Here is a 113,479-nt window from a genome sequence, read left to right on the forward strand (position 1 = left end):
GCACCTCGAAGAAGCGCTGCGCAAACGCCGCGCGGTGAAAAAGGACACACCGGTGAGCCGCGTGGTTTTCAACGCGATCACCAAATCCGCCGTGACCGAGGCAATGCAAAATCCCCGTCAGGTCGACACCGATCTGGTGGAGGCCTATCTGGCCCGCCGCGCGCTGGACTACCTGGTAGGCTTCAAACTGTCGCCGGTTCTGTGGCGCAAACTGCCCGGCGCACGTTCTGCCGGTCGTGTGCAATCGGTCTGCCTGCGTCTGATCGTAGAGCGCGAGATGGAGATTGAGGCGTTCAATCCGCAGGAATACTGGTCGGTGAAAGCCATGCTCGCCACCCCGCGCGGGCAGGAGTATGAGGCGCGCCTGACCGTTCTGGGTGGTGACAAACTCGACAAGTTCTCGATCACCAATGAAACGCAGGCCGAACTGGCCGTGCAGGCGATCAACAGCCGTGATCTGACCATCACCTCGGTCGAGGCAAAACCGGGCAGCCGCAATCCATCGGCGCCCTTCATGACCTCTACCCTGCAGCAAGAGGCCAGCCGCAAGTTTGGCATGGGTGCGCGCCAATGTATGAACGCCGCGCAGCGCCTCTATGAAGCGGGCTACATCACCTATATGCGGACCGACGGCATCGACATGGCGCCCGAGGCGATCACCGCCGCGCGCGAAGAGATTGCCACCCGCTACGGTGCCGAATATGTGCCAGACAGCCCGCGCATCTACAAAAACAAAGCCAAAAACGCACAGGAAGCGCACGAATGTATCCGCCCCACCGATATGTCTGTGGACGCCGGCCAATTGGCCAAGCTGGAGGCGGATCAGCGCAAGCTGTATGACCTGATTTGGAAACGGACCTTGGCCTGTCAGATGGCGGGTGCCCGTCTGGAGCGCACCACCGTCGATATCGGCAGCGACGACCAACAGGTCGGCCTACGCGCCACCGGTCAGGTGGTGATGTTTGACGGTTTCATGCGCGTCTATGAAGAGGGCCGCGATGATGTGGCCAGTGGGGACGAGGACGACAAGCGCCTGCCGCAGGTGATGCAGGGCGAAAAGGCCGACAAACGCAGCGTCAGCCCCGAACAGCATTTCACCCAGCCGCCGCCTCGCTACACCGAGGCAACGCTGGTCAAAAAGATGGAAGAACTGGGCATTGGCCGCCCATCGACCTACGCATCGGTCCTGGGCACGATCCAGGAACGCGAATACGTCCGCAAGGATAAAAACCGCCTGTTCCCAGAGGATAAGGGCCGAATCGTTACCATCTTCCTGCTGAATTTCTTCCGCAAATACGTCGGCTATGACTTCACCGCCCAGCTGGAGGAACAGCTGGACGATGTGTCTGCGGGCGAACGTGATTATAAAAGCGTTCTGGAACGGTTCTGGCGCGATTTTGGCGCGGCGATTGCCGAAACCACAGAATTGCGGATTACCGAGGTTCTGGATGTTCTGGACGACGCACTCGCGCCGCAGCTGTACCCGCCGCGCGAGGACGGCACAGATCCCCGCGTCTGCCCGAAATGTGGCAACGGCCAGCTGCACCTGAAAACATCGCGCACCGGCGGGTTTGTTGGCTGTGGCAACTACCCCGAATGCACCTACACCCGCCCCATCGCCGGTGAAGGCGCTGAGGGTGAGGAAAAACTCCTCGGCACCGATGGTGAGGATGAAATTTGGCTGAAGGATGGCCGTTACGGTCCCTACGTTCAGCGTGGTGAGGCGACGCCGGAGAATAAGAAGCCCAAGCGTTCCTCCCTGCCGCAGACCCGCCATGGCGGCTGGCCCAAGGCAGAGACAACGCTGGAACAGGCGTTGAAACTCCTCAGCCTGCCGCGCAACGTGGGCGATCACCCCGATGGCGGCAAGATGAGCGTGATGGAAGGCCGCTATGGCCCCTACATCAAATGGGAAAAGGTGAACGCCACCCTCCCCAAGGATGTGGAACCCAAAGACATCACCGTCGAACAAGCGGTTGAGCTGGTGAACGAAAAGGCGGCGAAAAAGCCGGGCCGCAAGAAGGCGGCGGCAAAGACCACTGCCAAGAAACCCGCGGCGAAAAAAACCACCGCGAAAAAGGCAACGGCGAAGGCGACGACCAAGAAAGCCCCGGCTAAGAAGGCAGCGCCAAAGAAAACAGCCGCCAAAGACGCTGACGCATAAAGAAACGGGCCCGAGGGCCCGTTTTCCTTTGCGCGAGTTTTGCTTGCATCTGTGGCCTTTTCGCCCAAGGCGCAATATGGCATGACACCATCTCCTCATGACGTGGCGATGCAGCCGAATGGTTAGAAGCGGCCCAGCCCCCATATGCCACTGATTGAACTGGCCATGCGACACGAGGTGGTGCAGAGTATCGCGATGGCTACCATCGAATACATCTACTCGGCGCATTCAGCCTTCGCATATCTCGGGTCTAGCGAGCTGAGCAAAATTTGCGCCGAACATCATGTCACCCTGATCCACAAACCGGTTTTGCTGTCTCCAGTCGTCGAGGCTCAAGGCAGCCTGCCCTTTGCGGCCCGAACACAGGCACATGTGGATTACTTCTTTGGCCGTGAGATCGAACGCTGGGCGGAATACCGAAACGTTCCGGTCATCAATTTCAGGCCCACCCATCATGATGCGGATTATAGCGTCGCGTCGGGCATGATCCTTGCCCTCGGGGACAGCGGGCCGGAAACAGATCGTATGGCACACCGTCTGCTAGAGGCGCATTGGCGCGACGATGCCGACCTTTCCTGCCAACAGACACTTGCCACCATCGCCACCGATTTGGGACATGATGCACCGAGCCTGCTTCAACGTGCTTCTTCTGAGGCAGTGCAGGATCAACTACTACAAAATTCGATTTGGGCACGTGGCCTGAATGTTTTTGGATCTCCGACCTACATTGTCGATGGTGATCCGTTTTACGGACAAGATCACCTTGAATTGGTGAAACGCGCCGTGTGCCAACCCTTTGCCGCCTCGACATGGGAGAACCCTGCGGTGGATTAGGCCATCCCCCAGAGGGGGCGCATAGCGTTGACCAACTCCGCACGCCCCAAAATACGTATGCGCATACGTAGGAATACGATGTGCCCCTCCCTCACATTGACAGCGATCCGACGCCACGTCACAACCAATCCCATACCTGAAATGGGAGATTTCGATGAAAAAAGTCTATCCGAACGCCGCGGCGGCCCTGGACGGGCTGCTACATGACGGCATGTTCATTGCCTCGGGTGGTTTTGGCCTCTGCGGTATTCCTGAATTGCTGCTGGACGCCATCAAGGATGCGGGCACCAAGGATCTGACCTTTGCCTCCAACAACGCGGGTGTGGATGATTTCGGCATCGGCATCCTGTTGCAGACCAAGCAGGTCAAAAAGATGATCTCGTCCTACGTGGGCGAAAATGCCGAGTTTATGCGCCAGTACCTCTCGGGCGAGCTAGAACTGGAATTTAACCCGCAAGGCACGCTGGCCGAACGCATGCGCGCAGGTGGTGCGGGCATCCCCGGTTTCTTCACCAAAACGGGTGTGGGCACGGTGATTGCCGAAGGCAAGATGGAAAAACAGTTCCCCACCGGCCCTGATGGCGCGATGGAGGATTACATCATGGAGGAAGGTATCTTTGCCGACCTCGCCATCGTGAAAGCGTGGAAAGCCGATGAAACCGGCAACCTCGTGTTCCGCAAAACCGCCCGCAACTTCAACGCCCCTGCGGCCACCTGTGGCAAGGTCTGCGTTGTCGAGGTTGAGGAAATCGTACCGACCGGCAGCTTGGATCCCGACAGCATCCACCTGCCTGGCATCTATGTGCATCGCATCATCAAGGGCGATCACGAAAAACGTATCGAACAGCGCACCGTTCGTCCGCGCGAGGAGGCATAATCATGGCCCAAGAAACCAAAGGATGGGATCGCAACCAAATGGCGGCACGCGCCGCACAGGAGTTGCAGGACGGCTGGTATGTAAACCTTGGCATCGGGATTCCGACGCTGGTCAGCAACTACATCCCCGAGGGTGTCGAGGTGACGCTGCAATCGGAAAACGGTATGCTGGGCATGGGCCCCTTCCCCGTTGAAGGCGAAGAAGACGCCGATCTGATCAACGCGGGTAAGCAGACGATTACTGAGTTGCCCCAAACCGCCTATTTCGATTCTGCACAGTCCTTCGCGATGATCCGCGGCGGCAAGATCGCTATGGCCATCCTAGGTGCGATGGAGGTTGCCGAAAACGGCGACCTGGCGAACTGGATGATCCCCGGCAAGCTGGTCAAAGGCATGGGCGGTGCGATGGATCTGGTCGCCGGTGTGGGCCGTGTGGTTGTGGTAATGGATCACGCCAACAAACATGGCGTGTCCAAGGTGCTAAAGGAATGCACCCTGCCGTTGACCGGCAAGGGCGTGGTGGATCGCATCATCACCAACCTTGGCGTGCTGGACGTGGTTGAGGGCGGTCTGAAGATCGTTGAAACCGCCGAAGGTGTCACTGAGGACGAACTGCGCGCCGCGACAGAGGCAACACTCGTCAACTGATCGCCGCCAAAGAATACTGACAGCCCCGGTCATCTGACCGGGGCTTTTGCTTTTAGGGCTGTAGATTAAACACGCAACCATCTGAAATCAGCTCTGGCGGGGTTTTGCACAGCGCTTTCGCCACAGCAAAGGCCGCCAAAACCTTGGGCACATAATCGCGGGTTTCTGGATAGGGCGGCACACCTTCGTGCTTTTTCACCGCGTTTTCACCCGCATTATAGGCCGCCAGCGCCAGCACCGGATCGTTCTGAAATTCGCGCAGCAACCAATCCAGATAGGCCACACCTCCGCGAATATTCTGGCCGGGGTCCATCACATCCTGCACACCAAACCGTTCGGCGGTGGCGGGGATCAGCTGCATCAACCCCTGTGCCCCTGCGCCACTAATGGCATCCGCGCGTCCGCTGCTTTCTACGGCAATGACTGACAGCACCAGCGCCGGTGAGACGCGACTGTTCACACTGTTGATCAGGATCTGGGGCGCATGGGCATTGGCAATTGCCAGCAATGTATCAAGACGCGGCGCAGCAACAGAGTGACCTGCTGGTGCTTTGGCCAAGGCGTTCAGCACCGTCTCCAATCGCCCCGGGCCAGAGCTGGCGATATCAGGCGACACCTCCTGCCAGAACCAATCATAACGCCCAGCCGCCGCTGAACCCGGCACATCAGGAGTATCGGTCGTTTGCGGTAATGTCGGCGCAACAGGGCGAACCTGCACCGTGATACGTTTGTTGGCGCCGGGAGCTGGCGGTTTAACTGTCTTGAACGTGAAATCAGGAAACGGTTTTGGCCCGTCTGCCACCGCAGGGCTAACAATCAGCACCGCGCAGAATGCGGCGGTGTATTTGGGAAACCTTTTCATATTGGGCCTGCTCTGCCTCTGATTTGGGCCGGAGTATGGCAGATCGCCTCTGTTCTGACCAGAAGTTGCACAAACGGAAGACAATTCAGGCATTAAATTACACAATATCAAAAACTTAAATAAATTTTGGCAAAAATCTTGAATGCTCCCAAAAGGCACCAAACACGCCCCATTCGCGCCCCAATCAGAGGGCAAAACATACTCAGCCAAGGCAACAACACGCCAAGGACTGAAGCGGAGGTGAGAGACCGCTTCGATAAACGCCCTAGGGCATACAGATCAGTTATGGAGAGAGATCATGATCAAGTTCATCAAAAACTTCCGCAAAGACGAATCCGGCGCAGTAACCGTTGACTGGGTTGTTCTGACCGCAGCCATCGTTGGCCTGGGCATCGCAGCCGTAACCACCGTTTCCAACGGCATCGACACCGCAGCGACCTCGCTGGTGACCGACCTGGCAGCCACCTCCACTGCTGCCGAAGGTGTAAACTAAGCCCCAACGCTTAGTCGAAACTGACGCACAAGGCCTTCTCACTCTGGTGAGAAGGCCTTTTCGATTCTGACCTGCCCGCCCCCGAAAAACATCGAAACCGCGATAGGGACAACTTCACAAAACAACCGTGAACAAACCCTCAACTCACCCAAAACACGCCCCATTCGCGCCCCAATCAGAGGGCAAAACATACTCAGCCAAGGCAACAACACGCCAAGGACTGAGGCGGAGGTGAGAGACCGCTTCGATAAACGCCCTAGGGCATACAGATCAGTTATGGAGAGAGATCATGATCAAGTTCATCAAAAACTTCCGCAAAGACGAATCCGGCGCAGTAACCGTTGACTGGGTTGTTCTGACCGCAGCCATCGTTGGCCTGGGCATCGCAGCCGTAACCACCGTTTCCAACGGCATCGACACCGCAGCGACCTCGCTGGTGACCGACCTGGCCGCCACCTCCACTGCTGCCGAAGGTGTAAACTAAGGCGCCCTGCTGGCCGCAAAGACGACCAGCGCACAGGTTTCCGGAGCCGCCCTGCCGGGGCGGCTCTTTTGTGTAAAACAGTTCATTTGGTATCTCGTGCGTTTGTTCATTCCCATCCAGCGCGACCCAAAACCAAGCTGGAATTAATTCGGAGTTCTTTCAAATGCAGATGTCTATCAAATCGAAACTGGCGCTTTTCAAACGCGACACATCGGGCGCGGTATCTGTCGAATGGGTGGTGTTGTCAGCTGCTGTGATCGGTCTGGGAATTGGTGTCATCACTATTTTCTCCGACGGAACCAACGGTGCGGCAGCCTCTTCGAACGAGCACCTTGCTCAGGCAATGACAACTGCCGCCACCACAAACTAAGGCGCGGCTTCGGGCACCTGCCTGCAGCACCCCGCCACAACCAAACCTGCCAAGAGGAAAGGATACCCCATGCGAGCTGTATTCGGACTAGTCCTTATTGTTGGCCTCGGCCTGGCCGGGTTTGCCGCCTATATGGTCCAGAATTACATTGCAGGCTATCAGGCTGAACTTGCCAAAGCCCGCAGTACCGCCACCAAGGTGGTCGAAGTGCCCACCGTGAACGTCTATGTCGCCACGCGCCAGTTGAAATATGGCGAAGCATTGGGTGAAAAAGACGTCCGCCAGATCAAATGGCCCAAAGAAGCCCTGCCCGAAGGGTTCTTTACCGAAACCGACAAACTGTTCCCCAACCCCAATGATCCCAGCCTGCGTCGCGTTGTGCTGAGACAAATTGAGGTGAATGAACCGGTACTGGCACTAAAGGTGACCAAACCCGGTCAGGATGCAGGCCTGACATCGCGTCTGGAACGTGGTCAGCGTGCCTTTGCGATCAAGGTCGATGTGACCTCTGGCGTATCGGGCTTCCTGCGTCCGGGTGACCGCGTTGATGTGTATTGGACCGGCACCGCGGAAATGGGCGAAGCAGGCCGCCGCGGCTTTACCAAGCTTATCGAAAGCTCGGTGCCGCTGATCGCGGTGGATCAGACCACAAATGACGACGAAACCGAGGCGACAATTGCCCGCACAGTAACTGTCGCAGCTACCCCGGCCCAAGTCGCAGCACTGGCACAGGCCCAATCGACCGGTCGCCTGTCCCTGTCGCTGGTTGGCGCACGCGATGACACCGTCGCCGGCCAGATCGAGGTGGATCAGCGTGATCTGCTGGGCATCGTCGAGGCACCGCAGCCCGTGCAACAGGTTCAAGCAACACCTGAGGTCTGCACAATCCGCACCCGCCGTGGCGCAGAGGTGGTTGAGATCGCCATCCCCTGCACCAACTAACGGGCGCCCAGACAAACCAAAGAATACCTGCGGGCGGTCCAAAACAGGATCGCCCGTTGCATTTCAGCCGCAGCCCCGCCCCAAAACCGCACATTACGCAGCCTTTGCTCTGCAATTTTCATTGAATCTTGCATGTTTGGCAAAATTCGCGCACTGTGGGCACAATTAAGCGGGCAACAGACCCGGATCTGAGGCGTGATCAAAAGGCAGGTCACATGACATATCGGACTATTTTCAAAGCCGCGTTTCTCGGTTTTGCTTTGGCAACGGCTGTCAGCCTGACGCCAGAGATCGGCAATGCACAGACCCTCAAGGTGGTCAAAAGCTCAACATCGGCGTCGCTGAACGTGCCGATGAACCGCGCCGTCGTGGTTGAGAGTGAAACCCCATTTGCGGAACTGTCGATTGCGAACCCTGCAATTGCGGACATCTCTTCTCTTTCGGATCGCTCCATCTATGTGCTGGGCAAGGCGCCAGGAACCACGACGCTGACCCTGCTGGATGCGACGGGCAGCCTGATCACAAACGTCGACGTGGTTGTTGCGGCAGACCTGACCGAGTTCAAGGAACGCCTGCGGCAGATCCTGCCCGGCGAAAAGATCGAAGTGCGCTCTGCCAATGACGGGATCGTCCTGTCGGGCACCGTTTCTTCGGCGCAGCGCCTGCAGCGCGCGCTGGACCTGGCCGAACGCTATGCACCAGAGCGGGTTTCGAACCTGATGAACGTCGGCGGCGTACAGCAAGTTATGCTGAAAGTGCGCTTTGCCGAAATGCAGCGCAGCGTACGCAAATCGCTCAGCTCTTCTCTGGCTCTTAACGGCACCAGCAGCGGCACCACCTTGAACGGCGGTACTGGCACCACCAACACACTGACCGGATCGACCAATTCGCTATCTGGCCGCATCCCGAGTGTGAACGAAAACGTCGGTGCGATGCTGTTTGGTTTCGGCGTTGGTTCGGTTGAGGTTGGACTGCTCATCGAAGCACTGGAAAACAAGGGCGTCGTGCGCACCCTGGCTGAACCCAACCTTGTTGCCCTGTCGGGACAAGAGGCGAAATTCCTTGCAGGTGGCGAATACCCCGTGCCGATCGCGCAGGAAGACGGCGCAATCACTGTAGAATTCAAACCCTTTGGTGTTGAGCTGGATTTCATCCCCCGTGTGGTTGATGGTGATCTGGTCAATCTGGAACTTAAGGCGGCCGTTTCGGCGCTGGACCCTACCAACGGATTCCGCACGGATGCCTTTACTATTGACGCCTTCCGTCGTCGCGAAACATCAACAACCGTTGAACTGCGAGATGGTCAGAGCTTTGCGATCGCAGGCCTGTTGCAGGATGAATTTATTGACAGCAACGGCCAGATCCCTTGGCTGGGCGACATCCCTGTATTGGGCGCCTTGTTCCGCAGCGCAGAATATCAGCGCCAGCAATCGGAACTGGTTGTAATCATCTCGGCACATCTGGTGACCCCCACCCGTGGCGAGGCACTGGCCCTGCCCACAGACCGGATCCGTCCCCCGTCCGAAGCAGACCTCTTTTTGTTCGGGAATGTTGCGCGCGACAGCTCCAAGACCAAGTTGAAAGGCGGCGCCGGCGAAGTGGCGCGTCAGGATTTCAACGGGTCCTATGGCTACGTGATGGAGTGATCGAATGAAGACCGAAACGACACCCCGCTCCTCCCGCACTCTGACCATGCTTGCCCTGTTTAGCAGCGCGGCCATTTCACTCGCCGCCTGTTCGACCGAGAGCGCCTATAGCGTCACCACCGAAGCAGGTGGTCTGATCGCCGGTGGCGATTTTGGCAACGCAACCATGCAGAACACCCTGGCGCAAAACGGTGAAAACCCGTTCGTCATTGATCTGGCGGAACGCTTCGCCAAAGAAGTGCCCAGCACTGTTAATTTCGCCTTTAACTCCGCGCACATTGACGCGCAGGCCGCACAGGTTCTGCGTGCGCAGGCAAAATGGATCCGCCAATTCCCCGAAGTGCGCTTCAAGGTGTTCGGACACACAGATGCAGTTGGATCGGACAGCTACAACATCCGCCTCGGCAAACAGCGTGCGAATGCAGTGGTGAATTTCCTTGCTCAAAACGGGGTCAGCCGTGGACGTCTGCAGGCCGTGGTCAGCCACGGTGAAACCCGTCCGCTGATCGTGACCCAAGAGCGTGAACGCCGCAATCGCCGCACCGTGACTGAGGTTGCAGGCTTCCTCGAAGATGCACCGCTGGTGCTGGATGGCAAATATGCGCAGATCGTTTACCGCGACTACGTCGAAAGCGCCGTTGTTGAACCTACGCTGACGCAGCCAGAGGCAACGCTGGTATCTGAATAATCAGCTCCTCACCATATTCGCTGCACTATATTCAAACGGGCCCTGCAATTGCGGGGCCCTTTGTTTTGGCCCACAGTGGACAGGCAGCAGGCCAATTGCCTGTAAATACACGCTCAAGCCGCTCAGATCCTACTGTCGCCGCCTGAAATCCTGTCCAACAATTCCGCACAAATACGTTTTTTTGGCCCCAATCTCGCCCAGATTGACCGAGATATTATTCCCACTGGGAGCAGTGTGTTCGGCCGAGCCGGACGTAGTGCAGCGGATCAGGACAAGCGTCATCAACAGGCGCATCCAGGTTGCGCAGTAAATGTAGGACATGAGGCAATGACGAGTAACGACTATACCAACGCAGAGGTTCCGCCGATCCTGGCCTGTACCATCAGCCGTGACGTGCAGAACTTTGAACTGCTGATCGACGACATGGAAGACATCATGGGCGAAGCCTGGGGTGATCTTGGTGTCGACGATGCGCTTGCCTATCTGAAACAACCCGACGCGGAACAGCTGGAATTCATCGCACTGGCAGTGGACCATGATGATGAACAGAACCTGCGCGCGCTGGGTGATGTTATTGCAGCAGCCAAAGAACGCCTGATCAAGGTGATCCTGATCACCCACGAAGTCACCCCCGGTGCATTGCATCAGCTGCTGCGCCAAGGTGCCGATGAATTTGTGCCCTACCCCCTCCCCGAGGGGGAATTGATGGCAGCAATTGAACGGGTGCGCACACCAGAACCCAGCGTTTTGGAAACGATGGAGGCCCCCAGCGCCCCTGCAGATCCTGCCCCAGCAGCCGCAGCCGATGCGCCCAGCGCCGCTGAAACCACTGAAGCCCCTGCCGTAACGCAAGCGGAGCCCGCACCGGCGCAGAAATCGCCACATGACCGCGAAGGTGTGGTGATCGCGGTACAAGGGCTGGCTGGCGGCACCGGGGCGACGACACTGGCCGTCAACCTTGGCTGGGAACTGGCCAATGCTGCCAAAAAGAAAGAAACCCCGCCGCGGGTCTGTATTCTGGATCTGGATTTGCAGTTCGGATCGGTTTCGACCTACCTGGATCTGCCCCGCCGCGAAGCCGTCTATGAAATGTTGTCCGACACCGAAGCGATGGACGACGATGTTTTTGCACAGGCACTGACCGCGTTTGAAGACAAGGTTTATGTTCTGACCGCCCCTGCGGACGTGCTGCCGCTGGATCTGGCCGAACCCGAAGACATCCAGCGCCTGATTGATATGGCACGCAAACACTATGACTATGTCCTGATCGACCTGCCAACCACGTTGGTTCAGTGGACAGAAACCGTTCTGCATGCGGCACATGTGTATTTCGCAACCATCGAAATGGACATGCGATCCGCCCAGAACACCCTGCGCCTGAAACGCGCGCTACAGTCCGAAGGTCTGCCGTTCGACAAGCTGCGTTTTGTCTTGAACCGCGCACCGAAGTTCACCGACCTCAGCGGCAAATCGCGGGTCAAACGACTGGCCGACAGCCTGGACATCCAGATTGAGGTGCAACTGCCCGATGGCGGCAAACAGATCGTGCAATCAGGCGATCATGGCACACCTCTGGCGCAGTCAGCGGCGAAGAACCCACTGCGCAAGGAAATCGCCAAACTCGCGGCGTCGCTGCACAAATTGAACAAAGCCGACGGCAACTAAGCCGACGGCACCAAAGACCAAGAAGAGGGGGACTGCGATGTTTTCTAAATATAAAAAAGCCGGCAAACCCGCAGCGGCCAAAGTTGTGGAACTGCCCAAGGCAGAAACCAAAGCCCCCGCTGCTGCCGATGCTGCCCCCAAAGTGGTCGAAAAACCCACCATCGCCATGCGCCGCCCTACCAAGGTCGCGGCCCAAGTCACGCCGATGGACAAAGAACGCAAGCGCAAGGACCGCCTGAACGACATCAAGCTGGACCTGCACCACACCCTGCTGGACAACCTGAACCTTGCGGCACTGGAAACTGCCAGCGAACAGGATCTACGCGCCGAGATTAACGCAATCAGCAACGAAGCGCTGGCAGAAAAATCCATCGTTCTGAACCGCGATGACCGTCAGATCGTATTCCAAGAGCTTTATGATGAGGTGACGGGCCTGGGCCCTCTGGAACCGCTGCTGAAGGACGAAAGCATCAGCGATATTTTGATCAACGGCCCCAAGCGTATTTTTATCGAACGCAACGGTAAGCTGGGCCTGAGCGAGGTGACGTTCAAAGACGAGAAACACCTGCTGCGGATCATCGACAAGATCGTATCCGCCGTTGGCCGCCGCGTTGATGAATCAAACCCCTATGTGGACGCCCGTCTGGCTGATGGGTCACGTTTCAACGCGATGGTTGGCCCAATTGCGATCGACGGCTCGCTGGTGTCGATCCGTAAATTCAAAAAGGACAAACTGGGCATTGATGATCTGGTCGGCTTTGGCGCTTTTTCCGAAGAAATGGCCGCCTATCTGCAGGCCGCCGTCGCAACCCGCCTGAACATCATCGTCTCTGGCGGTACGGGTTCCGGTAAAACGACCACGCTTAACGCGCTGTCCAGCTTCATCGACAACTCGGAACGGATCCTGACGATCGAAGACACGGCAGAACTACAGCTGCAACAGATCCACGTCGGCCGTATGGAAAGCCGCCCGCCTAACGTCGAAGGCAAGGGTGAGGTATCGCCGCGCGACTGTCTGAAGAACGCGCTGCGGATGCGTCCTGACCGCATCATCGTGGGGGAGACCCGTGGTGAAGAGGTGATCGACATGCTGCAGGCGATGAACACCGGCCACGACGGATCGATGACCACGATCCACGCCAACAACCCGCGCGATGGCATCAGCCGTCTGGAAAACATGATCGCAATGGCGGGTATCGAAATGCCGCTGAAGGCCGTGCGCACACAAATCTCGTCGGCTGTGAACCTGATTGTGCAGGCCTCGCGTTTGCAGGACGGGTCGCGCCGGATGACCTCGATCACCGAAATTACGGGCATGGAGGGCGACGTGATCTCGATGCAGGAGGTGTTCCGCTTCCAGCGTGTGGGCCTGACACCTGACAACAAAATCATGGGTCATTTCACCGCGACGGGCGTGCGCAGCCACTTCTCCGAACGGTTCCGCCTCTGGGGCTATGACCTGCCGGCGGAGATCTTTGAACCTATGGCAGCGGAGTAATCGCGATGTCTGTTCCTATCGAAGTTGTCATCTACGGCCTTGTCTTCGTCGGCGTTCTGGTAATCGTCGAAGGCATCTACCTGACTGTGTTTGGCAAATCTATCAGCCTGAACAGCAAGGTGAACCGTCGTCTGGATATGCTGGAACAGGGCAAACACCGATCCGAGGTGATGGAGACCCTGCGCAAGGAAATGTCCCAGCACATGCAGTGGACCAACTTCCCTGTGTATTCGCTGCTCGCCTCCAAGGCGCAGAAAGCAGCGCTGGCGTTTTCGCCGATGCAGCTGATCGGAATGATGGGCGCGCTGTCGGTCATGGCCTTTGTCGCGCTGACCGTGGGCACCGGCACCGATCTGATTGTGCGCTCTGGCATCTCGGTAGCGATGGGTGTTGGCGGCATCTTTGTCTGGGTGTCGATGAAGGCCAAAAAGCGTATGTCGATGATCGAAGAACAACTGCCTGACGCTATCGAACTGATGGTGCGTTCGTTGCGTGTGGGTCACCCGTTCAGTTCGGCCATTCAAATCGTCAGCCGTGAAATTGACGACCCGCTGGCCAGTGAATTTGGCATGATCGCGGACGAAGCTCAGTATGGCCGTGATGTGGGCGAGGCGTTGCAGGAAATGGCCGACCGTTTGGAGATGCAGGATCTACGTTTCCTTGCTGTGGCGGTGACCATCCAGCAACAATCGGGCGGTAACCTAGCAGAGATCCTTGATGGTCTGGCCAAGGTGATCCGCGCCCGATTCCGTCTGTTCCGCCGGGTGAAAGCGATCACCGCCGAAGCGCAATGGTCGGGTAAGTTCCTATCGGGTTTCCCGCTGATGGCGCTGGTGGGTATCAACCTTTTGGAACCCAACTACTATGACGAGGTGATGGACCACGCGATGTTCATCCCCGCTTGTGTTGCTGTGGGCGGCTTTCTGGTCGCAAACATGTTCGTCATGCGCATGCTTGTGAACATCAAGGTTTAAGGGGGGCTATTCATGGAAATCCTAAGCACCATTTTTGGCGGCGGTCTTGGCCCGTTGTTTCTGGTCGGTTTTTTAGGGATCGCGTTGATCCTTGGCACCCTGCCCTTCCTGATCAACAGCAAACCTGATCCGCTAGACAAACTGAAGCAATCGGTGCGCGCAGACGCTGCTGCGGCAACCGCAGGGGGCGGGCTGCGCCCACAAAACCCCAACACCAAAAAGCTGGAACGCTTTTCTTCCTTTCTGCAGCCTCAGGATGCCGAAGAGCTGGGCGAGATGCGTCAGAAACTGATGCGCGCAGGATATCGCAGCAAAGAAGCAGTGATGATCTTCCACTTTGCCCAGTTCGCGTTGGGGCTGGGACTTCTGGCGGTTGGTTTGGTTTACTATCTGCTGGTTAAATCCGGCCCCAATGCGACCCCCACCCAGATGATGATGTGGGTTCTTGGCCCCGGCTGCGTTGGCTATATGGCGCCCAAATACTGGGTCACAAAACGTCAGCAGGAACGACAGGAACAGATCACCCAGGGTTTCCCCGACTCCCTCGATATGATGCTGGTCTGCGTTGAGGCTGGTCAATCCATGGATCAGGCAATCATTCGTGTCAGCCGTGAAATCCGCGCGTCCTATCCCGCTTTGGCGGATGAATTTGAAATTGTTAGCCAACAGATCAAGGCTGGCAAAGATAAGGCGAACGTGCTGAACGAAATGGCTGAACGCTGCGGTGTGCAGGATGTTTCCAGCTTTGTGACCGTTCTGGTGCAGTCCCAAAGCTTCGGTACATCCATCGCTGAGGCACTGCGGGTCTATGCCGGCGAAATGCGTGACAAACGCGTCATGCGCGCGGAAGAAAAGGCCAACAAACTGCCAACCAAGATGACATTGGCGACAATGACATTGACGGTTCCGCCGCTGCTGATCATTCTGGTGGCACCGTCGGTCGTGGGGATTACTGCGCTCGGCCAATAACGCCTGAAAGAGCAGACCAAATGACACGACATTCCGGTGCCAGCGCCGCGCTAGTTATGGGCCTATGTGCCCTAACGCTAACCGCCTGTTCTACAGGCGGTTTCGCGCCATCCGAAGAACAGGTTTTCGCCCCTGGCGTGGACCGCAGCGGGGACGCTGTTGACGGATTGATTGTTGGCGGACGTCTTATGGATGCAGGCGAATATGAACTGGCACTGGATGCCTACACCCGCGCGGCATTGGATCATGGACTGTCCGTGGACGTCTTGGCCGGACTGGGCAGTGCAAATCTGGCGCTTGGACGACTGGGCCAATCCGAAGAGTTGCTGCGCCGCGCTGTCGCCAAACCCGACGCGTCGCCAGAGGTGTGGAACAACCTGGGCGTTCTGCTGCTGGAAAAAGGTGAAATCGGCGAAGCGCAGTTGGTCCTGCGCAAAGCCTTTGCATTGGACAATGGCGCCAGTGACGCAATCCGTGACAATTTGCGCAAAGCTCTCGCAAAAACGGAAAATGCGGTTTATGATGCCTCTCAACAACAAGAAAACTATAAGTTGGTACGACGTGGTAGCAGCGATTACCTGATCCGCGCGATACCATAACAGGCAAGAGCAGTTGAAGGACGCAGGCACATGCGCCATTCCATTCGTTTTATTCCCCTGCGCACGTCCGCTGTGCGCATGACGCTGTGCATCGTCGCAGGCCTTGGCCTGACGGCATGTGAGCAGATCCGTGGTGGCGATCAGGTGGACCGCGCCCTATCCGCCATCAACGCCGTGGACGAAAACAACCTGTCCGACATCATGCTGACCGTTGCAGATGCCGACGAAGCCGTGCGCTATTTCCAGCGCGCCAGCAAAGACAACCCTGATCGCATCGACCTGCGCCGCGGACTTGGCCAGTCGCTTGTTCGCGCGGGCCGCGCCACCGAAGCGGTCCCTGTCTGGCGCTCAGTGACCAAAATGCCCGGCACCACTCAGGATGACTCGGTTGATTTGGCGGATGCTCTGATCCGCGCCAGTCAATGGGAAGAAGCAGACCGCATTCTGGACGCGGTACCCCCGACCGTTGAAACCTACAAACGCTACCGCCTTGAGGCGATGGTCGCAGACAGCAACAAAGAGTGGGAAAAGTCCGACAGTTTCTATGAAACCGCCGTTGGTCTGACCACCCGCCCGGCCGGTGTGCTGAACAACTGGGGTTATTCCAAACTGACCCGTGGTGACTATGCTGATGCAGAACGCCTGTTTGCGCAGGCCATTAAACACGACCAATCGCTGTTCACCGCCAAAAACAACATCGTTCTGGCCCGTGGTGCCCAGCGCAACTATTCCCTGCCCGTCATCCCGATGGATCAAGTTGAACGTGCCCAGCTGCTACACACGATGGGGCTGAGCGCGGTCAAACAAGGCGACATCCGTACCGGCGAAAATCTGTTGCGCGAAGCCATCGACACCCACCCACAACATTTCGAGGCCGCCGTTCGCGCCCTGCGCGCGTTGGAAGGCTAAGGTCCATGCCGGATCTAATGTACTTTCTCTGGGGTAGTGCCTCGGGTCTGGCGCAGGATGCGTTCACCGGTTTGGTGTTCTTTGTCCTGACACTGCCCTTGTGCATCTGGGTTGCCATGAGCGACCTGCGCCACATGCTGATCCGCAACAACGCGGTTCTGGCACTGGCGGGCGTATTCGTCGTTGCTGGCCTATTCCTGATGCCATTGCCGCAATACGGCTGGCAACTGGCACAGTTAGGCATCGTTTTGTGTGTGGGCATTTTGATGAACGCCCTTGGCCTTCTGGGCGCCGGCGATGCCAAATTCGCCGCTGCTGCAGCACCTTACGTTATGCTGGGCGACCTGCGTTTTATCATCCTCCTGTTTGCGCTGATCCTGCTGGGATCGGTTGCCACTCACCGCCTAGTGCGGATGACCCCGCTGCGCAATCTGGCGCCGGATTGGGCAAGCTGGGAACGCAAGAAGGATTTCCCAATGGGGCTGGCCCTTGGCCCAACCCTGTCGGCCTATCTGGCACTGGCCGCGCTGTACGGCGGTTAACACTCCCCTTCATCAGATAACAACTTGTCATCCATACCCGCCGCGGGGCAGTTTGGGATCAGCCACAACAGGATCCCATGATGACGTTGAAGCCACTTGGTTTAGCCCTCTGCGCCCTATCCCTTGCCACCCCGCTGATCTGGTTCCCTGCCATCGCGCAGGGACGCGATGCGGTGGCGCTGTTTTCCCAATACCTTGGCATCTGGGCGTTGATCGCCATGGCACTGGCGCAGATCATTTCGACCCGTCTGACGCCGGTTGAGGCGCTGTTCGGCGGGCTGGACCGCGCCTATGTGCTGCACAAATGGCTGGGCATCGGCGCAATGGTGGCGATCTTGCTGCATGACACGATTGATGCGGAAATGCGCGGGCTTGGCCAGGAAACTCTGCTGGTTGAAGTCGCAGAAACCGCTGGCGAGTTGAGCCTTTACGGTCTGTTAATCCTTGTGGTGATCACCATCGCAACCTTCATCCCCTATCACCTTTGGCGGTGGACCCACCGCCTGATGGGCGCGTTTTTCACCGCTGGTGCCTTTCACTATCTGGCAATCCTAAAACCCTTCGACAATGGCGACCCTTTGGGGCTTTACACTGGGGTGTTCTGCATCCTTGGCATTCTGGCCTTTGCGTATCGCCTGCTGCCCAGCCACCTGCGCCCAAGCCGCCGCTACGACGTCACCGCAGTCACCCGAACTGGCAACGCACTGGCCATCGACATGCGGCCCAACGGACGCGGGATCAAAGCGCAGCCCGGTCAATTCGCCTTCTTCCAGTTTGAGGGTGAGGCGCCGCATCCCTTCACCCTCTCTGCCCTCGTGGCCCCCGATGGCAGCCTGCGCATTTCAATGGCCCGCCTTGGCGATGCCACCCACCGCCTGCACCACCGCTTGCAGGCAGGTGCCAAGGTTCAGGTCGAAGGCGCCTATGGCCGGTTCAATCGCCCGCGTGGCGCAAAGCGTGAGTTGTGGATTGCAGGCGGCATCGGCATTACGCCCTTTCTGGCATGGGCCGCGGCAAAGCAGGATGAAACGCCTGTTGATCTGGTCTACTGCGTCCGCAGCGCAGACAGCGCCGCCCATCTGGAAGAGCTGCACACATTGGCCGCCAACGCGCCAAACCTGACCCTGCATCTGCATGAAAGCGCCAGCGCAGGGCGACTGACCACAGAGGCATTACTCGACAAGACAAAGGCCGATCCTCGCGACCTGCACGTCGCCTATTGCGGCCCCAGCGCCCTGCGCGAGGCCTTGCAAAAGGGGCTGTCCAAACGCGGCCTGTCGCAGCGGCGGTTCCACTACGAACTGTTCGAGATCCGCACCGGCATCGGCCTGCGCAAACTGGCAGCTCACCTTCAAAAACGGATCACCGAACGGAACGTGTAACCCATCCGATCCAAATGCCCCGCAGAGGCACGGGTTTCACCCTTTTTCTGCCACGATCTAACGGCACCTTGCCCCAAAGCCGCAGCATGCGTTGCGCGCAAATCTTGGCAGAGGCGACCCAGATCATGACCATGCACACACCCGTTCCGGCGAAATCCCGCGTGACGCCCCCACCTGCCCCAGCGGGTCTGGCTGACATGCAGCTGCCGGTCACCATGATGCGGGACATTCTGCTGAAAACATGTTTCCGCAAATCCCTCAGCACCATTTCAGAGATGGCCGAAGCGGTCTGCCTGCCCCGCAACGTGGTGCAGGAACTGATCGACCTGTGCCGTGAACAGAAACTGATGGAGGCGATGGGCACCCTGCACGCCGGTGCGGGCAATGAAATGGCGTTCCAGCTGACCGATGCGGGTAAATCGCGCACGCAGGACGCGCTGGCGCAGTCCGAATATTACGGCGCAATGCCCGTGCCGCTGGAAGTTTATCGCGAACAGATCAAACGCCAATCGATCCGTGACATCCAACTGACCCGCAAACAGCTGACCGACGCGATGGGGCATCTGGTGCTGCCGCCGGATCTGCTGTCAAACCTTGGCCCCGCGGTCAGCTCTGGCCGGTCGATCCTGATGTATGGCCCGCCGGGCAACGGTAAATCTTCGATCTCCAACGGTATTCGCGATGCGATGGGGGATAAAATCTATGTGCCCCGCGCCATCGAATATGCCGGTCAGGTGATCACCGTTTATGACCCCATCGTACATTCCAAGGCCGAGGCAGAGGCGCAGGATCCCAATTCGCTGCGCCGTGCGAAGGGGTTTGATACCCGCTACGTGCGCTGCGATCGCCCCACCGTGATCACTGGTGGTGAATTGACGCTGGATATGCTGGATCTGACCTACAACGCCACCGCCCGCACCTATCAGGCACCGCTGCAATTGAAGGCGACAGGTGGCATCTTCATCGTCGACGACCTTGGCCGTCAGCAAGAACCGCCGCAGTCGCTGGTCAACCGCTGGATTGTGCCGCTGGAAGAGTCCAAGGACATTCTAGCCCTGCAATCAGGTGAGAAGTTCGAGGTTCCTTTTGACACGCTGGTGGTGTTTTCCACCAACTTCCATCCTAACAAGATCTTTGACCAAGCGGCATTGCGCCGGATTTTCTACAAGATCAAAATTGACGGGCCTGATCAGAAAAACTTCCTCAAAATCTTCTCCCTCGTGGCGAAGAAGAAGGGTATGCCGCTGGCAGAGGATGCACTGGTGCATCTGCTGCATCGGAAATATCCGACTATTGGCAACATTTATGCAAACTACCAGCCGGTGTTTTTGATCGACCAGATGATTTCGATTTGCGAATTTGAGGGTATACCCTACCAAATGACGCCCGAGCTTATCGATCGTGCATGGGCGAACATGTTCCTCAAGGACGAAGATATCGTGAAGTAACGGGTTCACACACTGGTCAACCTAATCACGCCGCCCTAGCTTGGGCGGCATGACCGCGCTGTCCCCAGAACTCCCAAAACAAATCAGCAACTGGTTCACCGATCAGGGTTGGTCGCTGCACCCGCATCAACGCGATATGCTGGCACGCAGCGGCGCGCCCGCGCAATTGCTGATCGCCCCCACCGGCGCGGGCAAGACGATGGCGGGGTTTCTGCCCACCTTGGCGGAGCTGGCAGATGGTGGGCACAACGGGCTGCACACCCTTTATATTTCGCCGCTAAAGGCACTGGCGGCAGACATCAAGCGCAATCTAGAAACGCCGGTCGCGGGCATGGGCCTGCCGATCCGCATTGAGGACCGCACCGGCGACACCCCCAACAGTCGCAAGCGCCGCCAACGGGCCGATCCGCCCCATATCCTGCTAACCACGCCGGAAAGCCTGGCCCTGCTTATGTCCTACGAGGATGCGCCGCGCATTTTCCAAGGATTACAGCGCGTTGTGGTGGATGAAATCCACGCACTGGCCGAAAGCAAGCGTGGCGATCAGCTGATGCTGGCGCTGTCACGGCTCAGCGCGCTGTGTCCTGACCTGCGCCGTGTGGGCCTATCGGCCACCGTCGATGATCCTGCAGCCATTGCACGCTATCTGGCCCCCACAGGCTGCGCCGTTCTGCACGCGGATGCAGGCCCCGCGCCGGACATCACCATGCTTCACACGGATGAGGCGCCACCATGGTCAGGTAGCGGTGCCGCCTATGCGATCCCTGCGGTGCTAGAACATGTGAAACAGCACAAAACCACGCTTATCTTCCACAACACCCGCGCGCAGGCAGAGGTGTTTTTCCACAATCTGTGGCTAGCCAATGACGACGCCCTGCCAATCGGTATTCATCACGGATCACTCGACCGCGCACAGCGCGAAAAGGTCGAGGCAGCGATGGTTGCGGGCCAATTGCGTGCCGTGGTCTGCACCGGATCGCTGGATCTGGGGATCGACTGGGGCAATGTGGATCTGGTGATCCAGATCGGCGCGCCCAAGAATGTGAAACGGCTGGTGCAGCGCATTGGCCGCGCCAATCACCGCTATAACGCCCCGTCGAAGGCCATATTGGTTCCCGCCAACCGGTTTGAGGTGATCGAATGCCTCGCTGCGCTGGAGGCGGTGCAGGACGGCGATCTGGACGGTGACCCCCGCCCCACTGGCCCGCGCGATGTGCTCTGCCAGCATATCCTGCTGTGCGCCTGTTCCGGTCCGTTTGAGGCCGATGCACTCTATGCAGAGGTGACGCAGGCTGGGCCTTATGCGGATCTGACCCGCGCGGACTTTGACGCCTGCCTGACCTTCTGCGCCACCGGCGGCTACGCCCTGCGTGCCTATGACAAATGGCAGCGCTTGCAACAGCGCCCGGACGGTCAGTGGCAGTTGCGCGATCCCCGCAGCGCCGCCCTGATCCGCCAAAACGTCGGCACCATTCAGGACACCGACACGCTAAAAGTCAAAATGCGCGGTCGTCATGGTGCGCCGTTGGGCGAAATTGAAGAGGGGTTTGCCGCCTCTCTCACTCCAGGTGATACATTTCTGATCGGTGGACAGATCGTGCGCTATGAGGCGCTGCGCGAAATGGTGGTGCAAGTCAGTCGCGACAAGGGGCGCAGGCCCAAGGTCGCCACCTTCATGGGCACCAAATTCGCCACCTCGACCCAGCTGAGCCAACGTATCCTGCACCTGCTGAACCAACCGGATTGGCCCGCCCTGCCCGCCCACACCGCTGACTGGCTGCACCTGCAGCGGCAAATGTCCGAACTGCCCCGCCCCAGCACCCTGCTGATCGAAAGTTTCCCCCATGACGGGCTGGCGCACACCTGCATCTATGGCTTTGCGGGCCGCAATGCGCAGCAAACCCTCGGCCTCCTCGCCACCCGCCGGATGGAGGAGATGGGGCTGGCGCCCTTGGGCTTTGTCGCCACGGATCAAGCAACGCTGATCTGGGGGCTGGAGGAGCTGCGCGATCCTGCGCCACTGTTTGATCTGACCACGTTGGAGGACGGGCTGGAGGGTTGGCTATCATCTAACGCACTGATGAAACGCACATTCCGCAGTGTCGCCACCATCGCCGGACTGATCCAGCGCAACATTCAGGGGCAGCGTAAATCAGGGCGGCAGGCGACGTTTTCGTCCGACATCCTATACGACACGCTGCACCGCTATGATCCTGATCACCTGCTACTGCAGATCACACGAGAGGAAGCATTGAGCGGCCTCATCGACTTCGCCCGCCTACGTGATCTGGTCGCCCGTGTGCAGGGGCGGATCAGCCACCGCCATCTGGACCGCATCACCCCCTTGGCCGCCCCTCTTCTGCTGGAGGTGGGCAAGGTCCGCATTGATGGGGAAGGCCGTGAGCGGCTACTGCGCGAGGAAACCGCGAAGCTGATGCAGGACGCGGGATTGGCGGAAATCTGATCAACCATAGCGAATCTCTTGCAGCCCAAGATTTGGTGTGCACACTCATAAGTATGAGCAGATATTCCTTCACCCTCGCTGGACAAAGTTTGGAAGCCTTGCCATCCGGGGCGTTATTTTGGCCTGATCAGGGGCTACTTTGCGTATCTGATCTGCATTTCGGTAAAAGTGAGAGAATAGCTCGATTGGGTGGTTCCATGCTGCCCCCCTATGACACGCGCGACACGCTGGCACGGCTAGAAAAAGATCTGGCGCGGACGCGGGCGAAATCGGTGATTTGTTTGGGCGACAGTTTCGACGATTCGATCGCTGCACGCGGGATAAGCGAACAGGAATTCACCTGGATCACACGTCTACAGGCTGGCCGCCATTGGGTGTGGATTGAGGGCAACCATGACCCAGGCCCACTGGCCATTGGTGGCACTCATATGTCCGAGCTGCCATTGCCGCCAATTCAGTTTCGCCACATCGCCCAAGCCGGAAGCGCTGCGGAGATTTCTGGGCACTACCACCCCAAAGCACGCGTCAAAACCAAGGCTGGTGAGATCAGCCGCCCCTGTTTCCTAATCGACAGTGATCGTGTGATTATGCCTGCCTATGGCAGCTATACAGGCGGGTTGTCCTGTGAAGATCCAGTCTTGGTCAATCTGATGCGCCCAGAAGCGTTGGCGGTTCTGACCGGCGACGTCGCCCAACCGATACCGATGCCCGGACGGCGCAAATCATTACACGACTAAGCGACAGTACAATCCGCAAGTAGGCATCTGCGTTACGCAGACGCGTCAAATTGGGCGAGAATACCCGCCTCTTCCAGCTTGGGGCGTGCATAGCGGCTAACAGGGACAGAACGGCCATTTTTCAGCAGCACCGCCAGTTGTCCGTCCTTTTTGGAAAGACTGACAATTGCCGCTTCGGCCACCCAATGTGCGCCATGCGTGATGAAACCGGGCACCGCGTCCATTTCCGCAACCGCATCAGAAAAACTCATCCGCAAGGAAACCAAGGCGCCGTCCAGCTCAACGTCGACGAAATGATCGCGTGCTGCCAGATGCAAAATCGGTCCAGTGGTCCCCGTAGGCATGCGCGCCATCAAACGACAGTCGCCATCGGTACTGACTTCCGGGTCGTGCGGTTCATTTGCGGCATCGCCCATCATCCCAAGCGGATCATAGGACATTTGCTGCACTTCTTTTGGTGCCTCGCGCGACAACAGTTCTTCGTTGTGGTTGATGCGGCGCAACGCTGAGAGAAGTCCACAAAGAAGCATCACGAACAACAGCACCCTCAAATAGCCATTCGCACCAGAGGCAGCTTCGACCCGATAATATACCGCCAAGCCGTAAACCAGCGGGCTCAGACACAGGGTCAAAACGGTCACATGCAGAATTTCGCGGAGCGTGTCAGAAATTTCGCCCCAAATATGGCGGCGCAACGATCGGATGAAAGTGCTGAGAAACACAGAACTGGCGGAAATTAGCCCCCAAAACACACCCCGCTGCCCCCAATCGAGGCCACTGTAGGTGCCAAACGGCCCCATAATTGTTCCCGCCAGTGCCGCCAGCAACCAGATGGTTAACACACGGGGTACAAACAACCGCTGAAATGCTGCGGCAAAAGACTTTAGAATTCCTGAAATCACCCGGTCCGCCAACCCACCTGCAAATAACGACAACGGCTTGCTGTTCCGTCAAGCACAGCTTCACGCTCTTATAATACGTTCGCGCGCACCATAGTCTTAGCAACGAGTCTGCATAGGGGGAAAAACAGCGGAACTGCCGCTGCTGTGGGAAAAACGACTGCTTCCGCCACAAGTCGCGACAAGTAGCTACAGTTTTATGAAAAAAGGCAGCGCGTGTTGATCGCGCTGCCCTCACTTGATCAGGCGGTCAGGCCTTCCGGCTCTGCCAGACCGTTGGCACGGCAGCAGGCGGTCACTGTGTTTGCCAACAGGCAGGCGATGGTCATCGGGCCCACACCACCGGGAACGGGGGTGATCGCACCGGCCACTTTGGACGCGCTTTCAAAATCGACGTCGCCGACCAGCTTGTTCTTGCCGTCGCGTTCGATGCGGTTGATGCCCACGTCGATCACGGTGGCGCCTTCCTTGATCCAGTCGCCGGGCACCATTTCGGGGCGGCCAACGGCGGCAACCACGATGTCGGCCTGTTTGACCACACCGGGCAGATCCTTGGTGCGCGAGTGCGCGATGGTCACGGTGGCGCTGTCGTTCAGCAACAGCTGCGCCATCGGTTTGCCAACGATGTTGGAACGGCCAATCACAACCGCGTTCATGCCAGAGATGGAACCGTGGTAATCACGCAGCATCATCAGACAACCCAGCGGGGTGCAGGGGACCATGGATTTCTGACCGGTGCCAAGCAGACCCACGTTCGAGATGTGGAAGCCATCGACGTCTTTTTCAGGCGCAATGGAGTTGATGATCAGATCTTCGTTCAGGTGACCGGGCAGCGGCAGCTGCACCAGAATGCCGTGAACCGCAGGATCGTTGTTCAGCTGGTCGATCACCGCCAGCAGATCCGCCTCGGACGTGTCGGCATCCATCTTATGCTCATAAGAGTTCATGCCCGCTTCAACGGTCTGTTTGCCCTTGGAGCGCACGTAAACCTGGCTTGCGGGATCTTCGCCCACCAGAACCACCGCCAGACCGGGGGTAATGCCGTGATCTTCTTTCAGGCGGGTGACGTGTCCCGCCACCTGTTCGCGCACTTTGGCCGCAAAGGCCTTGCCGTCAATCAATGTTGCAGTCATCTGCATCCCCTCTCTTAAACGTCGGTCCGGGCGTAGCTGTCCCGGTAGTGATCTTTCTGCATCCGTGTTGCCAGCACGGCGTTTTTCATCAGTGTCGCCACCGTGACCGGACCAACGCCGCCCGGCACGGGGGTGATCCAACCGGCCACCTCGGCGCAGCTGTCAAAATCGGCGTCGCCCACGGTCTTTCCATCCACGCGGTTGATGCCAATGTCAATTACTGCCGCGCCGGGTTTGATCATGTCGCCAGTCACCAGACCGGGTTTGCCCACGGCCACAAACACCGCGTCAGCCGCACGCGAGTGCATGGCAACAGAACGGGTCATGTGGTGGCACACGGTGACCGTCGCGCCCAGCCCCATCATCAAGAAGGCGATGGGCTTGCCGACGATTTCGCTGTGACCGATCACGGTGACGTTCAGACCTTCCATCTGCAAAGGCAGCGTTTTCAGGATCTCCACCGCAGCAACAGCGGTACACGGGCCAAGCGCCAGATCGTTATAAACGATGTTCCCGATGGAGGCAGGGTGCATCCCCTCCACATCCTTCAAGGGATGCACGGCCTTTTGCAGGGTTTTCACCGGAATATGGGCCGGCAGCGGGCGCTGGATGATGATGCCGTTCACGCGCGGGTCGCCATTCAGGCCCTGCAGCACACCGGTCAGCTGTTCCAGCGAGATATCTTCGGGGTAGTTGCGCGCCTCAAACTGCACTCCGGCGCTTTCGGCCGAACGTTGCTGGTTGCGCACATAAAGCTCTGAGGCCGCCATGTCGCCAACGCTGATCGATACCAGACGTGGCTGCCAGCCCTGTTCAGCTAGCGCGTTGGCTTCTACGGCCACTTCGTCACGCATCTGCTGGGCGATGGCCTTGCCATCAATGATTTGCGCTCGCATCGGGGTATTTCCTTCTTCGTTCAGGCGTTGCCGCCTTTATGCGGGCTTCGTCACATGGGGCACATCCCGCCCCAAAAGAAACAGCCCAGAGCCTGTGCTCTGGGCTGTTCAGGATCAGCGCCTGATTAGAACAGGCCTTCAATCAGGCCTTCGTCGTTCAGGCGGATGCTTTCCGACGCAGGTTTGCGGGGCAGACCCGGCATGGTCATGATCTCACCGCAGACAACCACGATGAAGCCAGCACCTGCGGACAGGCGTACTTCACGTACCGGAACCGAGTGACCGGTGGGCGCGCCGCGCAGCGACGGATCGGTCGAGAAGGAGTACTGGGTTTTCGCCATGCAGACCGGCAGGTTGCCGTAGCCCGCTTCTTCCCACTCGCGCAGCTGGTTGCGGATTTTGTTGTCCGCCAGCACTTCGTCAGCGCGGTAGATACGCTTGGCGATGGTTTCGATCTTCTCGAACAGCGGCATGTCGTCGGGGTAGATCGGTGCGAAGTTGGCGGAGCCACCTTCAACGATTTCCACAACTTTTTCTGCCAGCGGTGCGGAGCCTTCCGAACCCAGTTCCCAGTGACGCGACAGAACCGCCTCAACACCGTGCTCTGCACAGTAGCCTTTTACAGCCTGAACTTCGGCGTCGGTGTCGGTGACGAAGTGGTTGATGGCAACAACAACCGGAACACCGAAGGATTTCACGTTCTCGATGTGACGGCCCAGGTTGGCACAGCCGTTCTGAACCGCTTCGACGTTTTCTGCACCCAGATCCGCCTTGGCAACGCCGCCGTTCATCTTCATCGCGCGCACGGTGGCAACCAGCACAACCGCGGACGGTGCGATGCCTGCTTTACGGCATTTGATGTTCATGAACTTCTCTGCACCCAGGTCCGCGCCGAAGCCTGCTTCGGTGACAACGTAGTCTGCAACTTTCAGCGCGGTTTTGGTTGCGATGACCGAGTTACAGCCGTGCGCGATGTTGGCGAACGGGCCGCCGTGTACGAAGGCGGGGTTGTTTTCCAGGGTCTGAACCAGGTTCGGCTGCATTGCGTCTTTCAGCAGAACGGTCATTGCGCCTTCGGCTTTGATGTCGCGGCAGTAAACCGGGGTCTTGTCGCGGCGGTAGGCTACGATGATGTCGCCCAGACGCTTTTCCAGATCTTCCAGATCGTCGGCCAAACACAGGATCGCCATAACTTCGGATGCAACGGTGATGTCGAAACCGGTTTCACGGGGGAAGCCGTTCGATACGCCGCCCAAGCTGGCGGTAATCTGACGCAGAGCGCGGTCGTTCATGTCGACCACCCGACGCCATGCAACGCGACGGATGTCGATTTCCTGCTCGTTGCCCCAGTAGATGTGGTTGTCGATCATGGCCGACAGCAGCGAGTGGGCCGAGGTGATGGCGTGGAAGTCACCGGTGAAGTGCAGGTTCATCTCTTCCATCGGCACAACCTGTGCCATGCCGCCGCCTGCTGCGCCGCCCTTCATGCCGAAGTTCGGACCCAGCGATGCTTCGCGGATACAGATCATGGCGTTTTTGCCGATCTTGTTCAGGCCGTCGCCCAGACCAACGGTAGTGGTGGTCTTACCTTCGCCCGCCGGGGTCGGGTTGATCGCGGTCACCAGGATCAGTTTGCCGTCTTCGCGGTCCTGAACCGAGTTGATGAAGTTCTGGCTTACCTTGGCCTTGTCGTGGCCGTAGGGCAGCAGCTCTGCCGCGGGGATGCCCAGACGGTCGCCGATTTCTTGAATCGGCTTCTTGTTGGCCTCGCGGGCGATCTCAATATCTGTTTTAAAGCTCATGGGTCGCCCTCCCGGCGTACTTGAGTGATCTTTCTTCTCACCCAAATAACGACGCGTCACGAGGGGCTGCACCGCGAAATCCGACATTTCCCGCGCGGCTTGCGTCGCGGCGACACGCACCATATTCCGCAAGGTAAGCTAATGTAGCCTATAGGAAACTTAACGACCCTTTTTGGCCGAATCTAGCGCCGCGTGCGCACCTCATCGTAGTGCGCCCATTCCGGCTGATCGGGGATGAACAACTGCATACTGTCGCCAAGCCCAATTTCGCCGGGCCGTTCAACCCATGCAGTCACACCGCGCTTGGCCCAAGCGGCAGCACGCAGCCCCCGCGCGGGGGTATCCGCCGCGGCCTCGATCACCGGAATCGGCAAGTTACACGGGCGATTTTCCATATCGACCACCAGCGTCGCACCGGATGGGGCCTGCAATCGGCTACTCGGGGGCAGACGGCTAAAATCGGGAATACCACGCAGCAACACTGTTGTGCCCAGCCATGCGGGATCGAAGTCATTGATCCCAAGTTCCGCGGCAATCGCCTCCAGATCTTCGGCAGCCATGAGGCAGATCTGCCGCGTGTTACGAATCATTGTCCCACGCGCATGCATCGCGGCCACGCGGCCACAGGCGGGGCGGTTTGTTCCCGCATGTGAATCGGCCACAACACCTGCCCAGTCGAGCTGCAGAACCTCTGTCGGGCTGGATGCCAAGGACTGTGCGCGGTCCCTGACCACCCCCATCCATTCGATTGTTCCGTGAAAATCGGTCTGTTTCAACGCTGGCATTCCCGACCCTTTCTGCCTGTGGTCCTAACGGACTACCCGAACCTGGGACTGGTCGGGCAGGTCACACAGTATGGCGGCGCGCGTAGAACACAACTGCCGAAAGTGTCGCAAAGGCAAAGCCAACCTCGACCGTTTCTTCGACAATGATCGCGATCAGGTTGGTCAAATCGGAGATCTCGATTCCATAGGGGGCCAGTTTGCGGTCAAGCCCATCGATCTGGCTACTGAGTGCTGCAAACCCAAGTCCAAGGGCCACCAGTTTTGCCCAGAGTTCACCACCCGAGACTGCACGCAATGTGAGACCTGCCCCCATCCACAGCATATGCAAAGCGGCTGTACCAATTACCGCAATCAACAAACCGGACACCACCTGATGCCACACGGGGACCGGAGAGGTGAAAATTGCGATCTGCAACAGTCCTGGTTCAAACCACCAATTGTGAAAATCCAGTTCCCGCAAAGCGAGGAACGCAATGAACACCGGAACAGACCAAAATTGCCGCCCGCCATTTGCAACCACGAACGCGCTCAACAACGCAGCGAACGCCAAGCTGATAAACGCCGCCTGCTCGAAAGCTCCGGTTTCTTTGGTCAGTGTCAAAGCCCACCCGCCACCATGAACGCTGGCCACCAACAGCAGCAACATCGAGATAAAGAACGCAAGGAGCGTCCCAGGCTGTAGCGCGGCCCACATCGCGCGGGAAAACACATCATTGCAATCATTGGGGCAGGTCGTGGTCTGGGGCATTGTCGTCATTTCTTTGTAAGCAGAGGACCGCCCACATAAGGTCCGGTCTTTGCACAACAAGCCCCAGAACATGCAAAAGCCCCGCAAAGGCGGGGCTTTCACAGCATCGTGTTCGATGTCAGTTAGATCAGCTCAATTCAGGTTCCATACCACCGTCGCCCGATGGCTTGGACTTCGGTTTGGTTTTCGGGATCGCTGCCACAGACGGGGCATTGCCAGCGTCGGAATTGTCATCCTCATCCTCGCTTGCGTAAGGCGAGTCGCCGCGCATCACGCGCTTGATCTCGTCGCCGGTCAGGGTTTCGTATTCCAGCAGGCCCTGCGCCAGACGCTCGAACTCTTCTTCGTTCTCGGTCACCAGCTGCATCGCGTGCTCATAGGCCTCTTGGATGAAGCGTTTCACCTCATCTTCGATCATCTCTTTGGTGTTCGCAGAGACGGAAAAGCCACCAGTGTTGCCCGAATAGCCTTCGTGCGCCTCGGCGTAGTCGATGTTGCCCACCTTGTCGGACATGCCCCAACGCAGCACCATCGCACGCGCCAGCTGGCTGGCCTGCTGGATGTCACCGGCGGGGCCGTTCGATACGTGATCAGCACCGTATTTGTGGATCTCTGCCGCCTTACCCGCCATGGTCATGGCCAGTTTCTGGTGACATTCGTCCTTGTGCCAGTTCAGACGGTCCATTTCGGGCAGCGACATCACCATCCCCAGCGCACCACCGCGCGGGATGATCGTTGCCTTATAGACCGGATCACATTTCGGCAGTTTCAGACCGACCAGCGCATGGCCTGCCTCATGATAGGCAGTCATTTCTTTCTGTTCGGCAGTCATGACCACGCTGCGGCGTTCGGCGCCCATCATGATCTTGTCCTTGGCCTGCTCAAAATCTTCCATGGTAACCGCACGGCGACCTACACGGGCCGCCATCAGCGCCGCTTCGTTCACCAGGTTCATCAGATCCGCGCCCGAGAAACCGGGGGTGCCGCGGGCGATGATACGCAGATCCACATCAGGACCCAGTGGGGTCTTGCGCGCATGCACGCCCAGGATCTTTTCACGGCCTTTGATGTCGGGGTTGCCGACGGTGATCTGACGGTCAAAACGACCCGGACGCAGCAGCGCGGGATCCAGAACGTCCTTACGGTTGGTCGCCGCGATGATGATCACACCTTCGTTGGCTTCAAAACCGTCCATCTCAACCAGCAACTGGTTCAGCGTCTGTTCACGTTCATCGTTACCGCCGCCATAACCGGCACCACGGTGGCGACCTACGGCGTCAATCTCGTCGATGAAGACGATACATGGCGCGTTCTTCTTCGCCTGTTCAAACATGTCGCGCACACGGGATGCACCGACACCAACGAACATCTCAACGAAGTCGGAACCCGAGATCGTGAAGAACGGCACACCCGCCTCACCCGCAATCGCACGGGCCAGCAGCGTCTTACCAGTACCCGGAGGGCCCTCAAGCAGCGCACCTTTGGGGATCTTGCCGCCGAGACGGGAGAATTTCTGCGGGTTACGCAGGAATTCAACAATCTCTTCCAGTTCTTCCTTGGCCTCATCGATACCAGCGACATCGTCAAAGGTCACGCGGCCGTTCTTTTCGGTCAGCAGCTTGGCTTTGGATTTGCCAAAGCCCATCGCGCCACCTTTGCCACCGCCCTGCATGCGGTTCATGAAGTAGATCCACACGCCGATCAGCAGCAGGAAGGGTAGCAGGCTAAGGATAAAGGTTTGGAAACCCGATTGTTGCTGGCTTTCGGCAGTGACGGGAATGTTTTCCGCGATCAGCATTTTAGTGACTTCGGCGTCGTCCGGCTTGATCGTCACATAGTCACGACCATCGGTGCCACGGAAGCGCACGGCCTCGCCATCCAGCGTGACGGAACTGACTTTGTCTTCGTCAACCGCCTGAACAAATTCGGAATAGGGGATGGAATTGCTTTGCAGGCTGCCGCCAGAGCCACTGAACATATTGAACAGAGCCAGCACCAGCAGAAACAGGACCACCCAGAAAGCGATGTTTTTCGCGTTGCCCAAGGAAAATCTCCCAATATTCGGTTGCCACCGCAGGTATCACAGGCGGCACCTTACTTAAATAGAGATCCTGCGCCCATCTTCAACGAGATACCAGCCATTTACCAAAATCGCGGCAGAAGGGCGCAAGTTCGCCGTGCCAGCCCTGTTTTGCCTCCACCAATGGCGCCGAAATCAGCTGATCGTTTCGCCACACCGCCGGATCTGCCATCACCGCCGCCGCAGGGCGTAGAGAATCGCGCCAGTTTGGGCAGGAACGCAGGCCCGCTTCGCCCATCGGTGCGATATGATGATCCGGCGCTGCTGGACCGGTGATCTGCCAGCGGGTGTCAAACACCGCCGTTGGATCGCTGCGCAGACCGGCAACGGCGGCGTGTTCGCGGTGCAGGTAGATCGCCCCCTTGCGGTGCGTCATACGCACACCGGCCAAAGTGGCCCCCTGCCCGTTCAATGCACTGCTGCGGAACTGTGCTAGCTCCGCCCCCCGCGGCCCGTAGCCCTGCCCGTTGATCCACAACAGCGCATGGGTCAACAAACGGCGCTGCAATTCCTCAGGCAGATCAGCGAAGGGGGCGGCAGCAATCGCCAAATCGCCCGCTATTTGATCAACATGGTCGCCCACAAACTGCGCCACCGCCCAGTTAAGGGCATGCCGCGCCTGCCCCAGCGCCTGCGCGGATTGCGCCAATTGGTCTATGCTGACGCCTTGATCCGAGAGGCCCGCAAGTGCCTGCCTCATTCGCACGCGCTCAAACTGTGGGTTTTCATTGCTGGGGTCATCGACCCACTGAATGCCGCCTCTCCGCAGTACATCGCGCAATTCTTCGCGCCCAACGGACAACAAGGGGCGATGAAAGCGCACTCCATCTACTTCTTTCACAGACGCCATAGCGGATAGGCCATCCACCCCTGCCCCACGCGCCAGCCGCATCAACAGCGTTTCCGTCACATCATCGCGGGTGTGCCCCAAAAGGACCGCACCGATTCCGCGCTCGGTCGCCCATTTGGCCATGAGCTGGTAGCGGGCGCGGCGGGCGGCATCCATCAGGTTGCCGCCCGCCGCGCCCGCCTGCGCCCATTTCAACGTATCATGCGAGAGCCCAAGGGCGGCTGCCTGACGTGCAACCTCTGCCGCCTCAGCCGCAGCTTCCGACCGCAGACAATGATCAACTGTGACCACATGCAGCACACGGCCATCGGAGTGCGCCCATTCCGCTGCCATATACATCAATGCGAGGGAATCACTGCCGCCAGAGACCGCCACCCCGAGCGGTCCCGCCGGTAGTTTTTGTAATGCCGCCGCCAATTGGTGGGCGGGCATGACCGTGGTCATGAGCAGGACAGGCGACCGCGCTCTGCCTCTGCGATTGCCACAGAATCCGATCCCGGGAAACGCAGGCCAACTTCGGCCAGTGTCACACACGCCTCAGCCGTCTGGCCCAACTGGCCCAACGAATAGCCCAATTTATAAAGAGCCTCAGGTGCGCTATCGCCCTGCGGAGCAGCGCTGAAGGCATCCAGATAAGCCCGCGCCGAGGATGTTTGATCACCATTTCCCGCCAAGGCATCGCCCCGCAGCAAATGCGCCAAAGGTGCCAGCGGGCTGCCAGGGTAGCTATTGAGGAATCCATCCAGCAATTCCAACGCCTGTGCATATTCGCCCGCATTCAGCGCAGCATCCGCGCGTTCAAAATCAGCCTCTTCACCGATGGCCAGTTCTGGCCCATCCACGATACCGGCATCCGGCGCGACGGGCACAGCGATTTCGTCACCATTGAGATCGCCGCCCAGCGTACTGCCCTCGGCGAGTGAAGCGATATCGCAGCCGTCTTCCAATTCGCACAGACGGAACTCCAAATCACCGACGCGGTTGCCGCCATCGGTAGCGACACGGTTGATGCGGAATTCCAACTCTTCGGTCTTGGCAGTGAGGCGCTGCATCTGGCCTTCGATCGCGTTGACACGCTGCAACAGCGTTCCACCGATCGCCCCTTCTGGGGCACCGGTGGTATTCAATTCACGTTTCAGGCGCTGCAGGTCCACATACAGGACCGACAGCTCCTGACGGATATCCGCCAATGTCTGATCCCGATCCTGTGCCACAGCATTCTGCGGTGTGGCAGTAGCCATCAGAGCAGCGATAACAAACCAGCGCATCTGCGTCCTCATCCTGTTGGTATGGGCAGCGCTCAAGGCGAGCCCGATACACCTTCACCACGTCGATTAGCTCGACAGACCAGCCGACAGAACCGTCACGCCGCGACGGTTTTGCGAATAACAGCTTTCGTCGGAACAAATTGCCAGCGGGCGTTCCTTGCCAAAACTGACCACTTTCAGGCGGTTCGGGGCAATGCCACGCTGGATCAAGTACTGGCGCACCTCACTGGCACGCCGCGCCCCTAGGGCGAGGTTATATTCACGGGTGCCTTGTTCATCGGCGTGACCTTCGATCACGGCACTGAAATCCATGTTCTGCAGCAACCAATCGGCCTGCAGGTCAAGCGTTTGCGCCGCCGAAGGCGACAACGTCGACTGGTTCACCGCAAACAGCACGCGGTCCCCGACAGTTTGCTGGAAATAAGCAGGTGAACGCGGATCGCCTGCAGCGCCATCCACCCCGTTCGTGGGATCACCGCTCAGGTAGACGTCGTTGCCTACATTATTGGGATCAGTACAAGCGGCCAGCGCCACCACTGCAGTCAGCATAAGTGCCCGTGTCAGACCTTTTTTCATCATCGTCTCCTGCCCTGTTTGGCGTCTCTGCGGCGCGTCTGCCCTATTAGGTTTGCAAACCACCCCGAAGGTCAAGTCTTGCATTCCGCCAGCATCACTGACGGAAGCCGTTCGATTGGTTCCGCCTCATTCTTGCAGCGGCGACCATGCGGGGTCAGATCCCCCACCCTGAGTGCGCACGCGGCGCAGGTTGCGGCCTGTGATATCCACCGAATACAGGCTGGACTTGCCGTTTGCGCCCTGTGTTTCGCGGGTGAACATAATCACCCGACCGTTCGGCGACCAGGTCGGCCCTTCATCCAGGAAGGACGAAGTCAGCGGGCGTTCCTCGGATCCATCCGTGCGCATGACGCTGATATGGAACCGACCTTTGTTCTGTTTGGTAAAGGCAATCAAATCCCCGCGCGGCGACCACACCGGGTTACCATACTGCCCTTGGCCAAAACTGATGCGGCGCGGTTCGCCACCGTTTGCATCCATGATGTACAGCTGCTGCGTGCCGCTGCGATCGCTCTCGAACACGATCCGGCTGCCATCGGGACTATAGCTGGGCGCAGTTTCAATCGACGGCGCCGAGGTCAGGCGCTGAGACCGGCCCGAATTGATGTCCATTTTATAAAGGTCGGTATTGCCGCCCTGCGTCAGCGAGTAGACCACCGTTTGCCCATCTGGCGAAAACCGCGGCGCAAAGCTCATGGTGCCATTCTGCTCTTCCAGCACGCGGCGACGCACCGAGGCCACATCCAGCACATAGATCCGTGGGAACCCCGTTTCATACGACGTATAAAGAATGCGGTCCCCCGTGGGCGAAAAGCGTGGGGCCAAAACGATGGACCGGCTGTCGGTCAGGAATTGCACATTAGCGCCATCGTAATCCATGATGGCCAGTCGTTTCTTACGATCATTCTTGGGGCCGGTTTCGCTGACATAGACCACGCGGCTGTCAAAATAACCGCTTTCACCGGTGATCCGGCTATAGACCGCATCCGCCACCTTATGTGCCATGCGGCGCCAACCGTCCTGCGTGCCAGTGAACTGCAACCCGCTGCCCAGTTCGGTTCCGGCAAACACGTCATAGAGGCGGAATTTCACCGTCAGGCGGCCACCCGATTGCAGGCTGACCGCGCCAGTGACCAGCGCCTGTGCGTTGATCGCTTTCCAATCCGCAAACTGCACGGGGCTGGAAAAGCTGGTCACACGGCTGATAAAGGCGCTGTCGGGAATTTCACGAAACAGCCCCGTGCCACTTAGGTCGTCGGCCACCAGTTGCGCAATGTCGCGGGCCAACTGTCCAGCGTTGCCACCTTCGGCGACAAAGTCCGGCGCCGCAAAGGGCAAGGGTTCGATCACACCTTCGGTAATCTCAATCCGCAAAGGGGCGGCTTGGGTCTGTGCGGGCAGGCCCAGCGTCATCCCCAATGTCATTGTTGCCGCGAGGCAGGTCAGGAAACGTCTGATCATTTGATCCTCATCTTTTCCGGATTGAAGGTCATTTCAATCTCTCGCCATTGTTCGTATTTTTCTGCGGGCAAAGCAAAGCCTCGCGCGCCGCAGCGGATAATTGCGCGGCGTGCCGCCTGAAATGCCTGATTGACCGAACCGCCGGTGCCGCCAGAACTGGACACCATGCGGATGGTGCCCACGTTAGGCTTGCCATCCTCTGACATCTCAACCGCGACAACCACGGTGGTGTTCAGCGCCGCGCTGGACAGCGATCCGGTGTTCCAGCATTTCTGCACCGCCACCCGCAACGCATCCTTTTCCCCCGCACTCAGCGGCGGACCAGAGGGGCGCGCAGGACGCGGCGGTTCTGTTGTTTCTTCATCCGCCAGACCTGCCAACAGGTCATCAACGGCGGATTGGGTGTTATCGGGCGCAGGCTGCGCAACCTCACGCGGTGGTTCGGGGCGGTTGGGGCGCAGGCGCGGACGCAGGGAACGGGACAGGCCGACATCGTCGCCCTCTTTCGCCTCGGTCACAATCTCGGTCGCGGCGGCCTCTTCGACGGTGCGTTCTTGTTCGGGCAGTTGTTCTTCACCGGCTTGGTCCGAGGTTTCCACCTCTTGGGCCACATCAGCCACCTGATCCTCGGGATCGGGCTGTTCCACCGGCGTGGGGGCCACACGATCTGCCGCCTGCGGACGCAACGGTTCTGGGGTCACGGGGCCGTCGGTTTCAGGCGCCTCTGGCTCCGGCGCGATCACTGTGATGTCATCTGCAGGGGGCGGCGCGGGTTGTTCTGGTTCAGGCTCTACCGGCTGCGGCGGTTCAGGGCGAGGTGGCGGGCGCAGCGGCGCAGCCTCTTCCGGCTGCTCTTGCGGAGGTTCAGGCACCACCACATCCGTGGCCGCTGCATCAGGGGCGGTCGTGTTAAATAGGCTGTCAAATTCCGCCTCAGAGATGGCCGTAACCTCCGTCACCTCAAACGGTTCGGACGAGGGCTGAAACGCCCCGCCGAACAGCACCCAGCCAATAAGGCCGACATGTGCAACGCCTGAAATGCTGTAGCCGATCTGCATCTGCTATCAGTTCCCTGTGGTCTCTGTCTCTGCGTCCAGCGCGGGGCCGCCTGTGTCTGTCACCAGACCAATGTTGCTAAAGCCCGCGCGGTTGAGCGCGCCCATGACCTGCACCACGTCTTCATAAGGAACAGCCCCATCTGCGCGCAGGAAAACCCGATCACCGTCCCGTTCGGCGGCAATAGCGCGCAATCGTCCAACCAGATCAGCGCGCGCCACTTCGGTTTTCTGGATCATCACGGTGCCTTCGGCGGTGATGGTGATCGCCAGCGGCTCTTCCTGTTCACCGGGCAGCGCCCCTGCGGCGGTCTTGGGCAGTTCCACAGGCACACCCACGGTCATCAAAGGTGCAGAAACCATGAAGATGATCAACAGAACCAGCATCACATCCACAAAGGGCGTGACGTTAATCTCTGCCATCGGTTGGGCGCCACCACGACGCGCGCGTCTACGCCGCCCGCTGCCGCCTGCCCTCTTTTTCATCACACCCGCGCCCATGGATCACAGATCCAACTGGCGGCTAAGGATGGTGGAAAACTCATCAGCGAAGGCCTCATAGCCCGCAATGATCCGATCCGCGTCGGCCGACAGCTTGTTGTAAAACACCACTGCCGGGATTGCCGCCAACAGGCCAAGGCCAGTGGCCAACAGCGCCTCTGCAATACCGGGTGCCACAACGGCAAGGTTCGTCGACTGCTGCTCCGCGATGTCGATGAAGGCGACCATGATACCCCAAACGGTGCCGAACAGACCAACGAAGGGCGCGGTAGAGCCGACGGTCGCCAGAATTGGCAGGCCGTTTTGCAGCCCCTCCGCCTCTTTCGCGATCGCTACGTCCATGGACCGATCAATCCGCGCCTGCGCACCGGCGATCAGCCCGCCATCGTCACGGTGCGAGCGGCGCCATTCGATCATGCCTGCGGCAAAAACCTTTTCCGAATGCCCCTTGGGATCCGGCCCGATCTGATCAAAGAGGCCATCCAGCGGCTCCCCCGACCAGAACGCGCGATCAAACCGCGCCGCTTCCCGTCGCGCAGCGCGGTAGGAGATGGTTTTCTGAATGATAATCGACCAAGACCAGAACGACGCCACAATCAGCAGCAACATCACCAGTTTCACGGTCAGTGTGGCGCGTGCAAATAGTGCCCACATGGAGAAATCAATCTCCTGCGCCAAGGCAAGGGTTTCTGTTTCCATAAGCCTGCTCTGCTCTCTTGGGCCGTTTGTCGGCCCTTGTTTACATGGCAAGCTATCGTAAAATCAGGGGGAAAGCCATCAAAATGGCGTCAGCACGCGCCTTTCCGCCTAAAATTGATCAGGTTTAGTTAACCATCCGGCGGATGTTTGCCGGCATGCGGGCAGGTTGGCCGTCTTCATTCATCATGATCACCGTAACCACGGCGTGAAACAGCGCCTTACCCTGACACATCACCCATTGATCCATCACCAGACGCGCGCCGGTCACCTGCGCCACCTCGGTTGTCACGATCAGCTCATCGTCCAGCTTGGCAGGGGCCAGATAATCCGCCTCCACCCGCCGGACGGCAAAGACGAAGCCTTCGGCCTTCATCTCGTTTTGATCAATACCGATCTCACGCACCCATTCGCTGCGACCACGTTCAATGAACTTCAGGTAATTGGCATAATAGACGATGCCCGCCATGTCGGTGTCTTCGTAATAAACGCGCACGGGGAGTTCGTAGATCATCTGCCTGCCTTTTTTATCGGGTCTTATGTAATCCGGTGATCGCACCGTAGCAGACGTTAAATCGGCTGCAAGCCATAGCTGGCCAGCGCCTCATAAATCGGGCCATCCGCAGTGAGGGTTGATTGGTAGAGGGAGAAGGTCACCCCCTCCTCCAGCGGCATCATCGTCGCGCCCTGCGACAGTACAAACGCCGCCAGCCGCGCCTGCGCATCGGGCGGCAGGCCGCGCTGAAACCGCACCAGCGTCACATGCGGTTTGAACCGACGACGCGGCAGGTCGATCCCTGCCCCGCGAACCACCTGCGCCACCTTTTCCTGTAGATGCAGCAGTTCCGGCACCCGTTCGGCCAGCATCACCAAGGCGTTCGGGGATTTGCCGCCCCAAACCTCCAGCCCCTGTAATTGCAGGCGCACCTGTGGCAGTCGCAGATCGCTTAGGCCCTCATGCAGCGGTTCCAGCACATCGTCCGCCTGCGCATCCAGGAAAGCAAGGGTCAGGTGCAGGTTCTCCTCCTCCACCTCGCGACCAATTCCCAGCCCCTCGGCCACCCCCAGCAGACCGTCGCGCAAGGTTTCCGGTAGATCAAGGGCGATGAACAGCCGCCTCATTCGCCGCGCTGGATTTGGTCGCTGTCATCCTCGATCACCAGATCGCCCTGCACCTGCAACCGGGCATAAAGGCGCAGCGCGTGGGATGGATCGCGGTCCGATCCGGGCATCAGTGGCGCATAGGCGGCGCGGATCACACCGGCCACATCGGGCCGCAGGATCACATTCTCACCGGCAATCGCCAATGGCGAGGTTTCCGCAAACGCCGCGTTCGACCACAAGAGCATCACCTGAACCACCTGCGTCAGCGCCAGCGTTTCAGCAGGCATCTTGGCCATCGCGTCGTCCATCCGCACAAAGACAAAGGCCGCCTGAATGGCGCCCAGATCATCAAACCGGAAGCCGCGATATTGATTGGCATCCTGTTCCTTCAGCTTGCCCACCAACGTGGCCAAATCGGGCACCAGCTGGTCAAGGTTCGGCACGTCCAACAGTTCATCCCACTCCTTAAAGAAGAAGAACATCAGGTTCGCGCCCAGCTCTGGATCGGTTTCGGCCATCTTGTGACCGGCGAGGGCCACCACAGCCTCCAATGCGCCCTTCACAATTTCCAGCGTCTCTTCCTCAACGCCGAAAACCACCGGCACAATGGGACGCCCCCAACGGGCAAAAACATAATCGCCGCCGTCACGGGTAAACAGCGCCTGAACAGCTTCGGGAGAGAGGGCTTCGGGTGTCATTCTGGATCCTTCAGATACTTGCCCCATTTTCGCGCAAACACATGGGCAAGGTCCACCCCCTGCCAGTCCGCAAATAACAAGACGAAGCCAAAAAGATCGGCCATTTCATCCTCTAGCTCACGGCGCAACGTATCGGGATCGCCATCACTGCCGCGCGAACGACCAGAGAGTTTCAGATAGGCCGATGATACCTCGCCCAATTCCTCCATCATCTTGCCGAGGTAGAAACTGCCATCCCGCGTCACATCGAAATTGTCACCGTATATCTGGCCAATCCGCGCAGCGATGTCTTGCAACGCGGCCAGATCGCGTGGGGTTTCGGGGTCGTTATTTGCCAAAGAGGTTGCCCTGCTCTTTCTCACTGCGCTGTGGCGCCTCCAGCCCCATGTGGCGCCATGCCTTCGCGGCCAGCATCCGGCCGCGCGGGGTGCGCTGGATCAGGCCTTGTTGCAGCAGGAAAGGCTCAATCACCTCCTCCAGCGCATCGCGGCTTTCACTCAGGGCGGCGGCGATTGTTTCAATCCCGACGGGACCGCCGCCGTAGTTTTCAGCAATCAGGGTCAGATAACGACGGTCTGCGCCATCAAGGCCCAGATCATCCACCCCCAGCCGCGTCAGCGCATGATCGGCCAGCGCCTGCGTAACCTTGCCGTCGCCCTCAACCACTGCAAAATCCACCACACGGCGTAGCAAACGGCCCGCGATACGGGGCGTGCCGCGGGACCTTTTGGCAATCTCACGCGCGCCATCCGGCGTGGCGGGCGCGCCCAGCAGTTTGGCGTTGCGGGTCACAATCTCGTTCAACTCATCCACAGTGTAGAACTGCAACCGCGTCGGGATGCCGAAACGGTCGCGCAGCGGCGTCGTCAGCAGGCCCAAACGGGTGGTGGCGCCGACCAGCGTGAACGGCTGCAGCTCGATCCGCACAGTGCGCGCGGCGGGGCCTTCGCCGATCACCAGATCCAGCTCATAATCCTCCATCGCGGGATAGAGCACCTCTTCGACCGCAGGATTAAGCCGGTGGATTTCGTCGATGAACAACACATCGCGCGCCTCAAGGTTCGTCAGGATCGCCGCCAGATCGCCTGCTTTGGCCAGAACCGGCCCCGAGGTCATGCGAAAGTTTACCCCCAGCTCCCGCGCCATGATCTGGGCCAGCGTGGTTTTCCCCAGACCGGGGGGACCGTGAAACAGAGTGTGATCCATCGCCTCGCCCCGTTGGCGGGCCGATTGGATAAAAACGCGCAGGTTCGCGCGCGCCTCTGCCTGACCGATGAAATCGCCCAGTTCCTGCGGACGCAGGGCGCGGTCGTTGTCTTCGGGCAAGGGCTCTGGCCGTAGGTTCGGGTCGGCGTCAATCATCTAGCTTATCCCTTCGGCGCCAAAAGGATCAGCGCGGCGCGGATCAGATCCGATGTGCCTGCCTCCGGCGCGTCTTGTGCGGCCTGCGCGACAGCGCTTGCCGCCTCTGCCGGGGCGTAGCCAAGGTTTGACAGCGCCGACAGCGCATCAGACTGCGCCGCTGCGGATTGCTGCGCCACCGTCGGTTCCGCCTGTTTACGCGGCTTGCGTTTCGGGGCTGGCGTATCTTCGATCACCTCAACAGGTTCAGCGACCTCGGTTCCCATCGCAGCCGACAGCGTGCCGCCCATCGCCATGACGCCGGGGGCCTTATCCTTCAGCTCATGCACCACACGCTGTGCCGTTTTCGGCCCCACACCCTTCGCGGATTTGATCGCCGCAATATCGCCGAGCGTAATGGCGCGGCTGACACCTTCAGCACCCAAGGCCGACAGGATCGCCAGCGACGCCTTCGCACCGATCCCCTGAACCGAGGTCAGCAAGCGGTGCCATTCCTTTTCCAACAGCGTCGGAAAGCCGAAGAGCTGCATCAGATCCTCACGCACCAGCATATCGGTATAAAGCGCCACCGCCTCACCCGCGTGCGGCAGGGTCGCCATGGTGCGATCCGAGCAGTAGACGATATAGCCCACGCCGCGCACGTCGATCAGCACGTGATCCTCGCCGCGATAGTCCAGAATACCCGAGAGTTTACCAATCATCTGCGCACCTCTTTAATCCGCAAGCCACCTGTACCACCGGCTGCGCCCAGTGCGGCATTCAAACCCGGTCCGCGCGAATAATGCGCGTGACAGATGGCAATGGCCAGCGCATCCGCCGCATCCGGCCCCTCAATCACCACGCCGGGCAGCTGCATTTTGACCATGTGATCGACCTGCTGTTTCGCCGCGTGGCCGACGCCAACCACGGTCTTCTTCACCTTGTTCGGAGCATATTCACCGACGGGCAATCCAAACTGCGCCGGAACCAGCAAGGCAACACCACGCGCCTGACCCAGTTTCAGGGTGCCAACAGCGTCTTTGTTCACGAAGGTCTGTTCAATTGCCGCGGTGTCGGGCTGAAAGCGGTTGAACACATCGGTCAGCTGTTCATGCAAAGACAGCAGCCGTTTTGCCAGATCTTCACCCGAATCAGATTGGCACACCCCGTTGGCAATGTGACTCAGACGGCTGCCATCCGCCTCAATCACGCCCCAACCGAGGTTGCGCAGGCCGGGATCGATCCCCAAAACGCGCATCACTGCCCCCTTTTTATCACCTTTTTTTCAAGCAGTAGCACAAAGGGGGAACAAACGCCAAGCCCAAAGCGGAACAGGCAAAAACGACACCCACGGTAAATTCGCGTCAAACCTGTTCCATTTTCGCCTCAAAAATCGCCAAAAACGACGCACACACATGTCGATTTCAGCCCTTTTTTATAAAGCCGAAACGCAGATCAGGCCGCTATGCACAAACTGTATAGATGATATGCAATTCACCCTAGTTGTGCAGTTAAAAAAGGCACTCTAGATGCCGTCAAAGTTGAAGTAACGAAACTTGAAACCGAGGTTCCTGATATGGCTGTCTACGAGAACACCCGCACCCAGTATCAGGCTGGCGCACTGGCCAGCCTTATCGCCCGTACCGTTTTTGTCGCTGTGAACGGCGTTGCGCATCTGCGCGAAACCTTCACCGGCTGGAACGACGCCCGCGTCACCCGTAACGCGCTGTCGCGTCTGACCGACCGCGAGCTGGACGACATCGGTATGGTCCGCGCAGACATCGAAACGGTGTGCAAGCGCTAAACCCAAGACTTCGCTCCCCGAAGTCATAAAGCCCTGACTGAGCCACTCTCAGTCAGGGCTTTTTTTTGCGATTTGGGTCGTTGGTTGTGTTCAGCGCAGGTAGGGGCGCACCTGAATTGCCAAGGTGTGCGAAATAGGATCAGGCTGCATCAAAAACGCACCTGCACGCTCGACGATGCCGCCTGCGTTCAGGGCATCAACGCGGTCCTGATAGTTGCCAAAGCCAAGACCAGCCATCAGCAACGTCTTGAAGCCGATGAAGCCCAGGATAAGAAAGAGAAAGCCCCGCCACGGCAATACCGATCGTTTGCGCTGCGGGCGTACCACGATCAATCCATCGCGGTTCACGGTGGTCACATAGCCACCCTTCATACGCACATTTTTTTCGTTGATGCGCCGTAATCTATCATCAAACTCGTTAAAGGCATCAGACATAACAACCTCCGAAGGTCGAGCCCCACTCAAAAATAACGGGACTGTGTTTACCTCCGGAATAAGGCGAAAATGGGGCAGTTGCCCCAAATTCGCATCAAAAAGGGCATAAAACCCCTTAGTTTATTGATTATTTCTGCAAGGTCAGCGTTGTCCACTCGCCGATCTCTTCGCGGTAGGTCAGACTGATACCGTTTTCGGCATAAACCGCGATCACCTCATCCGCCTGTTCATTCAGGATACCCGACAGGATCGCATAGCCACCCGATTGCAGGTTTTTCGCCATGTCAGGGGCCAGATCAATCAGCGGTCCCTTTAGGATGTTGGCAAAGACCAGATCGAACGGTGCTGCCGCCTGCAATTCCGGCGCGTCAAAGCCTGCGGCGACCACGCAGGTCACGCGGCCCTCCAGCTCATTGACCTTAACATTTGCAGCAGCCACATCGACCGCAACGGGGTCAATATCACCCGCCAGCGCTGGGTTCGGCCAGATGCGGGCAGCGGCCATCGCCAAAACGGCGGTACCGCAACCGATGTCGGCCACATTCGCGCCTTTTACACCTGCTTTGTCCAGACGATCCAGCGCCAGAAGGCAACCCTGTGTGGTGCCATGGTGGCCAGTACCAAAGGCCATCGCCGCCTCAATCAGCAGCGGTTCGCAGTTTTCAGGAACCTTATCCGCGTCGTGGCTGCCATAGACGAAGAACTGCCCTGCCTCTACCGGCGCCAGTTCACGCTTTACCTTGGCGACCCAATCGGTCTCCGGCAGCTCAGAAATGGCGAAAGGCTTGGCGTCAAAGGCCGCGGCCAGAACGGCCAAACCAGCCTGATCCGGCGCCTCGACGAAATAGGCGCCCACTTCCCACAGGCCCGAGCCATCTTCGATCTCGAACACGCCAACGCCAGTAGGTTCCGGGTTCAGACGCTCCATCGCTTCGCCCAGCGCCTCGGCGGGTGCTTTTCCGGGAAGGGTGGTCAGGGCGGTATAGGTGGGCATGGCGGCCTCCGGGGCTGAAATCTATCTGATGTCTTAATGCCTGCGCCTAAGCCCAGCCTGCGCCGGGGTCAAGCCTTGGCAGGCTGTGCAGGCTCAATTCCGCGTCCTGAGCGCACATAGCGCCATGCGACCCAGCCTGCGAGGATGCCGACAACCGTGTTGCCCAGCGCCTGCGCCCAGATCACACCACCTGCGCCATAGACCGCCCCCAGACCAAAGGCCAGAGGCGCCATCAACAGACCATCGCGGGTCCAGTTGGCGACCGTTGCCCAGATGGGGCGGCCCAAATTGTTGAAGGTGGCATTGGCAACAAACAATGCGCCAGTGAACACAAACGTGCCCGCGGCGTAGTAGCAGAACACCTCAACCACCTCTGCGGCCTCGGCACTCAACCCGAAGGCGGCAACAATCGGCCCGGCCAGCGCGGCCATCACTGCCCATGTGGCCAACGTGTAAAGCGCGCAAAACTTCAATGAGTCGCTATAGGCCTGCTGCACCCGATCCCCCAAACCCGCGCCTGCGTTCTGACCAATGATGCCGCCAATGGCACCCGACAACGCATAAATGCCGCCAAAGCCAAGGATCGTCAGGCGCGACACCACACCAAAGCCCGCCACAGCGGCATCCCCATGTTCAGAAATCGCACGGATCAAGAGCCAATTACCAAAGGGCGTCGCCATCTGCGTGGCCACGGCCGGCAAAGCAATCGCCAGATAGGCGCCCAGAAATTTGGTGAAATCCGACGCTTTGGGGCGTGCCATCATGTTGTGCTTTGCAATCACCCAATAGATGCCAGCAGCCGCCATCAACAGACGCGATCCAACAATGGCCAGCGCCGCGCCTTCGACGCCCATATCAAGGTAGATGATCAGCAGCGGATCCAACACCGCAGCGAACACACCGCCCACCACCGTGACCATCATACCACGCCATGCGTCGCCAACGGCACGCAGGATCGCAGAGGCGCACATTCCTGCTGCCATAATCGGCTGGCTGGGCAGGGACAGCGTCAAAAACGACTTTGCCACCTGTAGTGTATCGCCATCAGCACCGCTGAGCCGTAGCAGGGGCTCCAGAAACAGCAGCGCCAGCAGTGATAGCAGCGCCTGAATGCCAACGCTATAGATCAACACCACTGTTGACAGACGCCGCGCGCGTTCCCCCTGCCCCATGCCCAGCGCACGGCTGACCAGCGCAACGCCCGCAATCATCATCCCAATCGCCACAGAGATAATGAAAAATTGGATCGTTGCAGCAAAACCAATGGCAGAGACCAGCATCTCAACCTTCAGCTGGCTGACCCAGAACAGGGCCAGAAAATCCACGAGGAACATAAAGCTCAACCCGAAGGCACTGGTCAGGGTCATCACAACCACATGCCGCATGGTCGATCCCGTGGTGAAACGGGCCTGCGGTGCAGCCGGTTTGCCGTTTGGTTGGGCGGTATCAGTGGCCATCGCGGACACTCCTCACAGGTGTATTGGGGTCAATCCGCTCAGACGGCAGCGGGGCGGCGGTATTTGGCAAACACCGTCTCATTGCCGGGTTCGGGGTGGCGCGGGATCAGACAGGCCAGCGCCAGCGATGTCGCCGCCATACCAGCCGCCAGCAGGAATACCCCACCGGGCGACACCAGCCACAGGTAGCCCAACAGCGCAGGCAGGAACACTGCCGCGATATGGTTGATGGTAAAGGCCACCGCTGCCGTCGGCGCGATATCGGCAGGATCAGCAATCTTCTGGAAATAGGTTTTCAACGCCAGTTTCAGCGCAAAGAAAATGTGATCCAGCACATAGAGCGTCGCGGCCAGCACCACGCCCCAGCCAAACCAATAGATACCGCCATAGGCCAGAAACACCCCGATCAAACCGATGTATTCAAACATCAGCGCCCGGCGTTCACCGAAATGGGCCACCACTTTGCCAAAGACGGGCGCAAGGATGATATTAGCCACCAGATTGATCAGGTAGAGCTGCGTCACCTCATGCACCTCAAAGCCGAAGCGTTCCACCATCATGAAACCGGCAAACACCACAAAGATCTGTCGCCGCGCCCCCGCCATGAATTGCAGCGCGTAGTAGAGCCAATAGCGTTTGCGCAGGATGAATTTCTTCACCTGCGGTGTCGGGCTTTCAAACTGTGGATAGGCGATGAAACAGAACAGCGCGATCAGCGCTGTCAACCCACCAGACAGCAGGTAAACAATGTTATAGGTCAGCCCCAGCCGTTCCCACGTGAGCATGATCAACACATAGGCCACCAGCGTCGCCGCAGACCCCGCAGAGCCAATCCAGCCCAAGATCTGTGGGGCACGGTCCTTGGGCAGCCATTGCAGCTGTAGCGATTGGTTCACCGTTTCATAGTAGTGAAACCCGATAGAGCTGAGCATGGTAATCGTCAGGATGCCACCCATCGAGGGGAACCATGCGGTTATCGCCGTAGCAACCCCCAGCAGTGCGAGGGAGACAATCCCCAACACCTGTTCGCGCATGAACATGATAATCGCAATCACCCCGATGGCAAAAAACCCAGGGATTTCACGCACTGTATGCAGCCAACCGATGTCGGATCCGTCAAAATCCGCCACCGCGATGACGAAGTTATTGAGGAGTGCCGACCAAGTAGAAAAGGCAATGGGCATCGCCGCCGCCATCAGGAACAGCAAGGTGACGGGACGGCGCCAAAGTGGCAGCGTGGCGGCTTCTTCGAGGGTGTAGACAGTCTTCATGCCCCGCCAATACGCCGATTACGCAGCGAAAGCGAGACAGGAGAATCCACAGCGCACGCACAGCCGCCCCTTCAAAAAAGCGCATGTTGGCGGGCACTGCGCCGTCAGAGAAAGCTTTGTGGGTCAATATCGACCGAAATCCGCATCTGCCCGCCGGGCCGGAACTGCGCCAGCCACTGTTTCAACGCGCGTTGCAGCGGTGCGGTCTTTTCCGCCTTGACCAACAGGCGCACACGGTGGCGACCACGAATGCGGGCAATCGGCGCCGGTGCGGGGCCAAAGACCTGCGCCCCAATCGCGCGCAACGGCCCGTCACGCCGCGCCATTTCTGCACCCAGATCAAAGGGCGCCTGCGCATCCGGCGCGCTGATCACAATCCCCGCCATCCGGCCATAGGGCGGCACACCGGCCAGTCGTCGTTGATCGGCCTCTGCCCGCCAGAACCCTTCCTCATCGCCTGCCAGAATGGCACGGATGACAGGGTGTTCAGGCTGATAGCTTTGCATGATGGCGACGCCTTTGCGTTCTGAACGGCCCGCACGACCTGCCACCTGTCGCATCAACTGAAACGTCCGTTCCGCCGCGCGTAGGTCAGATCCCTGTAGCCCAAGATCCGCATCAATCACCCCCACCAAGGTGAGCAGGGGGAAGTTATGCCCTTTCGCCACCAACTGGGTGCCAATGATGATATCCGCGCCACCTTGGGCAATTTGGGCGATCTGTTCCTTGAGCGCGCGGGCCGATCCGAACATATCGGAACTAAGCGTCACCACGCGGGCATCTGGAAACAGCTCTGTCGCCTCTTCGGCCAGACGTTCGACACCGGGGCCGACGGGGGCCAGACGATCCTCTGCCTCACAATTCGGGCAAGTGGTGGGCACGGGTTTCGTTTCGCCACACTGGTGGCACATCAGACGTTTCAGGAATCGGTGTTCCACCATCCGCGCGTCGCAGACATCACAGGCGATCTGATGTCCACAGGCCCGACAGATCGTCACCGGAGCATAGCCGCGTCGGTTGATGAACAGTAGCGCCTGTTCACCCTTTGCCACCCGCGCCAACACCTCATCGCGCAAGCGGTTGGAAATCCAGCGGTTCGACGGCAGTTTGTCCTGCCGCATGTCCAGCGCCCGCATGTCCGGCATGACCGAGGGGCCGTAGCGGCTGACCAATTCGATCTTGCGATACTTACCCTGATCGGCATTGACCCAGCTTTCCAGCGATGGCGTGGCCGAGGCGAGGACCACCTGCGCCCCGCACAAATGCGCCCGCAAAACCGCCATATCGCGGGCGTTATACAGCACGCCTTCCTCTTGCTTGTAAGAGGTGTCGTGTTCCTCATCCACCACGATCAGACCAAGGTTCTGATAGGGCAGAAACAGCGCCGATCGCGCACCGATCACCATCTGCGCACCACCTTGGCCGACCATTTTCCAGATGCGGCGACGTTCGGTCATGGTGACGCCCGAATGCCATTCGGCGGGTTTTGCGCCAAACCGTGCCTCTACCCGCGTCAAAAACTCCGCCGTTAGGGCGATTTCCGGCAACAGCACCAACGCCTGCCGCCCCTGCGCCAGACATTCGGCGACAGCCTCCAAATAGACCTCGGTCTTGCCCGATCCGGTGACGCCGCGCAGCAGGGTGGTGCCATATTCGTGACTAGCCACACCCGCGCGCAATTGCGCCGACGCCTCTGCCTGCGCATCGGTCAGGGTTTTGCCAGCGTGGTCGTGTTGCATCCGTGGGAAGGGCAGATCGCGTGGGCGGTCTTCCTCCAGCACCACGTTTTGTTTGACCAAGCCCTTCACCACACTGGTGGAAACATCGGCCATCTCGGCCAGTTCCTTCAGCGTGAAGGCCAGCCCGCCGTAGTCCTTCAGCACCTCAATCACCTTAGTACGCGCGGCTGTGGTACGGTCAGGCTCCCCCGATCCCAGGCGATAGATCTTCTGCATCGACGGCGGATCGCCCAGTCCCGGCGCGCGGGTCGCCAGCCGCAGCATCGCGGTCAATGGCGTCAGCGTATAGTCGGCAGAGCGTTCCAAAAATTGCTTCAGCTCATCACGCATCGGGGCCACATCCAGCACCTTTAGCACTGTGCGCACCTTGGCCAGATCATAGCCGCCCTGCCCTGCCCCCCAGACAACGCCCATCACCTTGCGTGGACCTAGTGGCACCTCAACAAACGCACCGCGCCAACAGCCGCCTTCGGGCGCTTTGTAATCCAGAACACGGTCCAGCGGCTGGGTCGTCAGAACGCCCACCAATGCGCCCGCCTCGAAAAACTCGGGCTCTGCCTGCCGATTTTGTGCTGCCATCCGCCTGCCATCCAGATTGAAACGCGCGGGGGCTAGCCCCCCCTCACGTCATGAGGTAAACGCTAACGCGACAATAGCCAACCCGCGCCACAAAAGGGAACGCCCCATGAAATTCTTCGTTGATACCGCAGAGATCGACGCCATCGCCGAACTCAATGACCTCGGCATGGTGGATGGTGTCACCACCAACCCGTCGCTGATCAAGAAATCCGGCCGTGACATTCTGGAAGTCACCAAAGAGATCTGTGATCTGGTGTCCGGCCCCGTTTCTGCTGAGGTGGTCGCCACTGACGCCGACGCAATGATCGCCGAAGGCCGCAAGCTGGTCGAAATCGCCGAAAACATCGCCGTTAAGGTACCGCTGACCTGGGACGGCCTGAAAGCCTGTAAAGTGCTGAGCGGCGAAGGCCATATGGTCAACGTGACCCTGTGCTTCTCTGCCAACCAAGCGCTGCTGGCCGCCAAAGCAGGCGCGACCTTCATCAGCCCCTTCATCGGGCGTCTGGATGACATCGCACTGGACGGTATGGAACTGATCGAAGACATCCGCACCATCTATGACAACTACGGTTTCGAAACCGAAGTACTGGCGGCATCCATCCGCTCTGCCAACCACATTCAGGACTGCGCCCGCGTAGGTGCCGACGTGATCACCGCACCGCCCGCCGTGATCAAATCGCTGGCCAACCACCCGCTGACCGACAAGGGTCTGGCCGCATTCCTGGCCGACATCGAAGCGGCGAACATCAAGATTCTGTAAGTCACTTACAGGGATGACAGGCGCCTCCGGCTGGTCCGGGGGCGTTTTCTATTTGTGGTCTTTGCGCCCCGTCCGCGACGGCAAAGGTGTGATCGCCTAAAAACATGAAGAAATTCACCGAAACCTCTGTTAGGTTCTTCGGTAATTACAAAATAGGCTAAATCGGCCACCCCTTCGGCAGTGCAGCACGATATACAGAGCATCATGAGTACAGCAAAAATCGACGATACCCTGCGTGAGAAGATTATCTCGGAACCGGATGTCATTCTAGATGATCAGGACGTGATGCAGGCGCTCATCGCGGCCAACGAACGGGCGATGGGCGGCAATATCGTCGACCTGCGCGGCATCGCGATGGAACGGCTGGAACATCGGCTGGACCGCCTGGAGGATACGCATCGTTCGGTGATTGCGGCAGCCTATGAAAATCTGGCTGGCACCAACCAGATTCACCGCGCCATCCTGCGGATGCTGGACCCCACCGAATTTGAACCGTTCCTCAAGGATCTGAATGGCCCCGTAGCCGACATCCTGCGCGTGGATTGTGTGAAACTGGTATTGGAAAGCGCCAATGCCGATGGCGAACCCGCGCTGGAGCGTCTGGGCAGTGTGCTGCAAGTGGCCGAACCGGGGTTTGTCGCACGCTATGTCAGCAATGGCCGTTCTGCGCCGCATCGCCAGATCGTGCTGCGGCAAATTCAGGAAGGCGCTTTTGCCGTTTATGGCGACAAGGCCCCCTACCTGCGGTCCGAGGCTTGCCTGCAACTGGATTTCGGCCCCGGCCGCCTGCCCGGCATGCTGGTCATGGGCGCCGAGGATCCACATCAGTTTTCACCGCAACAGGGCACGGACCTCTTGGCGTTTTTCGCTGGGGTCTTTGAACGCTCTATGCGGCGCTGGCTGTCGTGAGCATGATTTCACCGGCCGCGCGTGATGCGCTGCAACGCTGGCTGGACAGTCAGCGCGCCCTGAAAGGTGCGTCTGAAAACACGATCAATGCCTACAGCAGCGATGTCGGCGATTTTCTGGCCTTTATGACCGCCCACACCGGCGAACCGCAGGGCCTAAGCGCCATTGCCCGCCTAAGCGTGCGCGATATGCGGTCCTGGATGGCGGCGACGCGCGCCAATGATGTGGGCGCACGTTCGCTGGCGCGCAAATTATCGGCTGTGAAGAGCTTCTACAGGTGGTTAGCGGAACGAGAAGGCTTTGATCCCACGGCCGTATTGTCCACCCGATCACCGAAGTTCACCAAGAAGCTGCCCCGCCCGCTGGCCCCCGATGCCGCAAGCGTGATGATCGAAACCGTCGAAACCAACGCGCGCGAGGATTGGATCGGCGCCCGCGATACCGCTGTACTGACTCTGCTCTATGGCTGCGGACTACGGATATCAGAGGCGCTGAGCCTCACCCGCGCCGATGCCCCCCTGCCCGAGATGCTGCGCATTCGCGGCAAAGGCGACAAGGACCGTATGGTCCCCGTGCTGCCGGTGGCACGTGACGCAGTGGATCGCTACCTTGCCGCGCTGCCGCTGGAATTGCGCCCACATGATCCACTGTTTCGCGGCGCCCGCGGCGGCCCATTGAGCGCGCGCATGGTGCAGCGCGCCATGGCCAGCGCCCGTGCCCAACTAGGTCTGCCTGCCAGTGCGACGCCTCATGCAATGCGGCACAGTTTCGCCACACATCTGCTGAACGCTGGCGGAGATTTGCGCACTATTCAGGAACTACTGGGTCATGCTTCGCTGTCCACAACCCAAACCTATACAGCGGTGGACTTGTCACGCATTTTGGAAGTATATGACCAGACCCATCCAAAGGCCAAAGCGCCAGAAACATAGGGCCAAAATGGTTATTACCCAAGAATCCAAGGCGCTAAGCGTCCATCTTTTGACTGCGACCGGCGCTGTATTTTCTATGCTGGCCATGCTTGCAGCTGTTGATCAGAAATGGGACCTGATGTTCCTGTGGCTGGTTGTGGCCTTTGCCGTTGACGGGATCGACGGTCCCTTGGCGCGCAAATACAACGTCAAACATTACGCACCGCAGTTTGATGGTGTGCTGCTTGACCTGATCATCGACTACCTGACTTATGTATTCATTCCCGCCTTTGCGCTGTTCAAATCGGGGCTATTGCCCGGCTGGACTGGCTGGTTTGCAATCATCCTAATCACCTTCTCCAGCGCGATGTATTTTGCCGATACGCGGATGAAGACCAAGGACAACTCCTTCGCCGGTTTCCCCGGCTGCTGGAACATGGCCATTCTGGTGTTCTTTGCGATTGAGCCGAATTTCTGGATCATCGTCGGCGTTGTGGTCGCATTGGCCGCGTCGATGTTCCTGCCACTGCGGTTCATCCATCCGGTACGCACCGCACGCTGGCGGATGGTGTCGCTGCCGATGGCACTGGCCTGGACCTTCTTTGCCGGCTGGGCCGCTTGGGTCGATTTCCACCCCGAAAGCTGGGCCCACTGGGGTCTTGTGATCACCTCGGTCTATCTGCTGCTGGTCGGGATCACCCAGCAAATTGTGCCAGAACGCGGATCGAAAGCCTGATTTAGCAATTAGCCAAAACGCCCCGGACCTGCGCCGGGGCGTTTTGTTTTCAGACCGTCAGATCAACAGCCCTGCCGCGCCCTCATGGCGCAGAAGCGTTACCTTGGTTTCCACCCCGCCATCGCCGGAAAACCCGCCAAGCCCTGTGGCCGACAGCACCCGGTGGCAAGGAATGATCACCGGAATAGGGTTGGCGCCGCAGGCCTGCCCCACGGGCTGCGCAGGCACGCCAAGGTCGCGGGCAATATCGCCATAGGTGCGCGTTTCGCCCAAGGGGATGGCAGACATCGCATCACACACCGACCGTTGGAAATCAGACCCATCCACCCGCAGCGGCAGATCAAACTGCGTCAGCGTTCCAGCAAAATAGCCCGCCAACTGCGCCTCTGCCTGTCGCAAGAGCGGCGTGTCATCCACCCCACCGCTCCCCCAACGCAGGCGGGTGATCGCGCCCTCCTCCTCCGTCAGGGTCAGATCACCCACGGGGCTGGAAACGGTCCGTTCAGGCATAGAATATCCTCAAATGAAAAAGGCTAGAAACAACAAAGGCCGGACGCAGGGTCCGGCCTCTATCCTATCAGGTGACTGTGGGTTTAGCCCAGTGCGTCGTTACAGCGGCTACAGGTGGCCGGGTGCGCATGTTGGCCCACATCTGGCAGGATCTTCCAGCAGCGCTGACACTTCTCACCTTCGGCCTTTTCAAAGACAACGCCAACACCCTCAACCTCAGGCAGGCGGAAGGCCTCAGCAGGCATAGGATCACCCGTCAGCGAGATGCCGGAGGTGATGCAGATATCGTCAAAGCTGACCGATTTCAGCGCCTCACGCATGTCATCTTCGCGCACATGCACCACAGGCGCTGCCTCCAGCGAGGCACCGATCACCTTGTCGGTGCGCTGCACCTCCAATGCGGCGGTCACAACGCGACGGGCCTGACGCACCTGCGCCCATTTCGCGGCCAGCGGTTCGTTCAGCCAGTCGGCTGGGGTTTCAGGGATATCCACCAAATGGACGGAGCTTTCATCACCCGGGAAACGTTCCAGCCAGACCTCTTCCATGGTGAAGACCAGAACCGGCGCCAGCCAGGTGGTCAGACGGTGGAACAGGATGTCCAGCACGGTACGCGCTGCCTTGGCACGGTCGGTGTTGCCGTCACAATACAGAACATCCTTGCGGATATCGAAGTAGAAGGACGACAGATCCACGGTGGCAAAGTTGAACACAGCCTGCCAGACACCGTTGAAATCAAAGCTCTGGTAGCCTTTGCGCACCTGATGATCCAGCTCTGCCAGACGGTGCAGCACCCATTGCTCCAGCTCGGGCATATCGGCGGGATCCACACGATCTGCTTCGGTGAAGTCCGCGAGCGAGCCCAGCATAAACCGCATGGTGTTGCGCAGACGGCGGTAGCTGTCGGCGGTGCCCTTCAGGATTTCCGGCCCGATCCGCTGGTCGGCGGTATAATCGGTCTGAGCCACCCACAGACGCAGGATGTCGGCGCCGTATTGCTGAACGACCTTCTCTGGCACGATGGTGTTGCCCAGAGATTTGGACATTTTATTGCCCTTCTCATCCAGGGTAAAACCGTGGGTCACAACGTTGCGGTAGGGCGCACGGCCTTTGGTGCCACAGGCCTGCAGCAGCGAGGAGTGGAACCAACCACGGTGCTGGTCGGTGCCTTCCATGTAGACATCCGCGATGCCGTCTTCGGTCCCGTCTTCACGGTCACGCAGCACGAAGGAGTGGGTCGAGCCACTGTCAAACCACACGTCCAGCACGTCAAAGACCTGCTCATACTCATCCGCATTGGCCGCATCACCGATGAAACGCTCCTTGGCGCCCTCAGCATACCATGCGTCCGCACCTTCGGCATCGAACGCCTCAACGATACGCGCGTTCACGGCGGGGTCACGCAGCAAGAAGTCAGGCGCGGTCGGCAGCGTGTCCTTCTTGATAAAGCAGGTCAGCGGTACGCCCCAGGCGCGTTGACGCGACAGCACCCAGTCAGGGCGGCTTTCGATCATCGAATACAGGCGGTTACGACCGGTCTGCGGCCACCATTTGACCAGTTGGTCGATGGAGTTCAGGGCACGTTCGCGGATGGTTTTGCCCATCTCGTCCTGGCCATCACCCACTTCACGATCAACGGAAGCAAACCACTGCGGCGTGTTACGGAAGATGATCGGCGCTTTGGAGCGCCAAGAATGCGGATAGCTGTGGGTCACACGACCACGGGCGATGATGCCGCCAGCCTCAACCAGTTTGGCGATGACGGCGTTGTTGGCTTTGCCCTCTTTCCCCTTGTGATCCAGCACGCGCAGACCGGCAAAGAACGGCACATGCGGCAGGAACTCGGACTCTTCGCCGACGTTGTGGGTCATGCGGTCCAGCCAGTTGCGTTTGACGAAACATTCGTAGTCGTCGGCGCCGTGGCTGGGCGCGGTGTGAACGAATCCCGTACCGGCGTCGTCGGTGACGTGATCGCCGTCGATCATTGGCACCTCGTAGTCCCAATAACCTTCGGCACCGTCGATGCCATTGAACGGGTGTTTCAAGATCGCACCGTCAAATTCGGACGTCGCAACATCGCGCACGCGGGTAAATTCGGTAACGCGCGATTTGCCCAGCGCATCCTCTGCCAGCGTATCAGCAAAGATGTAGAGATCTCCGGGTTTGGTCCAGCTCTCTTCCTCGGTCGCGTCCACACGGTAAAGGCCGTAGGCAACCTTGTCGTTATAGGCCACTGCCTTGTTCGACGGGATGGTCCATGGGGTTGTGGTCCAGATCACCACACGGGCCTCTGCCAGATCGCCCGAAGCGGCGGCGAAGGAGAACGGCACCCAAATGGTGTGGGATTTGTGATCGTGATATTCGATCTCCGCCTCGGCCAGCGCAGTCTTTTCGACCGGCGACCACATCACGGGTTTCGATCCCTGATACAGCGTGCCGTTCATCAGGAACTTCATGAATTCCTCAGCGATCACCGCTTCGGCGTGAAAGTCCATCGTCAGGTAGGGTTTGTCCCAGTTGCCGGTGATGCCCAGACGTTTGAATTCATCGCGCTGGATATCCACCCAGCTGTCGGCAAAGGCGCGGCATTCCTGACGGAAATCGACAACGTCGACCTCATCCTTGTTCTTGCCCTTTTTGCGGTACTGTTCTTCGATCTTCCACTCAATTGGCAGACCGTGACAGTCCCAGCCCGGCACATACCGCGCGTCAAATCCCATCATCTGATGCGAGCGCACGATCATGTCCTTGATGGTTTTGTTCAGCGCGTGGCCGATGTGCAAATGGCCGTTCGCATAGGGGGGGCCATCGTGCAGGGTAAATGGCTGACGCGAGCCATCTGCGGCCTTCTGGCGCAGCTTGCCGTAAACGTCGATCTGGTTCCAGCGGTCCAGCCAGCCGGGTTCACGTTTCGGCAGCCCCGCCCGCATCGGGAAGTCGGTTTTCGGCAGGTTCAGCGTGTCTTTGTATTCGGGGGTGTCGGCGCACATTTTGGGCGTCCTTCATCTCAGGTCTTGAATTAAGGAAGAGAGGCGGCGCGGTATCCCATACGCCTTGTCCCGGCCGCTCGATTTGGATCAGAGCGCCGGGCAAATAATTCGAATAATGATCGCGTGCATCATCATGGGTCCGCTTATAGGCGCGAAGCCTTTAAGGGTAAAGCGCAACATGTGGCTTTCATTGAGTGCTTGCTGGCTAGAGCGCCACTGGCACAATCGTACAAGCCACCACAACGGTAGGTTCGTGCCCGAGCCCGAGGGCGGCCTGAAATTTGGCACAGGCCCCGCAGGCTGCGAAACGTCACATGATCTGGAAACGTTTCAAATTCGTGCCCGCCCTGGGGGGCGGGGTCGGGCACGAACCGGCTCGCTGCGCGATCCGGGGCTTTTCCCAAAAACCGAAAAAGGGACCGCCCGTCGGCGATCCCTCTTCACTTTGGTCCGGTCGCCCGGCTGGCGGGCTATGTCACTGGCTACTCTGGCTGGGCCTGATGAGCTAAATCTGGCGCGCTGCGTCTGGCGGGCGGCATCTGGCTGGATAGGTCTGGCTTGTTGGATCTGGCGGCGTGGCTGGCGACCGATGCTGGGGTGAACCTAACGGGGTTGCGGGCTGCGATGCTGGATCTGACGTGCTGGGCCTGTCAGGCTGAATGTTGCGATGCGGGACGTGGCTTGGCTGGATCTTGCGAATTTGGCCTTGCTGTACTGGTTACTTAACGTGCGTGCTAAGGCGACGCGGACCTATACCTTATGGTGCTGGCGAACGCTGGCGTTGATCACGCTTTGGCGTCAAAGCGACCGCACCAATCCGTCGATTTTACCACTGGCCATTTCGCGTCCAGCTCTGCCTCGGTCAGGAAGCTGGGGGCGTTGAAACGGCACAGGCCTGCGTTATCAGCGGCCTTGGTGGTTTTGTCGAAGAAGGTGCACGTGGTGCAAGCTTTGGCGGACATGATACTCTCCTAGTCATTATCTGGCTGGCGAGATCTGGCGGCGTGGCTGGCATCAAAGCGGGCTGCGTGGCGTGATCTGGCAGGCTGGAAGGTGAGGCCCTCGGGCGTTCACCGTAAAGTCTGTAAGCATGTGTATAGGCTGAGTCAGATTGCGTCGCAACTATTTTTTGTTTATTTTCAAATGCTTGATAGGTTTTGTCGGGAATTGCAATCCGATTATTTCTGTCGGAAACCCCCGTCCCTGCGACACCCCCACCCCTTGTCTGCCAGGGCGCAGCGGCATATCCCTGCAGATGAAAGGATCCCGACATGACTGCCCAGCCCCCGCGTTTCGACATCACCCGCGACGAGATTGAGCACGTTGTCGCCACCTTCTATGCGGCGATCCGTGAACACCCCGGTTTGGGGCCGGTCTTTGCCGCCCATATCAGTGACTGGCCCCCGCATGAGGCGAAGGTTGCCGCCTTCTGGGCCAATGCGATTCTGAATGAGCGTAGCTATGACGGGAACCCGCTGTTGGTACATAGGCAGGCGGGCAATGTGCATCCCGGTATGTTTGAAACATGGCTGGGCCTGTTTGACCGGGTGCTGACGCGAGAGCTGCGCGCGGATCAAGCCGCCGCTTGGTCCGCGCTGGCCCATCGCATCGGCCGATCCCTGCGCGCCGGCGTGGTGGAAAAGGTGAAGAACAGCGATGGCATCCCGATGCTGCGTTAATACGCCGTTTTCTCACCTTTGCCGAACAACCCGCCAAGGGCCGCGCCTGCCATTTGGCTAACACTGGGGCGTTTGCGCTGGGTATAGGGCAGCGGGCGACAGACCTCCATCGCGGCGACACCAACGCGGACGGTCAGGGCGCCGTTGATCAGGCCTTCACCAAAACGGCGCGATAGTTTGCTCATCACGCTGCCACCCAGCATGGATCCCAAGAGGTCATCGCCCACCGCCACCGCGCCGGTGGCGACCAAATGGGTAATCACCGACCGAAACAGCCGCCAACTGCCCAACGTGCCTGCGCGACCGCCATAAATTTCCGCCACGCGACGGATCATCCGCAGGTTTGCCGTTAGCGCGGCCAGCACATCCGCCAACGCCAAGGGCACCAGCGCCGTGACTGTCGCCACCTGACGTGCGGCGGCCTGCACCTCTGCCTCAGCCTGTTGGTCGAGCGATGACAACAGTTCTGCCTCAGCCAGACCAATCAGCGCGTCGGCATCGAACTGTTCGCCTGCCCGCTCTTCAAACCGCTGCCGCCCCCATGAGAGGTCATCGCGATTACGATAGAGCCGTGTCAGTGTCGTGGTGACCTGCCGCGCCTGAGCCAGATCGTTATCAGCCAAGGCAGCATTTGCACGGCGCTGCACAGCGCTGACGCGAGATAGACGGGAAAGCGCGGCCAACTCGCCAATCACAGCGAATACTATCGCCACGACCAATCCAAGCCCAAGTGCGGCCATTGCATAGCCCAACAGTGGCACGCGGGCGACCATGCCCACCACCGCATCATAGGCGGCAATCATTGCCAAAGTGCTAACAAACGACAGCGCCAGCCCGAGGATCCAACGCCCCAACCGCGACGTTTTACTGGCACTGCCCCGCGTGACTGCGCGTTGCAAATTCGTTTGGAGGCTGGCCGGATCTGCCGCCAGATCCGGCACCGGTGCCGCCTGATCGGGACGTTCCAATGTGGCGTCATCTGACAGCTCTATCAGCACGGGGCCTTTGGTCACTTTCGTCTCTTCCATCACAACAGATCCCCAATCAAAAACTGCGCCGCGCGATCCAGCCGGATATGCGGCGGCCCCTCCCCCGGTCGCAATTCCAGCGGTGCAGGTGCAAAACGCATGACCGCGTAATCTTGATCCAGCCACGCCTGTGCCCCCTGCCGTGCAGGCGCCAAGAGCTGCGCTGGATCCTCAGGCAGCGCACCGGGATAGAAGGCAGCACGTTTGCCACTGTCCAGGAGGATCCCCTGAACACAGTCCACCTCGCGCCCTTCATGCGGCAGGCGCGCCTCTGACGTGGTGCGCAGGGATGCCAATGCCATCGCCTGTGTCTTTGCCCCCGCGAAATCCGCACGGTCACGGGCATCGCGCAGCAAGGCATCAGTGATTGCGGCCAGTTGCGGATGTTGACTGTGATGCAGATGGTCGGCCTTGGTCGCGGCGAACAAGATCTTCTCCACCCGTTTGCCGCCGAGGATGCGGGTCAGAAAGGCGCTGCGCCCGGGGCGGAAGGCGGCGAGGATATCTGCCATCGACTGGCGCAAATCCTCCACCGCGGCAGGGCCGTGATGCAATGCACCCAGCGCGTCCATCAGCACCACCTGCCGGTCGATGCGGGCGAAATGATCGCGAAAGAACGGCTTCACCACCCGCGCTTTATAGGCCTCATACCGGCGGGCCATTTCACGGCCCAACGTGCCGCGCCCCGCGCCAGCAGCGCCATTCGGTAGAGGGGCAAAGCTAAGGACAGGGGAACCCGCCAGATCACCAGGCAACAGGAACCGTCCCGGCGTGCAATCCGAATAGCCCGCCATACGGGCGGCGTTGAGATATGTGGTGAAGGATTTCGCCAGCGCCTGCGCGGCCGCCTCGTCCAGGTTGGCCTCGGGATCAACGCCTTGCAGGTCTGCCAGAAAGCCTACTGCCTCCTCCCGCGTTTGCAGGCGGGTCAACACGTGGTCGGACCACTCAGCATAGCTTTTATCCAAGAGCGCCAGATCCAGCAGCCATTCGCCCGGATAATCCACAATATCCAGATGCACTGTGCGCATCCCCCGCACACCGGACAGCAGGCCCGACGGACGCAAGCGCAACGACAGGCGCAATTCGCTGATCCCACGGGTGTTGTCAGGCCAATTGGGGTTGGGGCCGGTGAGCGCGGCCAGATTTTCCTCAAACGCGAAGCGTGGCACGGTGTCGTCAGGCTGCGGCTGCAGGAAGGCGGTGGCGATCCGCCCCTCAGCCTCAGCCAGCAGTTGTGGCATGCGACCGCGATCTTTCAGATTTGCGACCAGTGAGGTGATGAATACCGTCTTCCCCGCCCGCGCCAATCCGGTGACGCCCAGACGGATCACCGGTTCAAACAGCGCCTCATTGACGCTGTCAGTCACGGTTTCCAATTGGCGGCTGACCGCCTCTGCCACGGATGAAATGATCACGTATTCTCTGCCCTTTAACCCCTCTATCCATCCAACATAGGCACGCCACCACCGCGATAAAAGCACCGCGCGCCGCGGGTTGCGGGGAAAGCCAGCCAGAACTCCCCCTAAAACCGCCCCCCGTCCGCCACGCCCCTTCCCATGTCGCGTAATTTCCGCTACGCCCGCGCCATGCCCAGATTTGCCCTTCTTGTTGAATATCACGGCGCCCCCTTTGCAGGCTGGCAGCGTCAGGCCGATCAGCCCTCTGTTCAGGGCGCGATTGAGGCCGCGCTGGCGAAGCTGGAACCGGGTGAACACACCATCGCCGCCGCCGGACGTACCGATGCAGGTGTGCATGCGCTGGCGCAGGTCGCCCATTGTGATCTGAAGAAAGACTGGGATCCCTTCCGCCTGTCAGAGGCGTTGAATTACCATCTGAAACCGTCGCCCGTGGCCATCACCCGCGCCGCCCGCGTTGATGATGACTGGCACGCACGGTTTTCCGCGCATGAGCGGCGCTATGTTTTCCGCCTGTTGATGCGCCGTGCGCCTGCGACACATGACGCGGGTCTGGTGTGGCAAATCTCTCATCAACTGGATGCGGATGCGATGCGCGAGGCGGCGCAGCATTTGATCGGGCTGCATGATTTCACCACCTTCCGATCCTCGATCTGTCAGGCGGCCAGTCCGGTGAAAACGCTGGATGAGCTGACGATTACCGAGGTGGATGGCTGGTCGGGCCGCGAGCTGCGGTTTTTCCTGCGGGCGCGCAGTTTTTTGCATAACCAAGTGCGCAGTTTCGTTGGCACGTTGGAACGTGTGGGCGCTGGCGCGTGGGCGCCTGACCGTGTGCGCGACGCGCTGGAGGCCTGTGATCGCGCCGCCTGTGGGCCGGTTTGCCCGCCGCAGGGCCTGTATCTGGCAGGTGTCGGCTATGAGGATGATCCGTTTCCCGCTGCGTCCCTGCCAAAGGGGTAAACGCGCGGCGGCGTGGTGCAGTTGAGTATTTATTGGAACATTGAAAAGGGCGCCGTTTAGGTGCCCTTTCCTATATCGGGCCTATATCGGGTGTCAGGTGCCGAAGGTTTTGACCACGATCCCCTCACCCTCTAGCGAGGTGCGCACAGAACGGGCGATTTCCACCGCCTCTGGCGTGTCACCATGTAGGCAGATGGTGTCGATGCCGGTTTCAATATGCTTGCCGCTCTCAGTAATGATAGCGCCTGCCTTGACCATTTCGGCAATCCGCGGACCGGCAAGTGCGGCATCATGAATGACCGCACCGGGTTTTGAACGATCGACCAGTGTGGCGTCGTCATTATAGGCGCGGTCGGCAAAAATCTCGCCGACGAAACGCGCGCCCATTTCCTCGACCGCGCGTTGCTGGGCGGTGGAGGCCAGCACCATGATGATCAGATCGGGGGCCACAGACAGCGCCGCGTCATAACAGACACGGGCCAACGCCTGATCCTCACTGCTCATATTCGACAGTGCGCCGTGCAGCTTCAGATGCCGCACCTCACCATCTGCGGCACGCGCCATCGCTTGTGCTGCCCCCACCTGATAGCGGATCTGGTTGGCCAGCGTGGCATGCGGCACGTTCATCCGGTAGCGCCCGAAACCGCGCAGGTCGTCAAAACCGGGATGCGCCCCGATACCCACACCGTTGGTAACTGCATTGCGCATGGTTTGCAGCATCACATCAGGGTCACCCGCGTGAAACCCACACGCCACATTGGCAGAGGTCACAATTTCCAGCAGCGCGGCGTCATCGCCCAGCGACCAAGAGCCAAAGCTTTCGCCCATATCCGCGTTCAGATCGACTGTCAGGCTCATGGTGCCCCTCCTTATATTGATATGCCCGCTGTTTGTGGCAGGCTTCGCCGTCACTGGCAATCAACCGATCAGCGATTACCGAACCGCGACAGGCTATAGGGCGACAGATCAAGGTTCGGCACCTGCCCCGACAACATCTGCGCCAGCAGCCGACCCGTCGCCGCCCCGCCCGTCAGACCAACATGCTGATGGCCGAAGCCAACAAAGGCGCCCTTAACCCCCGGCACTGCATCAATCACCGGCAGCGCATCCGGCAATGTGGGGCGAAAGCCCATCCATTCCGTCTCTTCTTCCCATGTCAGATCCGGCATCACACGGGCCAGATGTTTGCGCAGCAGGTTGAACGGTGCGCGCGACGGGCCTGCTTTGATCCCGCCCAGTTCCACAATCCCTGCCAGACGCAGCCGCCCTTCCATCGGGGTGATTACGAAGGCACCCGCAGAAATCATCGATGGATGATTGGTCATCTGCGAGGGGTTCCACAATTCGATATGATAGCCCCGTTCCGTATCCAGTGGCACCTTCAACCCCAAATCACGGGCCAGCGGGCCAGACCAAGCGCCCGCAGTGATCACCGCGCGATCACAGGCGATCAGATCACCGTCCACCCGCACCCCTGTCACATGGCCGTTTTCACGGGCAACGCCCTGCACCTCACCCTTGATCAGCTGCCCGCCGTTCGTGACCACATGATCCGCCAAGGCGCGGACGTAGGCCGCAGGATCACTGATGCGACCATGATTAGGCACCGCCGCGGCAAAGCCCACAGCACCCTCTGACAGGGCCGGCTCCAACGCGCGCAATTCTGCGCCTTCTACTTCGCGCGGTATAAACCCTAATGATGTCTTGATGTCCCACGCATAGCCGCCCGCCTGATAGGCCGCGCGGTCTTTGTACATATAAAGATAATCGGTCGGCACGATGTAGCGTTCCGCCCCTGTCCCCGCCGCCAGCGCCTGATGGTCGGCCAGACTGTCGCCAATGATCGGGTAAAGCGCGCGCGCAGCGGCACGGGCCTGCTTATCCGTTGCCTTGGCCATGAATTGCGCCAGCCACGGGATCATCCGTGGCAGATAGGACCAGCGCAGGAACAACGGGCTTTCAGGATCCAGCAACATCCCCGGCGCCTTGGTCCACAGGTCAGGCGTGTTCACCGGCACCACCGCTGACGATGCCAACAGACCAGCATTGCCCGCAGATGCCCCTGCCGCCGGACCTTCGCGGTCCACAAGGATGACGTGATGCCCTGCGCGCTGCGCCCAGATGGCGGTTGATACACCAAGGATGCCCGCACCAATCACCACCACGGTTTTGCCCGCACCGGATTGCGGTTGTGTTTGGTCGATCATGGGGACGTCCTTCTGTCTATTCGTGCCGCCACACTAACGCCAAGCCATCCGATTCACATACCGGAGATACCGCAATTTTCACCGCGTCAGTGCGCGCAAGGCACAGAAACAGCACCACATTCCGCCATTACGGGGAAAAATGCGGATTATTCCCCTGATCAACTGCAGAAGTGCAAAAGTAGTTGTCACTGTCGATTGATCTACCGCCTGCGACGGGCCACATGCTGCGTGAGAAACCAACGCACCGCGACAGGAGAGCCTATGCTGCGTCACATCGTTTTCTTTACAGCCCGCGATCCCAAGGATTGCGATACCATCTATGACGGGCTGTCGCTGCTGACGCAAAGCAAACACGCCAATCACCTAGAGGTGGCGCGCAACCTGAAGTCAGACCCAATCGACGGCATGGTGCCGGATTTCGTGGTCTACGGTGAATTCGAAGATGAAGCGCAGCTGGCGGCCTTTAAGGCGGATCCCCTGTACCAACTGTCCATAGACCGCGTGCGCCATCTGCGCGACCAACGGGTTGCAGCGGATTTTCTAACAGGTTGATAGCAACCCTGTCCCAACCAAGGTTTTAATCATTTAAAAGGCGGCCAATTGGCCGCCTTTCCTGTGCCTATGACTGCGCCAATGGCAGCCCACTTATTCCAGCGTTTTCAGCAGCTTCCACGACCCGTTTTCCACCGCGGAGACAAAGACCGTGTTGCCCGACACGTGGTTGTCGGCATTCATGGATACTGTGTAACCGGCGATTTCATCCGCGTAGTTCAGGCTCTCCATTCCCGCGATGAAGCTCTCATGGGTCAGCTCAGGGCCGGCCGCTTCCAGCCCGCGCACCATCAGCTCTGCCGCGGAACGACCCAGCAACGCGCCGGAGCCAGGGAATTTTTCACCTGTGGCATCGGTGTAGGCTTTCACCCAGGCACCCACTGCAGGTTCGCCCAGACGTGCTTCCAGATCCTGCCAACCTGCACCAGCGTAGACGTTGCCCATCACACCCTGTGCAGCCAGACCTTTGGCCACAACGGTGTGGAAACCAGCCGAAGACAGAACGAATTTCATATCGGTCATGCCCAGTTTGTTGGCGGTGGCAATGGCGTTGATGATCTGGCTGACACCCAGCGCCAGACCAACGGTGTCGCACCCGCCGTCCTTCAACTTGCCCAGCGCGCCGGAGAAATCGGTTTCATCCGGTTTATGTTTGGTTTCCACCGCAAAGGTGCCACCAGATGCTGCAGCGCCTGCTTTCAGACCTTCTTTGATCTCGATCCCAAAGTCGGTGGGCAGATACATCAGACAGAAAGTCGAAGAGCCCTCTGCCTCGGCCATATATTCCGCAGTTACCCGTACCCCGTCATAGTAGGACGCATTGGCCGAAAACTTCCACGGTTCAGGCGGTTCCACCATTTGGCGCGCAGTGGTCAGGGGGCTGACATTGGGAATGCCTTTCGGTCCCATCAGCTTGAACATCGCCAAATTGTGTGAGGTGCCAAGGTTCAACAACATCGCAAAAACCTGATCGCGATTGACCAGTTTGTTCGCTGCCTGCACCGCCTTGGGCACCTGATAACCGTGATCTTCTACAATGTAGGTGATTTTACGGCCATGCACGCCACCGGCGGCGTTTACCTCATCAAAATAGAGCTGAGCCGCCTTAACCGCCGGAACCGAGAAGGGCGCGAAGATACCCGACAGATCATGGGCGCCGCCGATCTTGACCTCATCATCCGTGACACCGTTTTCTGCCTGCGCTGCGGCGCCCGCCAGCGCCATAGCGGCCGAAGCTGCCAATGCTTTCCACAATTTCATGTTCGTCCTCCCTTAGATGCCGCAAGTCGCGACTTAATACATGCTGTCAATCAGCCCCGCATGGCGCTGGTTCACATAGTTCCTTTTCAGTTTCATTGTCGGCGTCAGCTCCTCATCCTCGGCCGTCAATAGGATGTCGATCAGGCGGAAATCCTTGATCTGTTCCACCTGCGCGAATTCTTTGTTCACCTCTTGCACCACGTCCCCGATCAGCGCGACCACCTCTGCCGCGCGGGTGAGAGAGGCGAAATCGGAAAACGGGATCTGGCGATCCTGCGCAAAGCGTTCGACGTTTTCCTGATCAATCATAATCAGGCAGGTCAGGTATTTACGCCGATCCCCGATCACCACTGCGTCAGAGATATAGGGCGAAAACTTCAACCGGCTTTCGATTTCGGCCGGGGTGATGTTTTTACCGCCTGCGGTGATGATGATATCCTTCAGGCGTCCAGTGATCACCATCCGCCCCTGATTGGTCAACCGCCCGACATCGCCGGTGCGCAGCCAGCCGTCATCAGTGAAGGTCTCAGCGGTCTTTTCCGGTTTGTTCCAATACCCTTTGAAAATCGCCGGACCTTTCAGCTGGATTTCACCATCTTCGGCAATGCGCACGCCCATGCCGGGCAGCGGCACACCGACAGTGCCCATTTCATTGTCTTCCACCGTGTTAACGGACGCCACGCCAGAGGTTTCGGTCATGCCGAACCCTTCGCGCAGATGAACACCAATCGCTTCGAACCAACGCAACAACTCGGGGCTGATCGGCGCCGCCCCAGTGGTACAACGGCGGGTGCGAGATAGGCCGATGAGGTCACGCAAATTGCGTAGCACCAACAGATCCGCCAGCGCCAGATTGGCCCGTGCGAGGGGGCCAAACGCCCTGCCCTCTGCCTGAGCATCCACCTTTTTCATCCCCGCAGCGACCGCCCAGTCAAAAGCACGCTGGCCGAGCCACCCTGCCTCCCCACGCATAATCGCCAGACGGGAATGAATCTTCTCCCAAATACGCGGCACGCCGGTGAAACTGTGCGGGCTGACCTCTCGCAGGTTGTCAAAGACGGTTTCCGGGCTTTCGGCGAAGTTCACCTTGCAGCCAACCAGAATGGGCAGATCCACCGAGATCAGCCGTTCCAGCACGTGACACAGCGGCAGGAAACACAGCAGTTCATCGGTTTCATTGAACCGCAGCGTTTCCAGACTGGCCTGCATCTGAAACAGGATATTGCGATGGGTGATGATCGCGCCCTTGGGCGGGCCTGTGGTGCCAGAGGTGTAGATCAGCATGCGCGGATCTTCGGGGCGGACCTGTTCCAGCGCCTCCTCAAAACGGGTGGGATGGGCAGTGGCCTCCTCCAGACCCAGGGTAATGAAATCGTCCCAGAACATCACCTGCGGATCGCTGAAACTGGCCAGACCGTCGCGGTCCATCACGATGACCTTTTCCAGCTGTGGGATCTGATCGCGGGCCTCTAGCAGTTTGTCGAGCTGTTCGTCGTTTTCTACAAACAGGAACCGCGCACCGGAATCGTTCATCAGATAGGCCAGCTGTGACGCGCTATCGGTGGTGTAGACGCCCGACGGCACGCCGCCCATCGCCGCGATGCCAAGGTCACAGTAGAGCCATTCGCGTCGATCCTCGCTGAGGATCTGCGCAACCTCGCCACGCTGGAACCCCAGATGGGATAGGGCCAGGCCAACCGCGCGGGCCTGTTCGAAATAGTCGTTCCAACTATAGGCCTGCCAGATGCCCAACGTCTTGTCGCGATGCGCAATCGCATCGCCTTTCAGATGGCAGCGTTTGGCCCAGAGGCTGACAACAGTGTTGCAGCCCTCAACCAGAATGTCGCGTTCATCTGCGATAATCTCTGCACTCATCTCCATGTTTTGCGCCTCTTCCAGCGTTTCTGGCCACGTTGGCCTTCGTCCTGTTTGCCAAGGTAGAATTCCTGAATGTCATCCGACGCCCTAAGTGCAGCGCAGGTGTCGGCCATCACGATGCGCCCCATTTCCAGCACATAACCATAATGCGCGGTGTTCAGCGCCACATTGGCGTTCTGTTCCACCAACAGCATCGTGACGCCCTGTTCAGCATTCAGGCGTTTGATGATGGCGAAAATCTCCTGCGTCAGCAGCGGCGACAGGCCAAGGCTGGGTTCATCCAGCAACATCAGTTTGGGCCGCGCCATCAACCCGCGCCCAATGGCCAGCATCTGCTGTTGCCCGCCAGAGAGGAAACCCGCAGATTGCCCTCGCCGTTCCTTCAGGATGGGGAAATAGTCGTAAACCAGTTCGATATCATCTTCGACGCCAGGCACCTTGCGGGCATAGGCACCAAGGCGCAGGTTTTCCTCGACCGTCAGGTAGGGAAACACTTCCCGCCCTTCGGGAACATGCGCCAGACCTTCGGCAACGACCTTGTCCGGTTCCATCCCGTTGATGGTTTTTCCGTTAAATTCCACCGTTCCCTTTTCCGCATCCATCAGGCCGGACACGGTTTTCATCAGGGTGGTTTTGCCAGCACCATTGGCGCCCAGAATGGTGACGATCTGCCCTTCCTCGACATCGATCGACACGCCGCGCAGTGCCATGATCGCGCCATAAAAGCTTTCGACGTTGCGCAGTTTTAACAGGCTCATGCCGCGCCCTCCTCTGCCGTCAGGAAGGCATCGCTGCCAAGGTAGGCCGCCTGCACCTCTGGATCGTTCTGCACCTCTGCCGCGCTGCCAAGGGCCAGCGGACGACCATTGGCGACGGCCAGCACGCGGTCGCTGACCTGTGTGACCAGCCGCATGTCATGTTCGACCATCAAAACGCTTAGGCCCATGTCACGGCGCATATCCTCAATCCAAAACGCCACGTCCTGGCTTTCCTCTACCGACAGGCCGGATGCGGGTTCGTCCAGCAGGATCAGCTTTGGCCCCATCGCCAGTGCGCGGCCAATTTCGACCACCTTGCGCACGCCATAAGGCAGGCCGGCAATCATCTTATCGCGGTAGGCTTCCAGCTCCAGAAACTCCATCACTTCCTCAACCTTCTGGCGGTGCGCACGCTCTTCGGCGCGCACTTTGGGCAGAAACAAGAGATCCTGAATCCAATTGGTCGCACGGTGGCCGTGGCGCCCCATCAATAGGTTGTCCAGCACAGTGGAATGATCGAACAGTTCGATGTTTTGAAACGTCCGCGCGATGCCTAGGTCCGCAACCGCGTGGGCGGGGCGTTTGGTCAGTTCCTGACCATCAAACAGGATCGAGCCGCGGGTGGGTTCATAGAACCGCGATATCAGGTTGAAGATGGTGGATTTCCCCGCCCCGTTGGGACCGATGATGGAAAACACCTCGCCCTCTTCGACGTCGAAGGACACGCCATCCACCGCCTTCACCCCGCCGAAATGTACGGCCAGATCAGTGACTTGTAACAGGCTCATCGCATCCGCTCCGTCTTGAGGTAGGTTTTCTGGCGGCGGAACATGTCGCGGCGCGCCAGTGGGAACAGCTGGAAATAGGCCCGTATCTTTAGCCAGCGACCATATAGGCCGGTGGGCTCATAGATGATGAAGCCCACAAGGATCACGGCAAAGATCACCGTATCCAGACCCGGCACCGATCCCAGATCAATGCCCACTGTGGCGTTCAGCCCATCGCGCAGGATGGCAATCAGCTGCGGCACGGCGGTGATCAGGATCGCGCCAAAGAACACTCCTTGAATGAAGCCCAGCCCGCCGATGGTCACCACGAGCAGCAGGTTGATCGAGATGAAGATCGAAAACAGCTCATAGTTAAAGAACGAGATGAAGTGTCCCATCAATGCGCCCGCCAGACCGGTGACACCGCAGGACAGACCAAAAACCAGCGCCTTCGTGCGGGTCACGTTGATGCCCAGCGCCCGCGCTGACACCTCACTGTCACGCACCGCAAGGAAGCTGCGCCCCGTCGGGCTGCGCAGCAAGTTAGCGTAGGCCCAAGTGACCAGCGCCACCACCACCAGCACCAGCCAGTAGAAGTTGGACAGGCTGGCATAGCGGTCAAAGTCGATGCCGAACAGCGTAATAGACGGCGCGAACATCCCCCCAACCCCGCCAGTCAGCGGTTCCAGAATGATGATCATTTCCTCAACGATCACGAACAACGCCAGCGTGGCAATCGCCAGATAAATACCAGACATCCGCACCGCAGGGATCGCGACCACGGCGCCGAAGCACCCCGCCGCCAGCCCCGCCAGCGGGAAGGCAATGATCCACGGCACACCCGCCGTCATCAGGCCCGCATCGACATAAGCGCCAATCGCCATAAAGGCCGCGTGGCCTAGAGACACCTGCCCCGAATGCCCCACCAGCACCATCAGCCCCATGCCCGCCAGCGCCCAGATCAGGGTATTGGTGGCCTCTGCCAGATAGTACTCGCCCACCAGAAACGGCAGCATGGCCATCAGTGCCAGCAGCACTGCGATCTTGCCGCGATCCCACCAGTCAGGGTGCAGGTCGATGTCTTTGTCGTAGCTTGTTTTGAAAACCACCCGCATGACTTACACCTTCTTTGCATGGATCTGCGCGAACAGACCGCCGGGGCGGGTTGTCAGCACGATCAACATCAGAACATAGGGCGACATCTGGCTGAAACCGGACGGCAGGTAGCGCGCTGCAATTGGTTCCACGACACCGATCAACAACCCGCCAAGCAACGCACCGGGGAGGCTGCCAAAGCCGCCGATGACGGCCGCTGCGAAGGCCTTGATGCCCAAGAGGCCAATATTGGGATCAATCGCGCCCTTGGCGGCATAGAGAACACCCGCCACCGTTGCCACAATACCAGACAGCCCCCAGATCATCGAATTGATCCGCCGCACCGGCACACCAACGATATAGGCCGCCATCTGGTTCTGCGATGCGGCCTGCGCCGCCAGCCCTAGCTTGGTGCGGCTGAAAAACGCCCAGAGGCCCAGCGTCAAAACCGCCGTCACCACAATGGTGATCACATCCTCATAGCCCAGAACCAGCCCGCCGAACCGGACGCTTTGACCCGCGAACGGTGTTTCCAGAACCAAGGGCGTAAAGCCCCAGATCGCACCGGCGATGAAACGCAGCACAAACCCCAAAGCGATGGTCAGGATCACCAGCGCGAACTGCGGCTGGCCAAAGATGCGACGCACCACAAAGCGGTCAATCCCATACCCGACACCGCCCATGATGAAGCACGCCAGCAAGATCCCCGGAATAAACGGCAGCGCCCAATATTCGCTGTTCACCAGCCCCAGCGCCACAAAGGCGCCCAGCATCATCATATCGCCTTGGGCGAAGTTCACGCCCTCGCTGGCTTTGTAGATCAACACAAATCCCAGCGCCACGAGACCATAGATACAGCCAGAAGCCACACCACCGATAAGTAGCTGAATTATCTCCACGCGCGGCCCCCCTGTGCATCTGCATCACAGTGGTCTGCGCATACGTTTAGCGGGAATCGCAATATAGCGATTCCATTCAAACGTGCCCTCATGCAGCCTCCTCCCCAGACTTTATGAACGGTCAACATCGTCAGCAAAGCACGCGATTTTCGAACCTGTCAACGGTTGTATCCCCCTAAAAGCGCACAAATTATACGCAAGGTCACATTCTCTACGACTTGACGTAACGTCGGTTAAAAGCGTTGAATTTACGCAACTTAGTGGGAGGTAAAGCAGATGACCCAATCACCAGAACGCCCATCGCGTGGCCCTCTGCAGGGGTTACGCGTGGTAGAAATGGAAGGGCTTGGTCCTTGCCCGCTGGCGGGTCAAATTCTGGCCGACCTCGGGGCAGAGGTCATTGTGATCACACGCAAATCCGCACCCGCTGACAAGACCGACATCAACAACCGAAACAAGTCTTCGGTCGCGCTAAATCTCAAACATCCAGAGGGGCTACGTGCCGCTCGTGCGGTGATCAAAACAGCGGATATTCTGATCGAAGGGTTCCGTCCCGGAGTGATGGAAAGGATCGGCTTAGGGCCTGATGACTGTCGCGGCGAAAATCCGCGCTTGATTTTTGGTCGGATGACAGGATGGGGCCAAACTGGCCCGATGTCGCAGATGGCGGGGCACGACATCAACTATCTGGGGCTAACTGGCGTACTTCAGGCGTTGGGGCCGTCCGATGCACCGCCGCCGCCACCGCTGAACATTGCGGCAGACTACGGCGGCGGCACGATGTTCCTATTGCTGGGCGTTCTAGCTGCCCTGTTTGAACGGCAAACATCTGGCAAAGGTCAGGTGATCGACGCTGCTATGGTGGATGGCCCGCCGGTCCTCATGGGGTTGATCCACAGTATGATCGCCCGCGGAGATTGGAGCGAAGCACGCAACGCCAACATGCTGGATGGCGGCGCACCGTTCTATCGCAGCTACGCCTGTGCCGACGGTAAACACATCGCGGTCGGTCCCCTAGAACCGCAGTTCTTTGCCCAACTTGTCGCCAAGGCAGGCTTGCCTTCGGATCACTCCAAGGATCAGTATGACATCGCCTCTTGGGCCGCGAGACGTGACAGCTACGCAGAGATCTTTGCCAGCAAAACGCGAGCAGAGTGGGAAGCCATCTTTGATGGCACCGATGCCTGCGTAACGCCCATCCTCGGCTGGTCCGAGGCGGCCCGCCACCCACACATGCAGGCGCGCGAAACAATGAAAGAAATAGACGGCGTGATGCAGGCTATGCCTGCCCCCCGTTTCGACAGAACGCCAGCGGCAACGCCAGCCCCCCCTCCTGCTCCCGGTGCGCAAACCGACGTGGTTTTGCAACAACTGGGATATGACGACACACAGCTTGCCGCCCTAAGGGCAGCCGGCGCACTAACTTAAGGACCGATCCCCAATGACACTTCCTTCCGCATTGCAAAATCTGCGCATTCCGCTGATTGGCAGCCCTTTGTTCATCATCTCCAACCCTGATCTGGTCATCGCACAGTGCAAGGCAGGGATTGTCGGTTCGTTTCCAGCGCTGAACGCCCGCGAAAAAGACGGCGATCCGATTGAGCTGGAACGCTGGCTGACCCGCATCAACGAAGAGTTGGACCGTCACAATCAAGCCAACCCTGACACCCCAGCTGCCCCTTATGCAGTGAACCAGATCGTGCACCGTTCCAACGCACGCTTGGATCGCGACATTGAAATCTGCGTAAAGCACAAGGTCCCCGTCTGGATCACCTCGCTGGGCGCGCGGGTTGAGGTAAACGAAGCGGCGCACAGCGTCGGCGGCATCACCCTGCATGACGTAATCGACAATCGTTTTGCCAAGAAAGCCATCGAGAAAGGCGCCGACGGGCTGATCGCCGTTGCCGCAGGTGCTGGTGGGCACGCAGGCAGTCAATCGCCGCTGGCCCTTATTCAGGAAATCCGCAGCTGGTTCGAGGGCCCGCTGTTCCTGTCAGGCGCAATCGCGCGTGGGGATTCTATTCTAGCGGCGCAGGCGATGGGCGCGGATGGCGGCTATGCCGGCTCGGCCTTTATTGCGACCGAAGAGGCCAACGCCGATCAGCGCTACAAAGAGATGATCACCGAATGCGGTGCGGGCGACATCGTCTATTCCAACCTGTTCACTGGTGTCTGGGGCAACTACCTGAAACCCTCGATTGCTGCTGCAGGTATGGACCCCGAGGCGTTGGAACGCTCTGACCCGTCTGCGATGGATTTCAGTGGTTCGGAAAAGCCCAAGAGCTGGAAGGAGATCTGGGGATCAGGTCAGGGCATCGACGCCGTGAAAGAAGTGCTGCCAGCCGCACAGCTAGTGGACCGTCTGGCCCGCGAATACGTTGCAGCGCAAAAGCGTCTGCTGGCGCAATCCGCCCCGTATATGAACGCGGCCGACTGACGGGACCGCAGTCTTCGAACCGTCCTCCGGGGACGCAAACAGGGCCGGGCGTCGACACGTCCGGCCTTTGTGTTTTGCGCAACATCCATTTTTGCGATCTTTTTTTCCCAACTTAGGGACAGCCGACGCGGATCAAGTGCTTGACATCACCGACGCAGACGCAACTGTGGAACCCGCGCGATGTGCGCCCAAAAAATAAACAGACACCAACAGAGATCGCGATCAACACCGCTGACCAACAGTCCCCAAAAACTAGGGCCACGTCACCGATGATCGCTGAAAGCCAGTCCTAAGACCAGACCGACAGGGAGAGACATCATGACCATCAAATCGCTGATCACGGCGACAGCCATCGGCGCACTAGGCGCTTTGGCCCTGCCCACCGCCCACGCACAGGCCGAGGGGCTGAAGGTGGGCATGATCACCACGCTATCCGGTGGCGGCGCGGGTCTGGGCATTGATGTGCGCGACGGTTTCATGCTGGCGGTCAATCAGGCCGGTCGCAGCGATCTGGAAGTGGTCATCGAAGATGACCAGCGCAAACCCGACATCGCCGTGCAACTGGCGGACAAGATGATCCAATCGGAAAAGGTGGATGTCCTGACAGGTATCATCTGGTCCAACCTTGCCATGGCTGTTGTGCCTGCGGCCACGGCGCAGGGCAAATTCTATCTGTCACCGAACGCTGGCCCCTCGCAATTGGCCGGTCGCGGCTGCCATCAGAACTATTTCAACGTCGCATGGCAAAACGATAACCTGCACGAAGCCGCAGGTGCCTATGCCAACAGCGCGGAGCTGAAAAACAGCTTCATCCTGGCGCCCAACTATCCGGCGGGCAAGGATGCGCTGACCGGTTACAAACGCTTCTACGAGGGCGCGCTGGCAGGTGAGGTTTACACCAAACTAGGCCAGACCGACTATGCTGCCGAAATCGCGCAAATTCGCGCGTCTGGCGCGGATAGCGTGTTCTTCTTCCTGCCCGGTGGCATGGGGATTTCCTTCCTCAAGCAATATGCAGACAGCGGTGTAGACCTGCCCGTTGTTGGCCCTGCCTTCTCCTTTGATCAGGGGATTCTGCAGGCGGTGGGTGACGCGGCACTGGGTGTGAAAAACACCAGCCAGTGGAACAAGGATATCGACACTGCCGCCAACGCCGCATTTGTTGCGTCGTTCCAAGAGGCCTATGGCCGCCTGCCCTCTCTCTACGCAAGTCAGGGGTTTGACACCGCGAACCTGCTGATCTCGGCCATGGACAAAGCGGACGTTAAAGACGCCGATGCCTTCCGCGCGGCGCTGAAGGCGGCGGATTTCACCTCGGTACGTGGGGCGTTCGCATTTGGCGACAACAACCACCCCATCCAAGACATCTACGTGCGCGAAGTGATCAAGGAAGGCGACGTCTACACCAACAAGATCGTTGCCACCGGCCTGAGCAATCACGCGGATGCCTACGCCGCCGATTGCAAGATGTGATCTAACGCAACAGTGCTGACACGCCCCTTGGCCCCGTTGCATCTATCCGCGGCGGGGCCAAGGGGCCCAAACGACAAGACACCATGACCCTCCCCCTCTTTATCGAGCAGACCCTGAACGGCGTGCAGTTCGGCGTGATGCTGTTTTTGATGGCTGCTGGCCTGACCCTGATTTTCGGGGTCATGGGGCTAATCAATCTGGCCCACGGCGCGCTTTATATGGTCGGGGCCTTTGCGGCAGCGGCCACGGCTGCGGCGACCGGTTCCTTCATACTGGCGCTTGCGGCCAGTGTTGTTTTTGCCGCCTTTGCGGGGGTATTGGTGGAAACGCTGATTATCCGACGGCTTTACGGGCGTGACCATCTGGATCAGGTGCTGGCAACCTTTGCGCTGGTGTTGATCTTTGCCGAAGGGACACGTTGGGTGTTCGGATCCTTTCCGCTGTTTCTGGACAAGCCCGACTGGCTGTCGGGCACGGTGATGCTGCCCTTCGGGATTGAATATTCGCTCTATCGTCTGGCGATCATTCTTGTCGGGCTGGTGGTTGCTGCCGGGTTGTTCTGGCTGATCGGGCGCACGCGGGTCGGGATGCAGATCCGCGCAGGCGAAAACGACCGCGAAATGATTGCCGCGCTTGGGGTCAATATTTCGCGCCTTTACACGCTGGTGTTTGCCCTTGGCGCGGGGCTGGCGGGATTTGCTGGCGCGTTGATCGGCGCGATCCAGTCGGTACAGGTGGGCATGGGGGATTCCGTTTTGATCCTTGCCTTTGTGGTGATCGTGATCGGCGGCATCGGATCAATCAAAGGCGCCTTTGTCGGCGCGCTTCTGGTGGGGCTGACCGACACGTTGGGCCGTCAGTTGCTGCCAATGTTTTTTGCCCTGTTCATGGAGCCGGCCGCCGCCACATCGACCGGTGCATCGCTGGCGTCCATGGCAATCTACCTGTTGATGGCCGCCGTGCTGATCCTACGCCCCAAGGGCCTGTTCGGAGGCGCCTGAGATGCCCCGTGAAACGCTACTGAACGTCCTCTTGATGACCGCTCTTCTGGCCTTCCCCCTCTGGGCGCATCTGGCAGACGAACCGTTCCTGATCACCCTGACCACCCGCGCGGTGATCTTTGCCATTGCCGGTATCGGCCTGAATGTCGCGCTGGGATTTGGCGGGCTGGTCAGTCTGGGCCATGCAGCGTTCTTCGGGCTGGGCGGGTATGTGATGGGCATTCTGGCCTACCACGCCCAGACCTACACCCCGCTGATGGAGGTGCCGTTTCTGATCGAGGGCACCAAATCCATGCCGGTGATCTGGCTGGTCGCCATTGTGCTATCCGCCTTGGCCGCGCTGGCCATCGGGGCGCTGTCGCTGCGCACGTCGGGTGTTTATTTCATCATGATTACCCTGGCCTTTGCGCAGATGTTTTATTTCTTCACCCTGTCTTGGCCCACCTATGGGGGCGAGGACGGATTGTCGATCTATGTGCGCAACAGCTTTCCGGGGCTTAACACGATGGACCCGATCCAGTTCTATGGCCTGTGTTATGGCCTGCTAATGCTGGTGCTGGCCTTTGTCTGGGCGCTGTCGCGGGCGCCTTTCGGCCTGATGTTGGGGGCGGCACGCCAGAATGAAGCGCGCGTCGCCGCTGTGGGACAGATGCCCTATGCGCTCTACCTCACGGCCTTTACCATTTCCGGCGCGATCACCGGTCTGGCGGGGGCGCTATTTGCCGACCTCAACCGGTTTGTCAGCCCAACGATGTTTTCCTGGCACACCTCGGGCGAGATCATGATTTTCGTCATTTTGGGTGGTGTTGGTCGGGTTTTTGGCCCCGTCGCGGGCGCGGTTCTGTTCCTGTTGCTAGAACACATTCTGGGCGGCCTCAGCCCGTACTGGCACATCTATCTGGGCGCGGTATTGCTGGGCGTTGTGCTGTTTGCGCGCGGTGGTCTCTACGGTCTGCTTGCCGGGCGGGAGGTGGCGCATGACTGATCCCATCCTGACGGTTCAAAACCTCAACAAGAGCTTTGGCGCGCTGAAGGCGACGGACAACGTCACGCTTGATCTGCGGGCAGGCGAAATCCATGCGCTGATCGGCCCCAACGGGGCAGGTAAATCCACCCTGATCGCGCAGATCACCGGTGCGTTGCCCCCTGACAGTGGCAACGTCGGCTTTCTGGGGCGCGATATCAGCGGCCTTAGCACTGCCGAGCGTGCCCGTGCGGGCATGGCGCGGACCTTTCAAATCTCGGCATTGGCGATGGACTACACGGTTTTGCAGAACGCCGTGCTGGGGGCACTGGGCGCGCGTGGTGGCGTGTTTCAGATGCTGCGGCCAGTGATGCGCAACAAGGCGTTGCTGGAAACCGCCCATCAGGCGCTGGACACGGTCGGCCTGTCGGATCACGCCCACAAACGCACCGCTGATCTGTCCCATGGTCAACGCCGACAGTTGGAGGTGGCCGTGGCGCTGACATTGGCCCCCAAGGTGTTTTTGATGGACGAACCGATGGCCGGGTTGGGCAGCGAAGGTTCCGCGCAACTGATCACCCTGTTGGACAGGCTGCGCCATCAGGCCCCGATCCTGCTGATCGAACATGACATGGATGCGGTCTTTGCCCTAGCGGATCGCATATCGGTACTGGTCTATGGCCAGATCATCGCCACCGGTACAGTGGACGAAATCCGCGCCAACCCTGCCGTACGTCAGGCCTATCTGGGGGAGGAGGACGCATGACCCTTCTGTCACTGTCCAATGTCACCGCCTTCTACGGTCCATCACAGGCGCTGTTTGATGTTAACCTAACCGTTGCCGAGGGTGAGGTTGTCGCGCTGATGGGCCGCAATGGCATGGGCAAATCCACCACGGTCAAGGTGATCTGCCGGATGCTGCAACACCGCGACGGCAATGTGGCGTTCGCAGGTCGCGATCTGCGCGCCCTACCCTCCCACAAAGTTGCGCGCGCCGGTGTCGGTCTGGTGCCCGAGGGGCGGCGCTGTTTTGCGCAGTTGAGTGTCGAGGAAAACCTGATCGCCTCTGCCCGACGGGGGGAATGGGATCTGGCCCGCGTCAGCGCGTTGTTTCCGCGATTGGGCGAGCGGCGCGATCAACTGGCGGCGTCTCTTTCAGGTGGCGAACAACAGATGTTGGCAATCGGGCGCGCCTTGATGACCAATCCGCGCTTATTGATCCTGGATGAGGCGACCGAAGGACTTGCACCTGTGGTGCGGCAGGAAATCTGGGCGGCTATTTCGCGGCTGAAGTCCGAAACCGGCCTATCGATTTTGGTGATCGACAAATCCCTGAAAGAGCTGGCCACCGTCGCCGACCGCGCAGTGGTGCTGGAAAAAGGGCGCGATGTCTGGTCCGGCGATTTTGCCAACCTTACCGAAGATGTACGCAGCCGTTACTTGGGCGTCTGATCTTCGGCCGTGGAGTCAGCCACTGGGGCCGCCAAATCAGCCAAAATCGGGCAATCCGGACGTGCATCTCCGGCGCAGGCATTGACCAGATCGGCCAGAGTTTGACGCATCTGCTGCATTTCAGCTAATCGTTCATCAATCAGACGCAAATGACCCGCTGCAATCGCACGCACATCAGCTGAGGCGCGCCCGCGATCTTCGTATAGGGTCAGCAGGCTACGGCAATCTTCAATCGAAAATCCAAGACTGCGGGCACGTCCGACAAAAGCCAGGCGATGCAGATCCGCCTCACTGAACTGACGGTATCCATTGGCGCGGCGTGCCGGTTGGATCAGGCCGATTTCTTCGTAATAGCGGATCGTCTTGCTGGGCAGTCCTGCCCGCTGAGACACCTCAGAGATGTTCATGTCACGCCCTCCTGTGTCAGTTCGGGCACTTCAACGTAACGCAACCGTAGCGCGTTGCTAAGAACAAATACACTTGAAAGCGACATCGCCCCCGCAGCCAGCATTGGCGACAATTGCCAGCCAAACAGCGGGTAGAACACACCAGCGGCCACGGGGATCAACGCCGCGTTGTAGCCAAAGGCCCAGAACAAGTTCTGACGAATGTTGCCCATCACGCGACGCGACAGATGCAATGCAGCCAAAACGCCCTTTAGATCGCCGGACATCAACACCAGATCAGCGCTTTCGATGGCCACGTCAGTTCCAGTGCCAATCGCCAACCCCAAATCCGCCGCCGCAAGTGCAGGCGCATCGTTGATCCCATCCCCCACAAAGGCAACAGCGCCGTGTTGTGCGCGCAGGCTTTCCAGTGCTTCGACCTTACCCTTGGGCAGCACCTCGGCAACCACATGGTCAATGCCCAACTGCGCCGCGATAGCCTGTGCCGTGCGGGCATTGTCGCCGGTGATCATCGCGGTTTGCAGACCCGCCGCATGAAGCGCCGCAATCGCGGCGGCACTATCAGATTTCACCGGATCGGACACCGCTATCATTGCAGCCAATTCACCATCAATGGCAGCATAAAACGGGGTCTTACCAGTTGCCGCCAGGCGCGCCGCCTCTGAGCCAAAAGGGGTGATGTCAATCTTGCGCCGCTGCATCAGACGGTCGGCCCCGATCATCACGCGTCGCCCGGCAACCGTGGCAGCGACCCCATAGCCGGCGATGGCGCCGAATTTCTCTGCTATGGGCAGATCTCCATCCGCCGCCGCAACAATAGCCGCCGCGATGGGATGTTCCGAAGCCTGCTCGACAGCTGCCACGAAACGCAGCACCTCTGCACGATCAAAACCCGGTGCGGTAACAAAATCCGTCAATTCGGGCTGACCCTTGGTCAAGGTGCCGGTTTTGTCAAAAGCAACGAGTCTGACACCTTGCAGTTGCTCCAAGGCATCTCCCTTACGGAACAACACCCCCAATTCAGCCGCGCGTCCAGTGCCAACCATAATCGAAGTCGGCGTCGCCAGTCCCATTGCGCAGGGGCACGCGATGATAAGCACCGCAACCCCCGCGACCAGTGCATGGGTCAGAACCGGTTGCGGTCCCAAAATCAACCACGCCAGTACAGTCATAGCCGCCACCACCAACACAGCCGGCACAAACCGCATGGTGACGCGATCCACCATCGCCTGAATAGGCAGTTTGGCGCCCTGCGCTTCTTCGACCATGCGAATGATCTGAGCCAGCATCGTATCCGCCCCCACATGGGTCGCGCGGATCTGCAACGCACCGGTGCCGTTCACCGTGCCGCCCGTCACACTGTCGCCGCCGGACTTTGCCACGGGCAGTGGTTCACCGGTGATCATGCTCTCATCCACATGACTGATGCCTTCAACCACCACGCCATCCACCGCGATGCGTTCGCCGGGTCGGGCCAGCAGCGTATCGCCGGTGACGATGTCATCAATCGCTACCTCAACCGGCTGACCGTCCTGCACACGCAACGCCGTTTTGGGGCGCAGCCCGATCAGCGCGCGGATGGCAGCACCTGTGCGGCCCTTGGCGCGCGCCTCTAACGTGCGGCCCAAGAGGATCAGCACCACAATCACCGCGGCACTTTCGAAATAAACCGCACGCACATCGGCGGGCAGCAGCACTGGTAGGAAGGTGGCGACAGTCGAATAGCTATAGGCCGCCAAAGTTCCCAACGCGACCAACGCGTTCATGTCCGGCGCACCGCGCAACAGGGACGGGATGCCCTTTTGATAAAACCCGCGACCGGGGCCGATCAACACCAGCGTGGTCAGCACAAACTGCACCAGCCATGACGCCTGCGTGCCGATCGTGCGCATGATCCAATGGTGAAATGGCGGGTACAGATGACCACCCATCTCCATCACAAACACAGGCAGTGCCAGCGCAGCCGCGATCAAGAGCCTCTGTCGCAGGTCATCCGCTTCTTGCGTTTTACGCTCTGACAAATCGGGGGTGTCAGCGACGCTATCATCAACTGCCGGATACCCCGCCCCATCCAATATCGTGCGCAACCCTTGTTCACTGGCGGGTGCGACAAAGCGGATCTGCGCAGTCTCACTGGCTAGGTTCACATCCGCCTGTTTCACCCCCTCTACGCCACGCAACGCCTGTTCCACACGCCCCACACATGCGGCGCAGCTCATGCCAGTCACCGTTAAGCGCAGGGTGTGTTCAGGAGGTGAAACGTCGGGGTGAGTCGCAGCAGAAGTCATGGTGGGTGCCTTTCTCTCCTCTCCAGATAAGGCTTCCAGTTACTGGAGGGTCAATAGAATTTGCAGACACATTGGCGGAAACGCGCAACTTTGTCGCAACAGGGGGTGAAGAGACTTGACCTCAGCCCTATGTCGGCGTCCAAGTCTGCGTCGTAGACAGCCATCCACCAGAGGATCCACCATGATCACATTCAGTATCCCCGGCATGCACTGCGGAAAATGCAGCGCCAAGATCGAGGCTGCAGTACAGGATCAGGATCCAACCGCGCTGCTGACATTTGACATGGCAGCCCGCACTGTCGAGGTGGACAGCGCGGACCCTGCAGAGGCACTGGCGCAGGCCATTGCCAGCGCCGGTTTTGAGGCAACCGCCGCCTAATCGTCAGCTAAAACTGCTATAGGGCAGATATCGGACCAATGTGCCGGGCGTGATCTCTGCCGCCTCATGGGGCAACTCAACCAGACCATCCGCCCATGACAACCCGCTGATGCGACCTGATCCTTCGGATTTGAACACCTCTGCCTGACCATCGCTGTTGATACGGGCACGCAGAAATTCGCGCCGACCGGGCTTCTTCGATTTGGCAAAGGCTGCGGGCACCATGAAGCCCTGCGGCTCCTGCCATGCCTGCCCCGCCATCACCCCCAGCGCAGGGCGCGCAAAGAGCAGCCCCGTAACAAAGGCCGCCACCGGATTTCCCGGCAGGCCAAAGACCGGCAGCAGCACCTCCCCCGCAGGCCAAAGGCCCAGTGCCAGTGGACGGCCCGGTTTGATCGCGATGCGCCAGCTATCCATCTGCCCTTCCTCGCGCAGCAAGGCAGAAACGTGGTCCTCATCCCCTGTCGACACCCCGCCAGAGGTCAGCACGGCGTCCACCTCGGCAGCGGCAGTGTTCAGGCGATCGCGCAGTGCATCGCGGCTGTCACGCACATGACCCAGATCCACCGCGTCAAAGCCCCAGTCGCTAAGCAGCGACAAGAGCATAGGGCGGTTGCTGTCATAAATCTCACCCGCGCCCATATCTTCGGGCGCAATGGTGCCGGGCGCGACAACCTCATCCCCGTTGGAAAAAACGCCGACGCGCAGCGGGCGATAGACCGGCACCTCTGCCAGGCCTGCCGCTGCCAGCAGCGCGGCATCTTCGGGACGCAAACGACGGCCATTGCGCAGAACAACATCGCCTGCGTTGAAATCCTCACCCGCGCGGCGCACATTCGCGCCCTGTTTCAATGGGCCGCGAAACTGTAGCTTGCCGCCCGCGACCTCCACATCTTCTTGCAGCACCACAGTGTCCATGCCCGCAGGCACAATCGCACCGGTCAGGATGCGCAAGGCGTGACCGGCAAGCAATACGCCACCGTAGGGTTCACCCGCGGCAGAGCGCCCATCGGCCAAGGGCAATGTCACCAGTTCATCGAGCGCCGCACCGGCGAAACCATAACCGTCCACCGCCGAATTGGCCGCAGGTGGATTGGCCCTGAACGCCACGATATCCTGCGCCAGAATACGCCCCCGTATGGCGTCAAGCGGCACCATTTCATCCCCCACCACCGGCGCAACACGGTCCCGCAGACGTGCCAACGCATCCTCCAGCGGAATCCAGTTCACACCAGGCGGCAGGGCAAAACAATCGTTGCGCAGTTTGGCGGTCATTTCGGCATCAGTCCCAGGTCTTGCAGAATAAAGGTGGCAATCGCGCCGTGGTCGTTGAGGTCGAAGACCGGACGGCCCAAATCACCATGCGCCGCTGCCGGTTGGTCAGAGGCCAGCGCGCGGATCGTCTGATCACCCGGCGCGATCAAAGGCTGCCCCGCCTCAGCGCGGTGCGCTTCAATCTTGGGGTGGGGTTCGCGTTTATAGCCCTCCACTAGCACCAGATCGACGTTAGATAGCTTGGTCAGCATGTCGGCCAAAGGCGGCTCTTCCGCCCCGCGCAGTTCATGCATCAAGGCCCAGCGGTTGCCAGAGATCAGTAAAACCTCCTCCGCCCCTGCCTCGCGGTGGCGGTAGCTGTCACGGCCCGGTTGATCGGCGTCAAAACTGTGGTGCGCGTGTTTAACAGTCGAGACGCGATAGCCACGCGATGTCAGTTCAGCGACCAGCCGTTCCATCAGGCCGGTCTTGCCGCAGTTTTTCCATCCGGTAACGCCGTAGATCTTCATGTCGTGCCCTCAAGGCTGGCCGCCATGTTGCGGGCTTTTGCCAGATCGCCGGGGGTGTTCACGTTGAAAAACGGCTCAACCTCATAGCCATCAAACAACACCTCTGCCGTACCATGGCGGTCGGTCCAGATCACCACCTTGCGCAACCCGTCTTGCAACGCGGCCCGCAGATCATCGCGCAGCGCAACGGGCCAAAGGCCAAAGGTCGGCTGGCGCACCTGACCGCGTTTGGGATCCATGCTGGCGGCCAGCGCAATCGCCGCATCACCGCGCCCTTGGACTAGCCGCGCCACCAGATCGGTGGGAAAAAACGGCGTGTCGGCGGCAACGGAAACGATATGGGTTGCACCACGCGCTGCCGCCCAATCCATGCCCGCCAAAACACCCGCCAAAGGCCCCGCGTAATCAGCGATGCCATCAGCGACTACGGGCAGAGCATAGCTATCAAATCGGCTGGCATCGCCGTTGGCATTCAGCACAATCTCACACACTTGCGGACGCAGGCGGTCGATGACCTGACCAAGCAATGTGGTGTCGCCCAAAGGCAGCAGCCCCTTATCGCCGCCGCCCATGCGCGACGACAGGCCGCCGGCAAGGATCACGGCAGGTATCTGATCACACATCCCCTGCCCCCTTGCGCCGTGATTTCTTGCTATCCTCGGGCACCGCAGACAGATCGGCGTCATAGATCAGCCGTTCAGCCCCGCTAAGGCAGGTGAACCGCTTGCCACGCATCCGGCCGATCAGCGTCATATTCAGCTTGCGCGCCAATTCCACGCCCCACGCGGTGAAGCCTGAACGGGATACCAGCGTCGGAATCCCCATCTGCGCCGCCTTCAGCACCATTTCAGAGGTAAGGCGCCCGGTGGTGTAGAGGATCTTATCGCCCGCAGCCGCGCCTTCGGCAAACATCCAGCCGGATACTTTGTCCACCGCGTTGTGGCGGCCCACATCCTCCATATAGACCAGCGGGCGGTCCTCATGACACAGAACCGTGCCGTGGATCGCCCCTGCCTCAAGGTACAGGCTGGGGGTGCGGTTGATCTGATGCGCCAGGGCATAGAGCCAAGAGGTCCGCACCGGTGTGGCGGGCAGCGTCAATTCCTCCATCCCCTCCATCATATCCCCAAAAACGGTGCCGACCGCGCAGCCGGATGTGCGGGTCTTCTTCTTCAGCTTTTCTTCGTAGTTGGTGGCACGTTCGGTGCGCACAACGACGACTTCCAGTTCCTCATCATAGTCCACGCCCGTGACAGCATCATCGTCCAGCAGCATGCCCTGATTGCGCAGAAACCCCAGCGCCAGATAGTCGGGGTAATCGCCGATGGTCATCGCGGTGACGATTTCCTGACTGTTGAGGTAGATGGTCAGCGGACGTTCTTCGACGACCGAGATATCCTGCGCCACGCCGTCCTGATCCACACCGGTGACAGCCGCCGTCAGGCCCGCGCGGTTGGGATCCGGCGCGATGATGTAAGAGGGTGCAGGGTCGGTCAATCTGGCCAAGGGGCTGATCCTGTTCGGTTCGGGCGCTGTTTCACAGTTACGCCCTTTGAGTGGGAGTTCAAGCCGTTGCGCCGCATGGACAAGGCAAAGGAGAGGTTCTACATAAGCCTCATGACGGATACATCGACACAAACACTCGACATTGACGCCCTTGGCCTCTTGTGCCCGCTGCCGGTGCTGCGGTTGCGCAAGCGGATTCAAGGCCTGCCCACGGGGTCTGTTGTGACCGTTCTGGCCGATGATCCGGCCGCGTTGATCGACATCCCGCATTTCTGCCATGAGGCGGGGCACCAGTACGAAGGCGCCGAGGAGCTGCCACCAGAAATGGCCAGCAGCGCGGGCAAGGCGCCGCATCGCTACCGGCTGGTTCTGGGCTAAAGCGGTTACTCCGCCGCGTTGAAGGTAAACAGCGCCTCGCCGTTTAGGCGGTAGCCGTTGATCAGCTCTTTGGCGGTGTCAGAGACCAACCATGCCTCCAGCTTCGCGGCCAGATCACCCTTTACATGCGGGTGCTTTGTTACGCTCACCGGCAGGTAGGCGTATTGGTTGAACAGCACCGGATCACCCGCGAACAGCAGTTCCAGATCGCCCTTGTTTGCAAACTTTAGCCAGCTGGCGCGGTCCGACATCACATAGGCATTCATGCCGGACGCGGTATTCAGCGTCGCGCCCATGCCGGCGCCTGCCGCCTTGTACCAGCTAACATCCAGCGTAGTGGCATCGAGGTCCGCGTTTGCCCAAAGGCTCAGCTCTTTCTTATGCGTACCACTGTCATCGCCACGGCTGACAAACGGTGCCTCTGCCGCGCGGATCGCGTCCAACGCGGTGGCAGCGTCAGTGGCATCTTTGATCGCGGCGGGATCAGCGGCGGGGCCGATCAGCACGAAATCATTATACATGATTTCCGTGCGGTGCGGTCCGTAGCCACCGGCAACAAATGCCTCTTCAGCTGGTTTAGAATGCACCAGGATCGCATCCACATCGCCCGCCTGCCCCAAACGCAGCGCCTGACCGGTGCCGACGACCAGCAGCTGCACCTCCAGATCCAGATCTGCCTTGATCTGTGGCAGTAGCACGTCCGACAGGCCCGAGTTGTGGAACGAGGTGGTCACCGCCATACGCATCGTGTCGGCAAACGCCGCGCCCGCGCCCATTACGCTGAAGGTCAGGGCCAATGCAGCGCCGCGCAGGGATTTGCCGCGCATCTTATCGGCAAACGTCAGTGTCATAGCAAAATATCTCCGTTCAGGAAGGCTTGGGCCTCTGCCGTGGCGGGCCCATCAAAGAAGGTGTCAGCGGGCGCGGCCTCATGCAGGCGCCCCTTGTAGATGAACAGAACGTCACGCGCCAAACGCCGCGCTTGGCCCAGATCATGGGTGATCATCACAATCCGCGTGCCGTTTGCATGGGCGCGGTTCAGGATCGCCTCGATATCGCGGGTGGCAGCCCCGTCGAGGCTGGCGCAGGGTTCGTCCAAAAACAGGATTTCGGGCCGGCGGATTAGCGCGCGGGCCAGCGCCAGTTTTTGGCGTTCCCCCCCCGATAGCGCGGACGCGCGTTGGGTGACATGTTCAGACAGTCCGACCTGCGCCAACGCCTCTGTGGCGCGGGCACGGGCCAAGGCCCGCGGCGCGCCGTGTATGACCAATGGATAGGCGACGTTATCCACCACCGTGCGCCGCATCAGCGTTGGGTGCTGGAACACATAGGCCTGATGGGCCCTGGCCTGTACCTCGGGAACGTTCCAGTCCAGCCGCCCAGCGCTCGGGCGTTCAAGCCCGTGCATCAATCGCAATAGGGTGGTCTTACCCGCACCGTTCGGCCCAAGAATAATCGTGAAGCCGTCGCGACCAAGCGTCAGATCCACAGGACCTATCAAGGTATGCCCACGCCGTTTGACGCAGGCCCCCTGCAACTTCAGCGGCAAAATCGAAGGTGTCTGGTTTGGGAGGTGCTGCGCCTTTACCATCGGCTACTGACCTCCGTTCGAGAGGCGAAGTGGATAGCCAGATTAACCCCAATGGCAATCGCGATCAGCACAAAACCCAGCCCCAGTGCCAGCGCAAAGTTCCCCTTGCCGGTTTCCAATGCAATCGCCGTGGTCAAAACGCGGGTGGCCTGATCAATGTTGCCACCAACAATCATGATCGCGCCAACCTCGCCAATACCACGGCCAAATCCCGCAAGGGCGGCGGTCAACAGCGCGCGTCGTGCATCCCACAAAAGTGTCACGATACGCTGCCGTCTGGTGGTGTTGAGCGAAATCAGCAGATCATGATATTCCGCCCACAGCTCGCGCAGCGCCTGATGCGCGATGGAGGCGATAAGCGGCGTTAGGATGATGACCTGAGCGATGATCATAGCCGTCGGCGTGAATAACAGCCCCAAAACCCCCAGCGGCCCAGAGCGTGACAGCAGTAGATAAACGATCAACCCAACGACAACAGGCGGCAGCCCCATCAGGGCGTTCAAGACGGCAATCACTCCACGCCGCGCGCGAAACCGATACACCGCCAACCAACCGCCGAGCGGCAAACCGATTGCCGCCGCAATCAGCGTCGCTGTCACCGTCACATAAAGCGACCGCGCCGAGATCTCTAGCAGATCCGCATCCAGCGTTATGATCAGAAGGACCGCCTGTACCAGCCCTTCCCAGATATCTGTCATCTGCGCCCATCCACACCCGTCGGCCCCAAGGGCCTGACATCATTTGGGTTCAGTTTATGCCCTGAGGTCGCATGGCGCGAGGCGAGAAACGACAGATCATGCATCGTTTCGGTGCGCAGCGGATGCAGACACCATGTTCTGCCGCACGCTACACTGATTTAACTGTCACCGCAGCCAGTTGGAATAATCACTCACCAGCAGGTGGGTGGGCGCAACGTCTTCTTCGATATTGGCAAACCGGCCAATGGGTTCGCGGAAAACATTGTCGGTTTCGTCATCGTTCACTGTCGACACCTCGCCGATCAGCACATCACCGCCCTCACCCCAGAACGCGTGCCAGTCACCGGGCATCAGTGTCACGCTCTCCCCCGGGGCCAAGCGCAATTTTTCACCGGGGCCAAAGGTGCGTGCAACACCGTCACACATCACCTGCCCGCCGCGGTCTTCGGCGAACTGTCCCGCGTCATCAGATCCGTACAACTCCACCACCAACGTGGCGCCGCCGCGGTTGATGATGTCTTCTGCCTTGATCACATGCGTGTGCATCGGCGACAGCTGATCTTGTCGTGAAATCAAAAGCTTCTCTGCGTAACACATGCCGCCGCCGCGCTGCAGATCCGCCAAACGCCCATTGCGCAGGGTGAACAGAAACAAACCCATTTCATCAAATCGGCCAGCGCCGTAATCGGTAATGTCCCAGCCACAGCGTGCAGTGATCAGCGCCTGTGCCGCATCCCGACGCGCCTGAAACTCCTCTGGAGTCCAAAAAGCAAATGGTGGCAATTGAAAGCCATAGCTGCGGATCATCTCTGCCGCATCTGCCATGATCTGATTAATAGTCGAACGCTTCATCCGCTCCCCCTTACGTTAGCGCCACCATAGACATGCCGCAGCACAAGGCAAGCGCGGCAAACGCACACCGCGCGCGCAAAAAATGATCCAGCCGCGTTTAAGCAGCGTAATCAACTCAATTCGACCAGCTATGGATCGAAAGGATCGGACATGATGCAAAATGGCATTCTCACCCGTGCTTTGACACGATTTGGTATCCCCTTGATGTGCCTGGCCATTCTGTCGGCGGCCCCGCTTCGGGCACAAGACGCCGCTAGGCCTGTTCCCTCCGAAGTCGAAGCAAACCTTCCCAAAGCGGAACTGCGCGGCAGCGCGCAACTGCGGTGGCTGGGGTTTCGAATTTATGACGCACGCCTGTTTACCTCAAATGCCGCAGCATTTGATTGGTCATCCCCATTCGCGCTGGAACTGGACTACAAACGTGGATTTTCCCGCAAACAACTGGTCAGCGCCACCGGCAAAGAACTGACCAGATTAGAAGGTGACCAACCGGACCAGCCCGAAATTCTGCAAAAGCTGAACACCTGTTTCAACACAGTCGTAGCCGGAGACCGCTTCGTCGCTCTTGGCGCGGCAAAGGACCGGGTGGACTTTTTGTTCAACGGAAAACGCACCTGCAAGCTGCAACACCCCGATATACGCCAGCGAGTGCTGTCGATCTGGCTGTCTGATCAGGCCCGCGATCCTAAACTATCCCGCAAGTTGCGGGGGATGTAATGGCATTGTCCAAACGCCCATCTTCTGCGTCTGGGCTGTACCCACGTGTCGCGTTGTTTGCTGCCATTCTGGCCAGTGCAGGCTTGCCTCTCTACATTCACCTGCCAAGTTTTGCGACCGGCGAGCTGGGTTTGGATCTCGCGACATTGGGCGCAGTGTTGATCGCCATTCGGATGATCGATCTGCTGCAGGACCCGGCTCTTGGGTGGGTGGTGGATCGCTACGCCACTCAGCGCGGGCGGCTGGCAACCATTGGAATGGCGGGATTGGCCTTGGGATTTGCAATGCTGTTTGTCTGGCCCGCACCTGCCTGGTTGGCGGGGGGGCTGCTGACATGGTTGATTGCAGCACTTGTTTTGGTGTTCACCAGCTATTCGCTGCTGCAAATCCTATTCTATGGCCACGGCGTCACATTAGCAGATGGATCATCTGACAACCCCGCCAGCGGCAATGCCACGACGCGCCACCTCCGCCTGGCTGGTTGGCGCGAGGCAGGGTTGCTTGGCGGTATTCTGGTCGCAGCAACAGCCCCCCAAATTTTGATCCATCTTGGACGGACATCACCGTACCGCGATTTTGGTCTATTGCTGATTGTCCTGATCGCACTGGTCGCGGTGCTTACGCGCGGCCTATGGACCGGGCGCCCCCAAACGACCGACAAAGAAAGCGTTGAACGCCTACAATGGCGCAGCTTGCTGGCACCAACACCTCTGTGGTTGTTGCTTATCGGATTGATTAACGCATTGCCCGTCGCGCTGTCATCGACCCTGTTTGTGTTTTTCGTCGAAGAGCGTTTGCAACTGGCACAGTTCACTGGCCTGTTTCTAATCCTGTTTTTCTGCGCAGCAGGCCTTGCCGCGCCGATCTGGTCACGTGCAGCCCAGCGCTGGGGCGCGCGTAAGACATTACTGATAGCGATGGTGCTGGCCATTGTCAGCTTTGGCTGGGCAGCAATTCTGCCAGAAGGAGCGGCAATCGGGTTTGTTCTGATTTGCCTAGCATCCGGTGCTGCGATGGCAGCGGATATGGTGATCCTGCCCGCAACCTTTGCCAACGCCGTTTCACGCCTGTCCCTGCCCGAAGGTCTGGGCTTTGGTCTTTGGGCGTTTGCTGCAAAGCTGGCGCTGGCGCTAGCGGCAGCGGTTGCCCTTCCGGCACTCGCGCGTGCAGGGTTTGACCCAGCCAGCGATCTGCCCAGCACCACCGCCGCGCTTGGGGCGCTGGCATTTGCCTATGCGGTGGTGCCCTGCTTTCTGAAGCTGCTGTCGATTGCCCTATTGGTGCTGACGCCCCGCCACGTTCTCGACGCCACGCCGGACCGCACTGCTATTGGCGCTGCACCTCAAGGCGCGCCCTAAGTCCTGCGCGCCCTTGTTCGAACACCAACCTGCCACCGTGTTGTTCGGCGACGGTTGCCACGATGGTCAGGCCCAAACCGAACCCGTCTACTGACTGCGCATTCGGCCCGCGCTGGAACGGGGCCAACATGCCTTCCAGATCCTCTGGGGCGAAACCGGAACCTTCATCTTCCACCGTGATAATTGCACGATCGGCCATGGCTTCCAGCTCAACGGTGGCGCGTCGCCCATACTTCAACGCATTGTCAATCAAGTTGGACAGCGCACGCTGCAAGGACACAGGGCGTGCAGTGACCAGAACGCGGCGTTCTTCGGGCGCAACTGCATGGCCGGGGCGCCCGGTAAACAACGACCGCCCACCTTCGATCATTTCGGGGCCACGGCGACTGAAACTGACGGAATCACCACAATCTTGATAGTCTTCGACCAAGGCCTCAATCAGAGCCGTTAAGGATATCTGCCGCGGTTCTTCGGTGCTCAGCTCACTGCGGGTGTAGGTCAGCACGCTTTCGATCATGCCGGTCATCTGGTCGATATCGCCTTCCAGTTTCTGGCGCAGTTCCGCATCGGAAATCAGCGCCGCACGCAGTCGCAGACGGGTCGCAGGCGTCCCCAAATCATGGCTAACCCCGGACAACACGACAGCGCGTTTACTCAATTGAGCGCGCTCACTTTCCAGATAGTCGTTCACCGCCTCAACAATATCGCGCAGCTCTGTGGGGCCTTCAACGTCGTAGGATTCCGGCCCACCGAAACGGCGATGCGCACGTAGCGCCTGGCCGAACCGATCGAACCGCGCCGCGATCTCTGCCGCCTGACCTAAGAGAATACCCAGCGCAACAGTCGCCAGAAACACCGCCCACAACCGACGATCAGTCGGCGCAGCATCGCACCCCCACAGTGCTGTGCCATCCACCCGTCGCCACAGGCCACCATCGAGTTGCGCCAACAGGATCGGGTCCGAACAGTAGGTCGCCAACAGCTGCGTCACCGCGCCCAATTTCTGTGGCGCCGATCGGTCAGCGCCCCCCGGCAATTCCGAAACCTGATAACGTAGCGAAGACGAAATAACCGCCAGATTAAGAACCGATCCCGATGTCACATCCCCCAATGACGAATGGATCGAAAGGTTGGTGATGTGCGCAGGCTTACCCGGTGTTTGCAGCCGAGCAAACGCCCCTTGCCCAGCCAGAACAGCCTCCGCAGGGGAGAGGAATTGCAACGTCACTCCGGCCGGAGGACGGGCCTGACCGCGCAACGCCTCATAAAGAGCAACGCCGCCCGCCTGTGCCCGCAGCTGATGTTCGCGCCACGCTGCTGTGGACCCAATCCAAAGCCATGCAGCCAGTGCACCAGCACCAAAAGCCAACAACACCCATGCCGCGGCCAGACTGCGCAGGCGCCATTCCCCGCGCATCAGCTGTCACCTGTTTCAACATCAACGGAAAACACGTATCCCACACCACGTTCAGTGCGCAGCATCTGCGGATCCTTTGGGTTCTTCTCGATCTTGGATCTGAAGCGCCCCACCAATACATCAATTGCACGCCCCGCTGCCTCCGCTGCGGTGCCTTCTCCGGTGACGTCCAGCGCTGCGGCAATTTCGTCGCGGGTCAGGGGAATGTGAGGATTGGCCAAGAGCACCTTCAACAATCCGGTTTCGCGGCGTGACAGAGTTACCTGAAATCCCTCTGGCGATCGTACCTCGTCATGTTTGGCATCATAGGTCCAGCCAGCGAAACGAAACATTCCGGTGGTCCGGCGATAGCTGAGCGACGCCGAGCGCTGCGCACGTTGCAACACGGCACGCACCCGGGCCAGCAGCAGCTGCGGATTGAATGGTTTCGCAACGTAGTCATCAGCCCCCACCGCATAGCCAGCCATGCGCTGATGATCCGCCGACAACGCAGATACCAATATGATTGGCACATCCTGTTCATTACGCAGGCGCGCACAAATCTCGACACCGTTTTCATCGCCCAACATCACATCCAAAAGGATCAGATCGACCCGACCGCTTTCAAGCTGCGTGTTGATGTCGGCCTCACTCTGGGCGGGCAGTGCGATGAAACCGTTCTGCCGCATAAACTGTGTCAGCATGCTGCGGGTTTCCGCATCATCATCAACCACCAGAAGCCGTGGAATCGCCATGTCTCTCTCCCTCATTGCATGAGGTCTGCGCACAAATGTGATCGCAAACATCATGCCTCCCGCATCGGGTTTGTAACACCATGCAACAAAATCAAGGCGCAGGTAACAACGTGTAACAGAAGCCGCGCTTTTGTGACTTTTCAAGACATCAGAGCGCGCAAACAGCATTGTCCGACTTAGGTAGTCCAATGCACAGATAGTGTAGCGTCATCCAACGGGTGACCACTATGGGAGGAAAGTTATGAAAAAATCTGTATTCGTCACTGCCGCTGTGGCAGCATTCATCACCGCAGGTGCAGCCAAGGCCGGCCCCGAAGCAGAGGTTCTGCATTGGTGGACGTCTGGCGGCGAAGCAAAATCGGTCGCCGTTCTGCAGGGTGAATTTGCTGACAATGGCGGCACTTGGACCGACATGCCCGTTGCAGGCGGCGGCGGCGATGCTGCAATGACGGCACTGCGGGCACGTGTTCTGTCTGGCAATGCGCCAACTGCCGTTCAGCTGAAGGGTCCGGCCATTCAGGAATGGTACGAAGAAGGCGTTCTGGCCGACATCTCTGCTGTGGCCGAGGCCGAAGGTTGGGCCGATGTACTGCCTGCGTCGATCGCGGGCCACATGAAATGCGAAGGCAGCTGGTGCGCCGCGCCGGTTAACGTCCACCGTATTGACTGGATTTGGGCCAACGCCGATGTGCTGAAATCAAACGGCATCGACATGCCCACCACCTGGGCCGAATTTAACGCCGCCGCCGAAAAACTGCAGGCCGCAGGCATCATCCCGCTGGCCCACGGTGGTCAGGCTTGGCAGGACGCCACCATTTTTGAGGCAGTCGCCCTTGGTATCGGCGGCCCTGAGTTCTTCCAGAAAGCATTTGTTGATCTGGACATGGACACGCTGAAGTCTGACACGATGGTCGAAATCTTTGACCAGATGCGCACCTTGCGCGGATATGTTGATGCCAATTTTGCCGGTCGTGACTGGAACCTGGCCACCGCAATGGTCATGAACGGCGAAGCGGCGTTCCAGATCATGGGTGACTGGGCGAAGGGTGAATTTCTGTCAGCCGGCAAAGTGCCCGGTCAGGACTTCCTCTGTGCATCGACCCCGGGCGAAGGCTTCCTCTACAACGTAGATAGCTTCGCGATGTTCAACGTAGACGGCGATGACAAGAAGGCCGGTCAGGATCTGTTGGCCAAACTGATCGTCGGCCAGAACTTTCAGAAGGTGTTCAACCTGAACAAAGGGTCGATCCCCGCCCGTGTTGACGTGGCGCTGGACGACTTCGACAGCTGCGCCCACACCTCGGCGAAAGACATGGCAATGAGCAGCGACAATGGTTCCCTGCTGCCCAGCTACGCCCACGGCATGGCCCTGCGTGGTGCCCAGTCCGGCGCGATCACCGATGTTGTGACTGCGCACTTCAACTCGGACATGTCCTCGGCAGAGGCGGTTGAGATGCTGGCAAACTCTGTCGCAAACTCGCTGTAAATTCCTCCCCCAGATGCGTCCCGGCCTGATCAGGTCGGGGCGTATCACTGACATGAAAGGGCTTCGCCATGACTGAATGGCTCGAACGCCACACGCCCAAGATGGTGCTTGCCCCATCTTTCGTGGCCATCCTCATCTTCGTATACGGCTTTATCTTCTGGACGGCGTGGGTGTCTTTCACCCGCTCGCGGCTACTGCCGAAGTATGAGCTGAAGGGCACCGTACAATACGAACGGCTGATGGCGTCGCCACGCTGGGATACCGCGATGGACAACCTGTTCATCTTTGGCACGCTGTTTATCGTGATTTCGATGGTGCTGGGCCTGTTTCTGGCAATTCTGCTAGATCAGAAGATCCGCGCCGAAGGTGCATTGCGCACCATCTACCTATACCCGATGGCGCTGTCGATGATCGTCACCGGGACCGCATGGAAATGGATCATGAACCCCGGTCTGGGGATCGAGGCCACCGTGCGCGGCTGGGGGTTTGAAAACTTTGCCTTTGATTGGGTGGTGAACCCTGATCGCGCCATTTACGCCGTGGTCATCGCAGCCGTCTGGCAGGCGTCCGGTTTTGTCATGGCGCTGTTTCTGGCTGGTTTGCGCGGCGTGGATGAAGAGATCATCAAAGCCGCACAGGTCGATGGTATCCCCACATGGCGGATCTATTCCGCGATCATCATCCCGTCGATGGCACCGATTTTCCTGTCGGCTTTCATCGTGCTGGCTCACCTCGCGATCAAGAGCTTTGATCTGGTGATTGCCCTGACCGGCGGTGGCCCCGGCTACGCCACAGACCTGCCCGCCACCTACATGTACGCCATGGCGTTTTCGCGCGGCGACATTGGACAGGCAGCCAGTTCCGCAATGGTCATGATGGGCGTCGTTTTCGCCATCGTAGTGCCTTACCTTTACTCTGAATTGAGGGCGAAACATGACTGATTTCACCCAACCCCATACTCAGGCCGGTGCGCCAAGCGCGGCCAAGGGCATCAACTGGACACATCTGGCCCTGCGCTGGCTGCTGTTCACCCTGCTGGGTCTGTTTGCACTGTTCTATCTGATGCCGCTGTTTGTGATGGTCACAACCTCACTCAAAAGCTTGGATGAAATCCGCACAGGTAGCCTGATTGCCCTACCGCGGGAGGTCACGTTTGACGCCTGGCGCACCGCTTGGTCCGGCACCTGTACCGGCGTGCAATGCGAAGGTCTACGGCCCTACTTCTGGAACTCTGTTATCATGACGGTTCCGGCGGTGATCCTTGCGACAATGTTGGGCGCAATGAACGGCTACGTCATTGCCCAGTGGCGCTTCAAAGGTGCGAACCTGATCTTTTCGCTGATGCTCTTTGGCTGTTTCATCCCCTTTCAGGTGGTGCTGCTGCCGATGGCACGGATGCTGGGGATCATGGGGCTGGCAGGGTCCATCCCCGGCCTGATCGTGGTGCATGTGATCTACGGGATCGGCTTTACCACGCTGTTCTTCCGCAACTACTACGTCACCATACCGGCTGAACTGACCAAGGCGGCCAAGGTAGATGGTGCTGGGTTCTTTCGCATCTTTTGGTCGATTTTCCTGCCGCTGTCGCTGCCCATCGTGGTTGTGACCGTGATCTGGCAGTTCACCAACATCTGGAATGACTTCCTCTTTGGGGTCAGCTTCAGCCAGGCAGGCACCCAGCCGGTGACCGTTGCCCTCAACAACATCGTCAACTCCACCACTGGGGTGAAGGAATACAACGTCGACATGGCCGCCGCCATCATCGCCGCCCTTCCGACACTGCTGGTCTATGTGGTGGCTGGCAAATACTTCATCCGCGGGCTGACCGCAGGATCGGTGAAAGGTTAATCTCATGGCCCCTATTCTCGATATCAAGAACCTCTACAAGAACTACGGCGCAGTTGAGATCCTCAAGGACATCAACGTCGCCATCGAACCGGGCGATTTTCTGGTCCTCGTCGGTCCCTCGGGCTGCGGTAAATCCACGCTGTTGAACTGCATCGCCGGATTGGAACCGATCACCAGCGGCACCCTGAGCATCGGCGGCCAAGACATGACCCATGTCAGCCCCAAAGACCGCGACATTGCGATGGTGTTTCAGTCTTATGCCCTCTACCCGACCATGTCGGTGGCCAAGAACATCACCTTTGGCATGAAAGTGCGGGGGGTGGACGCCGCCACGCAAGAGCGAAAGCTGAAAGAGGTCGCCAGCCAGTTACAGATCGAACAGCTGTTGCACCGCCGGCCCGGCCAGCTGTCCGGTGGCCAACGTCAGCGGGTCGCGATGGGCCGTGCCTTGGTGCGTGACCCCAAACTGTTCCTGTTTGACGAACCCCTGTCCAACCTAGACGCCAAATTGCGGGTCGAGATGCGGTCAGAGATCAAGAAGCTGCACCAGAACCTTGGCGCAACCATGGTCTATGTGACCCACGACCAGATCGAAGCGATGACGCTGGCGACCAAGATCGTGGTCTTGAAAGGCGGCGTGGTTCAGCAGATCGGCACCCCGGCCGAGATCTACAACAACCCCGCCAACCTGTTCGTGGCAGATTTCATGGGCAGCCCAGCGATGAACCTGATCCCTGCCAAAACCCGCCAGAACGGTAGCGGCACAGAGGTAGAGATCAGCCGTGGCGATGGCAGTGCAATCGTGCTGAAGGACAGCCATAGCCGCGATCTGCCCGAAGACGTCATTCTGGGCCTGCGCCCCGAGGACATTGCCGAGGCGGGGTTCCGCGCGGGTCAGGATGTGCAGCAGGCGCAGTGCATGATCGAAATGGTCGAACCCGCTGGCGCCGATACCTTTGTGGTGTCGGAACTGGGCGGCAAACAGGTTACCGCGCGACTGCATGCCGAAACCAGCGCCCGTGCTGGGGCGATGCTGGATCTGGCCTTTGATCTGGGAAAGGTCAGTTACTTCGCCCCCGGCACCGGCGAACGCCTGAACTGAGCCCCGACTGACGTCACAAAATGCACAAACACCCCGGTTTCGACCGGGGTGTTTTTTGTTTAAGCGCCCTCCGTCACGGGTGATGGTTCAAAACTAGGCAATGATTACCCCTCACAAAACATCACGAAAACGTGATTGAAAACCCAAATACCCTCTGCTTAGTGCTGACGCAGGGTCAATCAAGATCAAGAGCCAAGGAAATAAGGTCATCCAGCACGTCTTTGGGCGCGTATCGGTCTCAGATGCCAACGAGGTATCGCGCATTGAAACCCAACTCGGAGATGATCCAATGATCCGCGCAGCTACTTTCGCCATTGCAACCCTTCTGGCAGCCCCCGCCGTTGCAGGTGGCCATTCCAAAGACATCGTAGACACCGCCATGGGCGCTGGCGACTTCAACACTCTGGTCGCAGCCGTAAAGGCCGCCGGTCTGGTCGATACCCTGAAAGGCGACGGCCCGTTCACTGTATTCGCGCCCACAGACGCGGCGTTTGCAGCGCTGCCCGAGGGCACCGTTGAAACCCTGCTGAAGCCCGAGAACAAGGATCAGCTGGTGGCCATCCTGACCTACCACGTTGTGCCCGGTAAAGTGATGTCCACCGACCTGCAGGACGACATGAAAGCCACCACCGTACAGGGCGGCGACATCACCATTGATCTGGACAACGGTGTCATGATCAACGACGCCAGCGTCGCAGCCGCCGACATCGCCGCCAGCAACGGCGTGATCCACGTAATCGACAAAGTGATCCTGCCCGGCAGCTAAGCCCACGGCAAAAATGCAGCGACGGCGTAGCCTGTCAGAGCTGCATCACAGGCGGGTTGAGTGACCCATCCCCAGAATACCCGCCTGTAAAGACCCGCCCTCTCGGCGGGTCTTGCTATTTCAATTACTGGTAATGCACGTAGGCAAACCGCAAACCGTCCGGCGACCAACAAGGACCATTCAGGCACCCCTGCCCACCATGAATGCGACGCAATAGCCGCGATGGGCCACCCGCAAGCGGCATCAATCGCAGATCAACATCGACGCCGAACGGGTGCCCCTCCGTGCCGCGCTCATAGGCCAGATAGCACAGGTGCAGGCCATCAGGGCTAGGATGGGGAAACCAATCGTCCTGCGTGCCATCGGTCATCTGTTGCACACCGCAACCATCCGCCCGCATCCGCCATAGCGCCATTGGTCCACTGCGGTTGGAGTTGAACCAGATCCAACGACCATCTGCTGTCATCTCTGGCCCGTCATAATGGCCTGTGCCGGTGATCAGCACATCTTCGGCACCGCTACGCAGATCAGCACGCAGGATCGCGAACTGTCGCTGCGCCCCCTGCCCGCGCACACCGGCATAGATCAAACCATCCCCTGATGGATCCCAGCCATGAAACCAACTGGGCAGCCCCAGCACCACCTGACGCGCAGTGCCGCCTGCCAGCGGCATCACGAACAGGCCTGTTTGTCCCGTTAGCGACTTGTCGCAGAAGGCCAGCCATTGGCCGTCTGGGCTGGGGCCGTGATCATTGTTGATCCGGTCCTGCTGTCCTGTGTCGATCGGGATCAAACGCGGATCATCCAGCGGCACACGGTAGAGCCGCCCGTCGCAATTCACGATCAATGCCTGGCCGTCCGCGGTGAAATTCGGCGCCTCGATATGGCGATCCACCTCCATCACCAGATGCGAGGTGTCAGAGGCCACATCCCAGATTTCCAAATATGCACGCATCACATTCCCCCAAATGAAAAACGCCGCAGAGGTCTGCGGCGTTTTCTAATTCTAAACTTTAGCGATCAGCCACCAAAGTCATCCAGCATGATGTCTTCGCGGTCAACACCCAGATCGAGGAGCATGTTGATCACGGACTGGTTCATGATCGGCGGACCACACATGTAGAATTCGCAATCCTCAGGCGCGGGGTGCTCTTTCAGGTACTCTTCCAGCAGGACGTTGTGGATGAAGCCGGTGTAGCCTTTCCAATCGTCCTCTGGCAGGGCGTCCGATAGGGCCACGTGCCATTCAAAGTTATCGAACTCTTCGGCCAGCGTGTCGAAATCTTCGACAAAGAACATCTCTTTCTTCGAACGGGCACCGTACCAGAAGGTGATCTTGCGGTCGCGGTTTTCCAGACGCTTCAGCTGGTCGAAGATGTGGCTGCGCATCGGCGCCATGCCTGCACCACCACCGATGAAGACCATTTCTTTCTGGGTCTCACGGGCGAAAAACTCACCGAACGGACCAGAAATAGTGACCTTATCACCCGGCTTCAGGTTGAAGATGTAAGACGACATCTGACCCGGAGGGATGCCCTGCGAACCCGGAGGCGGCGAGGCCACACGCACGTTCAGCATGATCAGACCCTTCTCATCAGGGTAGTTCGCCATGGAGTACGCACGTTCAATCGGCTCGGACACGGTGGATTCATACTGCCACAGGTTAAACTTGTCCCAGTCTTCGTGGTATTCTTCACCAATGTCGAAGTCTTTGTAGGACAGTTTGTGCGCAGGTGCCTCAATCTGGATGTAGCCACCCGCGCGGAAGTTCACGTCTTCGCCTTCGGGCAGTTCCAGCACCAGGTTTTTGATGAAGGTTGCGACGTTGTCGTTGGAACGCACGGTGCATTCCCACTTCTTCACGCCGAACACCTCTTCGGGCACTTCGATGTCCATATCCTGTTTCACGGCCACCTGACAGGACAGGCGGTCGCCACAGGCGGCTTCACGCTTGGTGATGTGGCTTTCTTCGGTCGGCAGGATCGACCCGCCACCCGAATGCACCTTCACACGGCACTGCGCACAGGTACCACCGCCACCACAGGCCGAGGGCACGAACAGTTTCTGATCGGCCAGCGTCTGCAGCAGTTTGCCACCTGCGGGCACAGAAACGGTTTTTTCACCGTTGATAGTGATCTGAACGTCACCGGTAGACACCAGCTTCGAACGGGCCGCCATAATGATCGCCACCAGCGCGATAACGATCAGCGTAAATAGGATGATCCCGAGGGTAAAAGTTTCCATTCCAGATCTCCTATCAGAGTTTCACGCCGCTGAACGACATGAAGGCAAGCGCCATCAGACCAGCGGTGATGAAGGTGATGCCGATGCCCTGCAGGCCATCGGGGATATCGGAATACTTCAGCTTTTCGCGCACACCAGCCATTGCAGTGATTGCCAGTGCCCAACCGAAACCGGAGGAGACGCCGTAGGTCGCAGCCTCTGCCAGATCGTAACCACGTTCCACCATGAACAGTGAACCACCAAGGATCGCGCAGTTCACCGTAATCAGCGGCAGGAACACACCCAGCGCATTGTAGAGCGGCGGGAAGTATTTATCGAGAACCATCTCAAGGATCTGAACCAGTGCCGCGATCACACCGATGTAGGAAATCAGGCCAAGGAAGGTCAGGTCTACATCAGGGAAACCGGCCCATGCCAGCGCGCCGGGCGCCAGCAGGTAGGTCAGGATCAGGTTGTTGGCCGGCACGGTGATCGACTGCACGATCATCACCGAAATCCCCAGACCAATCGCGGTCGAAATCTTCTTCGACACAGCGATAAAGGTACACATGCCCAAGAAGAAGGACAGCGCGAGGTTTTCAACAAAGATCGCTTTGACCGCGAGGGAGAGCAGAGCTTCCATCAGTGGGCCTCCACAACTTGAATTTTATATTCACGCTCTTCCACCTGTTCCGGCTTCAGCGTGCGGAAGGCCCAGATGATCAGACCGATGATGAAGAAGGCCGACGGCGGCAGCAGCAGCATACCGTTGGGGACATACCAGCCACCGTTGTTCACGGTTTCCAGAATGGTCACACCGAACAGCGAGCCTGCACCAAACAGTTCGCGGATCACGCCAACCATCATCAGGATCAGACCGTAGCCCAGACCGTTGCCGATACCGTCCACGAAAGAGGCGATCGGCGGGTTCTTCATTGCGAAGGCTTCGGCGCGGCCCATCACGATACAGTTGGTGATGATCAGACCCACAAAAACCGACAGGGTTTTGGAAATCTCAAAGGCGTAGGCCTTCAGCACCTGATCCACCATGATCACCAGCGATGCGATGATCACCATCTGCACGATGATACGGATCGAGCTGGGGATCTGGTTGCGGATCATCGAAATGAACATCGACGAAAACGCAGTCACCAGCGTCACCGCGATGGACATAACGAAAGCCACCTGCAGCGACGAAGTCACCGCCAGTGCCGAACAGATGCCAAGAACCTGCAGCGTAATCGGGTTATTGTCGACCATCGGGTCGATCAGCAGTTCTCTTTTGGTTTGTGCCATCAGATCTCTCCTGCTTTGAGGTTGGTCAGGAAGGGGGCAAAGCCCGCTTCGCCCATCCAGAATTTCACCAGATTGTCCACACCGCGCGACGTCAGCGTGGCACCGGCCAGCGCGTCTACGTGATATTCAGCCCCAGCGGCAGGCACCGATTTGGCAACGGTGATCTGCAGCATGCCGTTTTCATCGGCCAGCTTCTTGTCACGCCACAGCGATTTCCAACGCGGGTTGTCCACCTCTGCACCCAGACCGGGGGTTTCGGCGTGGCTGTAGAACTGCAGACCGTAGATGTCGTTGCCGTTCTCTTCCAGCGCGATGAACCCGTACAGGGTCGACCACAGGCCATAGCCGTGGATCGGCAGGATCACCTTGTCGATGGCGCCTGCGTCGTCACGCAGCAGGTAGACGGTGACAAACTTCGACTTGCGGCCAATCGCGGCCGGATCGTCGGTCAGCGCAACCGAGGTGTCAGGGTTGTCCGCAGAGGCGCGGTCATCAAAGGTTTTGGCGTCGAACTGATCGGTGAAACGACCGGTTGCCAGTTCCAGCACATGCGGTTCAAAGGCCGCGAACGCCTCTGCCACATCAACGCCTTTTTCATAGACGCCTGCGACCTGCAGAATGTTAACCTGCTTGTCTTTCAGCTTGTTCACCTCCTGCGCGGGGCGCAGGGCGACGGCCACGGCCGATACGATCATCGACGCGACCAGACACAAGGTCACAGCCACGAACAGGGTCTTGGGCAGCGTGTCCGCCGGCATCGCCAGAAAACGGCCGATCGCGCCTTTGGGGGCAGTGTTTTGCACGTTCTGATCCTCAGACATTGCGACGGGCCCTCCGCTTGATGTTGGCCTGCACGACGAAGTGGTCGATCAGCGGCGCAAAGACGTTGCCGAACAGGATCGCCAGCATCATGCCTTCGGGGAAGGCAGGGTTGATCACGCGGATCATCACCACCATCACACCGATCAGCGCACCGTAGATGTAGCGGCCCACATTGGTGTGGCTGGCCGACACAGGTTCGGTCACCATGAACACCAGACCAAAGGCATAACCGCCCACGACCAGATGCCAGTACCACGGCATTGCGAACATCGGGTTGCTGTCGGACCCGATCAGGTTCAGCAGCAGCGAGAAGCCGATCATGCCACCCAGACAGCCCAAAACCAGACGGAAGTTGGCAATGCGGGTCACCAGCAGGAAGGCCAGACCAATCAAACAGGCCAGAGTCGAGGTTTCGCCGATGGAACCAGGGATCGTACCGATAAAGGACGAGGTCCAAGTCAGACCCTCAGCCGCCAGCGCCTGAACGCCATCTGCAGCGGTCACGGCCAGTGCGGTTGCACCGGTGAAGCCATCCACAGGCACCCAGATCGCGTCACCCGACATCTGCGCCGGATAGGCGAAGTACAGGAACGCACGACCCGTCAGCGCGGGGTTGAGGAAGTTTTTGCCAGTGCCGCCAAAGACCTCTTTGCCGATCACAACGCCGAAGGAAATCCCCAGCGCAACCTGCCACAGCGGCGTGGTTGCGGGCATGATCAGCGCATAGAGCATCGAGGTAACAAGGAAACCTTCGTTCACTTCGTGGCGACGCACGGTAGCGAACAGCACTTCCCAGATACCGCCAACCACCAGCGTGGTGATGTAGATCGGCAGGAAGTACAGCAGCCCGTGCAGGAAGTTCGCCAGCGGGTTCTGCGGGTTAAAACCGATGCCGAAAAATTCGATCAGCGCCGCACGCCAGCCGGTGGCCGGGAAATCGGCCAGCGCGGTGTTGGCCTGCAGACCCACGTTATACAGACCCATGATGATACAGGGGATCGTCGCGATGACCACATAGGTCATGATCCGCTTCATATCGACATAGGACCGTGCGTGAGGCGCGGCGGTGGTTACGGTTTTCGGGGTGAAGAGAAAGCTCTCGACCATTTCGTACATCGGGAAGTACCGCTCATAGCGGCCACCCTTAACGAAATGGGGCTCGATGCGATCAAAGAAACTGCGGACGCCCAAGCGTTAGCCCTCCTTCTCGATCTTGGTGAGGCAATCGCGGAGTGCGATGCCGTATTCATATTTAGCGGGGCAGGCAAAACCCATCAGGCCCAGATCCTCTTCGTCGAGTTCCAGAGCGCCAAGGGCTTGTGCCTGATCGGTGTCCATCACCAGCATTGCGCGCAGCAGTTGCGTGGGCAGGAAATCCTGCGGCATCAGCTGCTCGAAGGTGCCAATCGGCACCATGGCGCGGCGGCCACCGTTCAGGTTAGAGGTCAGGTTGTAGATCTTCTTGCTGAAGGCCGATCCCAGAACCGGCTGAACAGCGTATTTCGATGCCATCGGACGAATCCAACCCATCGGGATCTGCTTGTGATCTTCTTCGATCAGGGTGATCTGACGTGCGTAGCGGCCCAGATAGGCGCTGACGCCTTCACCAGCGCGGCCCGACAGGATCGAACCGGATACGATACGCAGCGGGGTGTCTGTTGCCAGATCCTCTGCCAGCAGGTCGGTCATCGACGCACCAACAACGGTGCTGACCAGACGCGGGCGTTTGACCATCGGACCGGTCAGCGCAACCACACGGTCGGCAGGATAGATACCGGTTTCCAGCAGGCTGCCGATGGCCATCACATCCTGATAGCCGATGGTCCAAACCATCTTCTCAGCGGTCGGCGGCTCAAGGAAGTGCATGTGCGTACCCGCCAGACCTGCGGGGTGCGGGCCAGAGAAGCCTGCCGCCTCAACACCTGCCAAATCGCCACCGGGCACATCCGCGCCGATTTCGTGGCACAGGTAGGTCTTACCCTCGGTCAGCGCGGTGATCGCGGCCAGACCTTTGGTGAAGGCGGTGGGTGCCATCGCGATGATACGCGCGGCATCAGCGGCCAGCGGTTCGCTGTCCATCGCGGTCACATAGATCGCTGCCGGGCGGTCGCTGGATGCTGGCACCTTGGAATAGGGACGGGTGCGGAACGATGTCCACAGACCGGCGGCGCACAGGCGTTCTGCCAGACCTTCGGCGGTGCTAACATCACCAACAGCCGAGAAGTCCACCGGATCTGCCGCAGCAGCGTCCACTTCGATCTCAACACTGATCAACGCGCGGCGAGCACCACGGTTCACAGCCTTGATTCGACCGGACACGGGCGCCACGACTTTTACATCGGGGGTGTCTTTGTGGGCAAAGATCGGTGCGCCAGCGGCAACAACGTCACCTTCCTGAACATCCAATCGAGGTTTGAGCCCGATGTAGTCCGCGCCCAATACGGCAACGGTCTTTACATCCACTGGGGTAATATCCCCCTGATCCGGGGCACCGGACACAGGGAGGGTGAGGCCTTTTTTCAGTTTAAACTGCTGCACGTCCACTACGCTTTCGCTGTCACGGGCGCGGTATTGTTACCACCGCGCAATTTGAGGCACCGGATATTCGATGTGCAGGGTGAAGCCACGGGTCAAAACGAGATTGCGGCAATATGTCGCAAGTCACCTCGCGCATGTGTGCGTATACGTCAGGCCAGCAAACAAGAGAGTTCCTCAGTGACCCAAAGCATCAAATTCTCCCGCCGTACCGTCCTGTGGCTCCCCGTTGCGCTGGCTGCCTGCCAATCGCGTTCCAACGTGATTGAGATGTCGGGCGTCACCATGGGGACGACCTACAAGATCACCGCTGTAGATCACAAAAACGCCGTTACCCAAGCGCAGGCTCAAGACGCTGTCAACATGGCATTTGCTCGTGTTAACACATTGATGTCTAATTGGGATTCCAATTCCGAAGTGTCGCGCCTGAATGCCGCCAACGCCGGTCAGACCATGACCGTATCGCCTGAATTGGCCGAAGTGCTGCAGGCAGCCAATGACATCAACGCCGCCAGCGACGGCCAGTTTGACGTCACCCTAGGCCCGCTGATCGACCTCTGGGGCTTCGGCGCCAAAGGCACCACCAGCGCCGCACCGTCGGACGCCGAAATCGCCCGCGTTGCCGCTGTAACCGGGCAGCAAGACGTGCTGGAGATTCGCGGCAACCAAGTGCGTAAGCACAAAAATGACGCAACGATCTATCTGTCGGCCATCGGCAAAGGTTTCGGTGTTGATGCCGCAGGCAAGGCACTGGCTGAACTGGGCCTGCAGGATTACATGGTCGAAGTAGGCGGCGATATCGTCACCGCAGGCAAAAACCCTGATGGTCTGGACTGGCGCATTGGTGTGGAAACCCCGCTGACCGCCTCGCCGGCGCTGCAGCAGGTTGCCAAATTGTCGAACATGGGTCTGGCCACCTCGGGTGATTACCGCAACTACTTCGAACAAGACGGTCAGCGTTTCTCGCACATTCTGGACGCCAAAACCGGCCGCCCTGTGACCCACCGCACTGCATCTGCAACCGTACTGGCCGACAACGCCATGCTGGCAGACGCATGGGCCACCGCGATGCTGGTTCTGGGCAAAGAGCGCGGCATGGAAATCGCCAAGGAACAGAACCTCGCCGTTCTGTTCATCGAGCGCGGCGACAGCGACTTCGTCACCACCGCAAGCCCGCGTTTCCAAGCACTGCAAGCCTGATTTAAAGGAGGCGCATCATGCAAACCTTCCTGTTCACCTTTGCCTTCTTCGCGGTTGTGATGATCGGTATGTCGCTTGGCGTCATGCTGATGGGCAAACGCATCAAAGGCAGCTGCGGTGGCCTCAACGCCATTGCGGATGCGGATCATTGTCTGGTCTGCAAAAAGGAAATCGACCCCGACAGCCCGCTGCGGGAACGTCTGGCCTGCCCCCGCGCACGCAAGATGGTCGAAGACATGGAAACGCAGTAAACAACGCGCCCCTGACGACAAACAAAACGCGGCCCCATGGGCCGCGTTTTTTGTTAGAACCACTAGGGCAACCCAATTGTTCATTGGCGCCTAGACGGCAATCGGTACAAAGCCCAAAACCAGCAAACACAGGCCAGCGATACCACCGCAAACCCATAGTTGCCACGCTGGGCCTTCGGCCTTCCAGACCGACCGATATCGGGTGCCAGCCAGCACCGCGATCACGAACAAAACAGTGGCAACAGACGGTGCCAGCACCAGTTCACCGTTCATAATGGAATTTGACAGCACTTTGATTTTCCTTGCCTAAGGGCCTCTCGCTGCGCTTCACTGACATGGCATCATGGGTGCGATCAAGTCAGGAGGAGAGGAAAGATGCCAACATCATACCAGCCACCGACCCGCGGCGACAGCGCGTCAGCGCAGCGCACGAGCAGTCAAAGCCTACAAAGCAACACCTTCGAAACCAGCTCCACCGTTGCTGATCTGTTGTCCGGCAAGGACCGTGTGGTGCATTCAGTGACACCCGACGACACATTGAGCGACGCTGTCCGCATCCTACGCGACCAGAAAATTGGCGCTTTGGTGGCGGTGAACCTTGATGGGTCGCTCTGCGGTATCCTGTCGGAACGCGACATTGTGCGGCAACTGGCGGAATCCTCGGCGCCGGATCAAACGCTGGCCTTGCGCGTCAGTGATATTATGACCAGCGACGTACGCAGCTGCACGCCAGATGACACGCTGATGTCTGTTCTGACCACCATGACCGAAGGCCGCTTCCGTCATATGCCCGTACTGGATCAGGATCGGCTGTGTGGCATGATCACCATCGGTGACGCGATTCAGCATCGCCTGAAACTGCTGGAACACGAAGCCCTACAACTGAAGCAACTGATCGTGGGCTAAAACAGGCGCTCTTCGATGGTCACGAGACGCGTCCGGCGTAAGCGTTCACGATATCATTGGAAACGGAGAGGGGCAGCGCCCCTCCCCCATACGCGATGATCAGCGTAGTCGCTGCAGGGTATGCACCATCGTTGCGCCAAACTCAAAGAACGCGCCTTGAGCCGCGGTGAAGCGTTCGGCGTAGGCTTCGACCGGGGCAACAGGCAGCGCGTCTGTTGTACCAGACAAAAGCGCCTGTGCCGCAGCCGACCCAAAGACCGTTCCCGGACCGATCCCACGCCCTGAATAGCCAAAGATCGTGTAGGCATTCGGCCCAAAGACCTGAACCTTGGGAATATGATCACGGGTCATTGCGATGCGCCCGCTCCAATGATGCTGAAATGGCAAATCGCCTAGTTCAGGAAACAGGCTGCGCAGTTTGTGACGCGCCCAACCGGCATGCAGTGCGCCGCCCAGCCCGTTGCTGTTCCCCATTCCGCCAACGATCAATCGCCCAGCCGCGTCGCGGCGCACCGACGACATAACCTGCGCCGTGTCCCAGCATCCTTCGCCCGCAGGTAAAATGCGCGCCTGCTGTTCCTGACTAAGTGGCGCTGTGGCAAACTGGCAATAATTTACGGGGACATATTGTGGTCGCGCAGGTAACGCGGCGGCCTCGGCATAGGCATTGGTGGCCACCAGCAGCGCCTTGGCGCGCAGGCTGCCCTGTTCCGTGGACAGATGCCACATCCCCCCTTCGTGCCGAAGCGCCTGAACCGCGGTTTGCGCAAAAATCTGCGCCCCAGCCGCCTGTGCTGCGCGCGCCAGCCCGTGACAATAGGCCAAAGGTTGCACCGTCCCCGCCGACGGGTTCAGGAGCGCACCGTGAAAAGCACCAGATCCGGTACGTTGTTGAGTTTCCTCGGCATCCAGCAGCTGTAGCGCTGCGCCGAACTGATTTCCCTGCCGGAACCTCTCTTGCAGGTCTTGCAAACCGCTGGGCGCATGCGCGAGGTGCAGTGTGCCGGCGCGGGTCGCCTCGCAGGGGATGTCATGGCGGTTGATGAGGTCGAAAACCATGTCCGGCGCCCGCGCCAGAACATCAATCAGGTGCCGCCCGGGTGCATCACCCATTTGATCTACGATGGTTTCTGGCGGCAACCAAAGCCCGGCGTTCACCAATCCAACATTCCGCCCGGAACCGCCAAAGCCGATATCGTGCGCCTCAACCAAGGCAACGCTGGCACCCGCAGCCGACGCTTCAAGCGCAGCTGCACAGCCTGTGAAACCACCGCCGATAATCGCCAGATCAACGCTTAGCTCTTGGGTCAGCGGGCCGCATTCGGCCCGCCGGGTCAGACTATGGGCCCAAAGGCCCTGGTCTGTGTTTGCCTGATCAAATGTCAAACTTGATTCCCTGCGCCAAAGGCAAGTCACGCGAATAATTGATCGTGTTGGTCTGGCGCCGCATGTAGCCTTTCCACGCATCCGATCCGCTTTCACGTCCGCCGCCTGTTTCCTTTTCCCCGCCGAACGCTCCGCCAATTTCTGCACCGGAAGGCCCGATATTCACATTGGCGATGCCGCAGTCCGATCCAGCAGCCGACAGGAACAGTTCCGTTTCACGCACGTCAGTTGAGAAGATGCAAGACGATAGGCCTTGCGGTACGGCGTTTTGCAACGCAATCGCCTCGTCCAGATCACGGTATTTCACCACGTACAGGATCGGCGCAAAGGTTTCATGGTGCATGATTGCGCTTTGTTCGGGCATTTCGACAATCGCCGGGGTCGCATAAGCCGCCGCGCCGTGAGTGTCGCATAGCGCCTGACCACCACCATGAACGGTGCCACCTTCGGCGCGGGCTTGTTCCAACGCGTTATCCATGGCCTGCAACGCCCCCGTATCAATCAGCGGACCTACCAGCGTGGCCTGATCCAGCGGGTCGCCAATGGGCAGACCTGCGTAGGCTTTGACCAGACGCGGCACCAGTGCATCATAGACATCTTCGTGTACGATCAGGCGACGCAGGGTGGTGCAACGTTGGCCAGCCGTGCCGACAGCAGAAAACACAATCGCGCGCAGCGCCATTTCCAGATCCGCAGACGGGGCCACGATCATCGCGTTATTGCCCCCCAGTTCGAGGATGGTGCGGCCCAGACGTTTCGCCATATCCGCTGCAACCGCACGACCCATCGGCACGGACCCAGTGGCGGAAATCAGCGCCACCTTGGGATTGGCGGTCAGTGCCTCGCCCAAATCGCGTTCACCGATCAAAACCTGCGTCAGCCCTTTGGGCGCATCGTCGCCAAACTGTTCGCACACACGATCGCAGATTTTCTGCACCGCCAGCGCGGTCAGAGGTGTCTTTTCGGACGGTTTCCAGATCACCGGGTCACCGCACACCAGTGCCAACGCCGCATTCCAGCACCAAGGCGCCACGGGGAAGTTAAACGCGGTGATCACGCCACAAGTGCCCATCGGATGCCATGTTTCACGCATCGCGTGCCCCGGACGTTCCGAGGCGATAGTCAGCCCATAAAGCTGGCGTGACAGGCCAACGGCAAAGTCACAGATGTCGATCATCTCTTGGACTTCGCCAAGGCCCTCTTGGTAAATCTTGCCGCATTCCAGCGTGACCAGCGCGCCCAGTGCCTCTTTCTCGCGGCGCAATTCTTCGCCAAGCAAACGCACAAATTCACCACGGCGCGGTGCAGGCACGGTACGCCACTGCAAAAACGCCTCATGTGCCAGCGACATCATCTGATCAGCCTCATCAAGGCTATGCATCGCCAATTTGGCAATCTCGGAACCGTCCACCGGCGTATGTACCGCAAGCGTGCCGCTGTTCAGCTCTGCCTCAGTCAGCCCGGCGGCTGCCAAAATTTCTGAAAAACCCATCGTCATTCCCTATTGTCCCATTTCAGGTTTTGTTTGTTTTGATGTTTCCGATCAGACCACCACAGGACGCTGATCTTGTATTCCCATTGAAATCAGCATCGGCGTCTTTTCGTTTGACTGTGCCTGTTCGGATTTGAAGTCGTCTTTGCACTGCATCCCGCGCCAGTCGGCACGGATCAGCGATTGAGCCACCGCCCCCCCCAGCGTGGAGCCGGGACCGGTGACGATGAACATGTCAGGCGCAAATTCGCGCGCAGCCACAGTAATCGCGCGGGTGAAATCATAGACTTCCGTTACCTGATGGCCCAAGGTGTAGTCCCACAACGATTGCAGATCACAGGCACCTGGCCACCAGACAGTCCCCCGTCCATCAATCATCGGCAAGTCAGGTTGCCGAAAGAAAGACGGCGGCAGGGCTGCGCGGCCCTGCGCGGCGACAGGGGCCTGCAGATGACTGTGGAACCCTGCGTGATTGCCCAGCCGCATCGGGAAACGCCCCTGCACAGGATCCACCGTGGCCTCAAAGGCGGACAGCCCTGCCTCATTTCCTGCCAGAACCAACATCCCACCCAGATCAATCGAAAGGGTCAGTACGTGATCTGCACGCGCATCGATGTCTGCAACAACGGACAGAAGGGCCTCACGCCGTGTGGGCTGCGGGCGCCAGTCATCATCAACCCAAGGGTAGATCACCTGCCCACCGATCAGTGCCTGCTGCATAAAGCTGCCCATAGTGTTCGACACCTGAAAGCCATCCACAGCACTGAGCGCCCCGCCACAGGCGAGTGCAGAATACCAGCCCATCGAATTGCCCGTCACCGCAACCACCTCAACCGTGTTGCGGTTGATCGCCATGAAGTCACCCAGCGTCGCAGCGTAGATCAATGCCGAAGCATTGTCGCCGCGGCTGTGGCGCGACAGGGAAAAGCGTTCCGCCCCGTCCAGCGTTGTCAGACTATCCTGCCCCATACGCGCACGTTCAGCGTCGAATTGCGCCATCATGCCCGCGTCAGGGAAATGGCGGCTCAGATACCCCAGTTCGGTCGCGTTGTAGGTGCCGCGACCAGGGCAAATCACTACGGCTGTTTTCTTGGCACTCATGACGTTTTCCCAATCAGGTTCAGGGCGGCGGCGGTGATGCTGTCCTTGGACGGCATCGTGGCGGCGTAGGCCGGGCCAGTAGCGATAAAGCTATCTTCGGCGGTCAACCGGGCCAATTTGGCGTCTGACACCTCGTGGAAATGCGCCATCAACGCCTCGGCCACGCCACCGGAATGACGGGTCTCATCCGCCACCAAAATGTTGTCACAGCCCTGAACCGCCTCTGTCAGCGCGTCCTTGGGCAGCGGCGACAGCCAGCGCATATCTACGATCCGTGCCTTGATCCCTGCCGCCTCAATCGCGGGCAGGGCCTGCTGGCTCAGGTAAACCCCGTTGCCAAAGGTCACGATTGCTAGATCCTGCCCACCGCCATGCAGGCCAACCTCGCCCAGCGCAATCTTTTCTGAAGGATCGGGATAGCGCTGCATCCAACCGCCATCCTTTGCCTCATGCAGGTCGCGCATCGGGTAGAGCGCAATCGGCTCGAGGAAGGCGACAACGCGCTGCTCCTCACGCGCCAAACGCACGCATTCCCGCAGCATCCGCGCCGCATCCGCCCCGTTTGACGGACAAGCCAGAATAACGCCTGGAATATCTCGCAACACGGCGACCGAATTGTCGTTGTGGAAATGTCCACCGAACCCTTTTTGGTAACCAAGTCCCGCAATCCGCATCACCATCGGATTGGTGTATTGCCCCTCCGAGAAAAACGAGAGCGTCGCCGCCTCACCGCGGATCTGATCTTCGGCGTTGTGCAGATAGGCAAGAAACTGGATTTCCGGCATTGGTGTATAGCCGTTCTGCGCCATGCCGATGGCCAAACCCAGAATAGATTGTTCGTCCAGCAAGGTGTCGATCATTCGGTCCGGACCAAAGCGCTGGCGCAGTTTCTGCGTGACGCCATAAACACCGCCCTTCAGGCCGACATCTTCGCCCATCATGACAATTTCGCCATGTTCTAACATCAGATCAGTCAACGCCCAATTGATTAGACGCGACATGATTTGCGGCTCTTCCATCGCACGCAGATCGCTGCCAAAGGCCGCTTCGCGCGCAGAGGCGGACGGACCGTTTGACGGCGCGCATTTCCGCTTCGGCGGAACGAGAGAGGCCATAACATCCTGCGCCGTTTGCAAATGCGGGCGGGTTACGACCTGATCACCGATGCGTTCAATACGCGCAATTGTGTCAGTGTAGATTTTCAACGCCGCGTCTGGCTCCAACGCCCCTGCCGCCTGCATCAGTCGCACCGAATGCAGCAGGGGATCGTTAGCCTCGTCGCGTTCGACCTCGGCTTTGGGCAGGTAGCTGGTCGCAACGTCGGCGCCGGCGTGCCCATAAAGACGCACAGTGCGCACGTGCAGGAACGCCGGTTTCTTACGCTCCCTCACATAGCGCGCCGCCTCAAGTGCGGTGGCGTAGGTGTCGTAGATATCGAGACCATCACAGGCGAAATACTTGATGCCGGGGCGGTTCTGGAAATTGGCGGCGATCCAGCCCTTGGGTGTCTTGGTGGAAATACCGATGCCGTTGTCTTCGCAACAAAACAACAATGGCATAGGCACCGATTGGAACGCGGTCCAACCTGCGGTGTTAAATGCGCCCTGTGCAGTCGAATGGTTGGCCGAGGCGTCACCAAAGCTACAATAGACGATGGCATCATCCGGCAGAACAGCATGTTCCGGACGGTGTCGTTTCGCAGCACCAATAGAATAAGCGGCGCCAACTGCCTTGGGCAAATGACTGGCGATTGTTGAGGTTTGTGGCGGAATATTAAGAGCCTTAGACCCCAGAACTTTGTGGCGGCCACCCGAAATTGGGTCATCACTGGAACAGGCGAAACTCAGCATCATATCCCACGCCATCGACTGGGCTGGGACCTGTTCACCGCGCTGGATTTGAAACGCGGCATCACGGTAATGAAGAAAGGCCATATCGGTTGGTCGCAACGCCGCTGAAACCGCGGCCAGACCTTCATGGCCCGACGATCCGATGGTGTAAAACCCCTGCCCCGCTTTCTGCATCGCCCGACTTTTCAAATCCATCGCCCGCGACAGGCATTCGGAACGGAAAATCGATACAGCCTCTGGTCCTGCCAATGGTCCTGTCGGGGCATTGCCCGCTGGCAAATCCCCCGCAGCAACGCGGGTGAGGAAATTCTTATGCACAATTGCGGCGCGATCCATCGCGTCCTCCTAGTTTGGTTGATCCACGCACTTTCGGCAGCGTCCTGCCGGTCAAAGCTTGGATCGGGTGGGGTCAAAAACTGGCGACAAATTCCGCAATACGGGTAAGGCCAGTGTCAATTTCAGCGTCAGAATAGGCAAAGGACAGCCGCGCATGGCCCGGCAGACCAAATGCGCGTCCCGGCACGATCGCGACGCCCGCCTGTTCCAACAACGTGCTGCAAAACTCCACATCGGTTGCAAAACCACCTGCCGCCATCGCATCGCGAATATCGGGAAACACGTAAAACGCCCCATCCGGCACCGGGCACGTGATCCCCGCCACCCCATTCAGCGCAGTTACCATACGGTCCCGTCTGGCACACATTGCTCTGCGGCGGTCCACCAACAGGGACTGATCCCCTGAAATAGCTTCCAGAGCAGCAGCCTGCGAAATGGAACACGCCCCAGAGGTCACCTGCCCTTGCACAGCGCCCAAAGCGCGTATCATTTCTGCAGGCCCAATGCCCCAGCCGATACGCCAGCCGGTCATCGCGTAGGCCTTGGAAACGCCGTTCACAATCAGTATGCGGTCGGCCAGATCCGGTGCCACCTCTGCAAAAGAAGTGAATGGCGTGTAGCTCAGGTGGGCGTAGATTTCATCCACCAGGACCATCACATGTGGATGCGCACGCAATACATCAGCCAATTCCGCCTGTTCGCCAACACTATAGATTGCGCCACTTGGATTGGACGGGCTGTTCAACATCACCCAGCGCGT

Annotated in this window: 113 protein-coding genes (2 of these 113 cut by a window edge); 48 read left to right on the forward strand and 65 right to left on the reverse strand. The window is 59.2% G+C overall.

The window, feature by feature from the left end:
- The 4 genes from topA to TM5383_RS05875 all read left to right on the forward strand — a co-directional run.
- Positions 1-2,164 carry the 3' portion of a type I DNA topoisomerase gene (gene topA, locus TM5383_RS05860; protein WP_058318087.1) on the forward strand. Its footprint begins 269 nt before the window's first position, so the window shows 2,164 of its 2,433 coding nt (coding positions 270-2,433); its start codon lies off the left edge, out of view; its stop codon occupies positions 2,162-2,164.
- A gap of 144 nt (positions 2,165-2,308) precedes the next feature.
- Positions 2,309-2,998 carry a 2-hydroxychromene-2-carboxylate isomerase gene (locus TM5383_RS05865; protein WP_231725047.1) on the forward strand — a complete coding sequence of 230 codons (690 nt, stop codon included), beginning with the start codon at positions 2,309-2,311 and terminating at the stop codon, positions 2,996-2,998.
- A gap of 154 nt (positions 2,999-3,152) precedes the next feature.
- On the forward strand, positions 3,153-3,875 hold the full coding sequence (locus tag TM5383_RS05870) for a CoA transferase subunit A (RefSeq protein ID WP_058318088.1): 723 nt from the start codon (positions 3,153-3,155) through the stop codon (positions 3,873-3,875).
- A gap of 2 nt (positions 3,876-3,877) precedes the next feature.
- Positions 3,878-4,522: a 3-oxoacid CoA-transferase subunit B gene (locus tag TM5383_RS05875; RefSeq protein ID WP_058318089.1), complete on the forward strand. Its 645-nt coding sequence runs from the start codon at positions 3,878-3,880 to the stop codon at positions 4,520-4,522.
- Positions 4,523-4,574: 52 nt separating this feature from the next.
- On the opposite strand, the gene TM5383_RS05880 is transcribed toward TM5383_RS05875, so the two are convergent.
- On the reverse strand, positions 4,575-5,384 hold the full coding sequence (locus tag TM5383_RS05880; protein ID WP_058318090.1) for a lytic transglycosylase domain-containing protein: 810 nt from the start codon (positions 5,382-5,384) through the stop codon (positions 4,575-4,577).
- A gap of 298 nt (positions 5,385-5,682) precedes the next feature.
- Between TM5383_RS05880 and TM5383_RS05885 the strand changes: the two genes are divergently transcribed.
- The 17 genes from TM5383_RS05885 (at position 5,683) to pdeM (ending at position 23,194) form a co-directional block, all read left to right on the forward strand.
- A complete protein-coding gene (locus TM5383_RS05885; protein WP_058318091.1) occupies positions 5,683-5,877 on the forward strand; it encodes a Flp family type IVb pilin in 195 nt (64 codons plus the stop codon).
- A 289-nt stretch (positions 5,878-6,166) separates the two neighbouring features.
- Complete coding sequence (locus tag TM5383_RS05890; RefSeq protein ID WP_058318091.1) at positions 6,167-6,361, forward strand: Flp family type IVb pilin; 195 nt, start codon at positions 6,167-6,169, stop codon at positions 6,359-6,361.
- A gap of 169 nt (positions 6,362-6,530) precedes the next feature.
- Entirely contained in the window at positions 6,531-6,731 is a 201-nt protein-coding gene (locus tag TM5383_RS05895) for a hypothetical protein (protein ID WP_058318404.1), read from the forward strand.
- Positions 6,732-6,800: 69 nt separating this feature from the next.
- Positions 6,801-7,673 carry a Flp pilus assembly protein CpaB gene (cpaB, locus tag TM5383_RS05900; RefSeq protein WP_058318092.1) on the forward strand — a complete coding sequence of 291 codons (873 nt, stop codon included), beginning with the start codon at positions 6,801-6,803 and terminating at the stop codon, positions 7,671-7,673.
- A 215-nt stretch (positions 7,674-7,888) separates the two neighbouring features.
- Positions 7,889-9,319: a type II and III secretion system protein family protein gene (locus tag TM5383_RS05905; RefSeq protein WP_058318093.1), complete on the forward strand. Its 1,431-nt coding sequence runs from the start codon at positions 7,889-7,891 to the stop codon at positions 9,317-9,319.
- Between the two features lie 4 nt (positions 9,320-9,323).
- Positions 9,324-10,007 (forward strand): OmpA family protein, encoded by a 684-nt coding sequence (locus TM5383_RS05910; RefSeq protein WP_231725048.1) that lies wholly within the window; start codon positions 9,324-9,326, stop codon positions 10,005-10,007.
- Positions 10,008-10,334: 327 nt separating this feature from the next.
- Entirely contained in the window at positions 10,335-11,672 is a 1,338-nt protein-coding gene (locus TM5383_RS05915; protein WP_058318094.1) for a CpaE/TadZ family protein, read from the forward strand.
- A gap of 37 nt (positions 11,673-11,709) precedes the next feature.
- Positions 11,710-13,170, forward strand: coding sequence for a TadA family conjugal transfer-associated ATPase (locus tag TM5383_RS05920; RefSeq protein ID WP_058318095.1), 1,461 nt, complete (start codon positions 11,710-11,712; stop codon positions 13,168-13,170).
- Between the two features lie 5 nt (positions 13,171-13,175).
- On the forward strand, positions 13,176-14,144 hold the full coding sequence (locus TM5383_RS05925; RefSeq protein ID WP_058318096.1) for a type II secretion system F family protein: 969 nt from the start codon (positions 13,176-13,178) through the stop codon (positions 14,142-14,144).
- Positions 14,145-14,156: 12 nt separating this feature from the next.
- Positions 14,157-15,113, forward strand: a complete 957-nt coding sequence (locus tag TM5383_RS05930; RefSeq protein ID WP_058318097.1) for a type II secretion system F family protein — start codon at positions 14,157-14,159, stop codon at positions 15,111-15,113.
- Positions 15,114-15,133: 20 nt separating this feature from the next.
- Entirely contained in the window at positions 15,134-15,712 is a 579-nt protein-coding gene (locus TM5383_RS05935) for a tetratricopeptide repeat protein (protein WP_058318098.1), read from the forward strand.
- A gap of 30 nt (positions 15,713-15,742) precedes the next feature.
- Complete coding sequence (locus TM5383_RS05940) at positions 15,743-16,621, forward strand: tetratricopeptide repeat protein (protein ID WP_058318099.1); 879 nt, start codon at positions 15,743-15,745, stop codon at positions 16,619-16,621.
- Positions 16,622-16,626: 5 nt separating this feature from the next.
- Complete coding sequence (locus TM5383_RS05945; protein WP_231725050.1) at positions 16,627-17,163, forward strand: prepilin peptidase; 537 nt, start codon at positions 16,627-16,629, stop codon at positions 17,161-17,163.
- A 77-nt stretch (positions 17,164-17,240) separates the two neighbouring features.
- Positions 17,241-18,545, forward strand: coding sequence for a ferredoxin reductase family protein (locus TM5383_RS05950; RefSeq protein ID WP_058318100.1), 1,305 nt, complete (start codon positions 17,241-17,243; stop codon positions 18,543-18,545).
- Between the two features lie 131 nt (positions 18,546-18,676).
- Positions 18,677-19,993 (forward strand): DUF8689 domain-containing protein, encoded by a 1,317-nt coding sequence (locus TM5383_RS05955; RefSeq protein ID WP_143570220.1) that lies wholly within the window; start codon positions 18,677-18,679, stop codon positions 19,991-19,993.
- 49 nt (positions 19,994-20,042) lie between these two features.
- The gene (locus tag TM5383_RS05960) at positions 20,043-22,457 is read left to right on the forward strand and encodes a ligase-associated DNA damage response DEXH box helicase (RefSeq protein WP_058318101.1); all 2,415 of its coding nucleotides are present in this window, start codon (positions 20,043-20,045) and stop codon (positions 22,455-22,457) included.
- 53 nt (positions 22,458-22,510) lie between these two features.
- A complete protein-coding gene (pdeM, locus tag TM5383_RS05965) occupies positions 22,511-23,194 on the forward strand; it encodes a ligase-associated DNA damage response endonuclease PdeM (RefSeq protein ID WP_058318102.1) in 684 nt (227 codons plus the stop codon).
- A gap of 32 nt (positions 23,195-23,226) precedes the next feature.
- On the opposite strand, the gene TM5383_RS05970 is transcribed toward pdeM, so the two are convergent.
- From TM5383_RS05970 to ruvC, 21 genes are all read right to left on the reverse strand, one after another.
- Positions 23,227-24,036: a LytTR family DNA-binding domain-containing protein gene (locus tag TM5383_RS05970; RefSeq protein ID WP_143570197.1), complete on the reverse strand. Its 810-nt coding sequence runs from the start codon at positions 24,034-24,036 to the stop codon at positions 23,227-23,229.
- Positions 24,037-24,335: 299 nt separating this feature from the next.
- Complete coding sequence (gene folD, locus TM5383_RS05975; protein WP_058318104.1) at positions 24,336-25,226, reverse strand: bifunctional methylenetetrahydrofolate dehydrogenase/methenyltetrahydrofolate cyclohydrolase FolD; 891 nt, start codon at positions 25,224-25,226, stop codon at positions 24,336-24,338.
- Positions 25,227-25,240: 14 nt separating this feature from the next.
- Positions 25,241-26,122 (reverse strand): bifunctional 5,10-methylenetetrahydrofolate dehydrogenase/5,10-methenyltetrahydrofolate cyclohydrolase, encoded by an 882-nt coding sequence (locus TM5383_RS05980; protein ID WP_058318105.1) that lies wholly within the window; start codon positions 26,120-26,122, stop codon positions 25,241-25,243.
- Positions 26,123-26,247: 125 nt separating this feature from the next.
- Positions 26,248-27,924 (reverse strand): formate--tetrahydrofolate ligase, encoded by a 1,677-nt coding sequence (locus TM5383_RS05985; RefSeq protein WP_058318106.1) that lies wholly within the window; start codon positions 27,922-27,924, stop codon positions 26,248-26,250.
- Positions 27,925-28,106: 182 nt separating this feature from the next.
- Complete coding sequence (locus TM5383_RS05990; RefSeq protein WP_058318107.1) at positions 28,107-28,709, reverse strand: MOSC domain-containing protein; 603 nt, start codon at positions 28,707-28,709, stop codon at positions 28,107-28,109.
- Between the two features lie 61 nt (positions 28,710-28,770).
- Positions 28,771-29,529, reverse strand: coding sequence for a hypothetical protein (locus tag TM5383_RS05995; RefSeq protein ID WP_143570196.1), 759 nt, complete (start codon positions 29,527-29,529; stop codon positions 28,771-28,773).
- A gap of 55 nt (positions 29,530-29,584) precedes the next feature.
- The gene (gene ftsH / locus TM5383_RS06000) at positions 29,585-31,501 is read right to left on the reverse strand and encodes an ATP-dependent zinc metalloprotease FtsH (protein ID WP_058318109.1); all 1,917 of its coding nucleotides are present in this window, start codon (positions 31,499-31,501) and stop codon (positions 29,585-29,587) included.
- A 79-nt stretch (positions 31,502-31,580) separates the two neighbouring features.
- Positions 31,581-32,831: a tRNA lysidine(34) synthetase TilS gene (gene tilS / locus TM5383_RS06005; RefSeq protein ID WP_058318110.1), complete on the reverse strand. Its 1,251-nt coding sequence runs from the start codon at positions 32,829-32,831 to the stop codon at positions 31,581-31,583.
- On the reverse strand, positions 32,828-33,655 hold the full coding sequence (ybgF, locus tag TM5383_RS06010) for a tol-pal system protein YbgF (RefSeq protein ID WP_058318111.1): 828 nt from the start codon (positions 33,653-33,655) through the stop codon (positions 32,828-32,830). The genes tilS and ybgF overlap by 4 nt, the downstream gene beginning before the upstream one ends.
- Before the next feature lie 66 nt (positions 33,656-33,721).
- Positions 33,722-34,231: a peptidoglycan-associated lipoprotein Pal gene (gene pal, locus TM5383_RS06015; RefSeq protein ID WP_058318408.1), complete on the reverse strand. Its 510-nt coding sequence runs from the start codon at positions 34,229-34,231 to the stop codon at positions 33,722-33,724.
- Between the two features lie 126 nt (positions 34,232-34,357).
- Positions 34,358-35,656, reverse strand: a complete 1,299-nt coding sequence (tolB, locus tag TM5383_RS06020) for a Tol-Pal system beta propeller repeat protein TolB (RefSeq protein ID WP_370695964.1) — start codon at positions 35,654-35,656, stop codon at positions 34,358-34,360.
- A 32-nt stretch (positions 35,657-35,688) separates the two neighbouring features.
- Positions 35,689-36,750, reverse strand: a complete 1,062-nt coding sequence (tolA, locus tag TM5383_RS06025; RefSeq protein WP_058318113.1) for a cell envelope integrity protein TolA — start codon at positions 36,748-36,750, stop codon at positions 35,689-35,691.
- Between the two features lie 6 nt (positions 36,751-36,756).
- On the reverse strand, positions 36,757-37,248 hold the full coding sequence (gene tolR / locus TM5383_RS06030) for a protein TolR (RefSeq protein ID WP_058318114.1): 492 nt from the start codon (positions 37,246-37,248) through the stop codon (positions 36,757-36,759).
- Between the two features lie 3 nt (positions 37,249-37,251).
- Complete coding sequence (tolQ, locus tag TM5383_RS06035) at positions 37,252-37,947, reverse strand: protein TolQ (protein WP_058318115.1); 696 nt, start codon at positions 37,945-37,947, stop codon at positions 37,252-37,254.
- A gap of 124 nt (positions 37,948-38,071) precedes the next feature.
- On the reverse strand, positions 38,072-38,458 hold the full coding sequence (gene ybgC / locus TM5383_RS06040) for a tol-pal system-associated acyl-CoA thioesterase (RefSeq protein WP_058318116.1): 387 nt from the start codon (positions 38,456-38,458) through the stop codon (positions 38,072-38,074).
- 56 nt (positions 38,459-38,514) lie between these two features.
- The gene (gene thpR, locus TM5383_RS06045; RefSeq protein ID WP_058318117.1) at positions 38,515-39,066 is read right to left on the reverse strand and encodes an RNA 2',3'-cyclic phosphodiesterase; all 552 of its coding nucleotides are present in this window, start codon (positions 39,064-39,066) and stop codon (positions 38,515-38,517) included.
- Positions 39,063-39,746 (reverse strand): hypothetical protein, encoded by a 684-nt coding sequence (locus TM5383_RS06050; protein WP_058318118.1) that lies wholly within the window; start codon positions 39,744-39,746, stop codon positions 39,063-39,065. The genes thpR and TM5383_RS06050 overlap by 4 nt, the downstream gene beginning before the upstream one ends.
- A complete protein-coding gene (locus tag TM5383_RS06055; RefSeq protein ID WP_058318119.1) occupies positions 39,743-40,084 on the reverse strand; it encodes a nucleoside triphosphate pyrophosphohydrolase family protein in 342 nt (113 codons plus the stop codon). The genes TM5383_RS06050 and TM5383_RS06055 overlap by 4 nt, the downstream gene beginning before the upstream one ends.
- Entirely contained in the window at positions 40,074-41,108 is a 1,035-nt protein-coding gene (gene ruvB, locus TM5383_RS06060; protein ID WP_058318120.1) for a Holliday junction branch migration DNA helicase RuvB, read from the reverse strand. Before ruvB ends, TM5383_RS06055 begins: the two co-directional genes overlap by 11 nt.
- Before the next feature lie 5 nt (positions 41,109-41,113).
- Complete coding sequence (gene ruvA / locus TM5383_RS06065; RefSeq protein ID WP_058318121.1) at positions 41,114-41,809, reverse strand: Holliday junction branch migration protein RuvA; 696 nt, start codon at positions 41,807-41,809, stop codon at positions 41,114-41,116.
- Positions 41,806-42,345, reverse strand: coding sequence for a crossover junction endodeoxyribonuclease RuvC (gene ruvC / locus TM5383_RS06070; protein WP_058318122.1), 540 nt, complete (start codon positions 42,343-42,345; stop codon positions 41,806-41,808). Before ruvC ends, ruvA begins: the two co-directional genes overlap by 4 nt.
- A 318-nt stretch (positions 42,346-42,663) precedes the next feature.
- Here ruvC and TM5383_RS06075 point away from each other — a divergent pair, with 318 nt between their 5' ends.
- Positions 42,664-42,891 (forward strand): DUF1127 domain-containing protein, encoded by a 228-nt coding sequence (locus TM5383_RS06075; RefSeq protein WP_058318123.1) that lies wholly within the window; start codon positions 42,664-42,666, stop codon positions 42,889-42,891.
- A 90-nt stretch (positions 42,892-42,981) separates the two neighbouring features.
- On the opposite strand, the gene TM5383_RS06080 is transcribed toward TM5383_RS06075, so the two are convergent.
- From TM5383_RS06080 to TM5383_RS06100, 5 genes are all read right to left on the reverse strand, one after another.
- The gene (locus TM5383_RS06080; protein ID WP_058318124.1) at positions 42,982-43,326 is read right to left on the reverse strand and encodes a hypothetical protein; all 345 of its coding nucleotides are present in this window, start codon (positions 43,324-43,326) and stop codon (positions 42,982-42,984) included.
- Positions 43,327-43,453: 127 nt separating this feature from the next.
- Complete coding sequence (locus TM5383_RS06085; RefSeq protein ID WP_058318125.1) at positions 43,454-44,320, reverse strand: 50S ribosomal protein L11 methyltransferase; 867 nt, start codon at positions 44,318-44,320, stop codon at positions 43,454-43,456.
- 68 nt (positions 44,321-44,388) lie between these two features.
- Positions 44,389-45,777 (reverse strand): MATE family efflux transporter, encoded by a 1,389-nt coding sequence (locus tag TM5383_RS06090; protein WP_058318126.1) that lies wholly within the window; start codon positions 45,775-45,777, stop codon positions 44,389-44,391.
- Positions 45,778-45,815: 38 nt separating this feature from the next.
- Positions 45,816-47,048: an MFS transporter gene (locus TM5383_RS06095; protein ID WP_058318127.1), complete on the reverse strand. Its 1,233-nt coding sequence runs from the start codon at positions 47,046-47,048 to the stop codon at positions 45,816-45,818.
- Positions 47,049-47,152: 104 nt separating this feature from the next.
- On the reverse strand, positions 47,153-49,366 hold the full coding sequence (locus TM5383_RS06100) for a primosomal protein N' (protein WP_058318128.1): 2,214 nt from the start codon (positions 49,364-49,366) through the stop codon (positions 47,153-47,155).
- Between the two features lie 106 nt (positions 49,367-49,472).
- Here TM5383_RS06100 and fsa point away from each other — a divergent pair, with 106 nt between their 5' ends.
- The 4 genes from fsa (at position 49,473) to TM5383_RS06120 (ending at position 52,682) form a co-directional block, all read left to right on the forward strand.
- Positions 49,473-50,126 carry a fructose-6-phosphate aldolase gene (gene fsa, locus TM5383_RS06105; RefSeq protein ID WP_058318129.1) on the forward strand — a complete coding sequence of 218 codons (654 nt, stop codon included), beginning with the start codon at positions 49,473-49,475 and terminating at the stop codon, positions 50,124-50,126.
- A 204-nt stretch (positions 50,127-50,330) separates the two neighbouring features.
- Entirely contained in the window at positions 50,331-51,035 is a 705-nt protein-coding gene (locus TM5383_RS06110) for a DUF484 family protein (RefSeq protein WP_370695960.1), read from the forward strand.
- The gene (locus TM5383_RS06115; protein ID WP_058318130.1) at positions 51,032-51,967 is read left to right on the forward strand and encodes a tyrosine recombinase XerC; all 936 of its coding nucleotides are present in this window, start codon (positions 51,032-51,034) and stop codon (positions 51,965-51,967) included. Before TM5383_RS06110 ends, TM5383_RS06115 begins: the two co-directional genes overlap by 4 nt.
- 7 nt (positions 51,968-51,974) lie before the next feature.
- A complete protein-coding gene (locus tag TM5383_RS06120) occupies positions 51,975-52,682 on the forward strand; it encodes a CDP-alcohol phosphatidyltransferase family protein (protein ID WP_370695961.1) in 708 nt (235 codons plus the stop codon).
- Between the two features lie 57 nt (positions 52,683-52,739).
- Here TM5383_RS06120 and TM5383_RS06125 read toward each other — a convergent pair whose 3' ends face one another.
- From TM5383_RS06125 to TM5383_RS16845, 3 genes are all read right to left on the reverse strand, one after another.
- Positions 52,740-53,192: a methylated-DNA--[protein]-cysteine S-methyltransferase gene (locus TM5383_RS06125; protein ID WP_058318131.1), complete on the reverse strand. Its 453-nt coding sequence runs from the start codon at positions 53,190-53,192 to the stop codon at positions 52,740-52,742.
- Between the two features lie 83 nt (positions 53,193-53,275).
- A complete protein-coding gene (ileS, locus tag TM5383_RS06130) occupies positions 53,276-56,182 on the reverse strand; it encodes an isoleucine--tRNA ligase (RefSeq protein ID WP_058318132.1) in 2,907 nt (968 codons plus the stop codon).
- A 785-nt stretch (positions 56,183-56,967) separates the two neighbouring features.
- Entirely contained in the window at positions 56,968-57,144 is a 177-nt protein-coding gene (locus TM5383_RS16845) for a hypothetical protein (RefSeq protein ID WP_197407366.1), read from the reverse strand.
- 309 nt (positions 57,145-57,453) lie between these two features.
- Between TM5383_RS16845 and TM5383_RS06135 the strand changes: the two genes are divergently transcribed.
- On the forward strand, positions 57,454-57,861 hold the full coding sequence (locus TM5383_RS06135; protein ID WP_058318133.1) for a group III truncated hemoglobin: 408 nt from the start codon (positions 57,454-57,456) through the stop codon (positions 57,859-57,861).
- On the opposite strand, the gene TM5383_RS06140 is transcribed toward TM5383_RS06135, so the two are convergent.
- Together TM5383_RS06140 and TM5383_RS06145 are read right to left on the reverse strand one after the other, a co-directional pair.
- The gene (locus TM5383_RS06140) at positions 57,858-58,889 is read right to left on the reverse strand and encodes a YcjF family protein (protein WP_058318134.1); all 1,032 of its coding nucleotides are present in this window, start codon (positions 58,887-58,889) and stop codon (positions 57,858-57,860) included. The two genes, TM5383_RS06135 and TM5383_RS06140, sit on opposite strands and share 4 nt — an antisense overlap.
- On the reverse strand, positions 58,889-60,307 hold the full coding sequence (locus TM5383_RS06145; protein ID WP_197407367.1) for a YcjX family GTP-binding protein: 1,419 nt from the start codon (positions 60,305-60,307) through the stop codon (positions 58,889-58,891). Before TM5383_RS06145 ends, TM5383_RS06140 begins: the two co-directional genes overlap by 1 nt.
- Positions 60,308-60,478: 171 nt before the next feature.
- Here TM5383_RS06145 and truA point away from each other — a divergent pair, with 171 nt between their 5' ends.
- Positions 60,479-61,267, forward strand: coding sequence for a tRNA pseudouridine(38-40) synthase TruA (gene truA, locus TM5383_RS06150; protein WP_058318412.1), 789 nt, complete (start codon positions 60,479-60,481; stop codon positions 61,265-61,267).
- A 93-nt stretch (positions 61,268-61,360) separates the two neighbouring features.
- Here truA and TM5383_RS06155 read toward each other — a convergent pair whose 3' ends face one another.
- Positions 61,361-62,125: a LamB/YcsF family protein gene (locus TM5383_RS06155; RefSeq protein WP_058318135.1), complete on the reverse strand. Its 765-nt coding sequence runs from the start codon at positions 62,123-62,125 to the stop codon at positions 61,361-61,363.
- 68 nt (positions 62,126-62,193) lie between these two features.
- Entirely contained in the window at positions 62,194-63,474 is a 1,281-nt protein-coding gene (locus tag TM5383_RS06160) for an NAD(P)/FAD-dependent oxidoreductase (protein ID WP_058318136.1), read from the reverse strand.
- Positions 63,475-63,735: 261 nt separating this feature from the next.
- Here TM5383_RS06160 and TM5383_RS06165 point away from each other — a divergent pair, with 261 nt between their 5' ends.
- Complete coding sequence (locus TM5383_RS06165; protein ID WP_058318137.1) at positions 63,736-64,026, forward strand: Dabb family protein; 291 nt, start codon at positions 63,736-63,738, stop codon at positions 64,024-64,026.
- A 93-nt stretch (positions 64,027-64,119) separates the two neighbouring features.
- Here the strand turns inward: TM5383_RS06165 and TM5383_RS06170 are convergent, their stop codons facing one another.
- The 6 genes from TM5383_RS06170 to TM5383_RS06195 are packed head-to-tail and all read right to left on the reverse strand — an operon-like array spanning position 64,120 to position 70,683.
- Positions 64,120-65,286 (reverse strand): ABC transporter substrate-binding protein, encoded by a 1,167-nt coding sequence (locus TM5383_RS06170; RefSeq protein ID WP_058318138.1) that lies wholly within the window; start codon positions 65,284-65,286, stop codon positions 64,120-64,122.
- 33 nt (positions 65,287-65,319) lie between these two features.
- On the reverse strand, positions 65,320-67,167 hold the full coding sequence (locus tag TM5383_RS06175; protein ID WP_058318139.1) for an AMP-dependent synthetase/ligase: 1,848 nt from the start codon (positions 67,165-67,167) through the stop codon (positions 65,320-65,322).
- Positions 67,158-67,922 carry an ABC transporter ATP-binding protein gene (locus TM5383_RS06180; protein WP_058318140.1) on the reverse strand — a complete coding sequence of 255 codons (765 nt, stop codon included), beginning with the start codon at positions 67,920-67,922 and terminating at the stop codon, positions 67,158-67,160. The genes TM5383_RS06175 and TM5383_RS06180 overlap by 10 nt, the downstream gene beginning before the upstream one ends.
- On the reverse strand, positions 67,919-68,710 hold the full coding sequence (locus TM5383_RS06185; protein WP_058318141.1) for an ABC transporter ATP-binding protein: 792 nt from the start codon (positions 68,708-68,710) through the stop codon (positions 67,919-67,921). Before TM5383_RS06185 ends, TM5383_RS06180 begins: the two co-directional genes overlap by 4 nt.
- Positions 68,707-69,804: a branched-chain amino acid ABC transporter permease gene (locus tag TM5383_RS06190; RefSeq protein WP_058318142.1), complete on the reverse strand. Its 1,098-nt coding sequence runs from the start codon at positions 69,802-69,804 to the stop codon at positions 68,707-68,709. The genes TM5383_RS06185 and TM5383_RS06190 overlap by 4 nt, the downstream gene beginning before the upstream one ends.
- Positions 69,805-69,807: 3 nt before the next feature.
- The gene (locus TM5383_RS06195) at positions 69,808-70,683 is read right to left on the reverse strand and encodes a branched-chain amino acid ABC transporter permease (protein WP_058318143.1); all 876 of its coding nucleotides are present in this window, start codon (positions 70,681-70,683) and stop codon (positions 69,808-69,810) included.
- A gap of 276 nt (positions 70,684-70,959) precedes the next feature.
- Between TM5383_RS06195 and TM5383_RS06200 the strand changes: the two genes are divergently transcribed.
- From TM5383_RS06200 to TM5383_RS06230, 7 genes are all read left to right on the forward strand, one after another.
- Entirely contained in the window at positions 70,960-72,111 is a 1,152-nt protein-coding gene (locus tag TM5383_RS06200; protein ID WP_058318144.1) for a CaiB/BaiF CoA transferase family protein, read from the forward strand.
- A gap of 13 nt (positions 72,112-72,124) precedes the next feature.
- Positions 72,125-73,120 carry an NAD(P)H-dependent flavin oxidoreductase gene (locus TM5383_RS06205; protein WP_058318145.1) on the forward strand — a complete coding sequence of 332 codons (996 nt, stop codon included), beginning with the start codon at positions 72,125-72,127 and terminating at the stop codon, positions 73,118-73,120.
- Between the two features lie 318 nt (positions 73,121-73,438).
- On the forward strand, positions 73,439-74,593 hold the full coding sequence (locus tag TM5383_RS06210; protein ID WP_197407368.1) for an ABC transporter substrate-binding protein: 1,155 nt from the start codon (positions 73,439-73,441) through the stop codon (positions 74,591-74,593).
- 83 nt (positions 74,594-74,676) lie between these two features.
- Positions 74,677-75,594 carry a branched-chain amino acid ABC transporter permease gene (locus tag TM5383_RS06215; protein WP_058318147.1) on the forward strand — a complete coding sequence of 306 codons (918 nt, stop codon included), beginning with the start codon at positions 74,677-74,679 and terminating at the stop codon, positions 75,592-75,594.
- A gap of 1 nt (position 75,595) precedes the next feature.
- Positions 75,596-76,579, forward strand: a complete 984-nt coding sequence (locus TM5383_RS06220) for a branched-chain amino acid ABC transporter permease (RefSeq protein ID WP_058318148.1) — start codon at positions 75,596-75,598, stop codon at positions 76,577-76,579.
- A complete protein-coding gene (locus tag TM5383_RS06225; protein WP_058318149.1) occupies positions 76,572-77,324 on the forward strand; it encodes an ABC transporter ATP-binding protein in 753 nt (250 codons plus the stop codon). The genes TM5383_RS06220 and TM5383_RS06225 overlap by 8 nt, the downstream gene beginning before the upstream one ends.
- On the forward strand, positions 77,321-78,010 hold the full coding sequence (locus TM5383_RS06230; RefSeq protein WP_058318150.1) for an ABC transporter ATP-binding protein: 690 nt from the start codon (positions 77,321-77,323) through the stop codon (positions 78,008-78,010). Before TM5383_RS06225 ends, TM5383_RS06230 begins: the two co-directional genes overlap by 4 nt.
- Here TM5383_RS06230 and cueR read toward each other — a convergent pair.
- Together cueR and TM5383_RS06240 are read right to left on the reverse strand one after the other, a co-directional pair.
- Positions 77,995-78,417, reverse strand: coding sequence for a Cu(I)-responsive transcriptional regulator (gene cueR / locus TM5383_RS06235; protein WP_058318151.1), 423 nt, complete (start codon positions 78,415-78,417; stop codon positions 77,995-77,997). The two genes, TM5383_RS06230 and cueR, sit on opposite strands and share 16 nt — an antisense overlap.
- Positions 78,414-80,705 carry a heavy metal translocating P-type ATPase gene (locus TM5383_RS06240; protein ID WP_058318152.1) on the reverse strand — a complete coding sequence of 764 codons (2,292 nt, stop codon included), beginning with the start codon at positions 80,703-80,705 and terminating at the stop codon, positions 78,414-78,416. The genes cueR and TM5383_RS06240 overlap by 4 nt, the downstream gene beginning before the upstream one ends.
- Positions 80,706-80,886: 181 nt before the next feature.
- On the opposite strand from TM5383_RS06240, the gene TM5383_RS06245 reads away from it, so the two are divergent.
- On the forward strand, positions 80,887-81,084 hold the full coding sequence (locus TM5383_RS06245) for a heavy-metal-associated domain-containing protein (protein ID WP_058318153.1): 198 nt from the start codon (positions 80,887-80,889) through the stop codon (positions 81,082-81,084).
- 3 nt (positions 81,085-81,087) lie between these two features.
- Here the strand turns inward: TM5383_RS06245 and TM5383_RS06250 are convergent, their stop codons facing one another.
- From TM5383_RS06250 to TM5383_RS06265, 4 genes are read right to left on the reverse strand one after another with little or no spacing between them, the layout of a single operon-like run.
- Positions 81,088-82,359 carry a molybdopterin-binding protein gene (locus tag TM5383_RS06250; RefSeq protein WP_058318154.1) on the reverse strand — a complete coding sequence of 424 codons (1,272 nt, stop codon included), beginning with the start codon at positions 82,357-82,359 and terminating at the stop codon, positions 81,088-81,090.
- Positions 82,356-82,868: a molybdopterin-guanine dinucleotide biosynthesis protein B gene (gene mobB / locus TM5383_RS06255; protein ID WP_058318155.1), complete on the reverse strand. Its 513-nt coding sequence runs from the start codon at positions 82,866-82,868 to the stop codon at positions 82,356-82,358. Before mobB ends, TM5383_RS06250 begins: the two co-directional genes overlap by 4 nt.
- On the reverse strand, positions 82,865-83,491 hold the full coding sequence (gene mobA / locus TM5383_RS06260; protein WP_058318156.1) for a molybdenum cofactor guanylyltransferase MobA: 627 nt from the start codon (positions 83,489-83,491) through the stop codon (positions 82,865-82,867). The genes mobB and mobA overlap by 4 nt, the downstream gene beginning before the upstream one ends.
- A complete protein-coding gene (locus TM5383_RS06265) occupies positions 83,484-84,374 on the reverse strand; it encodes a formate dehydrogenase accessory sulfurtransferase FdhD (RefSeq protein ID WP_058318157.1) in 891 nt (296 codons plus the stop codon). The genes mobA and TM5383_RS06265 overlap by 8 nt, the downstream gene beginning before the upstream one ends.
- Positions 84,375-84,485: 111 nt before the next feature.
- Between TM5383_RS06265 and TM5383_RS06270 the strand changes: the two genes are divergently transcribed.
- Entirely contained in the window at positions 84,486-84,752 is a 267-nt protein-coding gene (locus TM5383_RS06270; RefSeq protein ID WP_058318158.1) for a sulfurtransferase TusA family protein, read from the forward strand.
- Between the two features lie 5 nt (positions 84,753-84,757).
- Here TM5383_RS06270 and TM5383_RS06275 read toward each other — a convergent pair whose 3' ends face one another.
- The 4 genes from TM5383_RS06275 to TM5383_RS06290 all read right to left on the reverse strand — a co-directional run bounded on the left by TM5383_RS06275 (position 84,758) and on the right by TM5383_RS06290 (position 87,893).
- Entirely contained in the window at positions 84,758-85,528 is a 771-nt protein-coding gene (locus TM5383_RS06275; RefSeq protein WP_058318413.1) for an ABC transporter substrate-binding protein, read from the reverse strand.
- A 71-nt stretch (positions 85,529-85,599) separates the two neighbouring features.
- On the reverse strand, positions 85,600-86,343 hold the full coding sequence (locus tag TM5383_RS06280) for an ATP-binding cassette domain-containing protein (protein ID WP_058318159.1): 744 nt from the start codon (positions 86,341-86,343) through the stop codon (positions 85,600-85,602).
- Positions 86,337-87,041: an ABC transporter permease gene (locus TM5383_RS06285; RefSeq protein WP_058318160.1), complete on the reverse strand. Its 705-nt coding sequence runs from the start codon at positions 87,039-87,041 to the stop codon at positions 86,337-86,339. Before TM5383_RS06285 ends, TM5383_RS06280 begins: the two co-directional genes overlap by 7 nt.
- A 165-nt stretch (positions 87,042-87,206) precedes the next feature.
- Positions 87,207-87,893 carry a D-lyxose/D-mannose family sugar isomerase gene (locus TM5383_RS06290; protein WP_058318161.1) on the reverse strand — a complete coding sequence of 229 codons (687 nt, stop codon included), beginning with the start codon at positions 87,891-87,893 and terminating at the stop codon, positions 87,207-87,209.
- A 150-nt stretch (positions 87,894-88,043) separates the two neighbouring features.
- On the opposite strand from TM5383_RS06290, the gene TM5383_RS06295 reads away from it, so the two are divergent.
- The gene (locus tag TM5383_RS06295; protein ID WP_058318162.1) at positions 88,044-88,610 is read left to right on the forward strand and encodes a chalcone isomerase family protein; all 567 of its coding nucleotides are present in this window, start codon (positions 88,044-88,046) and stop codon (positions 88,608-88,610) included.
- Positions 88,610-89,968 carry an MFS transporter gene (locus TM5383_RS06300; protein ID WP_058318163.1) on the forward strand — a complete coding sequence of 453 codons (1,359 nt, stop codon included), beginning with the start codon at positions 88,610-88,612 and terminating at the stop codon, positions 89,966-89,968. Before TM5383_RS06295 ends, TM5383_RS06300 begins: the two co-directional genes overlap by 1 nt.
- On the opposite strand, the gene TM5383_RS06305 is transcribed toward TM5383_RS06300, so the two are convergent.
- Positions 89,937-91,385 (reverse strand): sensor histidine kinase, encoded by a 1,449-nt coding sequence (locus TM5383_RS06305; protein WP_058318164.1) that lies wholly within the window; start codon positions 91,383-91,385, stop codon positions 89,937-89,939. The genes TM5383_RS06300 and TM5383_RS06305 overlap by 32 nt on opposite strands.
- Complete coding sequence (locus tag TM5383_RS06310) at positions 91,385-92,119, reverse strand: response regulator (protein ID WP_058318165.1); 735 nt, start codon at positions 92,117-92,119, stop codon at positions 91,385-91,387. Before TM5383_RS06310 ends, TM5383_RS06305 begins: the two co-directional genes overlap by 1 nt.
- Before the next feature lie 241 nt (positions 92,120-92,360).
- On the opposite strand from TM5383_RS06310, the gene TM5383_RS06315 reads away from it, so the two are divergent.
- The 5 genes from TM5383_RS06315 to TM5383_RS06335 all read left to right on the forward strand — a co-directional run bounded on the left by TM5383_RS06315 (position 92,361) and on the right by TM5383_RS06335 (position 97,321).
- The gene (locus tag TM5383_RS06315) at positions 92,361-93,605 is read left to right on the forward strand and encodes an ABC transporter substrate-binding protein (protein WP_058318166.1); all 1,245 of its coding nucleotides are present in this window, start codon (positions 92,361-92,363) and stop codon (positions 93,603-93,605) included.
- A gap of 68 nt (positions 93,606-93,673) precedes the next feature.
- Positions 93,674-94,546, forward strand: a complete 873-nt coding sequence (locus TM5383_RS06320) for a carbohydrate ABC transporter permease (protein WP_058318167.1) — start codon at positions 93,674-93,676, stop codon at positions 94,544-94,546.
- Positions 94,539-95,453: a carbohydrate ABC transporter permease gene (locus tag TM5383_RS06325; RefSeq protein WP_058318168.1), complete on the forward strand. Its 915-nt coding sequence runs from the start codon at positions 94,539-94,541 to the stop codon at positions 95,451-95,453. Before TM5383_RS06320 ends, TM5383_RS06325 begins: the two co-directional genes overlap by 8 nt.
- 4 nt (positions 95,454-95,457) lie before the next feature.
- A complete protein-coding gene (locus TM5383_RS06330) occupies positions 95,458-96,555 on the forward strand; it encodes an ABC transporter ATP-binding protein (RefSeq protein ID WP_058318169.1) in 1,098 nt (365 codons plus the stop codon).
- 289 nt (positions 96,556-96,844) lie between these two features.
- On the forward strand, positions 96,845-97,321 hold the full coding sequence (locus TM5383_RS06335; protein WP_058318170.1) for a fasciclin domain-containing protein: 477 nt from the start codon (positions 96,845-96,847) through the stop codon (positions 97,319-97,321).
- Positions 97,322-97,445: 124 nt separating this feature from the next.
- Here TM5383_RS06335 and TM5383_RS06340 read toward each other — a convergent pair whose 3' ends face one another.
- From TM5383_RS06340 to TM5383_RS06370, 7 genes are all read right to left on the reverse strand, one after another.
- Entirely contained in the window at positions 97,446-98,276 is an 831-nt protein-coding gene (locus tag TM5383_RS06340; protein WP_058318171.1) for a TolB family protein, read from the reverse strand.
- Positions 98,277-98,341: 65 nt separating this feature from the next.
- Positions 98,342-99,565, reverse strand: a complete 1,224-nt coding sequence (gene nqrF, locus TM5383_RS06345) for an NADH:ubiquinone reductase (Na(+)-transporting) subunit F (protein ID WP_058318172.1) — start codon at positions 99,563-99,565, stop codon at positions 98,342-98,344.
- A gap of 13 nt (positions 99,566-99,578) precedes the next feature.
- Positions 99,579-100,187 (reverse strand): NADH:ubiquinone reductase (Na(+)-transporting) subunit E, encoded by a 609-nt coding sequence (gene nqrE / locus TM5383_RS06350; protein WP_058318173.1) that lies wholly within the window; start codon positions 100,185-100,187, stop codon positions 99,579-99,581.
- Positions 100,187-100,840 carry an NADH:ubiquinone reductase (Na(+)-transporting) subunit D gene (locus TM5383_RS06355; RefSeq protein ID WP_058318174.1) on the reverse strand — a complete coding sequence of 218 codons (654 nt, stop codon included), beginning with the start codon at positions 100,838-100,840 and terminating at the stop codon, positions 100,187-100,189. Before TM5383_RS06355 ends, nqrE begins: the two co-directional genes overlap by 1 nt.
- Positions 100,840-101,661: a Na(+)-translocating NADH-quinone reductase subunit C gene (locus TM5383_RS06360; protein ID WP_058318175.1), complete on the reverse strand. Its 822-nt coding sequence runs from the start codon at positions 101,659-101,661 to the stop codon at positions 100,840-100,842. The genes TM5383_RS06355 and TM5383_RS06360 overlap by 1 nt, the downstream gene beginning before the upstream one ends.
- Positions 101,654-102,853 (reverse strand): NADH:ubiquinone reductase (Na(+)-transporting) subunit B, encoded by a 1,200-nt coding sequence (locus TM5383_RS06365; RefSeq protein WP_058318176.1) that lies wholly within the window; start codon positions 102,851-102,853, stop codon positions 101,654-101,656. The genes TM5383_RS06360 and TM5383_RS06365 overlap by 8 nt, the downstream gene beginning before the upstream one ends.
- 3 nt (positions 102,854-102,856) lie before the next feature.
- The gene (locus TM5383_RS06370; protein ID WP_058318414.1) at positions 102,857-104,200 is read right to left on the reverse strand and encodes a Na(+)-translocating NADH-quinone reductase subunit A; all 1,344 of its coding nucleotides are present in this window, start codon (positions 104,198-104,200) and stop codon (positions 102,857-102,859) included.
- A 177-nt stretch (positions 104,201-104,377) separates the two neighbouring features.
- Between TM5383_RS06370 and TM5383_RS06375 the strand changes: the two genes are divergently transcribed.
- Positions 104,378-105,397, forward strand: a complete 1,020-nt coding sequence (locus TM5383_RS06375) for an FAD:protein FMN transferase (RefSeq protein ID WP_058318177.1) — start codon at positions 104,378-104,380, stop codon at positions 105,395-105,397.
- A 17-nt stretch (positions 105,398-105,414) separates the two neighbouring features.
- Complete coding sequence (gene nqrM, locus TM5383_RS06380) at positions 105,415-105,648, forward strand: (Na+)-NQR maturation NqrM (RefSeq protein WP_058318178.1); 234 nt, start codon at positions 105,415-105,417, stop codon at positions 105,646-105,648.
- A gap of 90 nt (positions 105,649-105,738) precedes the next feature.
- Here the strand turns inward: nqrM and TM5383_RS06385 are convergent, their stop codons facing one another.
- Entirely contained in the window at positions 105,739-105,939 is a 201-nt protein-coding gene (locus TM5383_RS06385; RefSeq protein ID WP_370695963.1) for a hypothetical protein, read from the reverse strand.
- An 84-nt stretch (positions 105,940-106,023) separates the two neighbouring features.
- Between TM5383_RS06385 and TM5383_RS06390 the strand changes: the two genes are divergently transcribed.
- Positions 106,024-106,554, forward strand: a complete 531-nt coding sequence (locus TM5383_RS06390; RefSeq protein WP_058318180.1) for a CBS domain-containing protein — start codon at positions 106,024-106,026, stop codon at positions 106,552-106,554.
- Positions 106,555-106,653: 99 nt separating this feature from the next.
- Here TM5383_RS06390 and TM5383_RS06395 read toward each other — a convergent pair whose 3' ends face one another.
- The 5 genes from TM5383_RS06395 to TM5383_RS06415 all read right to left on the reverse strand — a co-directional run.
- Positions 106,654-107,940, reverse strand: a complete 1,287-nt coding sequence (locus TM5383_RS06395) for an NAD(P)/FAD-dependent oxidoreductase (RefSeq protein ID WP_231725053.1) — start codon at positions 107,938-107,940, stop codon at positions 106,654-106,656.
- Positions 107,930-109,432, reverse strand: a complete 1,503-nt coding sequence (amaB, locus tag TM5383_RS06400; protein WP_058318181.1) for an L-piperidine-6-carboxylate dehydrogenase — start codon at positions 109,430-109,432, stop codon at positions 107,930-107,932. The genes TM5383_RS06395 and amaB overlap by 11 nt, the downstream gene beginning before the upstream one ends.
- A gap of 51 nt (positions 109,433-109,483) precedes the next feature.
- Positions 109,484-110,533, reverse strand: coding sequence for a hypothetical protein (locus tag TM5383_RS06405; RefSeq protein WP_058318182.1), 1,050 nt, complete (start codon positions 110,531-110,533; stop codon positions 109,484-109,486).
- Positions 110,530-112,719 (reverse strand): dehydrogenase E1 component subunit alpha/beta, encoded by a 2,190-nt coding sequence (locus tag TM5383_RS06410; protein WP_058318183.1) that lies wholly within the window; start codon positions 112,717-112,719, stop codon positions 110,530-110,532. Before TM5383_RS06410 ends, TM5383_RS06405 begins: the two co-directional genes overlap by 4 nt.
- A gap of 73 nt (positions 112,720-112,792) precedes the next feature.
- A protein-coding gene (locus TM5383_RS06415) for a pyridoxal phosphate-dependent aminotransferase (protein ID WP_058318184.1) crosses the window boundary here: on the reverse strand, positions 112,793-113,479 show its 3' portion. It continues 504 nt past the right edge of the window; 687 of the gene's 1,191 nt are visible here — the last part of the coding sequence; its start codon lies beyond the right edge, outside the window — the gene reads right to left on this strand; it ends in the stop codon at positions 112,793-112,795.

It is taken from the genome of Thalassovita mediterranea, from assembly GCF_001458435.1.
Lineage (GTDB): Bacteria > Pseudomonadota > Alphaproteobacteria > Rhodobacterales > Rhodobacteraceae > Thalassobius > Thalassobius mediterraneus.

Excerpts from the sequence above, each read along its gene's own strand:
- TM5383_RS05865 (WP_231725047.1), top strand. The coding sequence starts at position 2,309 with ATGCCACTGATTGAACTGGCCATGCGACACGAGGTGGTGCAGAGTATC.
- TM5383_RS05870 (WP_058318088.1), top strand. The coding sequence starts at position 3,153 with ATGAAAAAAGTCTATCCGAACGCCGCGGCGGCCCTGGACGGGCTGCTA.
- TM5383_RS05875 (WP_058318089.1), top strand. The coding sequence starts at position 3,878 with ATGGCCCAAGAAACCAAAGGATGGGATCGCAACCAAATGGCGGCACGC.
- TM5383_RS05880 (WP_058318090.1), bottom strand. The coding sequence starts at position 5,384 with ATGAAAAGGTTTCCCAAATACACCGCCGCATTCTGCGCGGTGCTGATT.
- TM5383_RS05885 (WP_058318091.1), top strand. The coding sequence starts at position 5,683 with ATGATCAAGTTCATCAAAAACTTCCGCAAAGACGAATCCGGCGCAGTA.
- TM5383_RS05890 (WP_058318091.1), top strand. The coding sequence starts at position 6,167 with ATGATCAAGTTCATCAAAAACTTCCGCAAAGACGAATCCGGCGCAGTA.
- TM5383_RS05895 (WP_058318404.1), top strand. The coding sequence starts at position 6,531 with ATGTCTATCAAATCGAAACTGGCGCTTTTCAAACGCGACACATCGGGC.
- cpaB (WP_058318092.1), top strand. The coding sequence starts at position 6,801 with ATGCGAGCTGTATTCGGACTAGTCCTTATTGTTGGCCTCGGCCTGGCC.
- TM5383_RS05905 (WP_058318093.1), top strand. The coding sequence starts at position 7,889 with ATGACATATCGGACTATTTTCAAAGCCGCGTTTCTCGGTTTTGCTTTG.
- TM5383_RS05910 (WP_231725048.1), top strand. The coding sequence starts at position 9,324 with ATGAAGACCGAAACGACACCCCGCTCCTCCCGCACTCTGACCATGCTT.
- TM5383_RS05915 (WP_058318094.1), top strand. The coding sequence starts at position 10,335 with ATGACGAGTAACGACTATACCAACGCAGAGGTTCCGCCGATCCTGGCC.
- TM5383_RS05920 (WP_058318095.1), top strand. The coding sequence starts at position 11,710 with ATGTTTTCTAAATATAAAAAAGCCGGCAAACCCGCAGCGGCCAAAGTT.
- TM5383_RS05925 (WP_058318096.1), top strand. The coding sequence starts at position 13,176 with ATGTCTGTTCCTATCGAAGTTGTCATCTACGGCCTTGTCTTCGTCGGC.
- TM5383_RS05930 (WP_058318097.1), top strand. The coding sequence starts at position 14,157 with ATGGAAATCCTAAGCACCATTTTTGGCGGCGGTCTTGGCCCGTTGTTT.
- TM5383_RS05935 (WP_058318098.1), top strand. The coding sequence starts at position 15,134 with ATGACACGACATTCCGGTGCCAGCGCCGCGCTAGTTATGGGCCTATGT.
- TM5383_RS05940 (WP_058318099.1), top strand. The coding sequence starts at position 15,743 with ATGCGCCATTCCATTCGTTTTATTCCCCTGCGCACGTCCGCTGTGCGC.
- TM5383_RS05945 (WP_231725050.1), top strand. The coding sequence starts at position 16,627 with ATGCCGGATCTAATGTACTTTCTCTGGGGTAGTGCCTCGGGTCTGGCG.
- TM5383_RS05950 (WP_058318100.1), top strand. The coding sequence starts at position 17,241 with ATGATGACGTTGAAGCCACTTGGTTTAGCCCTCTGCGCCCTATCCCTT.
- TM5383_RS05955 (WP_143570220.1), top strand. The coding sequence starts at position 18,677 with ATGCACACACCCGTTCCGGCGAAATCCCGCGTGACGCCCCCACCTGCC.
- TM5383_RS05960 (WP_058318101.1), top strand. The coding sequence starts at position 20,043 with ATGACCGCGCTGTCCCCAGAACTCCCAAAACAAATCAGCAACTGGTTC.
- pdeM (WP_058318102.1), top strand. The coding sequence starts at position 22,511 with ATGAGCAGATATTCCTTCACCCTCGCTGGACAAAGTTTGGAAGCCTTG.
- folD (WP_058318104.1), bottom strand. The coding sequence starts at position 25,226 with ATGACTGCAACATTGATTGACGGCAAGGCCTTTGCGGCCAAAGTGCGC.
- TM5383_RS05980 (WP_058318105.1), bottom strand. The coding sequence starts at position 26,122 with ATGCGAGCGCAAATCATTGATGGCAAGGCCATCGCCCAGCAGATGCGT.
- TM5383_RS05985 (WP_058318106.1), bottom strand. The coding sequence starts at position 27,924 with ATGAGCTTTAAAACAGATATTGAGATCGCCCGCGAGGCCAACAAGAAG.
- TM5383_RS05990 (WP_058318107.1), bottom strand. The coding sequence starts at position 28,709 with ATGCCAGCGTTGAAACAGACCGATTTTCACGGAACAATCGAATGGATG.
- TM5383_RS05995 (WP_143570196.1), bottom strand. The coding sequence starts at position 29,529 with ATGTTCTGGGGCTTGTTGTGCAAAGACCGGACCTTATGTGGGCGGTCC.
- tilS (WP_058318110.1), bottom strand. The coding sequence starts at position 32,831 with ATGACCACGGTCATGCCCGCCCACCAATTGGCGGCGGCATTACAAAAA.
- ybgF (WP_058318111.1), bottom strand. The coding sequence starts at position 33,655 with ATGCGCTGGTTTGTTATCGCTGCTCTGATGGCTACTGCCACACCGCAG.
- pal (WP_058318408.1), bottom strand. The coding sequence starts at position 34,231 with ATGAAAAAAGGTCTGACACGGGCACTTATGCTGACTGCAGTGGTGGCG.
- tolB (WP_370695964.1), bottom strand. The coding sequence starts at position 35,656 with ATGACATTGGGGATGACGCTGGGCCTGCCCGCACAGACCCAAGCCGCC.
- tolA (WP_058318113.1), bottom strand. The coding sequence starts at position 36,750 with ATGCAGATCGGCTACAGCATTTCAGGCGTTGCACATGTCGGCCTTATT.
- tolR (WP_058318114.1), bottom strand. The coding sequence starts at position 37,248 with ATGGGCGCGGGTGTGATGAAAAAGAGGGCAGGCGGCAGCGGGCGGCGT.
- tolQ (WP_058318115.1), bottom strand. The coding sequence starts at position 37,947 with ATGGAAACAGAAACCCTTGCCTTGGCGCAGGAGATTGATTTCTCCATG.
- ybgC (WP_058318116.1), bottom strand. The coding sequence starts at position 38,458 with ATGATCTACGAACTCCCCGTGCGCGTTTATTACGAAGACACCGACATG.
- thpR (WP_058318117.1), bottom strand. The coding sequence starts at position 39,066 with ATGAGGCGGCTGTTCATCGCCCTTGATCTACCGGAAACCTTGCGCGAC.
- TM5383_RS06050 (WP_058318118.1), bottom strand. The coding sequence starts at position 39,746 with ATGACACCCGAAGCCCTCTCTCCCGAAGCTGTTCAGGCGCTGTTTACC.
- ruvB (WP_058318120.1), bottom strand. The coding sequence starts at position 41,108 with ATGATTGACGCCGACCCGAACCTACGGCCAGAGCCCTTGCCCGAAGAC.
- ruvA (WP_058318121.1), bottom strand. The coding sequence starts at position 41,809 with ATGATTGGTAAACTCTCGGGTATTCTGGACTATCGCGGCGAGGATCAC.
- ruvC (WP_058318122.1), bottom strand. The coding sequence starts at position 42,345 with ATGCGCGTTTTGGGGATCGATCCCGGCCTGCGCAACCTCGGTTGGGGC.
- TM5383_RS06075 (WP_058318123.1), top strand. The coding sequence starts at position 42,664 with ATGGCTGTCTACGAGAACACCCGCACCCAGTATCAGGCTGGCGCACTG.
- TM5383_RS06080 (WP_058318124.1), bottom strand. The coding sequence starts at position 43,326 with ATGTCTGATGCCTTTAACGAGTTTGATGATAGATTACGGCGCATCAAC.
- TM5383_RS06085 (WP_058318125.1), bottom strand. The coding sequence starts at position 44,320 with ATGCCCACCTATACCGCCCTGACCACCCTTCCCGGAAAAGCACCCGCC.
- TM5383_RS06090 (WP_058318126.1), bottom strand. The coding sequence starts at position 45,777 with ATGGCCACTGATACCGCCCAACCAAACGGCAAACCGGCTGCACCGCAG.
- TM5383_RS06095 (WP_058318127.1), bottom strand. The coding sequence starts at position 47,048 with ATGAAGACTGTCTACACCCTCGAAGAAGCCGCCACGCTGCCACTTTGG.
- TM5383_RS06100 (WP_058318128.1), bottom strand. The coding sequence starts at position 49,366 with ATGGCAGCACAAAATCGGCAGGCAGAGCCCGAGTTTTTCGAGGCGGGC.
- fsa (WP_058318129.1), top strand. The coding sequence starts at position 49,473 with ATGAAATTCTTCGTTGATACCGCAGAGATCGACGCCATCGCCGAACTC.
- TM5383_RS06110 (WP_370695960.1), top strand. The coding sequence starts at position 50,331 with ATGAGTACAGCAAAAATCGACGATACCCTGCGTGAGAAGATTATCTCG.
- TM5383_RS06120 (WP_370695961.1), top strand. The coding sequence starts at position 51,975 with ATGGTTATTACCCAAGAATCCAAGGCGCTAAGCGTCCATCTTTTGACT.
- TM5383_RS06125 (WP_058318131.1), bottom strand. The coding sequence starts at position 53,192 with ATGCCTGAACGGACCGTTTCCAGCCCCGTGGGTGATCTGACCCTGACG.
- ileS (WP_058318132.1), bottom strand. The coding sequence starts at position 56,182 with ATGTGCGCCGACACCCCCGAATACAAAGACACGCTGAACCTGCCGAAA.
- TM5383_RS16845 (WP_197407366.1), bottom strand. The coding sequence starts at position 57,144 with ATGTCCGCCAAAGCTTGCACCACGTGCACCTTCTTCGACAAAACCACC.
- TM5383_RS06135 (WP_058318133.1), top strand. The coding sequence starts at position 57,454 with ATGACTGCCCAGCCCCCGCGTTTCGACATCACCCGCGACGAGATTGAG.
- TM5383_RS06140 (WP_058318134.1), bottom strand. The coding sequence starts at position 58,889 with ATGGAAGAGACGAAAGTGACCAAAGGCCCCGTGCTGATAGAGCTGTCA.
- truA (WP_058318412.1), top strand. The coding sequence starts at position 60,479 with ATGCCCAGATTTGCCCTTCTTGTTGAATATCACGGCGCCCCCTTTGCA.
- TM5383_RS06155 (WP_058318135.1), bottom strand. The coding sequence starts at position 62,125 with ATGAGCCTGACAGTCGATCTGAACGCGGATATGGGCGAAAGCTTTGGC.
- TM5383_RS06160 (WP_058318136.1), bottom strand. The coding sequence starts at position 63,474 with ATGATCGACCAAACACAACCGCAATCCGGTGCGGGCAAAACCGTGGTG.
- TM5383_RS06165 (WP_058318137.1), top strand. The coding sequence starts at position 63,736 with ATGCTGCGTCACATCGTTTTCTTTACAGCCCGCGATCCCAAGGATTGC.
- TM5383_RS06170 (WP_058318138.1), bottom strand. The coding sequence starts at position 65,286 with ATGAAATTGTGGAAAGCATTGGCAGCTTCGGCCGCTATGGCGCTGGCG.
- TM5383_RS06175 (WP_058318139.1), bottom strand. The coding sequence starts at position 67,167 with ATGGAGATGAGTGCAGAGATTATCGCAGATGAACGCGACATTCTGGTT.
- TM5383_RS06180 (WP_058318140.1), bottom strand. The coding sequence starts at position 67,922 with ATGAGCCTGTTAAAACTGCGCAACGTCGAAAGCTTTTATGGCGCGATC.
- TM5383_RS06185 (WP_058318141.1), bottom strand. The coding sequence starts at position 68,710 with ATGAGCCTGTTACAAGTCACTGATCTGGCCGTACATTTCGGCGGGGTG.
- TM5383_RS06190 (WP_058318142.1), bottom strand. The coding sequence starts at position 69,804 with ATGCGGGTGGTTTTCAAAACAAGCTACGACAAAGACATCGACCTGCAC.
- TM5383_RS06200 (WP_058318144.1), top strand. The coding sequence starts at position 70,960 with ATGACCCAATCACCAGAACGCCCATCGCGTGGCCCTCTGCAGGGGTTA.
- TM5383_RS06205 (WP_058318145.1), top strand. The coding sequence starts at position 72,125 with ATGACACTTCCTTCCGCATTGCAAAATCTGCGCATTCCGCTGATTGGC.
- TM5383_RS06210 (WP_197407368.1), top strand. The coding sequence starts at position 73,439 with ATGACCATCAAATCGCTGATCACGGCGACAGCCATCGGCGCACTAGGC.
- TM5383_RS06215 (WP_058318147.1), top strand. The coding sequence starts at position 74,677 with ATGACCCTCCCCCTCTTTATCGAGCAGACCCTGAACGGCGTGCAGTTC.
- TM5383_RS06220 (WP_058318148.1), top strand. The coding sequence starts at position 75,596 with ATGCCCCGTGAAACGCTACTGAACGTCCTCTTGATGACCGCTCTTCTG.
- TM5383_RS06225 (WP_058318149.1), top strand. The coding sequence starts at position 76,572 with ATGACTGATCCCATCCTGACGGTTCAAAACCTCAACAAGAGCTTTGGC.
- TM5383_RS06230 (WP_058318150.1), top strand. The coding sequence starts at position 77,321 with ATGACCCTTCTGTCACTGTCCAATGTCACCGCCTTCTACGGTCCATCA.
- cueR (WP_058318151.1), bottom strand. The coding sequence starts at position 78,417 with ATGAACATCTCTGAGGTGTCTCAGCGGGCAGGACTGCCCAGCAAGACG.
- TM5383_RS06240 (WP_058318152.1), bottom strand. The coding sequence starts at position 80,705 with ATGACTTCTGCTGCGACTCACCCCGACGTTTCACCTCCTGAACACACC.
- TM5383_RS06245 (WP_058318153.1), top strand. The coding sequence starts at position 80,887 with ATGATCACATTCAGTATCCCCGGCATGCACTGCGGAAAATGCAGCGCC.
- TM5383_RS06250 (WP_058318154.1), bottom strand. The coding sequence starts at position 82,359 with ATGACCGCCAAACTGCGCAACGATTGTTTTGCCCTGCCGCCTGGTGTG.
- mobB (WP_058318155.1), bottom strand. The coding sequence starts at position 82,868 with ATGAAGATCTACGGCGTTACCGGATGGAAAAACTGCGGCAAGACCGGC.
- mobA (WP_058318156.1), bottom strand. The coding sequence starts at position 83,491 with ATGTGTGATCAGATACCTGCCGTGATCCTTGCCGGCGGCCTGTCGTCG.
- TM5383_RS06270 (WP_058318158.1), top strand. The coding sequence starts at position 84,486 with ATGACGGATACATCGACACAAACACTCGACATTGACGCCCTTGGCCTC.
- TM5383_RS06275 (WP_058318413.1), bottom strand. The coding sequence starts at position 85,528 with ATGGGCGCGGGCGCGGCGTTTGCCGACACGATGCGTATGGCGGTGACC.
- TM5383_RS06280 (WP_058318159.1), bottom strand. The coding sequence starts at position 86,343 with ATGGTAAAGGCGCAGCACCTCCCAAACCAGACACCTTCGATTTTGCCG.
- TM5383_RS06285 (WP_058318160.1), bottom strand. The coding sequence starts at position 87,041 with ATGACAGATATCTGGGAAGGGCTGGTACAGGCGGTCCTTCTGATCATA.
- TM5383_RS06290 (WP_058318161.1), bottom strand. The coding sequence starts at position 87,893 with ATGAAGCGTTCGACTATTAATCAGATCATGGCAGATGCGGCAGAGATG.
- TM5383_RS06295 (WP_058318162.1), top strand. The coding sequence starts at position 88,044 with ATGATGCAAAATGGCATTCTCACCCGTGCTTTGACACGATTTGGTATC.
- TM5383_RS06300 (WP_058318163.1), top strand. The coding sequence starts at position 88,610 with ATGGCATTGTCCAAACGCCCATCTTCTGCGTCTGGGCTGTACCCACGT.
- TM5383_RS06305 (WP_058318164.1), bottom strand. The coding sequence starts at position 91,385 with ATGCGCGGGGAATGGCGCCTGCGCAGTCTGGCCGCGGCATGGGTGTTG.
- TM5383_RS06310 (WP_058318165.1), bottom strand. The coding sequence starts at position 92,119 with ATGGCGATTCCACGGCTTCTGGTGGTTGATGATGATGCGGAAACCCGC.
- TM5383_RS06315 (WP_058318166.1), top strand. The coding sequence starts at position 92,361 with ATGAAAAAATCTGTATTCGTCACTGCCGCTGTGGCAGCATTCATCACC.
- TM5383_RS06320 (WP_058318167.1), top strand. The coding sequence starts at position 93,674 with ATGACTGAATGGCTCGAACGCCACACGCCCAAGATGGTGCTTGCCCCA.
- TM5383_RS06325 (WP_058318168.1), top strand. The coding sequence starts at position 94,539 with ATGACTGATTTCACCCAACCCCATACTCAGGCCGGTGCGCCAAGCGCG.
- TM5383_RS06330 (WP_058318169.1), top strand. The coding sequence starts at position 95,458 with ATGGCCCCTATTCTCGATATCAAGAACCTCTACAAGAACTACGGCGCA.
- TM5383_RS06335 (WP_058318170.1), top strand. The coding sequence starts at position 96,845 with ATGATCCGCGCAGCTACTTTCGCCATTGCAACCCTTCTGGCAGCCCCC.
- TM5383_RS06340 (WP_058318171.1), bottom strand. The coding sequence starts at position 98,276 with ATGCGTGCATATTTGGAAATCTGGGATGTGGCCTCTGACACCTCGCAT.
- nqrF (WP_058318172.1), bottom strand. The coding sequence starts at position 99,565 with ATGGAAACTTTTACCCTCGGGATCATCCTATTTACGCTGATCGTTATC.
- nqrE (WP_058318173.1), bottom strand. The coding sequence starts at position 100,187 with ATGGAAGCTCTGCTCTCCCTCGCGGTCAAAGCGATCTTTGTTGAAAAC.
- TM5383_RS06355 (WP_058318174.1), bottom strand. The coding sequence starts at position 100,840 with ATGGCACAAACCAAAAGAGAACTGCTGATCGACCCGATGGTCGACAAT.
- TM5383_RS06360 (WP_058318175.1), bottom strand. The coding sequence starts at position 101,661 with ATGTCTGAGGATCAGAACGTGCAAAACACTGCCCCCAAAGGCGCGATC.
- nqrM (WP_058318178.1), top strand. The coding sequence starts at position 105,415 with ATGCAAACCTTCCTGTTCACCTTTGCCTTCTTCGCGGTTGTGATGATC.
- TM5383_RS06390 (WP_058318180.1), top strand. The coding sequence starts at position 106,024 with ATGCCAACATCATACCAGCCACCGACCCGCGGCGACAGCGCGTCAGCG.
- amaB (WP_058318181.1), bottom strand. The coding sequence starts at position 109,432 with ATGGGTTTTTCAGAAATTTTGGCAGCCGCCGGGCTGACTGAGGCAGAG.
- TM5383_RS06405 (WP_058318182.1), bottom strand. The coding sequence starts at position 110,533 with ATGAGTGCCAAGAAAACAGCCGTAGTGATTTGCCCTGGTCGCGGCACC.
- TM5383_RS06410 (WP_058318183.1), bottom strand. The coding sequence starts at position 112,719 with ATGGATCGCGCCGCAATTGTGCATAAGAATTTCCTCACCCGCGTTGCT.